This window comes from Kitasatospora sp. NPDC034035 (genome assembly GCF_055575755.1).
The window spans coordinates 112079-225026 of the sequence record NZ_JBVISA010000004.1; the positions used below are offsets into that span (position 1 = coordinate 112079).

General features: G+C 72.4%; 105 protein-coding genes and 2 tRNA genes (1 of these 107 only partly in view). 67 read left to right on the forward strand and 40 right to left on the reverse strand.

The features are described 5' to 3' along the window. Together ACZ52J_RS07300 and ACZ52J_RS07305 are read right to left on the reverse strand one after the other, a co-directional pair. Positions 1-95, reverse strand: the start of a protein-coding gene (locus ACZ52J_RS07300) for a peptidylprolyl isomerase (protein ID WP_465616535.1). Its footprint begins 619 nt before the window's first position; only the first 95 of its 714 coding nucleotides appear in the window; it begins with the start codon at positions 93-95; its stop codon lies off the left edge, out of view. A 175-nt stretch (positions 96-270) separates the two neighbouring features. After that, a complete protein-coding gene (locus ACZ52J_RS07305) occupies positions 271-999 on the reverse strand; it encodes a TetR/AcrR family transcriptional regulator (RefSeq protein ID WP_465616537.1) in 729 nt (242 codons plus the stop codon). Between the two features lie 94 nt (positions 1000-1093). Between ACZ52J_RS07305 and ACZ52J_RS07310 the strand changes: the two genes are divergently transcribed. Together ACZ52J_RS07310 and ACZ52J_RS07315 are read left to right on the forward strand one after the other, a co-directional pair. Beyond that, positions 1094-1759: a CatB-related O-acetyltransferase gene (locus tag ACZ52J_RS07310; protein ID WP_465616539.1), complete on the forward strand. Its 666-nt coding sequence runs from the start codon at positions 1094-1096 to the stop codon at positions 1757-1759. A gap of 175 nt (positions 1760-1934) precedes the next feature. Beyond that, positions 1935-2930, forward strand: a complete 996-nt coding sequence (locus ACZ52J_RS07315; RefSeq protein WP_465616541.1) for a DMT family transporter — start codon at positions 1935-1937, stop codon at positions 2928-2930. 13 nt (positions 2931-2943) lie between these two features. On the opposite strand, the gene ACZ52J_RS07320 is transcribed toward ACZ52J_RS07315, so the two are convergent. Beyond that, positions 2944-3546 carry a hypothetical protein gene (locus ACZ52J_RS07320; RefSeq protein ID WP_465616543.1) on the reverse strand — a complete coding sequence of 201 codons (603 nt, stop codon included), beginning with the start codon at positions 3544-3546 and terminating at the stop codon, positions 2944-2946. Between the two features lie 191 nt (positions 3547-3737). Between ACZ52J_RS07320 and ACZ52J_RS07325 the strand changes: the two genes are divergently transcribed. From ACZ52J_RS07325 to ACZ52J_RS07420, 20 genes are all read left to right on the forward strand, one after another. After that, entirely contained in the window at positions 3738-4847 is a 1110-nt protein-coding gene (locus ACZ52J_RS07325; RefSeq protein ID WP_465616545.1) for a sensor histidine kinase, read from the forward strand. After that, positions 4844-5539: a response regulator gene (locus ACZ52J_RS07330; protein ID WP_465616547.1), complete on the forward strand. Its 696-nt coding sequence runs from the start codon at positions 4844-4846 to the stop codon at positions 5537-5539. Before ACZ52J_RS07325 ends, ACZ52J_RS07330 begins: the two co-directional genes overlap by 4 nt. A 446-nt stretch (positions 5540-5985) precedes the next feature. Next, on the forward strand, positions 5986-6345 hold the full coding sequence (locus ACZ52J_RS07335) for an NADH-quinone oxidoreductase subunit A (protein ID WP_030060100.1): 360 nt from the start codon (positions 5986-5988) through the stop codon (positions 6343-6345). An 89-nt stretch (positions 6346-6434) separates the two neighbouring features. Continuing rightward, entirely contained in the window at positions 6435-6989 is a 555-nt protein-coding gene (locus ACZ52J_RS07340) for a NuoB/complex I 20 kDa subunit family protein (protein WP_360494507.1), read from the forward strand. After that, positions 6986-7699 (forward strand): NADH-quinone oxidoreductase subunit C, encoded by a 714-nt coding sequence (locus ACZ52J_RS07345; protein ID WP_465616549.1) that lies wholly within the window; start codon positions 6986-6988, stop codon positions 7697-7699. Before ACZ52J_RS07340 ends, ACZ52J_RS07345 begins: the two co-directional genes overlap by 4 nt. Beyond that, on the forward strand, positions 7699-9030 hold the full coding sequence (locus tag ACZ52J_RS07350) for an NADH-quinone oxidoreductase subunit D (RefSeq protein ID WP_465616551.1): 1332 nt from the start codon (positions 7699-7701) through the stop codon (positions 9028-9030). Before ACZ52J_RS07345 ends, ACZ52J_RS07350 begins: the two co-directional genes overlap by 1 nt. A gap of 17 nt (positions 9031-9047) precedes the next feature. Then, positions 9048-9917, forward strand: a complete 870-nt coding sequence (nuoE, locus tag ACZ52J_RS07355) for an NADH-quinone oxidoreductase subunit NuoE (RefSeq protein WP_465616888.1) — start codon at positions 9048-9050, stop codon at positions 9915-9917. Beyond that, on the forward strand, positions 9917-11278 hold the full coding sequence (gene nuoF / locus ACZ52J_RS07360) for an NADH-quinone oxidoreductase subunit NuoF (RefSeq protein ID WP_360494498.1): 1362 nt from the start codon (positions 9917-9919) through the stop codon (positions 11276-11278). Before nuoE ends, nuoF begins: the two co-directional genes overlap by 1 nt. Next, a complete protein-coding gene (locus ACZ52J_RS07365) occupies positions 11275-13860 on the forward strand; it encodes an NADH-quinone oxidoreductase subunit G (protein WP_465616553.1) in 2586 nt (861 codons plus the stop codon). The genes nuoF and ACZ52J_RS07365 overlap by 4 nt, the downstream gene beginning before the upstream one ends. Beyond that, positions 13857-15185: an NADH-quinone oxidoreductase subunit NuoH gene (nuoH, locus tag ACZ52J_RS07370; RefSeq protein ID WP_360494495.1), complete on the forward strand. Its 1329-nt coding sequence runs from the start codon at positions 13857-13859 to the stop codon at positions 15183-15185. Before ACZ52J_RS07365 ends, nuoH begins: the two co-directional genes overlap by 4 nt. Positions 15186-15191: 6 nt before the next feature. Next, a complete protein-coding gene (gene nuoI, locus ACZ52J_RS07375; RefSeq protein WP_360494492.1) occupies positions 15192-15821 on the forward strand; it encodes an NADH-quinone oxidoreductase subunit NuoI in 630 nt (209 codons plus the stop codon). Then, a complete protein-coding gene (locus tag ACZ52J_RS07380) occupies positions 15818-16750 on the forward strand; it encodes an NADH-quinone oxidoreductase subunit J (protein ID WP_465616556.1) in 933 nt (310 codons plus the stop codon). The genes nuoI and ACZ52J_RS07380 overlap by 4 nt, the downstream gene beginning before the upstream one ends. Then, positions 16747-17046, forward strand: a complete 300-nt coding sequence (gene nuoK / locus ACZ52J_RS07385) for an NADH-quinone oxidoreductase subunit NuoK (RefSeq protein ID WP_030235394.1) — start codon at positions 16747-16749, stop codon at positions 17044-17046. The genes ACZ52J_RS07380 and nuoK overlap by 4 nt, the downstream gene beginning before the upstream one ends. A 14-nt stretch (positions 17047-17060) precedes the next feature. Continuing rightward, positions 17061-18974, forward strand: coding sequence for an NADH-quinone oxidoreductase subunit L (gene nuoL, locus ACZ52J_RS07390; protein ID WP_465616558.1), 1914 nt, complete (start codon positions 17061-17063; stop codon positions 18972-18974). A 34-nt stretch (positions 18975-19008) separates the two neighbouring features. After that, positions 19009-20628 (forward strand): NADH-quinone oxidoreductase subunit M, encoded by a 1620-nt coding sequence (locus tag ACZ52J_RS07395; protein WP_360494483.1) that lies wholly within the window; start codon positions 19009-19011, stop codon positions 20626-20628. Beyond that, positions 20625-22262 carry an NADH-quinone oxidoreductase subunit NuoN gene (gene nuoN / locus ACZ52J_RS07400; RefSeq protein ID WP_360494480.1) on the forward strand — a complete coding sequence of 546 codons (1638 nt, stop codon included), beginning with the start codon at positions 20625-20627 and terminating at the stop codon, positions 22260-22262. The genes ACZ52J_RS07395 and nuoN overlap by 4 nt, the downstream gene beginning before the upstream one ends. Before the next feature lie 311 nt (positions 22263-22573). Next, entirely contained in the window at positions 22574-23584 is a 1011-nt protein-coding gene (locus tag ACZ52J_RS07405) for a polyprenyl synthetase family protein (protein WP_360494477.1), read from the forward strand. 158 nt (positions 23585-23742) lie between these two features. Further along, entirely contained in the window at positions 23743-24405 is a 663-nt protein-coding gene (locus tag ACZ52J_RS07410) for a response regulator transcription factor (protein WP_360494474.1), read from the forward strand. A gap of 233 nt (positions 24406-24638) precedes the next feature. Next, entirely contained in the window at positions 24639-26636 is a 1998-nt protein-coding gene (locus tag ACZ52J_RS07415; protein ID WP_465616562.1) for a 2-oxoacid:acceptor oxidoreductase subunit alpha, read from the forward strand. After that, positions 26633-27697 (forward strand): thiamine pyrophosphate-dependent enzyme, encoded by a 1065-nt coding sequence (locus ACZ52J_RS07420; RefSeq protein WP_360494471.1) that lies wholly within the window; start codon positions 26633-26635, stop codon positions 27695-27697. Before ACZ52J_RS07415 ends, ACZ52J_RS07420 begins: the two co-directional genes overlap by 4 nt. A gap of 83 nt (positions 27698-27780) precedes the next feature. On the opposite strand, the gene ACZ52J_RS07425 is transcribed toward ACZ52J_RS07420, so the two are convergent. Further along, positions 27781-28161 (reverse strand): VOC family protein, encoded by a 381-nt coding sequence (locus ACZ52J_RS07425; protein WP_465616564.1) that lies wholly within the window; start codon positions 28159-28161, stop codon positions 27781-27783. Positions 28162-28351: 190 nt separating this feature from the next. On the opposite strand from ACZ52J_RS07425, the gene ACZ52J_RS07430 reads away from it, so the two are divergent. The 4 genes from ACZ52J_RS07430 to ACZ52J_RS07445 are packed head-to-tail and all read left to right on the forward strand — an operon-like array spanning position 28352 to position 30109. Beyond that, the gene (locus tag ACZ52J_RS07430; RefSeq protein WP_360494465.1) at positions 28352-28648 is read left to right on the forward strand and encodes a type VII secretion target; all 297 of its coding nucleotides are present in this window, start codon (positions 28352-28354) and stop codon (positions 28646-28648) included. A 24-nt stretch (positions 28649-28672) separates the two neighbouring features. Then, positions 28673-28990 (forward strand): hypothetical protein, encoded by a 318-nt coding sequence (locus ACZ52J_RS07435; RefSeq protein ID WP_465616567.1) that lies wholly within the window; start codon positions 28673-28675, stop codon positions 28988-28990. Further along, the gene (locus ACZ52J_RS07440) at positions 28987-29613 is read left to right on the forward strand and encodes a hypothetical protein (RefSeq protein WP_465616569.1); all 627 of its coding nucleotides are present in this window, start codon (positions 28987-28989) and stop codon (positions 29611-29613) included. Before ACZ52J_RS07435 ends, ACZ52J_RS07440 begins: the two co-directional genes overlap by 4 nt. Before the next feature lie 13 nt (positions 29614-29626). Beyond that, a complete protein-coding gene (locus ACZ52J_RS07445; RefSeq protein ID WP_465616571.1) occupies positions 29627-30109 on the forward strand; it encodes a hypothetical protein in 483 nt (160 codons plus the stop codon). A 49-nt stretch (positions 30110-30158) separates the two neighbouring features. Here the strand turns inward: ACZ52J_RS07445 and ACZ52J_RS07450 are convergent, their stop codons facing one another. Both ACZ52J_RS07450 and ACZ52J_RS07455 read right to left on the reverse strand, forming a co-directional pair. Beyond that, positions 30159-31808 carry an LCP family protein gene (locus tag ACZ52J_RS07450; RefSeq protein WP_465616573.1) on the reverse strand — a complete coding sequence of 550 codons (1650 nt, stop codon included), beginning with the start codon at positions 31806-31808 and terminating at the stop codon, positions 30159-30161. After that, positions 31801-32151, reverse strand: a complete 351-nt coding sequence (locus tag ACZ52J_RS07455; protein ID WP_360494450.1) for a DUF6542 domain-containing protein — start codon at positions 32149-32151, stop codon at positions 31801-31803. The genes ACZ52J_RS07450 and ACZ52J_RS07455 overlap by 8 nt, the downstream gene beginning before the upstream one ends. Before the next feature lie 546 nt (positions 32152-32697). Between ACZ52J_RS07455 and ACZ52J_RS07460 the strand changes: the two genes are divergently transcribed. Then, the gene (locus ACZ52J_RS07460) at positions 32698-33342 is read left to right on the forward strand and encodes a TetR/AcrR family transcriptional regulator (RefSeq protein ID WP_465616575.1); all 645 of its coding nucleotides are present in this window, start codon (positions 32698-32700) and stop codon (positions 33340-33342) included. Positions 33343-33409: 67 nt separating this feature from the next. Here the strand turns inward: ACZ52J_RS07460 and ACZ52J_RS07465 are convergent, their stop codons facing one another. Further along, positions 33410-34132: a hypothetical protein gene (locus tag ACZ52J_RS07465; protein ID WP_360494444.1), complete on the reverse strand. Its 723-nt coding sequence runs from the start codon at positions 34130-34132 to the stop codon at positions 33410-33412. Between the two features lie 240 nt (positions 34133-34372). Then, positions 34373-34903, reverse strand: coding sequence for a GNAT family N-acetyltransferase (locus ACZ52J_RS07470; protein ID WP_360494441.1), 531 nt, complete (start codon positions 34901-34903; stop codon positions 34373-34375). A gap of 91 nt (positions 34904-34994) precedes the next feature. Here ACZ52J_RS07470 and ACZ52J_RS07475 point away from each other — a divergent pair, with 91 nt between their 5' ends. Next, a complete protein-coding gene (locus ACZ52J_RS07475) occupies positions 34995-35207 on the forward strand; it encodes a nucleotidyltransferase domain-containing protein (protein WP_465616578.1) in 213 nt (70 codons plus the stop codon). A 74-nt stretch (positions 35208-35281) separates the two neighbouring features. On the opposite strand, the gene ACZ52J_RS07480 is transcribed toward ACZ52J_RS07475, so the two are convergent. Both ACZ52J_RS07480 and ACZ52J_RS07485 read right to left on the reverse strand, forming a co-directional pair. Beyond that, positions 35282-36166, reverse strand: coding sequence for a CAP domain-containing protein (locus tag ACZ52J_RS07480; protein ID WP_465616580.1), 885 nt, complete (start codon positions 36164-36166; stop codon positions 35282-35284). 140 nt (positions 36167-36306) lie between these two features. Continuing rightward, entirely contained in the window at positions 36307-39234 is a 2928-nt protein-coding gene (locus ACZ52J_RS07485) for an AfsR/SARP family transcriptional regulator (RefSeq protein ID WP_465616582.1), read from the reverse strand. Positions 39235-39362: 128 nt separating this feature from the next. On the opposite strand from ACZ52J_RS07485, the gene ACZ52J_RS07490 reads away from it, so the two are divergent. Next, a complete protein-coding gene (locus tag ACZ52J_RS07490; protein WP_465616584.1) occupies positions 39363-40787 on the forward strand; it encodes an AfsR/SARP family transcriptional regulator in 1425 nt (474 codons plus the stop codon). A gap of 7 nt (positions 40788-40794) precedes the next feature. Here ACZ52J_RS07490 and ACZ52J_RS07495 read toward each other — a convergent pair whose 3' ends face one another. From ACZ52J_RS07495 to ACZ52J_RS07505, 3 genes are all read right to left on the reverse strand, one after another. Then, positions 40795-41274 (reverse strand): hypothetical protein, encoded by a 480-nt coding sequence (locus ACZ52J_RS07495; RefSeq protein WP_465616586.1) that lies wholly within the window; start codon positions 41272-41274, stop codon positions 40795-40797. 155 nt (positions 41275-41429) lie between these two features. Further along, positions 41430-41630 (reverse strand): DUF397 domain-containing protein, encoded by a 201-nt coding sequence (locus ACZ52J_RS07500; RefSeq protein ID WP_465616588.1) that lies wholly within the window; start codon positions 41628-41630, stop codon positions 41430-41432. A 12-nt stretch (positions 41631-41642) separates the two neighbouring features. After that, positions 41643-42524 (reverse strand): helix-turn-helix domain-containing protein, encoded by an 882-nt coding sequence (locus ACZ52J_RS07505; protein ID WP_465616589.1) that lies wholly within the window; start codon positions 42522-42524, stop codon positions 41643-41645. A 178-nt stretch (positions 42525-42702) separates the two neighbouring features. Between ACZ52J_RS07505 and ACZ52J_RS07510 the strand changes: the two genes are divergently transcribed. The 6 genes from ACZ52J_RS07510 to ACZ52J_RS07535 all read left to right on the forward strand — a co-directional run bounded on the left by ACZ52J_RS07510 (position 42703) and on the right by ACZ52J_RS07535 (position 45224). Continuing rightward, a complete protein-coding gene (locus ACZ52J_RS07510) occupies positions 42703-43071 on the forward strand; it encodes an ATP-binding protein (RefSeq protein ID WP_465616590.1) in 369 nt (122 codons plus the stop codon). Next, the gene (locus tag ACZ52J_RS07515) at positions 43068-43328 is read left to right on the forward strand and encodes a hypothetical protein (protein ID WP_360494414.1); all 261 of its coding nucleotides are present in this window, start codon (positions 43068-43070) and stop codon (positions 43326-43328) included. Before ACZ52J_RS07510 ends, ACZ52J_RS07515 begins: the two co-directional genes overlap by 4 nt. A 105-nt stretch (positions 43329-43433) precedes the next feature. Next, the gene (locus ACZ52J_RS07520; protein WP_360494411.1) at positions 43434-43715 is read left to right on the forward strand and encodes a hypothetical protein; all 282 of its coding nucleotides are present in this window, start codon (positions 43434-43436) and stop codon (positions 43713-43715) included. 17 nt (positions 43716-43732) lie between these two features. After that, the gene (locus ACZ52J_RS07525; protein WP_465616591.1) at positions 43733-44182 is read left to right on the forward strand and encodes a hypothetical protein; all 450 of its coding nucleotides are present in this window, start codon (positions 43733-43735) and stop codon (positions 44180-44182) included. 23 nt (positions 44183-44205) lie between these two features. Beyond that, the gene (locus tag ACZ52J_RS07530; protein ID WP_465616592.1) at positions 44206-44562 is read left to right on the forward strand and encodes a hypothetical protein; all 357 of its coding nucleotides are present in this window, start codon (positions 44206-44208) and stop codon (positions 44560-44562) included. Further along, entirely contained in the window at positions 44559-45224 is a 666-nt protein-coding gene (locus tag ACZ52J_RS07535) for a hypothetical protein (protein WP_465616593.1), read from the forward strand. Before ACZ52J_RS07530 ends, ACZ52J_RS07535 begins: the two co-directional genes overlap by 4 nt. 40 nt (positions 45225-45264) lie before the next feature. Here ACZ52J_RS07535 and ACZ52J_RS07540 read toward each other — a convergent pair whose 3' ends face one another. The 4 genes from ACZ52J_RS07540 to ACZ52J_RS07555 form a co-directional block, all read right to left on the reverse strand. Beyond that, positions 45265-45936 carry a DsbA family oxidoreductase gene (locus tag ACZ52J_RS07540; protein WP_465616595.1) on the reverse strand — a complete coding sequence of 224 codons (672 nt, stop codon included), beginning with the start codon at positions 45934-45936 and terminating at the stop codon, positions 45265-45267. A gap of 125 nt (positions 45937-46061) precedes the next feature. Beyond that, positions 46062-46784 (reverse strand): DUF6215 domain-containing protein, encoded by a 723-nt coding sequence (locus ACZ52J_RS07545; RefSeq protein WP_465616597.1) that lies wholly within the window; start codon positions 46782-46784, stop codon positions 46062-46064. A gap of 186 nt (positions 46785-46970) precedes the next feature. Next, positions 46971-47483, reverse strand: a complete 513-nt coding sequence (locus ACZ52J_RS07550; RefSeq protein ID WP_465616599.1) for a hypothetical protein — start codon at positions 47481-47483, stop codon at positions 46971-46973. A 116-nt stretch (positions 47484-47599) separates the two neighbouring features. After that, a complete protein-coding gene (locus ACZ52J_RS07555) occupies positions 47600-47752 on the reverse strand; it encodes a hypothetical protein (RefSeq protein WP_465616601.1) in 153 nt (50 codons plus the stop codon). Between ACZ52J_RS07555 and ACZ52J_RS07560 the strand changes: the two genes are divergently transcribed. Then, the gene (locus tag ACZ52J_RS07560) at positions 47741-49711 is read left to right on the forward strand and encodes a tetratricopeptide repeat protein (protein ID WP_465616603.1); all 1971 of its coding nucleotides are present in this window, start codon (positions 47741-47743) and stop codon (positions 49709-49711) included. The genes ACZ52J_RS07555 and ACZ52J_RS07560 overlap by 12 nt on opposite strands. Here ACZ52J_RS07560 and ACZ52J_RS07565 read toward each other — a convergent pair. After that, positions 49708-49902, reverse strand: a complete 195-nt coding sequence (locus tag ACZ52J_RS07565) for a DUF6011 domain-containing protein (RefSeq protein WP_360494385.1) — start codon at positions 49900-49902, stop codon at positions 49708-49710. The genes ACZ52J_RS07560 and ACZ52J_RS07565 overlap by 4 nt on opposite strands. 206 nt (positions 49903-50108) lie before the next feature. On the opposite strand from ACZ52J_RS07565, the gene ACZ52J_RS07570 reads away from it, so the two are divergent. Further along, complete coding sequence (locus ACZ52J_RS07570; protein WP_465616605.1) at positions 50109-50876, forward strand: TetR/AcrR family transcriptional regulator; 768 nt, start codon at positions 50109-50111, stop codon at positions 50874-50876. 42 nt (positions 50877-50918) lie between these two features. Here the strand turns inward: ACZ52J_RS07570 and ACZ52J_RS07575 are convergent, their stop codons facing one another. Further along, complete coding sequence (locus tag ACZ52J_RS07575) at positions 50919-51314, reverse strand: winged helix-turn-helix transcriptional regulator (RefSeq protein WP_465616607.1); 396 nt, start codon at positions 51312-51314, stop codon at positions 50919-50921. A 101-nt stretch (positions 51315-51415) separates the two neighbouring features. Here ACZ52J_RS07575 and ACZ52J_RS07580 point away from each other — a divergent pair, with 101 nt between their 5' ends. Both ACZ52J_RS07580 and rarD read left to right on the forward strand, forming a co-directional pair. Next, positions 51416-52270, forward strand: a complete 855-nt coding sequence (locus ACZ52J_RS07580; RefSeq protein WP_465616609.1) for an SDR family oxidoreductase — start codon at positions 51416-51418, stop codon at positions 52268-52270. Between the two features lie 138 nt (positions 52271-52408). Further along, entirely contained in the window at positions 52409-53386 is a 978-nt protein-coding gene (gene rarD, locus ACZ52J_RS07585; protein ID WP_465616611.1) for an EamA family transporter RarD, read from the forward strand. Between the two features lie 54 nt (positions 53387-53440). Here rarD and ACZ52J_RS07590 read toward each other — a convergent pair whose 3' ends face one another. From ACZ52J_RS07590 to ACZ52J_RS07600, 3 genes are read right to left on the reverse strand one after another with little or no spacing between them, the layout of a single operon-like run. Further along, a complete protein-coding gene (locus ACZ52J_RS07590) occupies positions 53441-54349 on the reverse strand; it encodes an ABC transporter permease (RefSeq protein ID WP_465616613.1) in 909 nt (302 codons plus the stop codon). Further along, entirely contained in the window at positions 54336-55424 is a 1089-nt protein-coding gene (locus ACZ52J_RS07595; protein ID WP_465616615.1) for an ABC transporter ATP-binding protein, read from the reverse strand. Before ACZ52J_RS07595 ends, ACZ52J_RS07590 begins: the two co-directional genes overlap by 14 nt. A gap of 3 nt (positions 55425-55427) precedes the next feature. Beyond that, positions 55428-56681, reverse strand: a complete 1254-nt coding sequence (locus ACZ52J_RS07600; protein ID WP_465616617.1) for a LolA family protein — start codon at positions 56679-56681, stop codon at positions 55428-55430. A gap of 181 nt (positions 56682-56862) precedes the next feature. Here ACZ52J_RS07600 and ACZ52J_RS07605 point away from each other — a divergent pair, with 181 nt between their 5' ends. Together ACZ52J_RS07605 and ACZ52J_RS07610 are read left to right on the forward strand one after the other, a co-directional pair. After that, positions 56863-59469, forward strand: a complete 2607-nt coding sequence (locus ACZ52J_RS07605; RefSeq protein WP_465616619.1) for a bifunctional FO biosynthesis protein CofGH — start codon at positions 56863-56865, stop codon at positions 59467-59469. 139 nt (positions 59470-59608) lie between these two features. Continuing rightward, a complete protein-coding gene (locus tag ACZ52J_RS07610) occupies positions 59609-60724 on the forward strand; it encodes an ADP-ribosylglycohydrolase family protein (protein ID WP_465616621.1) in 1116 nt (371 codons plus the stop codon). Positions 60725-60757: 33 nt separating this feature from the next. On the opposite strand, the gene ACZ52J_RS07615 is transcribed toward ACZ52J_RS07610, so the two are convergent. From ACZ52J_RS07615 to ACZ52J_RS07625, 3 genes are all read right to left on the reverse strand, one after another. Then, on the reverse strand, positions 60758-60973 hold the full coding sequence (locus tag ACZ52J_RS07615) for a DUF397 domain-containing protein (RefSeq protein WP_465616623.1): 216 nt from the start codon (positions 60971-60973) through the stop codon (positions 60758-60760). Continuing rightward, positions 60970-61833, reverse strand: a complete 864-nt coding sequence (locus ACZ52J_RS07620) for a helix-turn-helix domain-containing protein (protein WP_465616625.1) — start codon at positions 61831-61833, stop codon at positions 60970-60972. The genes ACZ52J_RS07615 and ACZ52J_RS07620 overlap by 4 nt, the downstream gene beginning before the upstream one ends. Positions 61834-62382: 549 nt before the next feature. Beyond that, positions 62383-63147 (reverse strand): GOLPH3/VPS74 family protein, encoded by a 765-nt coding sequence (locus tag ACZ52J_RS07625; RefSeq protein WP_360494350.1) that lies wholly within the window; start codon positions 63145-63147, stop codon positions 62383-62385. Between the two features lie 298 nt (positions 63148-63445). Here ACZ52J_RS07625 and ACZ52J_RS07630 point away from each other — a divergent pair, with 298 nt between their 5' ends. Then, a complete protein-coding gene (locus tag ACZ52J_RS07630; protein WP_465616627.1) occupies positions 63446-65887 on the forward strand; it encodes a D-alanyl-D-alanine carboxypeptidase family protein in 2442 nt (813 codons plus the stop codon). 143 nt (positions 65888-66030) lie between these two features. Here the strand turns inward: ACZ52J_RS07630 and ACZ52J_RS07635 are convergent, their stop codons facing one another. After that, positions 66031-67566 carry a glycosyltransferase family 39 protein gene (locus tag ACZ52J_RS07635; RefSeq protein WP_465616629.1) on the reverse strand — a complete coding sequence of 512 codons (1536 nt, stop codon included), beginning with the start codon at positions 67564-67566 and terminating at the stop codon, positions 66031-66033. A 177-nt stretch (positions 67567-67743) separates the two neighbouring features. Between ACZ52J_RS07635 and ACZ52J_RS07640 the strand changes: the two genes are divergently transcribed. After that, positions 67744-67816 (forward strand) — tRNA-Arg (locus ACZ52J_RS07640). A 128-nt stretch (positions 67817-67944) separates the two neighbouring features. Here the strand turns inward: ACZ52J_RS07640 and ACZ52J_RS07645 are convergent. After that, positions 67945-68826, reverse strand: coding sequence for a carbon-nitrogen hydrolase family protein (locus tag ACZ52J_RS07645; protein ID WP_360494342.1), 882 nt, complete (start codon positions 68824-68826; stop codon positions 67945-67947). 42 nt (positions 68827-68868) lie between these two features. Beyond that, positions 68869-69804, reverse strand: coding sequence for a phosphatase PAP2 family protein (locus ACZ52J_RS07650; protein WP_465616632.1), 936 nt, complete (start codon positions 69802-69804; stop codon positions 68869-68871). Between the two features lie 425 nt (positions 69805-70229). On the opposite strand from ACZ52J_RS07650, the gene ACZ52J_RS07655 reads away from it, so the two are divergent. Next, positions 70230-71201 (forward strand): sigma-70 family RNA polymerase sigma factor, encoded by a 972-nt coding sequence (locus ACZ52J_RS07655; protein ID WP_360494337.1) that lies wholly within the window; start codon positions 70230-70232, stop codon positions 71199-71201. A gap of 123 nt (positions 71202-71324) precedes the next feature. Beyond that, positions 71325-71624 carry a hypothetical protein gene (locus tag ACZ52J_RS07660; protein WP_465616634.1) on the forward strand — a complete coding sequence of 100 codons (300 nt, stop codon included), beginning with the start codon at positions 71325-71327 and terminating at the stop codon, positions 71622-71624. A 16-nt stretch (positions 71625-71640) separates the two neighbouring features. Here the strand turns inward: ACZ52J_RS07660 and mscL are convergent, their stop codons facing one another. The 5 genes from mscL to ACZ52J_RS07685 all read right to left on the reverse strand — a co-directional run bounded on the left by mscL (position 71641) and on the right by ACZ52J_RS07685 (position 76354). Continuing rightward, positions 71641-72060 (reverse strand): large conductance mechanosensitive channel protein MscL, encoded by a 420-nt coding sequence (gene mscL, locus ACZ52J_RS07665; RefSeq protein ID WP_465616636.1) that lies wholly within the window; start codon positions 72058-72060, stop codon positions 71641-71643. 30 nt (positions 72061-72090) lie between these two features. Then, positions 72091-72363, reverse strand: a complete 273-nt coding sequence (locus ACZ52J_RS07670) for a hypothetical protein (RefSeq protein WP_465616638.1) — start codon at positions 72361-72363, stop codon at positions 72091-72093. Between the two features lie 305 nt (positions 72364-72668). Next, positions 72669-72965, reverse strand: a complete 297-nt coding sequence (locus tag ACZ52J_RS07675; RefSeq protein WP_465616640.1) for an FmdB family zinc ribbon protein — start codon at positions 72963-72965, stop codon at positions 72669-72671. 138 nt (positions 72966-73103) lie between these two features. Then, positions 73104-74492: an MFS transporter gene (locus ACZ52J_RS07680; protein WP_465616642.1), complete on the reverse strand. Its 1389-nt coding sequence runs from the start codon at positions 74490-74492 to the stop codon at positions 73104-73106. Between the two features lie 377 nt (positions 74493-74869). Then, on the reverse strand, positions 74870-76354 hold the full coding sequence (locus ACZ52J_RS07685; protein WP_465616644.1) for a potassium/proton antiporter: 1485 nt from the start codon (positions 76352-76354) through the stop codon (positions 74870-74872). Positions 76355-76596: 242 nt separating this feature from the next. On the opposite strand from ACZ52J_RS07685, the gene ACZ52J_RS07690 reads away from it, so the two are divergent. Further along, positions 76597-79314 (forward strand): penicillin acylase family protein, encoded by a 2718-nt coding sequence (locus ACZ52J_RS07690; protein ID WP_465616646.1) that lies wholly within the window; start codon positions 76597-76599, stop codon positions 79312-79314. Between the two features lie 71 nt (positions 79315-79385). Here the strand turns inward: ACZ52J_RS07690 and ACZ52J_RS07695 are convergent, their stop codons facing one another. Next, positions 79386-79961, reverse strand: a complete 576-nt coding sequence (locus ACZ52J_RS07695) for a 5-formyltetrahydrofolate cyclo-ligase (RefSeq protein ID WP_465616648.1) — start codon at positions 79959-79961, stop codon at positions 79386-79388. A 61-nt stretch (positions 79962-80022) separates the two neighbouring features. Here ACZ52J_RS07695 and ACZ52J_RS07700 point away from each other — a divergent pair, with 61 nt between their 5' ends. The 10 genes from ACZ52J_RS07700 (at position 80023) to ACZ52J_RS07745 (ending at position 89527) form a co-directional block, all read left to right on the forward strand. Beyond that, on the forward strand, positions 80023-80934 hold the full coding sequence (locus ACZ52J_RS07700; protein ID WP_465616650.1) for a GGDEF domain-containing protein: 912 nt from the start codon (positions 80023-80025) through the stop codon (positions 80932-80934). A gap of 51 nt (positions 80935-80985) precedes the next feature. Next, entirely contained in the window at positions 80986-81906 is a 921-nt protein-coding gene (galU, locus tag ACZ52J_RS07705) for a UTP--glucose-1-phosphate uridylyltransferase GalU (protein WP_360494310.1), read from the forward strand. A gap of 22 nt (positions 81907-81928) precedes the next feature. Then, the gene (gene glp, locus ACZ52J_RS07710) at positions 81929-83266 is read left to right on the forward strand and encodes a molybdotransferase-like divisome protein Glp (protein WP_465616652.1); all 1338 of its coding nucleotides are present in this window, start codon (positions 81929-81931) and stop codon (positions 83264-83266) included. 127 nt (positions 83267-83393) lie between these two features. Next, a complete protein-coding gene (gene moaC, locus ACZ52J_RS07715) occupies positions 83394-83834 on the forward strand; it encodes a cyclic pyranopterin monophosphate synthase MoaC (RefSeq protein ID WP_360494812.1) in 441 nt (146 codons plus the stop codon). Continuing rightward, positions 83831-84364 (forward strand): MogA/MoaB family molybdenum cofactor biosynthesis protein, encoded by a 534-nt coding sequence (locus ACZ52J_RS07720; RefSeq protein ID WP_360494304.1) that lies wholly within the window; start codon positions 83831-83833, stop codon positions 84362-84364. Before moaC ends, ACZ52J_RS07720 begins: the two co-directional genes overlap by 4 nt. Then, the gene (locus ACZ52J_RS07725; protein WP_360494809.1) at positions 84361-84987 is read left to right on the forward strand and encodes a GNAT family N-acetyltransferase; all 627 of its coding nucleotides are present in this window, start codon (positions 84361-84363) and stop codon (positions 84985-84987) included. Before ACZ52J_RS07720 ends, ACZ52J_RS07725 begins: the two co-directional genes overlap by 4 nt. Before the next feature lie 150 nt (positions 84988-85137). Then, positions 85138-86142, forward strand: a complete 1005-nt coding sequence (gene sepX, locus ACZ52J_RS07730; RefSeq protein ID WP_465616654.1) for a divisome protein SepX/GlpR — start codon at positions 85138-85140, stop codon at positions 86140-86142. Between the two features lie 79 nt (positions 86143-86221). Then, a tRNA-Ala gene (locus ACZ52J_RS07735) sits at positions 86222-86295 on the forward strand. 352 nt (positions 86296-86647) lie between these two features. After that, a complete protein-coding gene (locus ACZ52J_RS07740) occupies positions 86648-87850 on the forward strand; it encodes a glycosyltransferase 87 family protein (protein ID WP_465616656.1) in 1203 nt (400 codons plus the stop codon). Between the two features lie 57 nt (positions 87851-87907). Beyond that, positions 87908-89527, forward strand: coding sequence for a DUF2079 domain-containing protein (locus ACZ52J_RS07745; RefSeq protein ID WP_465616658.1), 1620 nt, complete (start codon positions 87908-87910; stop codon positions 89525-89527). Between the two features lie 96 nt (positions 89528-89623). Here ACZ52J_RS07745 and ACZ52J_RS07750 read toward each other — a convergent pair whose 3' ends face one another. Further along, positions 89624-90487: a peptidase gene (locus tag ACZ52J_RS07750; RefSeq protein ID WP_465616660.1), complete on the reverse strand. Its 864-nt coding sequence runs from the start codon at positions 90485-90487 to the stop codon at positions 89624-89626. A 2-nt stretch (positions 90488-90489) separates the two neighbouring features. After that, complete coding sequence (locus ACZ52J_RS07755; RefSeq protein WP_465616662.1) at positions 90490-91821, reverse strand: VWA domain-containing protein; 1332 nt, start codon at positions 91819-91821, stop codon at positions 90490-90492. Between the two features lie 378 nt (positions 91822-92199). Between ACZ52J_RS07755 and ACZ52J_RS07760 the strand changes: the two genes are divergently transcribed. The 4 genes from ACZ52J_RS07760 to ACZ52J_RS07775 all read left to right on the forward strand — a co-directional run bounded on the left by ACZ52J_RS07760 (position 92200) and on the right by ACZ52J_RS07775 (position 98388). Continuing rightward, positions 92200-93588 carry an FtsW/RodA/SpoVE family cell cycle protein gene (locus ACZ52J_RS07760; RefSeq protein WP_465616664.1) on the forward strand — a complete coding sequence of 463 codons (1389 nt, stop codon included), beginning with the start codon at positions 92200-92202 and terminating at the stop codon, positions 93586-93588. After that, entirely contained in the window at positions 93588-95096 is a 1509-nt protein-coding gene (locus tag ACZ52J_RS07765; protein WP_465616666.1) for a penicillin-binding transpeptidase domain-containing protein, read from the forward strand. Before ACZ52J_RS07760 ends, ACZ52J_RS07765 begins: the two co-directional genes overlap by 1 nt. Before the next feature lie 179 nt (positions 95097-95275). Continuing rightward, complete coding sequence (locus ACZ52J_RS07770) at positions 95276-96835, forward strand: amino acid permease (RefSeq protein WP_465616668.1); 1560 nt, start codon at positions 95276-95278, stop codon at positions 96833-96835. Between the two features lie 128 nt (positions 96836-96963). Then, entirely contained in the window at positions 96964-98388 is a 1425-nt protein-coding gene (locus tag ACZ52J_RS07775; protein WP_465616670.1) for a glycosyltransferase family 87 protein, read from the forward strand. Positions 98389-98420: 32 nt separating this feature from the next. Here the strand turns inward: ACZ52J_RS07775 and ACZ52J_RS07780 are convergent, their stop codons facing one another. Beyond that, positions 98421-100184, reverse strand: a complete 1764-nt coding sequence (locus tag ACZ52J_RS07780; protein WP_465616672.1) for a penicillin-binding transpeptidase domain-containing protein — start codon at positions 100182-100184, stop codon at positions 98421-98423. A 229-nt stretch (positions 100185-100413) separates the two neighbouring features. Continuing rightward, positions 100414-102204, reverse strand: a complete 1791-nt coding sequence (locus tag ACZ52J_RS07785) for a dolichyl-phosphate-mannose--protein mannosyltransferase (RefSeq protein ID WP_465616674.1) — start codon at positions 102202-102204, stop codon at positions 100414-100416. Positions 102205-102300: 96 nt separating this feature from the next. Here ACZ52J_RS07785 and rsmI point away from each other — a divergent pair, with 96 nt between their 5' ends. The 7 genes from rsmI (at position 102301) to ACZ52J_RS07820 (ending at position 110458) form a co-directional block, all read left to right on the forward strand. After that, positions 102301-103170, forward strand: a complete 870-nt coding sequence (gene rsmI / locus ACZ52J_RS07790; protein ID WP_465616676.1) for a 16S rRNA (cytidine(1402)-2'-O)-methyltransferase — start codon at positions 102301-102303, stop codon at positions 103168-103170. A 236-nt stretch (positions 103171-103406) separates the two neighbouring features. Further along, the gene (locus ACZ52J_RS07795) at positions 103407-103832 is read left to right on the forward strand and encodes a hypothetical protein (RefSeq protein WP_360494266.1); all 426 of its coding nucleotides are present in this window, start codon (positions 103407-103409) and stop codon (positions 103830-103832) included. A gap of 148 nt (positions 103833-103980) precedes the next feature. Then, a complete protein-coding gene (gene metG, locus ACZ52J_RS07800; RefSeq protein WP_465616678.1) occupies positions 103981-105603 on the forward strand; it encodes a methionine--tRNA ligase in 1623 nt (540 codons plus the stop codon). A 1-nt stretch (position 105604) separates the two neighbouring features. Next, positions 105605-106483, forward strand: coding sequence for a TatD family hydrolase (locus tag ACZ52J_RS07805; RefSeq protein WP_465616680.1), 879 nt, complete (start codon positions 105605-105607; stop codon positions 106481-106483). A gap of 121 nt (positions 106484-106604) precedes the next feature. Continuing rightward, positions 106605-107507, forward strand: coding sequence for a 16S rRNA (adenine(1518)-N(6)/adenine(1519)-N(6))-dimethyltransferase RsmA (gene rsmA, locus ACZ52J_RS07810; protein WP_465616682.1), 903 nt, complete (start codon positions 106605-106607; stop codon positions 107505-107507). After that, positions 107504-108421, forward strand: coding sequence for a 4-(cytidine 5'-diphospho)-2-C-methyl-D-erythritol kinase (locus ACZ52J_RS07815; protein WP_465616684.1), 918 nt, complete (start codon positions 107504-107506; stop codon positions 108419-108421). Before rsmA ends, ACZ52J_RS07815 begins: the two co-directional genes overlap by 4 nt. Positions 108422-108625: 204 nt before the next feature. After that, on the forward strand, positions 108626-110458 hold the full coding sequence (locus ACZ52J_RS07820; RefSeq protein ID WP_465616891.1) for an ABC-F family ATP-binding cassette domain-containing protein: 1833 nt from the start codon (positions 108626-108628) through the stop codon (positions 110456-110458). Positions 110459-110539: 81 nt separating this feature from the next. Here the strand turns inward: ACZ52J_RS07820 and ACZ52J_RS07825 are convergent, their stop codons facing one another. Next, the gene (locus ACZ52J_RS07825) at positions 110540-112456 is read right to left on the reverse strand and encodes an FUSC family protein (RefSeq protein WP_465616686.1); all 1917 of its coding nucleotides are present in this window, start codon (positions 112454-112456) and stop codon (positions 110540-110542) included. Between the two features lie 345 nt (positions 112457-112801). Then, positions 112802-112936, reverse strand: coding sequence for a hypothetical protein (locus ACZ52J_RS07830; protein ID WP_465616688.1), 135 nt, complete (start codon positions 112934-112936; stop codon positions 112802-112804). Between the last annotated feature and the right edge of the window lie 12 nt (positions 112937-112948).

Sequence of the window (112948 nt, forward strand, 5' to 3'; positions counted from 1 at the left end):
ACGAGCGGGAGGACGGTGGCGGCGGCGACCAGCGCCCAGTGCGTGCGCTTCACGTGACGGGCCTTCCGGGGGGTGGTGGACGGCTGGATTGTCATGGAGGAATCATCCACGGCCGGGTGGGGATGCGGTAGGGGGCGGGACGGCCGTGGTTCCCCGGGGCCCGGGGGTGTGATGGGCGGTCAGATGGGCCTGGGGGGGTGGGGATTCCGTCGGTGCTGTCGCGCTCGATGGCGGTCACGCTACGGGTATTGCCGGTATGGCGAGTGTTGCCTATGTTGCCGGTCTTGCCGGTGGGGCAAGGATGGTCGGTCTTGCCGGTGGGGCGAGGGTGGGCGGGGTGGCGGGGGTGGCCGAGCTGGCGGAGTCCTCCTCGGCGGAGGTGAAGAGCCCGGCGCGGGCGGCGAGGGCGGCGGCGTCGGCGGCCCGCTCGGCCGTGCGGGCGTCCAGTGGCTCGCCGGAGACGAACAGGCGGTAGTAGAGCGGGGCGGTAGCGGCGCGGACCACCTCGGCGCCGTCCGTTCCGGCAGGCAACTCGCCGCGGGTGACCGCCCGTTCGGCCACCCCGGCGGCCTGTCGGTGGCGGGCGGCGAAGAAGGCGCGCAGGGCGGCCGCGCCGGTGTCGGAGCGCTGGGCCGCGGAGATCAGTGCGGTGGGCGTGGGGCCCAGCTCCGGGTCGGTGAAGACGCTGAACACCTCCTGGGTGATCCGTCGGAGGTCCTGTCGGAGGTCGCCGGTGTCGGGCAGCGGCCAGGGCTGGTCGGCGGATGCGGTCAGGGCATCGGCGACCAGCCCGTCCACGCCGCCCCACCGTCGATAGAGGGTCGCCTTGTGGACGCCGGAGCGGGTGGCGACCGCCTCGACGGTGAGGCCGTCGTACCCCTTCTCCGTGACCTCGGCGAGCGTGGCGGTGACCACGTCCGCCCGGACCCGTGCGCTGCGGCCGCCCGGGCGGGGGGTGGGGGCATGGGGTGGCTGCTCGGGGTGGGTGGCTCCGGTCAAAGTCGACTCCAGTCGCATTAAGGCTTGCTGCGGGGGTGGTGGCGTGCCATGCTCATCGTAATGCGACTTCAGTCGCATTACGAGAGGAGCCTGAGTGACTGCGACCGCCATCCCCGATCCCACCGTGCTCCACCCGCTCACCGGCCACGATCGTGTCGTCCTGTTGCGACCGCTCGTCACCGACCCGCGGATCGAGGTCGGCGAGTACACCTACTTCGACGACCCCGACGGCGCCACCCGCTTCGAGGAGCGCAACGTCCTCTATGCGTACGGCCCCGAGCGCCTGGTGATCGGGAAGTACTGCGCGATCGCCACCGGGACCCGCTTCCTGATGGCCGGTGCCGCCCACCCGGCCATCGGCGTCTCCACCTTCCCCTTCACGATGTTCGGCGGCAGCTGGACCGAGCGGACCCTCGACATCGTCACGGACCTGCCCAGCCGGGGCGACATCGTGATCGGCAACGACGTCTGGTTCGGCTTCGGGGCCACCGTGCTGCCCGGAGTCCGGATCGGCGACGGCGCGATCGTCGCGGCTGGTGCGATGGTCACCGCCGACGTCGAGCCCTACACCATCGTCGGCGGCAACCCCGCCCGGCCGATCAGGCGGCGCTTCGAGGACGCCGACATCGAGCGCTTGCGCCGCGCGGCCTGGTGGGACTGGCCGGTCGAGCTCGTCACCGAGCACGTGCGCGTCATCATGTCCGGAACGCCGACCGACATCGAGGCGATCGCCGTGGCGAACGGACTGATCGACGGCTGACCATCCGGTGTCCGGAACGACATTGATCACCGGCCGTCCGGTGAGCGAGGATGGCGCCCCTCGTTTCCGCGCAGTGCCCCGTCCACCGCCGGGCCTTCCGCCCGGCTCCTGGGTCCGTCCGACGCCGTACGGTCCTCGCGCCCGTCGGTTCCGTTCGCTCGGAGGGATCCTCGTCATGCCTGCCTCCCAGTCCAAGGACTCGTCCCCCTCGGTCCTTCGTGATCTTCCGGTGCTGCTCGTGGCGGTGGTGTGGGGGTCGAGCTTCCTCGCCGTCCAGCGGGTGGCCGAGCCGGGGACCGTCGTGGCGATGCTCGTCCTGCGCTTCGGGCTGGTGCTGCCGCTGCTCGGGGTGGTCGCCTGGCGGGCTCTGCGGAGGCTGAGCCGTGCCGAGTGGCTCGGCGGCGCCGCACTGGGACTGGTGCTCAGCGGGATCTTCCTGCTGGAGACCTACGGAGCTGTGCACACCTCCGCGACCAACGCCGGGCTGATCATCAGCCTCGCGATGGTGCTCACCCCGCTCGGCGAGAGCGCCCTCGGCCGGACCGCACCACCGCGGGCCTTCCTGGGGGCCGCCGGGCTGGCCGTCCTCGGCGTCGCCCTGCTCACCGGCGACGGCGGGCTGCGCGCTCCCTCGCTCGGTGACCTGCTGGTGCTGGGTGCCGCCCTCGTCCGCTCCGCGTACGTCCTCGCCATGGCCCGCACCCGGGCCCTGCGCGACACCGACATGCTCGCCGTGACCTGGGTGCAACTCGCCACGGCCACCGGAGTGTTCGCCGTCGTCGCGCTGTCCGTGGGGCCGGCGCCGTGGACCGTGGCCCGCTCGTACGGGGCCGGCCAGTGGGCCTGGCTGCTGCACCTGTCCTTGTTCTGCACCCTGTTCGCCTTCTTCGTCCAGATGTGGGCCGTGCGGGCCACTTCGCCCTCCCGCGTCAGCCTGCTGCTCGGCACCGAACCGCTGTGGGCCGCCGTCTTCGGGATCACCCTGGCCGGGAACCGGATGGGCCCGCTCGCCCTGGTCGGCGGAGCCCTGGTGCTGGTCGCCACCGAGTGGGGCCGACGCACCGCTCCCGCGCCGCGCCCGGCCCGGGCAGAGGGCGGGGCAGGTGCCGGGGCGGATCCGGGGGCGGACGCAGGGGCCGGAGAGCAGAAGCGGGAGCCGGCCCCGGCGTGATCCGTGGTCGTGGTCACCGGCGCCGCCGCAGCGTCCGGCGGGCGTAGTCGAGGGTGACCGCGCCGAGCAGCGGGCCCCAGGCGACCAGGGGCAGGTAGGCGAGGGTCATCACCACGGCGGCGAAGCCGCGCGGCGAATCCGGCTCGGCCAGGTTGTGGGCCCAGCCGCCGAACAGCGCCTCCATGCCGAGGAAGGTGAGCAGCGCCGAGCCCAGCAGCGCCGGGACGATCGCGGCGAGCGGCCGGACCCGTCGACCGCCGATCAGTGGGATCCAGCCGGGTGTCACCAGGCCCCAGGGGCGGACCAGGCCGACGGTCAGGAAGGCCAGTGTCTCGGCCAGGGCGCTCAGCGCCACGCAGTAGACGGTGCCCCAACCCGGCTGGTGCGCGTCGAAGGCCGCGGCCGTGGCCCCGGTGAAGCCGACCGGGACACCGAAGCCGAAGGCGATCCGCCACACCCCCGAGGGGACGGTGCTCAAGGCGGCGGCCTTGGCGGCCAGCTGGGCCCAGCGCGGGGCGTCCGGGACGCCCGGGGCGGGCGGGGCGTCCTGGATGTCCGGGGCGGCCGGGTCGGTCTGGCGGGCGGTGCCCCGAGAGTTGATCACGAGCTTCGACATGGTGGACTCCCATCCTGTCCGGCCCCATCGGCCGGTGCGATGACTCAAGACTCGAGGTCCGACAGGGGTCCGCGGCAGTGCCGATCGGGCTGTTCTCCCTGCTCAACCGGCCTGTGAAATATGCCGATCGGCACAAGCGCACCGCCCGGACCGCGTCGTAATGTGACGGCAGTCGATGAGAGGTGGTGACGATGATTCAGATCCTGTCGCTGGTCGTCCCGGTCCTGCTGGTGCCGGCCTGGATGGTCCGCGAGCGCCACGGCACGGCCGCCGTGACGACCGTGCTCGGCGCGGTGTCGGCGACGGTCTCGGTCGTCGTCTGGGTCACCGGCCACTGGACGGAGGCGGCGCGTTGGACCGGGCTGGTCGGCCTGGTCGAACTGGCCGGGCTGCTGCTGGCGGTGGTCCTCAGCCTGCGCGCCGAGGACGGCCCGCGGTGCGCGGCGGCGGCCTGGACGGCGGGCGGAGCGGTAGCCCTCTGGCCGTCCCGGTTCGATGGGCCCGCCGACGCGCTCACGCTCTTCGGCTTCGGATCGACGCTGTCCCTGCCGGCCGTGCTGATCGGGCTCTACCTGCGCGGCCTGGACGACGGCCGGGCCCGCGCGGTGGCCGAGGCCAAGCGTGCCCAGCGGCTCGAACTGGCCCACGACCTGCACGACTTCGTCGCGCACGACGTCAGCGGCATGGTCGCCCAGGCCCAGGCGGGGGCGTATCTGGCGGCCATCGACCCGGCGCGGGCGGCCGAGATGTTCGAGCGGATAGAGCAGGCCGGGCAGCGGGCGCTGGCCTCGCTGGACCGGACGGTGCAACTGCTGCGCAGCGAGGAGGCGGCCGACCGCGGTCCGCAGCCCGGTCTCGCCGAACTCGCGCAGGTGGCCGATCAGTTCACCGCCTCGGGCGGCGCCGAGGTCCGGGTGGAGTTGCCGGAGGGGCCGGTGCCGCGTGAGGTGGAGGGCACCGTGCACCGGATCGTGGTCGAGTCCCTGACCAACGTCCGGCGGCACGCTCCGGCCGCCCGAGTGGTCGAGGTCCGGGCCCGTCAGAGCGACGGACGGCTGGAGTTGACCGTGACGGACGATGGCGGGCCGCCGGCCCCGGGCGGGCGGCCGCGTGGCGGCGGCGGGAGCGGGCTCCCGGGGCTGGCGGCCCGGGTGGAAGCCCTCGGCGGCTCGCTGGAGGCCGGTCCGTACGAGCGGAAGGGCTGGCGGGTGACGGCGGTGTTGCCGCTGGACGCGGCTGTCGGCGGGCCGGAACGATCGCAGAGGCCGACGCGGGTCGGCATGGGGGAGGTGCGGGGATGAGCAGTGGCACGGGGCCGGTTCGGATCCTGATCGCGGACGACCAGGCGGACGTCCGTAGCGCGTTCCGGATGATCCTGGACGTCCAGCCGGACATGACGGTGGTGGCCGAGGCGGCGGACGGTGCCGCGGCGGTGGAGGAGGCGAGGAGGCTGCGGCCGGACGTGGTGCTCGCGGACATCCGGATGCCGAAGCTGGACGGTCTGGAGGTCACCCGGCAGTTGGCCGGCCAGTGCAAGGTGATCGTGGTGACCACCTTCGACCTGGACGAGTACGTGCACACGGCGCTGCGGCACGGTGCGGCGGGATTCCTGCTGAAGCGCTCGGGGCCGGTGTTGCTGATCGAGGCGATCAGGGCGGCGATGGCCGGGGACGCGTTGATCAGCCCGCAGGTCACCGTGCGGCTCCTGCGGCACATGGCACTTCCGGGCGCGGAGCCGAAGCCCGGGCCGGTGGCCGGTGCGCGGACGGCGGGGCCGCTGGCGGCCGGCCCGGTGGAGGAACTGACCGCGCGGGAAAGGGAGATCGCCGAGCAGGTGGCGGACGGGGCGACCAACGCGGAGATCGGTGCGGGGCTGTTCATCTCACCGGGGACGGTGAAGAACCACCTCGCCAGCGTCCAGCGCAAGCTCGGTGCCCGTAACCGGGTGGGCATCGCGGCCTGGGTGTGGGAGCAGACGGCCGGCAAGAGGTAGCCGACGGACGCCGACTGCGCGCGCTTGTGAACGAAGGGTCAAGCGGGCGTTCGGACCCCCGCCACCCCTGCGAGTGAGCCGCTATAACACGTCAACATGGCGCCCTGAAATTTGCCCGCGTCGGCGCATAGTTGATATAGGAATACGCCCCTGACCAGCCCCTTCACAAGTAAATGCGACTGGTTGTGATCATTTGACTCCTTTGCGTTGACAAATCTGGGCATGTTCACATTCGCCACCATTCACATGGTGTCGTAGATCACAAAGATCGCGGTGAACTGCGTGTCGCAGATCACAAGCGGACGGGCATAGGATGCGCTCGTTCCAGGCTTTGTGAACTGCCTCACATGAGGTGGATCCCGGGAACCGGAAGGCGGGTTCACCGCAGCGTGACCCGCCGGTTCCGATCTGCAGTCAAGGACGACTGGACGGAGGGAGCGGGGGCTATGAATGCCTACGCGCCGATCCTCGTACTCGGTGCCATCGCGGCGGCGTTCGCGGTCGGCTCCGTCGTGATGGCCTCACTCACCGGCCCCAAGCGCTACAACCGGGCCAAGTTGGAGGCGTACGAGTGCGGCATCGAGCCGACCCCGCAGCCCGTGGGCGGTGGTCGGTTCCCGATCAAGTACTACCTGACGGCGATGCTCTTCATCGTCTTCGACATCGAGATCGTCTTCCTCTACCCCTGGGCCGTGACCTTCGACGCCCTGGGGATCTTCGGGTTGGTCGAGATGCTGCTCTTCATCGCCACCGTCTTCGTCGCGTACGCCTACGTCTGGCGCCGCGGCGGTCTGGAGTGGGACTGAGCGCGGGGTGGCCGCCGCCCTTGTGAACGAGCGGACAAGCCCGAACGGGCGGACGTACCAGAGGACTTGAGGGCATTGAGAGGGATCTGATGGGAATCGAGGAGAAGCTGCCGAGCGGCTTTCTGCTCACGACCGTGGAGACGGCCGCCGGCTGGGTGCGCAAGGCGTCACTCTTCCCGGCCACCTTCGGTCTGGCCTGCTGCGCGATCGAGATGATGACCACCGGTGCCGGCCGCTACGACCTGGCCCGGTTCGGCATGGAGGTCTTCCGGGGCTCCCCCCGGCAGGCCGATCTGATGATCGTGGCGGGCCGGGTGAGCCAGAAGATGGCACCGGTGCTGCGCCAGGTGTACGACCAGATGCCCAACCCCAAGTGGGTGATCTCGATGGGCGTCTGCGCCTCCTCCGGCGGGATGTTCAACAACTACGCGATCGTGCAGGGCGTCGACCACATCGTCCCGGTGGACATCTACCTGCCCGGCTGTCCGCCCCGTCCGGAGATGCTGATGGACGCGATCCTGAAGCTGCACGACAAGATCCAGCACGAGCCGCTGGGCGTGAACCGGCGCCGGGCCGAGGAGCTCGGCGAGGCGCTCGCCCTGCAGGCCACCCCGATCAGCGAGATGCGGGGGCAGCTGCAATGAACGAGCAGGTACCCGAGACCCGCCGGGACCAGCCGGTCCGCGAGATCCCGGTCGAGGTGGTCGGCCGCCGTCAGGGCATGTTCGGCGCCAAGGACAGCGGCGACACCTCCGGCTTCGGCGGTCTGGCGGCCCCGATCGTGCTGCCCGGCCCGAGCGAACGCCCGTACGGCGGCTGGTTCGACGAGGTCGCCGACGAGCTGGAGGGCGCCCTGGAGGAGCAGGGCCTGGACCCGGCCGAGGTGATCGAGAAGACCGTGGTCGACCGCGGTGAACTCACCTTCCACGTGGACCGCGCCCACCTGCTGAAGACCGTCCGCGTCCTGCGCGACGACCCGGCGCTGCGCTTCGAACTGTGCCTGGGCGTGAGCGGCGTGCACTACCCCGGGGACAAGGGCCGCGAGCTGCACGCGGTCTACCACCTGCGGTCGATCACCCACGGTCGGCTGATCCGGCTGGAGGTCACCGCGCCCGACGCCGACCCGCGCGTCCCCTCCGTGGTGAGCGTCTACCCGACCAACGACTGGCACGAGCGCGAGGTCTACGACTTCTTCGGCCTGGTCTTCGACGGCCACCCGGCGCTCACCCGGATCATGATGCCGGACGACTGGCTGGGCCACCCGCAGCGCAAGGACTACCCGCTCGGCGGCATCCCCGTCGAGTACAAGGGCGCCCAGATCCCGGCTCCCGACCAGCGGAGGTCGTACAGCTGATGGACACTCAGCACTACGAGGAAGCAGACGCCCGCGAGACCACCGAGGGCCGGGTCTTCACCGTCACCGGCGGCGACTGGGGCGAGGTGGTCGAGGCGATCGGCCGGGCCGACGACGAACGCATCATCGTCAACATGGGCCCCCAGCACCCGTCCACCCACGGCGTGCTGCGGCTGATCCTGGAGATCGACGGCGAGACAGTGAAGGAGGCCCGCTGCGGCATCGGCTACCTCCACACCGGCATCGAGAAGAACATGGAGTTCCGCAACTGGGTCCAGGGCACCACCTTCGTGACCCGCATGGACTACCTGACCCCGCTGTTCAACGAGACCGCCTACTGCCTGGCGGTCGAGAAGCTGCTCGGCATCACCGGCGACGTCCCGGAGCGGGCCAACGTCGTCCGCGTGATGATGATGGAGCTCAACCGGATCGCCTCGCACCTGGTCTGCCTGGCCACCGGCGGCATGGAGATCGGCTCCACCACTCTGATGATCTACGGCTTCCGGGACCGCGAGCTGATCCTGGACGTCTTCGAGCTGGTCACCGGCCTGCGTATGAACCACGCGTACGTGCGCCCCGGCGGCCTCGCCCAGGACCTGCCGCCCGGCGCCGTCGACCAGATCCGCGAGGCGGTCAAGGTCTTCCGCTCCCGGATGCACGAGTACGACAAACTCGCCACCGGCAACCCGGTGTTCAAGGCCCGGCTGGTCGACGTCGGCTTCCTGGACCTGCCCGGGTGCCTGGCCCTCGGCGCCACCGGCCCGATCCTGCGCGCCACCGGCCTGCCGCACGACCTGCGCAAGACCGACCCGTACTGCGGCTACGAGGACTACGACTTCGAGGTCGCGGTCGCCGACAGCGCGGACTCCTACGGGCGCTTCCTGATCCGCCTGGAGGAGATGAAGCAGTCGCTGCGGATCGTCGAGCAGTGCCTGGACCGGCTGCGCCCGGGGCCGGTGATGGTGGCCGACAGGAAGATCGCCTGGCCCGCCCAACTGGCCGTCGGCCCGGACGGGATGGGCAACTCCCTCGACCACATCCGCAAGATCATGGGCACCTCGATGGAGGCCCTGATCCACCACTTCAAGCTGGTCACCGAGGGCTTCCGGGTCCCGGTCGGCCAGGCGTACGCGGCGGTCGAGTCACCCAAGGGCGAGCTGGGCGTGCACGTGGTCAGCGACGGCGGGACGCGCCCGTACCGGGTCCACTTCCGGGACCCGTCGTTCACCAATCTGCAGACGATGGCGGCGATGTGCGAGGGCGGCCAGGTGGCCGACGTGATCGTCGCGGTGGCCGGGATCGACCCGGTGATGGGAGGCGTGGACCGGTGACCAACGTCGAACTCGGACTGCCGGCGCTGCCGGCCGCACCGTACCCCGAGGAGGTGCACGCCCGGCTGGCCTCCGACGCCGCCGAGCTGATCGCCCGCTACCCGCAGTCCCGCTCGGCGCTGCTGCCGCTGCTGCACCTGGTGCAGGCGGAGGAGGGCTTCGTCAGCCGGACCGGGATCCGGTTCTGCGCCGAGCAGTTGGACCTCACCACCGCCGAGGTCACCGCCGTCGCGACCTTCTACACCATGTACCGGCGGCGCCCGGCCGGGAAGTACCACGTCGGGGTCTGCACCAACACCCTGTGCGCGGTGCTCGGCGGCGACCAGATCTTCGCCGAGCTCCAGGAGCACCTGGGCATCGGCAACAACGAGACCACCGAGGACGGCGAGGTCTCGATCGAGCACATCGAGTGCAACGCGGCCTGCGACTACGCGCCCGTGGTGATGGTCAACTGGGAGTTCTTCGACAACCAGTCCCCGGAGAGCGCCCGGCAGCTGGTCGACGACCTGCGCGCCGGTCGTGAGGTCCGGCCCACCCGCGGCGCCCGGCTGTGCGGTTTCAAGGAGACCGCCCGGATCCTGGCCGGTTTCCCGGACGAGCGCCCGGGCGCCAACGACGAGTCCGGCGCCGGCGGGGCACCCTCCCTGGCCGGCCTGCGGCTGGCCCGCGGCGAGGCCCTGCCCGGCACCCCCGGCACCAGGGTCGTCTCACCCCGCCACGAACCGCCCCGCGAGGAACCGCCGCACACCGAGGCGTCCCGCGAGGAACCGCCGCACACCGAGGCATCCCGCGAGGAACCGCCGCACACCGGCGAGTCCCGCGACGAGCTGCCGCACACCGACGCGCCCCGCACCGAGGGCACCGGCCAGGAAGGGAGCGAGGCGTGATGACCTCCGCCGAGCCGGCCGAGAAGCTGCTCACCCCCGTCCTGTCCGACTCCTGGGACGACAGCCGTCCCTGGACGCTCGACACCTACCGCCGCCACCACGGCTACGAGGGCCTCAAGGCCGCCCTCGCCATGCCCCCGGACGACGTGATCGCCCTGGTCAAGGACTCCGGTCTGCGCGGCCGCGGCGGCGCCGGCTTCCCCACCGGCATGAAGTGGCAGTTCATCCCGCAGAACGACGGCAAGCCGCACTACCTGGTGGTCAACGCGGACGAGTCCGAGCCGGGCACCTGCAAGGACATCCCGCTGCTGTTCGCGAACCCGCACTCCCTCATCGAGGGAATGATCATCGCCTCCTACGCGATCCGCTGCGACCACGCGTTCATCTACCTGCGCGGCGAGGTCGTCCCGGTGCTGCGCCGGCTGCACGCGGCGGTCGCCGAGGCGTACCGGGCGGGCCTGCTCGGCCGGAACATCCTCGGCTCCGGCGTCGACCTCGACATCACCGTGCACGCCGGCGCCGGCGCGTACATCTGCGGCGAGGAGACGGCGCTGCTGGACTCGCTGGAGGGCCGTCGCGGCCAGCCCCGGCTGCGGCCCCCGTTCCCGGCGATCGCCGGCCTGTACGCCTGCCCGACGGTGGTCAACAACGTCGAGTCGATCGCCTCGGTGCCGCCGATCCTGGCCCGCGGCAAGGAGTGGTTCAAGGGCCTGGGCACCGAGAAGTCCCCCGGCTTCACGCTCTACTCGCTCTCCGGGCACGTCACCAACCCCGGCCAGTACGAGGCCCCGCTGGGCGTCACGCTGCGCCAGCTGCTCGACCTCAGCGGCGGCATCCGCGCCGGGCACCGGCTGAAGTTCTGGACCCCGGGCGGCTCGTCCACCCCGATGTTCACCGACGAGCACCTCGACGTCCCGCTGGACTACGAGGGCGTCGGCGCGGCCGGCTCGATGCTCGGCACCAAGGCGCTGCAGGTCTTCGACGAGACCACCTGCGTGGTGCGGGCGGTCACCCGCTGGACGGAGTTCTACGCCCACGAGTCCTGCGGCAAGTGCACCCCCTGCCGGGAGGGCACCTACTGGCTGGTCCAGCTGCTCAAGCGGGTCGAGGCGGGCGAGGGTGTCGAGGGGGACCTGGAGAAGCTCCTCGACATCGCGGACAACATCAACGGCAAGTCCTTCTGCGCGCTGGGCGACGGTGCGGCCAGCCCGATCGTCTCCTCACTGCAGCACTTCCGGGCCGAGTACGAGCAGCACCTGGCCGAGCGCCGCTGCCCGTTCGACCCGGCCGCCTCCACCGTCTGGGCCGACGGCCCCCGCCCCGGCCACCAGTCCGCCACCGAAAGGGAGGTGCACGCGTGACGATCACAGAGCCAACCGCCTCCACGGGAGACAAGCCCGCGGTCGAACTGGTCACGCTCACCATCGACGGCGTCGAAGTGCAGGTCCCCAAGGGGACGTTGGTGATCCGGGCGGCCGAGACCGTCGGCACCCAGATCCCGCGCTTCTGCGACCACCCGCTGCTCGACCCGGCCGGCGCCTGCCGCCAGTGCATCGTCGAGATCGAGGGCCAGCGCAAGCCGGTCGCCTCCTGCACGATCCCGGTGGCCGAGGGCATGGTGGTGCGCACCCAGCTCAGCTCGCCGGTGGCGGAGAAGGCGCAGCGCGGCGTGATGGAGCTGCTGCTGATCAACCACCCGCTGGACTGCCCGGTCTGCGACAAGGGCGGCGAGTGCCCGCTGCAGAACCAGGCGATGAGCAGCGGCGCCGCCGACTCCCGCTTCGAGGGCATGAAGCGCACCTACGAGAAGCCGGTGCCGATCAGCAGCCAGGTGCTGCTGGACCGCGAGCGCTGCGTGCTGTGCGCGCGTTGCACCCGTTTCTCGCAGCAGATCGCCGGGGACCCGTTCATCGACCTGGTGGAGCGCGGGGCGCTGCAGCAGGTCGGCACCGGTGAGGGGGACGACTTCGAGTCGTACTTCTCCGGGAACACCATCCAGATCTGCCCGGTGGGTGCGCTGACCTCGGCGGCCTACCGGTTCCGCTCGCGCCCCTTCGACCTGGTGTCCTCACCGAGCGTGTGCGAGCACTGCTCGGCGGGCTGCGCGCAGCGCACCGACCACCGGCGCGGAAAGGTGCTGCGCCGGCTGGCGGGCGAGGACCCGGCGGTGAACGAGGAGTGGAACTGCGACAAGGGCCGTTTCGCCTTCCGGTACGCCCAGCAGCGGGACCGGCTGACCACCCCGCTGGTGCGGGTGGACGGCGAACTGGTGCCGGCCTCCTGGCCGGAGGCGCTGGCGAAGGCCGCCGAGGGCCTGCGCGGCGCCCGGACGGGCGTGCTGGCCGGCGGCCGGGTCACGGTCGAGGACGCGTACGCGTACGCCAAGTTCGCGCGGGTGGTGCTGGGCACCAACGACGTGGACTTCCGGGTCCGCCCGCACAGTGGCGAGGAGGCGGAATTCCTGGCCGCGGCCGTGGCCGGGCGGGGCATCGACGTGGACGGCGACGGCCTGACCTACGAGCTGTTGGAGCAGGCGCCGGCGGTGCTGCTGGCGGGCTTCGAGCCGGAGGAGGAGTCGCCGATCGTCTTCCTGCGGCTGCGCAAGGCGGTCCGCGGCCGCGGCCAGAAGGTGTTCTCGGTGGCCGCGTTCGGCTCCCGGGGCCTGGCCAAGCTGCGCGGCGCGCTGCTGCCGGCCGCGCCGGGCACCGAGCCGGAGTGGCTCGCGGCGCTGGCGGCGGACGAGCCGCTGGGCGACGACGCGGGCCGGGCGGCCGAACTGCTGCGCACGCCCGGCGCGGTGATCATGGTGGGCGAGCGGCTGGCCGCCGTGCCGGGCGCGTTGACGGCGGTGCTGCGGCTGGCGCACGCGACCGGCGCGCGGCTGGCGTGGGTGCCGCGCCGCGCGGGTGAGCGCGGGGCCGTGGAGGCGGGTGCGCTGCCGGGCTTGCTGCCCGGTGGCCGTCCGCTGGCCGCTCCGGGGGCGCGGGCCGAGGCGGCCGCGCTGTGGGGGGTGGCGGAGCTGCCCTCCAAGCCGGGCCGGTCCACCGACCAGATGCTGGCGGCGGCCGCGCAGGGCGAGTTGGACGCGCTGCTGGTCGGCGGCGTGGACCCGGACGACCTGCCGGACCCGGCGCTGGCCGACGAGGCGCTGGCGGCGGTCCCGTTCGTGGTGTCGCTGGAGCTGCGGCCCTCCGCGGTGACGGCGCGGGCGGACGTGGTGCTGCCGGTGGCGGCGGTGGCGGAGAAGGCCGGCACCTTCCTGGACTGGGAGGGCCGGGTGCGGATGTTCGAGGCGGCGCTCAAACCGGACCAGCAGATGGGCCGGCACCTGGAGTCGGACCTGCGGGTGCTGAGCATGCTGGCGCACGCGCTGGGCCACCGGCTGGGCCTGCCCGACGTGCGGGCGGCGCGGCTGGAGCTGGACGGTTTCACCCCCTGGGAGGGCGACCGCGCGGCGGACCCGGCGGCGCACCCGGGCCTGCTGCCCCGTCCGGCCACCGGCCAGGCGGTGCTGGCGGGTTGGCGTTACCTGCTGGACAACGGCGTGCTGCAGCAGGGCGATCCGCACCTGGCGGGCACCCGGCACCGGGCGGTGGCCCGGATCTCCGCCGAGACGGCGAAGGAGGTCGGCGCCGAGGCGGCCGCCGGGCTGCGGCTGACCGGCCCGGCCGGCTCGCTGACCCTGCCGCTGGAGGTCACCGACTCGATCCCGGACCGTACGGTCTGGATCCCGCTCGACTCCACGCCGGGCGGCGCCCACCGCGCGCTCGGCACCACTGTCGGCCACCTGGTCACGATCGCCGCGGCCGAGGTCGAACCCGAGCCGGCGGCACAGGCCCAGGCGGCACAGGCTCAGGCGGCACAGGCTTCGGTGGCGCAGGCCCCGGCCGACACGGCCGCGGACGAAGCCGACACGACCGCGGGCGAAGGGGAGGACCGATGACTCCGCAGCCGTACGAGACGCTCCACTTCTTCGGCCAGGACCCGTGGTGGCTGGTCCTGCTGAAGGCGGTGTTCTGCTTCGCCTTCCTGGTCCTGACGGTGCTGATCGCGATCGTCTGGGAGCGCAAGGTGGTGGCCTGGATGCAGCTGCGCATCGGGCCGAACCGGCACGGGCCGTGGGGCCTGCTGCAGTCCCTGGCGGACGGCGTGAAGCTGGCGCTGAAGGAAGACCTGGTGGTCAAGGGCTCGGACAAGGTGGTCTACATCCTGGCCCCGATCGTCTGTGCCATCCCGGCCTTCATGGCCTTCGCGGTGATCCCGTTCGGCCCGGCCGGCAACGAGGTGTCGATCTTCGGCACCCGGACGCCGCTGCAGCTGACCGACCTCCCGGTGGCCCTGCTGTACATCCTGGCGACGGCCTCGGTGGGCATCTACGGCATCGTGCTGGCCGGCTGGTCCTCCGGTTCGACGTACCCGCTGCTGGGCGGGCTGCGCTCGTCCGCGCAGATGATCAGCTACGAGATCGCGATGGGCCTGTCCTTCGCGGCGGTGTTCATCTACTCGGGCTCGATGTCGACCTCGGAGATCGTGGCGCACCAGCAGACGACCTGGTTCGCGGCGCTGCTGCCGGTGTCGTTCATCGTCTACATCATCTCGATGGTCGGGGAGACCAACCGGGCGCCGTTCGACCTCCCGGAGGCCGAGGGCGAGCTGGTCGGCGGCTTCAACACCGAGTACTCCTCGCTGAAGTTCGCGATGTTCATGCTGGCCGAGTACGTGAACATGGTGACGGTCTCGGCGGTGGCCTCGACCCTCTTCCTGGGCGGCTGGCGGGCCCCGTGGCCGGTCTCGACCTTCTGGGAGGGCGCCAACCACGGCTGGTGGCCGATGCTGTGGATCACGCTGAAGATCCAGCTGCTGCTGTTCTTCTTCATCTGGCTGCGCGGCACGCTGCCCCGGCTCCGCTACGACCAGTTCATGAAGCTGGGCTGGAAGGTGCTGATCCCGGTCTCGCTGGTGTGGCTGGTGCTGATCGCGAGCGTGCGGGCGCTGCGCAACGAGGGCTACGGCTTCGGCGAGGTGGTGCTGTACGTGGGTGCCCCGGTCGGGGCGGTCCTGTTGCTGGCGCTGCTGTGGGACTTCCTGAGGAAGCAGCCGGAGCCCGAAGAGGCCCCGCCGAAGGGCGAGTTCGACCCGATGGAGGGCGGCTACCCGGTCCCACCGCTGCCGGGCCAGGTGCTCCCGCCGGTACCGCGCAGGCGTAGCCGCGCCCCGAAGCAACTCCAGGACGCCCTCAACGGGGCCGACCATTCCGAAGGGAGCTGAACCGCGATGTCGTCCGACAAGTCCGACCAGTCTGACCAGTCCGACCGTACGGACCGGCCCGAGCGGGCCGACCGGCCGTCGATCCTCGGTCCGGCCGCCGGCTTCGGCGTGACCTTCAAGGCCATGTTCAAGAAGCGGCTCACCGAGCAGTACCCGGAGCAGAAGAAGCCCACCGCTCCGCGCTTCCACGGCCGCCACCAGCTGAACCGGCACCCGGACGGCCTGGAGAAGTGCGTCGGCTGCGAGCTGTGCGCGTGGGCGTGCCCGGCCGACGCGATCTACGTGGAGGGCGCGGACAACCGGGACGAGGAGCGCTACTCGCCGGGCGAGCGCTACGGCGCGGTCTACCAGATCAACTACGCCCGCTGCATCCTGTGCGGGCTGTGCATCGAGGCCTGCCCGACCCGCGCGCTCACCATGACCAACGAGTACGAGCTGGCCGACTCCTCCCGGCGGGACCTGATCTTCACCAAGGAGCAGCTGCTGGTGGGCCTGTCCGAGGGCATGGTCGACACCCCGCACGCGATCTTCCCGGGCACCGACGAGGGCGCGTACTACCGGGGCGAGATCACCGCGGCCGCGCCGGGGACGGTGCAGCAGGAGCGCACCGACCGGGAGAAGGAGGCGCAGCAGTGAACGGGTCCCTGATCCTCGAAACCGGTAGGACCCTGGCGGCGACGGGGACGACCTCCACCGGCGAGGCCGTCCAGTTCTGGGTGCTCGCGGTGATCGCGGTCGGCGGCGCGCTCGGCATGCTGCTGATGAGGAAGGCCGTGCACAGCGCGCTGTGCCTGGCGGCCACCATGATGGCGCTGGCGGTCTGTTACATGGCCCAGGGCGCGGTGTTCCTGGGCGTGGTGCAGATCGTGGTCTACACCGGCGCGATCATGATGCTGTTCCTGTTCGTGGTGATGCTGGTCGGCGTCACCAGCGAGGACTCCCTCAAGGAGCAGCTGAAGGGCCAGCGGTTCGCCGCGGTGCTGTGCGGGCTGGGCTTCGGCGTGCTGCTGATCGCCGGGATCGCCAACGCCAAGCTGGACCACTTCACCGGGCTGGCCGAGGCGAACGCCGAGGGCAACGTGCCGGGCCTGGCCCGGCTGCTCTTCACCCGCTACGTGTGGGCCTTCGAGGTCACCGGCGCGCTGCTGATCACCGCGGCGATCGGCGCGATGGTGCTGACCCACCGCGAGCACGTGAAGGCGCCGAAGACGCAGCGCGAGTTGGCGGCGCAGCGGGTCATGGACAACATCCAGCTGCCGCCGCTGCCGGCGCCGGGCGTGTACGCGCGGCACAACGCGGTGGACGTGCCGGGTCTGCTGCCGGACGGCACGATCGCGGAGGACTCGGTGATGGCGACGCTGCGCGAGCGCGGCCAGATCCGGGACGTCAGCCAGGCGATGGTGCAGCGGATGGCGGAGCTGGAGAACAGCACGGCGGACTGGCTGGGCCGTCCGTCCTCAGAGCGGCCGGTGGTGACCGGTCCGCGCAAGTCGCTGGAGCCGGTGCCCAACCACGAGGCGGCGAACGGCGAGAACGGCCGGACGGACCAGGAGGGCGCGGAGTGAACCCGGTCAACTATCTGTACCTGTCGGCCCTGTTGTTCACCATCGGCGCGTCCGGGGTGCTGATCCGGCGCAATGCGATCGTGCTGTTCATGTGCGTGGAGCTGATGCTGAACGCCTCGAACCTGGCGCTGGTGACCTTCTCCCGGATGCACGGGACCCTGGACGGTCAGATCATCGCGTTCTTCACGATGGTGGTCGCGGCGGCCGAGGTCGTGGTCGGCCTCGCCATCATCGTCTCCATCTTCCGGACCAGGCACTCCGCTTCGGTCGACGACAGCAACCTGATGAAGCTGTAGGCGGAGGGCCCTCGGTGAACTCTCTCATTCCGCTGCTGGTGGCGGCTCCGCTGGCCGGCGCCGCCCTGCTGCTGCTCGGCGGCCGGGCGCTGGACCGGTTCGGCCACTGGCTGGCCACCGCGCTCGCGGCGCTCTCGTTCGGCTTCGGCCTGGCGCTCTTCTCCGACATGCTCGGCCGTGACGCCGAGCACCGGGCGGTCACCAAGCACCTGTTCAGCTGGATCTCGGTGAACGGCTTCCAGGCCGACATGACCTTCCAGCTCGACCAGTTGTCGATGACCTTCGTCCTGCTGATCACCGGCGTCGGCACGCTGATCCACCTCTACTCGGTCGGCTACATGGCGCACGACGAGCGCCGGCGCCGCTTCTTCGCGTACCTGAACCTGTTCCTGGCCGCCATGCTGCTGCTGGTGGTCGCCGACAACTACCTGCTGCTGTACTTCGGTTGGGAGGGCGTGGGCCTGGCCTCGTACCTGCTGATCGGCTTCTGGCAGCACAAGCCGAGCGCGGCGACGGCGGCCAAGAAGGCGTTCATCGTCAACCGGGTCGGCGACATGGGCCTGTCCATCGCGATCATGCTGATGTTCGCCGAGTTCGGCTCCTTCGCCTTCGGCCCGATCCTCGGTTCGGAAGGCGCAGTCGGCGGCGCGCACCAGGCGAGCGAGGGCAAGCTGACGGCGATCGGCCTGATGCTGCTGCTGGCAGCCTGCGGCAAGTCGGCCCAGGTGCCGCTGCAGTCCTGGCTCGGCGACGCCATGGAGGGCCCGACCCCGGTGTCGGCGCTGATCCACGCGGCCACCATGGTGACCGCCGGCGTCTACCTGATCACCCGCTCCTCGGCGATCTTCGACCTGGCGCCGGACGCCCAGACCGCCGTGGTGGTGGTCGGTGCGGTCACGCTGCTGTTCGGTGCGATCGTCGGTTGCGCCAAGGACGACATCAAGAAGGCGCTGGCCGGCTCGACCATGTCGCAGATCGGCTACATGGTGCTGGCGGCCGGGCTCGGCCCGATCGGCTACGCCTTCGCGATCATGCACCTGGTGACCCACGGCTTCTTCAAGGCCGGGCTGTTCCTCGGCGCCGGGTCGGTCATGCACGGCATGAACGACGAGGTGAACATGCGTCACTACGGTGGCCTGCGCAAGTACATGCCGGTCACCTTCGTCACCTTCGGCCTCGGCTACCTGGCGATCATCGGCTTCCCGGGCCTGTCCGGGTTCTTCTCCAAGGACAAGATCATCGAGGCGGCCTTCGCCAAGGGCGGCACCGAGGGCTGGATCCTCGGCCTGTGCACCCTGGTCGGCGCCGCCGTCACCGCGTTCTACATGACCCGGGTGATGGTGCTGACCTTCTTCGGCGAGAAGCGCTGGCAGCCGGACGAGGACGGCAACGCCCCGCACCCGCACGAGTCGCCGAAGACCATGACGATCCCGATGATCCTGCTGGCCTTCGGCTCGGTCTTCGCGGGCGGGCTGTTCGCCTACAACGACTCGTTCCTGAAGTGGCTGGAGCCGGTCACCGGGTACGCGGAGGGCAACTCGCCGCTCACCCCGCTGACCGTCACCCTGCTGACCACGGCCTGCATGCTGGCCGGCGTCGCCCTCGCGTACCTGATGTACGGGCGCGCGCCGGTCCCGGTGGTGCCGCCGGTCGGCTCCCCGCTCACCCGGGCCGCCCGCCGCGACCTGCTGCAGGACGACTTCAACCACGCCGTGCTGGTACGGCCGGGCTCGGCCCTCGCCGCGACCCTGGTCTTCTTCGACAGCCGCGGCCTGGACGGCCTCGTCAACGGCCTGGCCGCCACGATCGGCGGCCTGTCCGGCCGGCTGCGGCGGGTCCAGAACGGCTACGTCCGCTCGTACGCGCTCTCCATGTTCGGCGGCACGCTGGTGCTGGTCGCCATGACTCTCCTGATGAGGTCCGTGTAATGACTCGTCCTGATACTCGTTGGGGGGTCCCGTCATGAGCGTGTTGTTGAGTGCCACCTGTGCCGTCCCGGCAGCCGGGGCGGTGCTGACCGCGGCCCTGCCCGCCGGGTCGACCGAGGCCCGGCGCAAGACCACCAAGGCCGTCGCCCTGGGCGTCTCGGCCGTCACCCTGGTGCTGGCCGCCGTGGCGGCGACCCGGTTCGACCCGCACGGCGACCGCTACCAGCTGACCGAGTCGTACAGCTGGATCCGTTCCTTCGGCATCACCTTCTCGCTCGGCGTGGACGGCATCGGCGCCGTCCTCGCCCTGCTCACCGCGGTCCTGGTGCCGATGGTGATGCTCGCCTCCTGGCACGACGCCGACCCGGGACCGGCCAAGCCCGACGGCACCTTCGAGAACAGGCGCCGCACCCAGGCCTTCTTCGCCCTGATCCTGGCGGTGGAGGCGATGGTGATCGTCTCCTTCTACGCCACCGACGTCTTCGTGTTCTACGTGTTCTTCGAAGCCATGCTGATCCCGATGTACTTCCTGATCGGCGGCTTCGGCGACCGGGCCGGCGGCCCCGATTCGTCGCGTCAGCGCTCGTACGCGGCCGTGAAGTTCCTGCTCTACAACCTGCTCGGCGGCCTGGTGATGCTGGCCGCCGTGATCGGCCTGTACGTGATCGCGCAGGACCAGGGCTTCGGCACCTTCGACCTGCAGACCCTCACCTCGGCGATCGCCGACGGGAGGCTGCAGCTGTCCGGCACCGCCGAGAAGGGGCTGTTCCTGGGCTTCTTCTTCGCCTTCGCGGTGAAGGCCCCGCTGTGGCCGCTGCACACCTGGCTGCCGAACGCGATGGGCGAGAGCACCGCCGGCACCGCGGTGCTGATCACCGCGGTGGTGGACAAGGTCGGCACCTTCGCGATGCTGCGCTTCTGCCTCGGGCTGTTCCCGCACGCCTCGAAGACCTTCGCTCCGGCGATCCTGGTCCTCGCGCTGATCGGGATCGTCTACGGCGCGCTGCTGGCGGTCGGCCAGAAGGACATCAAGCGGCTGGTCGCCTACGCCTCGATCTCGCACTTCGGCTTCATCATCATGGGCATCTTCGCCCTGACCAGCCAGGGTCAGAGCGGCGCGACCCTCTACATGGTCAACCACGGCCTCTCCACGGCGGCGTGGATGCTGGTGGCCGGTTTCCTGATCTCCCGCCGCGGCTCGCGGCTGATCGCCGACTACGGCGGTGTGCAGAAGGTCGCCCCGGTGCTCGCCGGGACCTTCCTGATCGGCAGCCTGGCCACCCTGTCGCTGCCCGGCCTGGCCCCGTTCGTCAGCGAGTTCCTGGTGCTGGTGGGCACCTTCACCCGCTACCCGGTGATCGGGATCATCGCGACCTTCGGCATCGTGCTGGCCGCGCTGTACGCCCTGCTGCTGTACCAGCGCACCATGACCGGCCCGGTGAAGGAGGGCGTGCGGGCGATCCCCGACCTCAAGGCCCGCGAACTCGCCGTGGTCGCCCCGCTGGTGGCGCTGACCGTCCTGTTCGGCGTCTACCCCAAGCCGCTCACCGACCTGGTCAACCCCTCGGTGAACGCGACGCTCTCGCAGGTCCACGAGACCGACCCGGCACCGGCCCACCCGGTCGCCGCCACCCCAGGAGGTGAGCAGAAGTGAACGCCACCGCAGTGCTCGCCGCCGCCGGCGGCAACACCCCCAGCATCCCGGCGCCGCACATCGAGTACGGTCAACTCTCCCCGATGCTCGTGGTGTTCGGCGCCGCCGTGGCCGGCATCCTGGTGGAGGCCTTCGTGCCCCGCCGGTACCGGCACTGGACGCAGGTGACGCTCGCCCTGGCCGGGCTGGTCGGCGCCTTCGTCGCCGTGGTGGTGCTGGCCGTGCAGAGCCACGGCTTCACCCGGATCGACCTGCTGGCCATGGAGTCGGTCGCGCTGGACGGCCCGGCACTGTTCCTCCAGGGCGTGATCCTGCTGGCCTCGGTGGTCGCGGTGCTCACCTACGCCGAGCGGAAGCTGGAGCCCAAGGCCGGCGGCCTGCCCGCCGACGCCTTCGCCGCCCAGGCCGCCGCCACCCCCGGCGGCGAGCAGGAGCGGGCGGCGGTCCGGGCCGGCTTCGCCACCAGTGAGGTCTTCCCGCTCACCATGTTCGCGGTCGGCGGCATGCTGCTGTTCCCCGCCGCGAACGACCTGCTGACCATGTTCGTGGCGCTGGAGGTCTTCTCCCTGCCGCTGTACCTGCTGTGCGCCCTGGCCCGGCGCCGTCGGCTGCTCTCCCAGGAGGCGGCGGTCAAGTACTTCCTGCTCGGCTCCTTCGCCTCGGCGTTCTTCCTGTTCGGCACCGCGCTGCTGTACGGCTACGCCGGCAGCGTGAAGCTCGGCGACATCGGGGACGTCATCTCCGGCAAGGCGATGACCACCCCCGCGCAGCTGAGCAGCACCCAGAGCGACGTGCTGGTACTGACCGGCCTGGCGATGCTGGCGGTCGGCCTGCTGTTCAAGGTCGCCGCGGTGCCCTTCCACTCCTGGACCCCGGACGTCTACCAGGGCGCGCCGACCCCGGTGACCGGCTTCATGGCGGCGGCCACCAAGGTCGCGGCCTTCGGGGCCTTCCTGCGGCTGTTCTACGTGGCCTTCCCGGGCCTGCGGCTGGACTGGCGGCCGGTGATGTGGGGCGTGGCCATCCTCACCATGGTGGTGGGCGCGGTGCTGGCGGTGACCCAGCAGGACGTGAAGCGGCTGCTGGCGTACTCCTCGATCGCGCACGCCGGCTTCATCCTGACCGGTGTGATCGCCGTCAACAAGCAGGGCATCTCCTCGGTGTTGTTCTACCTGCTGGCGTACTCCTTCGTGACGCTCGGCGCGTTCGCGGTGGTCACCCTGGTGCGCGACTCCAAGGGCGAGGCGACCCACCTGTCCAGCTGGGCCGGGCTGGGGCGGCGCTCGCCGCTGGTGGCCGCGGTGTTCGCGCTGTTCCTGCTGGCCTTCGCCGGGATCCCGCTGACCTCCGGCTTCACCGGGAAGTTCGCGGTCTTCCAGGCCGCGGCGAGCGGCGGGGCGACACCGCTGGTGATCGTCGGTGTGCTGAGCTCGGCGGTGGCCGCGTTCTTCTACATCCGGGTCATCGTGCTGATGTTCTTCTCGGACCCGCAGCCCGGCGGGCCCACGGTGGCGATCCCGAGCGCCTTCACGGCGACCGCGATCGGGATGGGGGTCGTGGTCACGCTGGGCCTCGGTCTGCTGCCGCAGTACTTCCTCGACCTCGCGTCGAAGGCCTCACTGTTCGTGCGCTGACCCTCCGAGCCCGCCGCTCCCGACCAGGGCCCGTCCGGGCCGCGCCCCGTCCGCGCGGCTCGGACGGGTCTTTGTCGCCCGCCGGCGCCGGAGCGGCCCCGGCGACTCTCCCGCCTTTATTTCCACCCGAATTCACCCCCACCGCCGCACGGCCCGCACAGCCGCCCTGACCAGGGCATCCGGCCCGATCCTGACAGGATCCGCACGCCCGTGCAGTGATCCACTCGCGACCGGATACCCTGCCTGTATGGCCAGCGGCGGCACTCAGGGACCAGGCCGCTAGATCGACCAGGGACAGAGGAGTGGTCTTCGTGACCGTCGTGGAACCCTTCGGGCTCAGCGTGCAGGACCGCGACCTGACCCGGGACATCCAGGTCGGCCTGGACGCGGTGGAGGCGGCGCTCGGCGAGGCCGTCAAGAGCGACGTCCCCTTCATCACCGTCACCGCCAGTCACCTCCTCGAGGCCGGCGGCAAGCGCTTCCGTCCGCTGCTCCTCCTGCTGGCCGCCCAGTTCGGCGACCCGGGCGCACCCGGCGTGGTGCCGGCCGCCGTCGTCGTCGAGCTGACCCACCTGGCCACGCTGTACCACGACGACGTCATGGACGAGGCCCCGGTGCGCCGCGGCGCCCCCAGCGCCAACTCCCGCTGGGACAACTCGGTCGCCATCCTCACCGGAGACTTCCTGTTCTCCCGCGCCTCCCAGGTGCTGGCCGACCTCGGCCCGGAGGCCGTGCGGATGCAGGCCGAGGCCTTCGAGCGGCTGGTCACCGGCCAGATCCTGGAGACCCGCGGCCCCGGCCCGGAGATGGACCCCCTGCTGCACTACCTGGACGTGCTGGAGGGCAAGACCGGCTCACTGATCGCCGTCTCCTGCCGGATAGGAGCGCTGATGGCCGGCGCCGAGCCCGCGCTGGTGGACACCCTCGGCGAGTTCGGCGAGCGGATCGGCATCGCCTTCCAGCTGGCCGACGACGTGCTCGACATCTCCAGCGACGGCCACGAGTCCGGCAAGACCCCCGGCATCGACCTGCGCGAGGGCGTGCCGACCCTGCCGACCCTGCTGCTGCAGCAGATGCCGGCCGACCCGGCGGACCCGGACGACACCCGGCTGCGCGAACTGCTCACCCAGGACCTCTCGGACGACGAGCCGCACGCCGAGGCGCTGCGCCTGATGCGGGCCCACCCCGCGCTGGAGCGCGCCCGCGCCGAGACGCTGCGCCGGGCCGAGGAGGCCCGGGCGCTGCTCGCCCCGCTGCCGGACTGCCCGGCGAAGGCGGCCCTGGAAGGGCTCTGCGACGCGGTGGCCATCCGCACCATGTGACGCGGCTTCCCGGCATCATCGGCCCGGTCCTCGGCGGAAGCCGCGGGCCGGGCCGATCGGGTTTCCGGGCCGCGCGACCGGCTTTCCGGGCCGGGCACGACCGGCCCCCGGGATGGGGGAGACTGGCCTGTGTCAGCTCACCCAGCCGGAAGGTCGCCATGCGTCGCGTCGTCATCGCCGAGGACTCCGTACTGCTGCGGGAGGGACTGACCCGGCTGCTCACCGATCGCGGTCTGGAGGTGGTCGCGGGTGTCGGGGACGGCGAGGCCCTGGTGAAGACCATCCACGACCTGGCCGCTGCCGACGCGCTGCCCGACGTCGTGGTCTCCGACGTGCGGATGCCTCCGAGCCACACCGACGAGGGCCTGCGCGCCTGTGTCGAGCTGCGCGGCCGCTACCCGCAGCTGAACGTGCTCGTGCTGTCGCAGTTCGTGGAGGAACGTTACGCCTCGGAGCTGCTGGCCGGATCCACCCGGGGTGTCGGCTACCTGCTGAAGGACCGGGTCGCCGAGGTGCGCGAGTTCGCGGACGCCGTGGTCCGGGTCGCCGAGGGCGGCACCGCGCTGGACCCCGAGGTGGTGCAGCAACTGCTCAGCCGCAGCCGCAAGGGCGATGTGCTGGCCAACCTCACGCCGCGCGAGCGCGAGGTGCTCGGACTGATGGCCGAGGGCCGCACCAACGCCGCGGTGGCCAAGCAGCTGGTGGTCTCCGACGGAGCCGTGGAGAAGCACGTCAGCAACATCTTCCTCAAGTTGGGCCTGGCCCAGAGCCCGGAGGACCACCGCCGGGTACTGGCCGTACTGACGTACCTCAACTCCTAGCCGGGAGCCCCGACTGCCGCCGGAGCGCCGGGTACGGCCGCCGGATTCGGAATGATCTCCGGCGGTCGGACGTTCTTGCTCGTGTGCGGTACGGACGCGGGTCGGTGATTTCCCGCCGCACGCGGGAGTTCCGTCCTTGGCCGACTCCACCCGCATAGGATGCGGGAGGTGCACCAGGCGGACGGGGCACGGGGCCGCGCCCGCGGGTGGTGTGCCCTAGGAGGTCCGCGGCAGTGACCAGTCAGGTCGATCAGTCAGAGGCAGTGGACGGCTCGGACGGCGACGAGGCCCGTGCCGGGAGCGGCAAGGCGCGCCCCGGCCCGAGCGTGCCCGCCGGCCCACCCGCCTCGGGCGGCCCGGCACCCGGCCGAGCCAAGCCGATCCGCAGACTCGACCGGGTGATCATCCGTTTCGCCGGCGACTCCGGGGACGGCATGCAGCTCACCGGTGACCGGTTCACCTCGGAGACGGCGTCCTTCGGCAACGACCTGTCCACGCTGCCGAACTTCCCCGCCGAGATCCGTGCCCCCGCCGGCACCCTCCCGGGCGTGTCGTCCTTCCAGCTGCACTTCGCCGACCACGACATCCTGACCCCGGGCGACGCCCCGAACGTGCTGGTCGCGATGAACCCGGCCGCGCTGAAGGCGAACCTGCCGGACCTGCCGCGCGGCGCGGAGATCATCGTCAACACCGACGAGTTCACCAAGCGCGCGCTGGCGAAGGTCGGTTACCCGGCCGACCCGCTCACCGACGGGTCGCTGGACGGCTTCCACCTGCACAAGGTGCCGCTGACCACGCTGACCGTGGAGGCGCTCAAGGACAGCGGTCTGGCGCGCAAGGACGCGGAGCGGGCGAAGAACATGTTCGCCCTGGGCCTGCTGTCCTGGATGTACCACCGGCCCACGCACGGCACCGAGTCGTTCCTGCGCAGCAAGTTCGCGAAGAAGCCGCAGATCGCCGAGGCGAACATCCACGCCTTCCGGGCCGGCTGGAACTTCGGCGAGACCACCGAGACCTTCGCGGTCTCCTACGAGGTGTCGCCGGCCAAGCTCCCGGCCGGGCGCTACCGCAACATCTCCGGCAACCTCGCCCTGTCCTACGGGCTGATCGCCGCCGGACAGCGCTCGGGCCTGCCGCTGTACCTGGGCTCGTACCCGATCACCCCGGCCTCGGACATCCTGCACGAGCTGAGCAAGCACAAGAACTTCGGGGTGCGCACCTTCCAGGCGGAGGACGAGATCGCCGGGATCGGTGCCGCGCTCGGCGCCGCCTTCGGCGGGGCGCTCGGCGTGACCACCACCTCCGGGCCCGGCGTGGCGCTCAAGAGCGAGACGATCGGCCTGGCGGTCTCGCTCGAACTGCCGCTGCTGGTCGTGGACATCCAGCGCGGCGGCCCGTCCACCGGTCTGCCGACCAAGACCGAGCAGGCGGACCTGCTGCAGGCCATGTTCGGCCGCAACGGCGAGGCGCCGGTGCCGATCGTGGCCCCGGCCACGCCCGCGGAGTGCTTCGACGCGGCGCTGGAGGCGGCCCGGATCGCGGTCACCTACCGCACCCCGGTCTTCCTGCTGTCCGACGGCTACCTGGCCAACGGCTCGGAGCCCTGGCGGATCCCCGACGTCGACGAACTGCCCGAGATCGACCCGCAGTTCGCGACCGGCCCGAACCGCGAGGACGGCGCCTTCTGGCCGTACCTGCGGGACCCGCGGACGCTGGCCCGGCCCTGGGCCCTGCCCGGCACGCCCGGCCTGGAGCACCGGATCGGCGGCATCGAGAAGCAGGACGGCACCGGGAACATCTCCTACGACCCGGCCAACCACGACTTCATGGTCCGCACCCGGCAGGCCAAGGTCGACGGCATCACCGTCAAGCCGGTCGAGGTGGACGACCCGACCGGCGACGCCCGGGTGCTGGTCCTCGGCTGGGGCTCGACGTACGGGCCGATCACCGCGGCGGTGCGCCGGGTGCGAGCGGACGGCGGCGAGGTCGCCCAGGCGCACCTGCGCAACCTCAACCCCTTCCCGGCCAACCTGGGCGCGGTGCTGAGGAGTTACGAGAAGGTCATCGTGCCCGAGATGAACCTCGGGCAGCTCGCCCTGCTGCTGCGGGCAAAGTACCTGGTGGACGCCGAGTCCTACAACCAGGTGCGCGGACTGCCCTTCAAGGCGGCCCAGTTGGCGGACGTGCTGTGGGCCGCGATCGGCACCCTGGACGAGGAGGACCACCGATGAGCGAGCGGAGCGAGCGAGGCTTCCCGTCCCTGCGGCTGGTGCCCAAGGACGAAGCGCCGCAGAGCGCACGGGACTTCAAGACCGACCAGGAGGTGCGCTGGTGCCCCGGCTGCGGGGACTACGCGATCCTGGCGGCGGTGCAGGCCTTCATGCCGGAGCTCGGCATCAGACGGGAGAACACGGTCTTCGTCTCGGGCATCGGCTGCTCCTCGCGTTTCCCGTACTACATGAACACCTATGGGGTGCACTCGATCCACGGGCGGGCGCCGGCCATCGCGACCGGGCTGGCCACCGCGCGCCAGGACCTCAGCGTGTGGGTGGTGACGGGTGACGGCGACGCGCTGTCGATCGGCGGCAACCACCTGATCCACGCCCTGCGGCGGAACGTCAATCTGAAGATCCTGCTGTTCAACAACCGGATCTACGGCCTCACCAAGGGCCAGTACTCGCCGACCAGCGAACTCGGCAAGATCACCAAGTCCACGCCGATGGGCTCGCTGGACGCACCGTTCAACCCGCTGTCGCTGGCGCTCGGCGCCGAGGCCACCTTCGTCGCGCGCACCATCGACTCCGACCGCCGGCACCTGCAGTCGGTGCTGCGGGCGGCGGCCGAGCACGAGGGCACGGCGCTGGTCGAGATCTACCAGAACTGCAACATCTTCAACGACGGCGCCTTCGAGGTGCTGAAGGAGCCCGGCACCCGGGACGAGGCGCTGATCCGGCTGGAGCACGGGCAGCCGATCCGCTTCGGCGCGGAGGGCGCCAACGGCGTGTTCCGGGGCCCGGACGGCGAACTGTTCACCGCGCCGGTCACGGCGGCGAACGAGACGGACGTGCTGGTCCACGACGCGCACGCGGCCGGCCCGGCCACCGCCTTCGCGCTCTCCCGGATCGCCGACGCGGACACCCTGCACCACACGCCGATCGGTGTGCTGCGCAGCGTCGAGCGGCCCGTCTACGACGAGTTGATGGCGAGCCAGCTGGCCACCGCCGCCGCCCACCGCGGCCCGGGCGACCTGGCCACGCTGCTGGCGGGCAACGACACCTGGACGGTGGACTGACCGTCCCCGGTACGCGTCGGCGCCCCTCGTCCCGGCCGGGACGAGGGGCGCCCGTTGTTCCCGGTTACTGCTTGGTTTCGCGGTTACTGCTTGGCCCACTCGACCAGTTCGATCACGACCCCGTTCGGGTCGGCGACCTGGAACAGCTTCTCGCCCCACGGCTCCTCACGCAGCGGCAGGGTGATCGCGACCCCCTCCTCGCGCAGCCGCCGCTCCTCGGCGGCGATGTCCTCGACGACGAACGCCAGGATCACGCCGTCCGCGACCCGGTGGCGCTGGTCCTCCGGCAGGACCTCCAGGCCGCGCCGCAGGTAGACGACGTTGACCCCGCCGCCCGGGTGATTGAGCGAGACGAAGCCGTCGGCCGACATCTCCTCGCCGTAGCCGAAGTGCTCCCGGAGGAACGCGGCGGAGGCGGTGACGTCCTCGACGGTCAGGGCGACGGTGGTGGCGGTGATCTGCAAGGCGGGAACCCTCTCGTCGACTTCTGAGGCATCCGTACGATTACCCCGTACGCAGTACACTATACATAGTACGGAGAATCGCGCCAGGGGCGTGCCGACTGATCGCGTCCATGTTCGAGAAAGTCCGGCGGCGAACCGCCCGGTCCCGTTAGGGTCGGGACATCGCATCGAGCATTGGGGGGTCGATCCGATGTCGGGAGCCGGATTCGAGGTCTCGCCGGAGCAGTTGAGGTCCTCGGCGGCCAACGCTTCGTCCATCGCCGCCGGTCTGGCCACACCGGTCCAGACCGCCGGAACCGCCTCGGGGGCTGCCGAGACAGCCTTGGGCGGCTGGCAGGTGGCAGGGCAGCTGGCCGCCGTGGTGACCGCGTGGACCCAGGGCGTGGAGAAGATCCGCAGCGCGCTCGGCACGGACGAGGAGTCGCTCCGCCAAGCGGCCGACAACTACGGCAAGACCGACAACGGGAACGCCGGGGCGCTCCAGTAGCACAACAGGGGGAGGGGGGCTCCCGTGGTGGATTTCACGCGCCTGCGCGACGTGAAACTGGAGTCGGTGACGGAGACCGGCAAGGACTGGCAGGCTGTCGCCAAGGCGTTCGACCAAGCGTGGCAGCACATCGAGGAGTCGGTGCTCAAGCCGCTCGGGACCTGGACCGGCCCCGCCGCGACCGGCGCCCGGTACGTGACCGACACGAACGACCGAATGGACTGGATCCGCAAGGACATGCTGCCCAAGTGCCAGCAGCTGCTGGCGAATCCGGTGCAGGCGAAGACGCTCATCGACACTCCGTTGCTCGACCGGGCCGACGAGTACGAGATCGTGCCGTGACGGGGGCGTGGCGGATCCGGATCCTTGCGGTGCTGCTCTGCCTGGTTCTGCTGGCGGCCGGGTGCTACTTGGTGGGCGGGAGGACGCGTGCCGTCCACTGGGACCTCCGGAACTCGCACCGGGGTGCCGATCTCGGGGTCAAACTCAATCCGCACAGCGGCCACGACTTCGAGAACCTGGGCCCGGTGGACATCGACCTGCCTGGCGGTCAGCGCTTCCACGCTGCCACGATGAGCCTCATCGTGGCAGCTACCCACGATGACGCGGAGAACATCGACGAGCTCGTCTGTTGGGACTCCGACCTCTCGCTGGACGAGGCGTACAAGAGGGCCATGGACATCGCCCGGCAGTTCGGCTTGAAGTCCGACGGGATCACCGAGTTCCGTCAGAAGGTCCTCGACGGCCTGGCAAGGGGCGACCGGGTAGGTCTCGACGGGCAACACGGAGACTCCGACTTCCCGTTGCTGACTCCGGCCGGACCGCTCTTCGGGGTCGGCCTCAAGTACGAGACCGTCAACAACGGACAGCCCGTGACCCTGGAGGTCAACATCGCCTGGGGTGAGAACCTGAGACTCACGCTCCAGGACCAGGCCACCCAGTCCGCCACCCCGACCGCGCCCTGACCCGGAGGCCCTGTTGTCGTACGAGCAGCCCGTTCAGCCGACGGCCGTCACCTGGAACCTCCGCAGCAGCCATGGCCGCAGCGATGTCGGCTGGCCCGAGAACGTGCGGCGCCGCTGGCGCATCCCCACCGTGGCCGCGACCATCGCGCTGCCGGGCGGGCGCTGGTTCACCGGCAGGGTCGAGCTGTTGGCCACCGCGGAGAGCGAGGTGCTCGACCTGGTCAGCGTGACCTTTCCGGCCGCCACGGTGGATGACGCCTACCGGCTGTCGGGCGAGCTGGCACTGTACTGGGAGCTGCCGGTCGCGCCGCTGGAGGGCTGGTACCGCGAGGTGCGGGCGGGGCTGGCGGCCGGGCGGCCGATCAACGAGTTCGGGTTGAGCATCCGCGGTCCGCGGCTGGAGGAGCCGTCCGGGCCGACGGTGAACCTGGTGTTCGTCTTCGCACCCCGCGGCCCGCGGCCGGTGCGGCCCGCGCTGTACTTCGAGTGGTCCTGAGCGGTGCCCCGCCGGGGTCGGCGGGGCACCGGACGATTGGCGGGGCGGGTCAGTAGACGCAGGGGATGCCGCCGTCGGACTGGGCGTCGACGCCGGGGCCCTGCATCGGCAGGTTGGCGGCCGGGTCGGACGCGGAGCCGGTCGGGGCGGCGGGCTTGTCGGCGTCGACGCCGGTGAAGCCGGTGCCGAGGGTGACCACGACGTGGTCCGCGCCGGCGGAGGCGGACTCGGTGGCGGTCACGCCGTAGCGGGCGGCGATCTGGTCGGCGGCGTCCTTGGCGCCCTTGCCGTAGGTGACGGTGGTGGTCTTCGGCTTGGTGCCCGCCGGGCCGGTCCGGCCCTCCTTGAAGCCCATCGCGACCAGGGCCTTGGATTCGGCGGTGGAGGAGACTCCGGTGGCCGAGGAGGCGTTGAAGACGTCCACGGTGACGGCCTTGGCGGCGGTCGACGTCGGGCTCGCGCTCGGCTGGGTGGCCGTGGGCGCGGGGGTGGCGCCGGTCGGGTCGGCCGGGGCGACGGGGGCGGCAGCGGCGTCGGCGTAGCCGAACAGCTGCTTGACCACCTTCTGGACCTTCGCCGGGGTCACCAGGTTGACGTCCTGGCCGTTCCGGGTGCCGAAGCCGTCGAAGGTCAGGGTGTTGAACTCGACGTTGCCGCCGGTCAGGGCCGGGGCCTGCTGGGCGAAGTCGAGGATGTTCCACTGGTTGTCGATGACGAGGTCCTTCTGTATGACGCCCATCAGCTCCTGCATCTTGCCGAGGTCGCCGACGATGCCCTTCTGCTTCAGGTTGTGCACGACGGCGGAGATGAAGGCCTGCTGGCGGTGGGTTCGGGCGAAGTCGCCGGAGTTGCCGTCGGGGCCGTCGAGGTTGTGGCGCTGGCGGACGAAGGAGAGCGCCTGGGAGGCGTTGAGGGTGTTGATGCCCTTCTTGAAGTCGGCGCCGGAGCCCTGGCCCTCCATGGCCGGGTCCTTGGTGTCGTGGGTGAGACAGACCTGGATCGGCTCGACCGCCTTGGCGATGTCGTAGAAGCCCATCAGGTTGACCTCGGCGATGTGGTCGATGGGCTGGTCGAGGAACTTCTGCACGGTGCGGATGGTGGCCGCGCGGCCGATGTCGCGGCCCGCCTTCTCCAGGTCGGCGCCCTTGAGGCCCTTGGCCCGCAGGCCCGGATCGGCCTTGTCCTTGGCCGCGCCGTAGGCCTCCTTGATCTTGGCCATGCCCAGCTGGGAGCCGTCGGCGTTGTAGGTCATGACGTAGTCGTCGCGCGGTATGGAGACGGCCTGCACCTTGCCGCCGTTCGCGGGGATGTGCAGCAGGATCAGCGAGTTGGTGTTGTAGCCGCCGATGTCGGAGCTGTGGCCGGCGTGCAGCTCGTCCTGGACGAACTGCGGGGGCAGGTCCGAGCCGTCCATGTTCTTGCGGCTGTCCAGGCCGATCAGCAGCAGGTTGACCGAGTTGTCGAGGTGCTTGGGGGCGTCCTTCTTCGTCTCGGCGATGACGTTGGAGGTGGTCATCCCGTCGGTGAGCTGCTTGTACTCGTACCAGACCACCCCGCTGGCGGCGAACACCGCCAGTCCGACGGTGCAGGCCACCACCCGGCCCGCGATCAGCAGCGGGGACCGGGTGCGGGCCGGGGCTCCGGCGGCCCGGCGGGCGGCGGCGCGGCCGCCCTCCTGCTGCTCGCTGTTCTCAGCCACGGTGCCTCCTCCGGTCCCGGACCACCCGGACCACGATCACCAGGAGAGCCGCTGCCGCGGCCTCAGCCATCACGGGAAAGCCGTGCACCACCCATTTCGCGGCGCCGGTGGCCAGCCCCCTGCCCTGGTAGAGCTCGCGGTTGGCGGCCAGCTCGGCGGCGGCCGTCACGCCCAGGATGACCGGCGGGGAGGCCGCGAGCACCCACCACCAGCCGTTGCGGGTGCTCAGTGCGGCGGCCAGGCCGGTGCCCAGCACCGCGGTCAGCGAGAACGCCAGTCCCATGCCCGGGCCGGAGAGTTCGCTGATCGCCGCGCCCACCACCGGCAGCCCGACCGCGGCCACCGCCGGCAGGGCGGGCCCGCCGGAGAAGGGGCGCTTCGGGCGGGCCGCGGGCCTGTCGGTCTGTCGGTCAGTCGGTCTGACGGTCGACCCGTCCGCCGGCCTGTCCGCCGCCCGTCGCCGTGCACCCTGATCGGCTGTCCGTCCCCCGTCGGGCGACCGTCCCCGGTCGGCTGCCCGCCCCTGGTCGGCTGCCCGCCCCCGGTCGGCTGCCCGCCCCCGGTCCGGCGACCGTCCTCGCTGCCCCGCCACGCACCCACCCCCGGTGTTTCCGTGTTCCGTGCGCCACGTCGGCGCCCGCGCCGGTTGCCTGTCCGTACGTTCGTTCGTGGCGCTGCCATTTCTGGACGCTGGAGCCGGTCGGCCGGTTCCCGTGCGTGGCCGCGGAGCCCGTGATCGGGGCCGGGTACTTACGCAATGCGTCTACACGGGTGTAGATCTTACTCGGCGTGGCGCGCGCGTGTTCGATGGCGAGCCCGGCTCGGTGCGAGGCGAATACACTGCACCGAGTAGTTTATTAACGCGGGCGGAGCAGTGGAGGAGCGGACCGTGGCGACGACGGGTGGAGCGGGACGACCGGAGAAGCGCAGGGCGATCACGCAGGCCGCGACGGTGGTGTTCGGGCGCGAGGGCTACGTGCGGGCCAGCATGGACGCGATCGCGGCCGAGGCCGGGGTGTCCAAGCGCACGGTCTACAACCACTTCGCCGACAAGGAGACCCTCTTCCTGTCGGTGGCGCTGCAGAACTCCGCGGAACTGACCGAGAAGATCCGGGACTTGATGGCGAAGTACCTCGACCGGGTGGTGGACCTGCGCCAGGACCTGGTCGACTTCGCGGTCGAGCGGGCACGCGCGGTGCTGTCCGCCGGGGAGCACGGGGCGCTCGGCCGGGCGATCCGCGCCGAGGTGGCCAACATCCCGGCGGACGTTCTGGAGGCCTGGCTGGAGGCCGGCCCGATCGCCTCGCTGCGCGACCTCGCGACGCACTTCGAGGCGCTCTCGGAACGCGGACTGCTGGCCGTCGAGGACGCCGCGCTGGCCGCCGAGCAGTACACGCTGCTGACCTTCCACGGCATCGCCGAGCGCTCCTTCTGGGGCGCCGTCCCGGTGGCGGACGAAGAGGTCGAGCGGATCGCGGCGGTCGGCGTCGACGCCTTCCTACGGATCCACGGCGGCCCGGCGGCCCGGGGCTGAATCCCGGGCGGGGCCGAACCCCGGGCGGGGGCGGCACAGTGCCGCCCCCGCCCGGAGTCCGTACGGATCACTTCCAGTTGACGCCCTTGCCGAGGGTGTACGGGTCGCCCCAGTACTCGGCGCCCGCGACCTTGGAGGCCTCCGGGGACAACGCCACCGCGCAGGAGGTGGCCGACTGGCCGTTGGTGAAGCCCTTGGGCAGCGACTCGCTCTTGCACTTGGCGAAGGCCCCGATGATCATCAGGTCCTGCGCCTCGGTGCCGTCCGCCAGCAGGCCCTTCATGTGGTCGACGCTGGTGAAGGACAGGTCGGTGCTGCCGGCGTTGGTGACGCTGTAGTGGATGTAGTACGGCACCAGGCCCTTGGCCTTGTCGCCCAGGTTGAGCGAGGTGAGGTCGGCCGGATCGCCCTTCTCGATCGAGGTGACCGCGAGCGCGATGGTGCCCTTGGTGCTGCCCGAGCTGAACGGGATCGTGACGGCGTTGCCGACCTTGACCGTGGTGCCGCCGGCCGGGGTGCCGCCCGCCGGTGCGGGCGCGGCAGCCGAAGCGGAGGCCGCGCCGCCCGCCGGGGCGGAGGTCGGGGCGGCCGGGGTGATGGCGCCGCCACCCGGCGACGGGGCGACGGTGCCCGGCGCGGACGACGCGGCCGGTGCGGACGGCGCGGCCGGCGGGGTCGTCGCGGTGTCGGACGACGACGCGTCGTCGTTGCAGGCGGTCATGGTCAGCGCGCCGACCGCGGTCAGCGCGGCCAGGGCGAGGGCGCGGCGACTGCTGCGGATGGGCTTCATGTGACGTCCCCCGTCATTGCGGACCGCCGTCGGCGGTCCTCCTGAGGGATGTTCATAGCGCAGTCCGGAGGTCGGGTGCCATGACTTCGGCCTCCCTTTGACCGGTCTGTGACGAGTCTCTCGCGGGTCCGTGACAAGGGATATCGAGTCGTGATCGGCCGGGTGGGGTCGGGCGGGGTCGGGCGGGGCAGGGCAGGCCGTCGGGGAGCGGCGGGCGGGGAGCCGCAGTGGGCCGTCGGATCACGGTGTCCATTCGCCGGCGAGCAGGCCGAGGACGGTCTGGTCGACGAACGCCCCGTCGGCCCAGTGGCCGGCGCGCAGGGTGCCCTCGACGGTGAATCCGGCGCGTCGGGCGGCGCCCAGCATCGGCTCGTTGTCGGCGAGCGTCTCCATCTGCAGCCGCTGGAGGCCGAGCGTGCGGAAGCCGTAGCGGCAGAGCGTGCGCAGGGTGTCGGTGGCGAGCCCCCGGCCGCGGTGTCCGGGGCGCAGGGCGATGCCGAGGTGGCCGCTGCGGTTGTGGGAGTCGATGCCCCAGACCAGGGCCTCGCCCGCGAGTTCGCCGGTGTCCCGCTCGACGACGGAGAAGCAGGCGGCGTCGTCGGCGGGCGCGCCGACGAGGTAGGGGGAGTGTGGGGAGTCGGGCGGGAGAGGCCGCCAGGGGCGGTTGTCGGCTCGGGTGCGGGTGGCGACGTCGTCGTACAACTCGGCCTGGAGAACGGGTATGTCGCTCTGCAGCCGGGCGCGGAGGGTGACACGGGAGCCTTGTAGCATGTCACATTGTCTACCAGGGGCGGGCGGTGGGCGCCTTCGGTTTTCCGTTCGGATCCGGAGCCGGGGCCGGTGACCCGCGATTCTTGCCCGCATGAGTGAACGGATGATCGATCAGGCCCGTCGGCTGGTGGCCGACCGATTCCCGGACGCGCTCGCCGCGCTGCTGGCCGGGTCCGCGGCGGCCGGGACCGCCACCGCCACCAGCGACCTCGACCTCGCGGTCCTGGTCGCGGACGGGCGACGGTGGCGAAGCCGAGCCGCTCGTAGTGCCGGATCGCCGGGGCGTTGTCGGTGCGGACGTTGAGGCCCAGGTGGCCGGTGCCTCCCCAGGGGTTCCGGGCCCGGCCCTCCCGACGGGGACCGGGCCGGGTGGGCCGGTCAGACCTGGCCGAAGGTCTGGACGTAGCGCCCTCGGGTGCCGTGCTGGCGAACCGCGGAGCCGACACCGATGTGGTTGAAGCGCGGGTCGAGGATGGTGTCGCGGTGGTGGGGGCTGTTCATCCACATCCGCATCGCCTCCGGGACGTTGTCGGCCGCGGCGACGTTCTCCGCGGAGAAGCGGAAGGCGAAGCCGGCGGCGCGCACCCGGCGCCACGGTGTGCTGCCGTCGGTGCCGTGGTCCTGGGTGAGGTCGTGTGCCGTCATGTCGTCGGCGTGGCGTTGGGCGGCGGCGTTCAACCGCTCGTCCAGGCAGAGCGGTTGGGCGCCGGCGCGGGCGCGTTCGGTGTTGACGGCGGTCAGCATCTCGGTGTGGACGTCACCGTCGGCGGGCTGCGGACGCCGCGCCGTCCGCCACCGGCCGCCGGCGGTCCGGCCGGCGGGGATGAGCTGCCAGCGCTGGGCCGGGTCGGTGTGGTTCTGCCGGGCCAGGGTGAGCGGGGAGCCGGGGGTGGACGCGGTGAGGAAGAGGTCGCCCTCGTCGGAGTTCAGCGTGCGGATGCGGAGCCAGTCGTCGCCGACGACTTCCAGGCACCAGCGCTGGTCGGGCTGACCGTCCAGGTCGGCCAGTGAGGTCCGGCGGGTGGTGTGGTCGTAGTGCATGACCATGGCCTGGCCGGGGGCGTACCGTCCCCGGGTCAGCTGGGTCTCCACCACCCAGTTGCCGTCCATGGACCAGAAGACCCAGCCCTGGGCGGTGGTGCCGTTGCGCTCCCGGGACTGGATCGGAGCGCCCGGGTCGGTGCGGCCGGAGTGCAGGTCGGCGACCGTTCCGTTCGCCGACCGGAGCGTCCACACCTGGCCGTTCCGTACGAGCGTGGGCATGTGTCGTGCCTCTCGTCGGTGGTGTCGCCCCGGGCCGCGACCGTTGCGGCGGCGGCCCGGGGCCTGACGGGAGAGATGTTCCGGGAACGCGGTAGACGGCCGGTCAACGCGCGTAGCCGGTGGTCGTGCCGATGCCGTACCTACTCCGTCAGTAGCCCCCTGACCTGCGCTGCCTCCTCCTCCAGCCCCAGCCGCTCGTACACCTCCAGGGAGTCCGTCAGGCAGGCCCGGGCCTGGCGCGGGCGGCCGAGGCCGGTGAGCGCGGTGCCGAGGGTGCGCAGCAGGGCGGCTTCCAGGGCGGCGCTGGTGCGGCGGGCGAGGGGGAGGACGGCTTCGGCGGCGTCGACGGCGAGCAGCCAGCGGCCGGCCTCGGCGTGGATGCGGGCGGCGAGGTCGCCGGCCGCGGCGGCGAAGACGGTGACCTGGAGGGCGGTGAACTCCTCGCGGGCGCCGACGGCGTGGTCGAGGGCCGCCTCCGGGTCGCCGCACAGGCGCAGCACCCGGGCGAGGTAGTAGCGGCCGATCGCGGCGGAGACCGGGCCGGAGGCGCTCATCAGGCTGGCGCTGCGTTCGGCGGCGTCCCGGGCCTCGTCGAGGCGCCCGGTCTGGGCGGCGCTGAACGCGAACTCGCCGAGCGCGCTGCCCTCGGCGCGCTGGGCGCCGAGGCGGTGGAACAGGTCGGCGGCGCGTCCGGCGTGCTCGGCGGCCTCGGCGTAGCGGCCGTGCATGCGGGCGTTGCTGCCGAGGGTGATCAGGGCCTTGGCGAGGACGCGTTCGGTTCTCTCCTCCCGTCCGGACAGGGCGACGGCCCGGCGGATCTCCTCCTGGGATTCGGCGTAGCGGTTGATGTGCCAGAGCATGCTGCCGCGCAGGTAGCGGGCGAGGGCGAGCGGTCCGTGCTCGCCTCGGTCGGCGGCCTGTCGGGCGATGCGTTCGGCGAGGTCGACGATGACGCCGGTCTGGGTGCGTTCGGGGAGCACGGCGCCCATCCGGTCGGCGAGTTCGGCGGCGCGGTCGAGCGGCAGGGCCGGGTCGTCGCAGCCGAGCGCGATGGCGGCGGCGTGCACCTCGGCCTGGTCGCGCATCCAGCGCACGGCTTCCGCGCCGTCGGCGATGGCGCGGCCGGGGGAGGCCACGGCCGCGCCGAGCAGGCTGAGTTCGGCCGGTTCGGCCTTGCGGGCGGCGAGGTCGGCGTTGCGGGCGGTGGCGAGGCAGAAGTCGAGCAGCCGGTCGGTGGCGGCGGTGCGGTCGGCGGGGGTGTCCTCGTCGGCGAGGCGGTCGCGGGCGTAGGCGCGGACGAGGTCGTGGTAGCCGTAGCGGCCGAACCGGGGGGAGTGCAGCAGGTTGAGGTCGACGAGTTCTTCGAGGAGCCGGTCGGCCTCGTCCTCGGTGCGGCCGAGCAGGGCGGCGGCGCAGGGCAGCGGCAGGTCGGGGGCGTCGGGCAGGGACAGCAGGCGGAAGGCGCGCGCGAGTTCCGGGTCCAGGCGGTGGTAGGAGAGCGCGAAGGTGGCTTCCACCGTCCGTTCACCGTCGCTGAGTTCGGCCAGCCGGTGCTCGTGGCGCAGCCCGTCGGCGAGTGCCGCGAGGGTGAGCGAGGGGTCGGCGGCGAGCCGGGAGGCGACGATGCGGACGGCGAGCGGCAGCAGCCCGCAGGCCTGGACGACGTCCTCGGCGGCTTCGGGTTCGGCGGCGACGCGTTCGGCGCCGACGATGCGGACGAGCAGTTCCAGCGCCTGTTCGGGCGACAGGGTGTCCAGGCGCATCTGGTGGGCCCCGGCGAGACCGGCCAGCCGGTGGCGGCTGGTGATGAGGACGGCGCAGCCGGCCGAGCCGGGCAGCAGCGGTTCGACGTGGCCTGACTCGGCGGCGTTGTCGAGGACGACCAGGACGCGCCGCCCGGCCAGCGCCGAACGGTAGAGGGCGCTGCGTTCGCCGCTGTCCGGCGGGATGTCGGCGGGGTCGACGCCGAGGGCGCGCAGGAATCCGGCGAGCACGGTGCCCGGGTCGGGCGGGGTGCGGTCGGCGCCGCGCAGGTCGGCGAAGAGCTGCCCGTCGGGGAAGTGCTCGCGCATCTGCCGGGCGACGTGCACGGCGAGGGTGGTCTTGCCGACGCCGCCCATGCCGTCCAGGGCTGAGACCGCGACGGCGCGCCCGCCGGCGCCGGAGAGGCGGTCCGCGAGGGTTTCCACCTCTTCGACGCGTCCGGTGAAGTCGGGCAGGCCGGAGGGGAGTTGGTCGGGCGCCTGCCAGGCGTCGGGGCCGGCGCCGGCGGCGGGCTCGGGGACGGCTCCGGCCGGCAGCAGGGTGGCGTCCTCGCGCAGGATGCGCAGCTGGATCTCGGCCGGGCCCCGTTCGTCCGGCGGCAGCGACGGACGGGAGTCCTCGAACACGGCGAGCGCTTCGGCCTTGCGGCCCGACTGGTAGAGGGCGCGCATCAGGACGGCGGTGAGCCGGGGCCGCCCGGTGTGCTCCAGGGCGAGCGCCTCGGCCTCCGCCGTCAGGTCGGTGCGGTCGCCGAGTTCGGCGTCCAGCTCCAGCTGGGTCTCCTTGGCCGAGATCCGCTGCTCGGTGAGGCGGGCCCGGACGGCTTCGGCGTGCGGCCCGGGCAGCCCGGCGAGCGGCTCGCCGACCCACAGCCGCTGGGCGCTCCGCACCACCTCCCGGACCTCCCGGGGCGGGGCCTGCCGGTCGCGCAGCCGTTCGGCCTCGGCCAGCAGCGCCTCCCAGGCGGCCGCGTCCACCTCGGCCCCGGGCACCCTGAGCGCGTAGCCGTCGCCGACCCGCACCAGCGGCAGCCGCTCCGGATCGTCCCCGGTGTACGGCCGGAACGCGCTGCGCAGCCGGGAGACGGCGAGCTGGACGGCCTTGCGCGGTTCGGCGGGCTCGGCCCCGCCCCACACCCCCTCGACCAGGACCGGAACGGCCACCGTCCGCCCGGCGGCGGCCAGCAGCACGGCGAGCACCGCCCGCTGCTGCGGCCGGCCCAACTCCAGCTCCTGCTCCCCGTACCAGGCCCGCAGCGGCCCCAGCATTCCGAACCGAAGCCCGGATCCCCGTGTGTCATCCATGTCCCGTCCCGAATGTCGTTCCGCGCCGGGATTTCGCCACTTCCGTCCGGACAGCGGCGCCCCCATCCCTGGCGGCCTATGCTCTGTCACAGATTGTGCACCGGATTCTGGGATTCGAGAGGTGGGCTGTGCGGCTCGAATTCCACGTGCTGGGGCCGCTGCGCGCCCGGTGCGACGGCCGTGAGATCGACCTCGGCCGACCGCAGCAGCGGGCCGTGCTCGCCGCGCTGCTGCTCGCCCCGGGGCAGCTGGTTCCGACGGAGCGGCTGGTCGAAGGCCTGTGGGGGGAGGACGACACCCGCTGGCCGAAGGATCCGGCCGGGCAGATCGGCACCCATGTGCACCGGCTGCGCCGTGCCCTCGGCGAGTCCGGGCTGCTCGTCGCGGCGGCCGGCGGCTACCGGCTGGCGGTGCCCCGCGAGGCCGTGGACCTCTTCCGCTACGAGGGTGCGGTGGCCGAAGCCGTCGCGCTGCGTCACCAGGACCCGGTCCGGGCGAGGGAGTTGCTGGTGGCGGCCCTCGGGTCGTGGGAAGGCGACCGCGCGCTGGACGGCGCGCCGGGCGCCTTCGCCGAACGGACCCGGGAACGGCTGGCGGCCGGTCGCTTCGCGGCCGTGAAGGCCCTGCTCGACCTGGACCTGGCACTCGGGCGGCACGCCGGCGCGGTGGAGTCGCTGGCCGAACTCGCGGCCGCCCACCCGCAGGACGAGGAGGTGCACCGGCTGCACCTGCTGGCGCTGCACCGCTGCGGCCGGACGGCCGAGGCACTGGCCGGGTACGAGGCCCTGCGGGAACGGCTGGACCGGGAACTGGGACTCGAACCGGCCCCGGCCGTCGTGGAACTGGCCGAGAAGATCCGGCGCGGGGAGGCCCCCGTGCTGCTGCGACGGCTGCCACGCCCGTGCCAACTGCCCTCGGACATCCCGGACCTGGTCGGCCGGGCGGCGCTGGTCCAGGCGGGAGAGCAGGCGCTGCGGGCAGGCGGGGCACCGGTGCTCGGGCTGGCGGGCCCCGCGGGCAGCGGGGCGTCGGCCCTGGCGGTGCACATCGCGCACGTCGTCCAGGACGCCTTCCCGGACGGGCAGCTGTACGCGAGCGGCGGCGAGGCGGACGTGGTGCTCGCCGGGTTCCTGCGCGCATTGGGCGAACGGCCCGGCTCCTCGTCCGGCCTCGACGAACTGACCGCGCGCTACCGCGGGGCGCTCGCCGGACGCCGGGTGCTGGTGCTGCTCGACGGGGTGCCCGACCCCGCGCCCCTGCTGCCCGAAGTGCCGGGCTGCGCGGCGGTCGTGGCAGGCGCGGAACCGGGCGCACTGCCCGGGAACGACGTCGTACGGCTGGTGGTGGGACCGCTGGAGCCGCACGACGCCTACGAGCTGCTGGCCCGGATCGCCGGCACCGAGCGGATCCGGCAGGAGCCGGACGCGGTCGCCGAGCTGGCCGCCCTCTGCGGAAACCTGCCGGTCCTGCTGAGGGCGGCCGCGGAACGGCTCGCGGCCCGACCGCGGTGGTCGGTCGCCGACCTGGTCAGGTGGTACACCGAGCGCGGCTGAGGGCGGCCTAGTACGGGTCGGAGCTGCGGAGCGTGGCCGTGATGATGCCTGACAGAGGGGGCTGGACGAAGGTGACCACGAGCCCGCCCCTGTCGGCGACCCCCAGGGTGGCGAGCTCGTTCGGGTTGTCCTTGAACGTGTTGCTGGCCCAGCAGACCCGGTTGTTGGCGCCGTAGACGACGACGTTCCCGTCGCCCTGCATGATCGTCTTCTGGCCGCACCCCAAGGACCCCGGAGCGGACCACACCGGGTACGGGGCCGACGGGTAGCCCCGGTACAGGACGAGGTTGCCGTCGCCCTGCATGATCAGCCAGGTGTCGCCGTTGCTGAGATAGTCGGCCTGGTAGAGGATCCCAGGCTCGGAAATCGACGGGCCGTACCCGGTGGCGGCCTGCGCGGTTCCTGCCGACACCATCGTCCCGACCAGCGCCATCACCCCGGCCGCCATGCCGATTGCTGCGCGCCGCAACGTCTTCGTCGCCTTCATGCCCCGTACTACCTCTCTCCAGCGTCGGCGCCCGCGATCGCGTCGGGCGCCCCGTGGAGACGATCATGGGCGATGGCGGTAGACAAACGATAAACAGATCGTTGGAGCGCCCCGCCCGCCCGCCGAAGCGGCGAGCGGGCGGGGGGGAGTGCGGGTCAGATGAGGTGGTCGAACTCGCCGGCCTTGGCTCCGAGGATGAGGGCGCGGAGCGTGGCGGTCGAGGTGGAGATGATGACGGAAGGGTCGTCGGACTCGCGGAGGTGGCGAAGTTCGTCGGCGCCAGCGGCCAGCTCAATGCAGTTGCTGCCGGTATCTCCGCCGCTGAACGACGACTTCTGCCAGGAGATTTCGGGCATTTGTGGCGCCTCTCATGCTTGTAGCGGGTAGAGAAGGTGTTGGAGAAGCCCCCACGAGCTTTGCGAGCTCTGATCGCGAGGTGCCGTTGCGTCGATGGCTGGCAATGCGATCTCACCCAGCTGTTGGAACTTCCGTCCGTAGGCCGTAATGCTCTCAGGGTCGCCGCCGTGCTCCGCGCGCCCGGAAAGGTCCAGGACGATCGTCGCGAGGTCGACGCAGCCTGGATCACACATGAGGAAGGAGCCCGAGTGGGATGGCTTCCTGGTCGCCGTGAACGGGAGAACCTGGATGGTGACATTGGGGCGTTCTGCCATCTCCAGCAGGTGAGTCAGCTGTGCCCTCATGACCTTGGCTCCGGGGAACAGCATTCGCAGGGCCGCTTCGTGGATGACGAATCGGAACTGCCGCCGTGTCTCGTCTGCGAGGATCCGCTGCCGCTCCATGCGGAATTCGATCTGTGTTGCCGTGTCCCACTTCCCCGCGCCTTCGTCATAGATGGCGGCGGTGTATTCGGGGAGCTGAAGTAGCCCGGGGATGTAGAGCGATTCGTAGTTGTCGATGCGAACCGAACGCTCTTCGAGCTCTGCCAGATCCAGCGACAGGTCTGGCACCTCGCCCTTGTACTTGCTCCACCAGCCCTTGCCGTTGCTGGCGCCGAGTGACTGCAGGAGTTCAATGTAGGTGCTATCCGTGCACCCGTAGCCTTCGAGCAAGACTGAGAGTCGTTCCGGGTCGAGACTCGTCCGGGCGGCCTCGATGTGGCTCAGTTGCGGTCCCGCGATGCCGATGAGGGCGCCGGCGTCCTTGACTGCCAGGCTGGCCACCTCGCGCAGGCGCCTCAGCTCAATGCCGAACCGGCGCTGTCGCTCGCTGATTTGGGTCCTGAGTGCCAAGGGGGATTCCTTCCGTGTCGGGCCAGCATCCACCCACACGAGTGAGCTTATCCAAGGCGAGCTGCGCTTCTTCGCGATCTGGTTGCACGCGTATGACCTCTGGTCCTACTCTCAGTGTTGCACCGGTCACATGACTGATCGTCAGTGGCTCCCCCTTTTCTCTCTCTTGGGGTCTCTCATGCGTGCCTGCAATCCTCCCGACTGGTCCACCGCTCGGGCCGAGCTCTCTGACCTCCTCACCACCGCCGGGTGGTCGCCCTCCCTCATCGGCGATGCCGAACTCGCCCTTCACGAGCTCTTCGTGAACGCCTGGCGGCATGCCGGCAGCCCGGCTCCCCTCGTCACCCTCGTCCTCTCCAGCCGCTGCCTCCGGGTCTCGGTCTGCGACGACAGCCCCGTTCTCCCCGGCGAGCCCTGTGTCCCCGCCGACCCGCTCGCCCTCTCCGGGCGGGGCCTGTTCCTCGTCCGCGCTCTCACCCACCGGTTCGGCGCCGACCCCCGGAAGCTGGGCAAGGTCGTCTGGTTCGAACTGGAGGCCGCCGCGTGAACCGTCGACCGATGCAGCCCGCCGATCCCCGGATCCGGGCCTACACCGACGCCCACGTCCGCACGCTCCTCGCCGAACTCCACGAGCGTGGGAAGAAGTTCGGCCTGGTCTTCCCCTCCGCCACGATCGACCGCAATCTCGACGGCCGGGTCCTGGTCTGCTTCAACACCGCCCCGGCCTCCACCCTCCTCAACCTCCTGACCCTCCTCCTCGACGCCGACCGCGACCGCAACCGCGAGCGCTCGTGCGGTTCCTGATCGCCGCCGCTCTCCTCACCCTCCTCGCCCTGGCGATGGCCACCGTCGCCCTGGGCGTCATCACCGCACTCAACGTTGCAAGGCCCGACGAAGAGGAGCCCTGACATGCCCGACCCGCTCGCGAACGCCCTCGCCGCGACGCAGTACGCCGTCGCCGCCGCGTTCAACGCGCTCGCCACCGATCCCGTCACCCCGCCCGTGCCCGACGACTTCGACTGGCCCGACCTCGAATCGTTCGTCTTCAACCTGGGCTTCGCCGCCGACGACTCCGACGCCGCCCTCAACCTCTACCGGCTGCTCTTCGCCGTGCAGCGCATCGCCTACCGCGAGGCGGCCGGCCGTAACTCCCCCTGGCTCGCGACCCGCCTCAACCCGCGCGGCCCGTAGGCCCGTAGCCTGGCCGGATGGACGAGTTCGCGACCCGCCTGCACGGCGCCTGGGAGTGGTGGGACGCCGCCATCGAGGACGCCCAGGAGGGCCGTTGGGTCCGTACCGCCGTCGAACGGCGGGTGATGGACGATCTCGCCGCCGCGACCGTCGGACACCCGTACCCGTCCGACGCGGACTCCTGGCACACCCGGCTCGGCCGCATCGCTTGCTGGGCGGGCGCGCTCCGGCTCGCCGCCCGGGCGGGCGGCTGGGAACTCGTGCCGGTCGTCGGAGTGACCCCGCCGCGACCGGCGGGGATGGCCGAACTGCTGTCCGCTGTCTACGCGGTGGGTGAGCAGGGCGAGGTCTGGCTGCGGCGGCTCCCCGTCAACGGGCCGCCGCCGCTCCGCGCGGTCGTCGGGTTCGAGGCCTTCGTCACCGGCCCGGGCTCGGTCGAGGACCTCCGCCAGTTCTTCTACGACTGAAACCCGCCCCGTAGCCTTCCGGTGTGACGAATCCCTGGCCCGACGAAGCCACGTTCGCCTGCGGCGAGCGGGTCGAACTGACCACTCCGGACCCGCCCCGCGCCGAACTCGGCCATCTGGGCGCGGAGATCGTGGGCACCCGGGGTGTGGTCCACGAATGCGTCATCGAGGCCGACGACCGCGACGGCGGCCGTGTCGGGTTCGTCTACTACGTCCGGACCGAGGACGGCAGCCCCTGGCGGCTGCGGCCGGAGTTCCTCGTGTCCCTCGACCGCCCCACCCCCCTTGCACAGGAAGTCGGCCCGCCCGACTTCCTGCTCCATGCCGCCCCGATCACCGCAGGACGGCCCACCCCGCCCTCCGGTACGACAAGCCCGTGAAACTGAGAACGAAGATCCACCGGGTCCGCCTCGGCCGGGACGAGTACCGGGTGATCACCCCGGAGCGGCAGGCCACCGGCGCTTTCCTCTACGCGGACCCGTACGCCTGGTCCACGGAGCTGCACCTCGACCGGCAGGGGGCCGAGGACCTCGCCACCCTCTGGGCCGTGGCCGCCCGCTCCCGGCGCTCGCTGATCCACCTGCCGCTGCGGGCCAACACCGGGCCGGGCGACCTGTGGCCCGTCCCGTCCGAGGACCGATTGGACCTCCTGCTCGTCCACCACAGCCTCGGCTTCCCGCCGTCCCGCTGGAAGGAGGTCCGCGCCCGCCTGGGCGCCGGGGTCCCGCACACCGTCGACCTCCCGGCCGGCGACTTCCCGCCCGAGGAGGCCATCGACTACGACCGCCACCACTTCGCGGGCTGGCGCGACGAACTCCGCTTCGCCGGTGCCGCCCACACGCTGGTGGTCACCGGCAGCCCGACCGCCTTCCGCTGGACGGGCTCCAGGCTCCACGCGCTCAGTCGGGAGGCGCGCGGTTGGCGGCCCGATGGGCACCACTGCCTCACGCTCACCCACGGGGGCTGGGGCCCTGGCCGTGCGGCCAGGGGCGTTCCGGGCAGTCTGCACATCTCCTACGCCCACGACTGGAACGCCGAGTGAGCAGGAAGTCGGCCCGTCTGACTTCCTGCTCACTCGCACCTCACCCCTTCGAGGGGAGCGGCATCAGTGGCACGGTGACCCGGCTCTCCCAGGCCTGCTCCAGGGCGCGGGTGAACGTTTCCGCAGGCTGCGCGCCCGAGACGCCCAGCCGCCGGTCCAGGACGAAGAACGGCACGCCCGTCGCCCCCATCGCGCTCGCCGTCGTCTCGTCCTCGCGGACCGCCTCCGCGTACGCCTCCGGATCGGCCAGCACGGCGGCCGCCGCCCCACCGTCCAGCCCCGCCTCGACGGCCAGCTCGACCAGCCGCTCCTCCTCGAACGCCGAGCGCTCCTCGGCGAAGTTCGCCCGGTAGAGGGCGTCCAGCAGCTGAGCCTGCCGGCCGTGCTCCTTGGCGAAGTGCAGCAGGCGGTGCATGTCGAAGGAGTTCGCCGCGTCGCGCCCCTCGCTCAGGTACGGCAGCCCCTCGGCGCGCGCGTTCTCGGCGATCCGGGCCTCGGCCGCCTCGGCCTGTTCCAGGCTCATCCCGTACTTGGCGGCGAGCAGCGGCACGACCGGACGGGCCTCGTGCGGCGCGCGCGGGTCCAGCTCGAAGGAGCGGTGGACGACCTCGATCTCCTCGCGGTGCTCGAACCGCTCCAGCGCCTGCTCGAACCGCGCCTTGCCGATGTAGCACCACGGGCAGTTGATGTCACTCCAGATCTCGACGCGCACGGCGCTGCTCTCCTTCCACAGAGGTCCCGTCGCGCAGGGCTGCAGCGACTACCAGGGGGAACGCAACTCCCGAGCCTGAATATTTCTCGTGCTGAAATATTCAGGCTCGGACCTGTGCCGCAGGACTACGGGGCGGCGACCCAGCCCGGGAGGGTGGGCATCACCGTTTCGGCGACCCGGTTCAGGGTCGCGTCGTCGGGGGCCTGGCCGTCCTCGCGGAAGATGCTGAGCTCGAAGGCGCGGCCGCCGGGGGCCTTGGGGTCCTGCGCGACGACGAGGCTCCGCGTGACGGGGCCGGTCTTCCCGCCGGGCACGAGGACCAGTGCGTTGGACGAGTAGGTCACGGCGGGGTGGCCGAGCACGGCGGCCGGCTTGGCGAGGAACTGCGGCATGCCGATCATGTCCTCGACCGTGGTCGAGCTGTCCGTGATGGCCAGGGCGGTGTGCAGGAGGCGCACCTCCACCATGGGGTCCTTCCCGAGGGCGAGGGGCGCCGGGTGCGCGGTGGTGATGCGGTCCTCGGGCGTGCCCAGCAGGGCCGGGAGGTCGCGGCGGTTGATCGCGGCGCACAGCGCCGGGTACCCCGGCGGATCCGTGGGCCTGGGGGCGACGCACTCGACCGGCTTGTCCTCCGGCTTCGGCGGGGTGTCGAGGAACCCCAGCCCCCACAGGCCGGCCATGACACCGGCGACCAGCACGACCACGCCCGCCAGCTTGAGGCCGGTCCGGTCGTTGCCCGTCTCGGTGCTGTTGCCCTTCTCGGCGTTGTCCGTGCTGCCGGCCTCATCGGCGTTGTCGGCGTCGGCGTTGCCGGCCTCATCGACGATGCCTGGCGTGTCGGATTCCATCCCTGGACCCCCGTTCGAGAAGCTCGCCCCCGACCACCCGAGGACCCCATGAGCGGGGGTGATCGTACCGCCGGCCCGGCGGGGAGATGCCGGCGGTCAGCTCTGTGACCTGCGAAGACGCGCCGTTCCGCGTCGGGGCTCGGAGGGGGCCAGGCAGGCACGCCTGCGGCGAACGGTAGGCGGCCGCTACAGGCAGATCCAGCAGTACAGCTGCTCGCCCGCCGCGCGCGCCCGGCGGGCGAGGCCTACCAACTCCTCGGCCAGGGGGTGGAGATCGGACGGATCGGCGCCGTCCCACTCCTCCGCCAGCGCCCACTGCGCGACGACCTCCGGTACCCGCTCGTCGGGCACCCCGGCGAGCGTGTCCCGGGCGGCGTTGCCCAGCTCGGTCACCCACGGGCCGCTCGCCCACGGGTCGTCCTCGCCGTCGGGCCCGCTCGGGCCGGGCGGCGGCGTGGTCGGCCAGACCGGCGTCTCCGGCACCGCGTCGGGATGCCACTGCTCCCGCCGGATGGCAGCGACGAGTTGGCCGAGCACGACATCCGGGTCGATCCGCTTCGCCTCGACCCCGTCGAATCCGGCACCGAACCCGGCACCGGACCCGTCGTCGAAGTCGGGCCGCCCGCCGCCCGTGCGCTCCAGTGCCCGTACGACCGTCGCCGCGTCGGGGGCCCGGAAGTAGTCGGTCAGCACGCCCATCGCAGCCGTCCTCTCGTCGTCATACTCCTGTCGCTACTGAAGCAGACGCCACTGACATCGAGACAGGAGCCACTGTTCGGGGCCCGCTGCCTGCAGGGCTGTCGCCAAGTGGCAGGTCAGCAGGAGATGTTGCCGCTGCCGGCGTCGGTCTTCAGGACGCCGACGAACTTCTTCTCGAGGTCGATGCGATCGACCCGCCGGCCCGGGGCACCGGATAGCCTCGTCCGGAGCGCGACGAGGCAACCGGGGGGCAGGGCATGGGCGGTCACACCGAGGACGAGGGTGACGAGCGACTGGCAGCCGAGGGGGAGGTCGCGGTCGCCCGGCTGGCGATCGACTCCGGCGACCTCACGCACGCCGCCGACCACCTCTCCGACGCCATCCTCGCCGACCCGCAGCTGCCCGAACTGCACGAGGCGCTGGCCGAGTTGTGCGCCGCAGCCGGCGGCCCGGCGGCCGCGCGCGAGCTGTTCCCGCTGGACGGCGAGGTGTACCTCGGCACGGTCGCCTGCCGGGCCCACGTGGAGGCCGCCGCCGGGGACTGGGACACCGTCGTCGGCCTGCTCGCCTCCGCCATCCAGTACGAGCCGGCCCGCCCCTGGGCGCACACCGCCTGGCTGGCCCGCGAGGACCTGCCCGGCCTGGTCGACCCGGACACCGTCGCCCAGGCGGTGGCCCGTGCGGCCGGCGCGCTGCCCGACCCGCTCCCCACCGAACTGGCCGAAGCCGTCCGGCCCTTCGACGCCTTCGTACAGGCCGTGCTGGCCCGCCACGACGACCACGCGCTGCTGCTGGCGATGGCCTCCGGCCTGACCCGCCGCCTCGGCGCCACCGCCCACGCCGTCGACCTCGCCGCGCGGGCCCACCGCGCGGCCCCCGGCTACCTGCCCGCCGTGATGCTCGGCAACGCCCTGCGCGCCGACGGCCGCCCGGAGCGGGCGCTCGCCGTCTGGGAGGCCGAGCTGGAGCGGGTCGCACCGGACCGGGACAACTCCAGCAGCTACCTCGCCGTCGACGTCGCCGAGCTGTACGGCACCCTCGGCCGCCCCGCCGAGGGCCTGCCCTGGCTGGACCGGGTGCTCGCCACCGAGCCCGACCACACCAAGGCGGCCCCGGCCCGGTACGGGCTGCGCCACGCCCTGGACGGCGACCCGGTGCACCTGCTCGGCCTGGCCGACCACCACCGCGCCCACCCCGACCACGAGTACGCCCAGGACCTCCTGGCCCGGCTGAGCCACCGGGAGCCCTGGCTCGGCATGGTCCCCGGCACGTCCGAGGCCACCATCAACCTGCTGCACCAGGTCCTCGCGGCGCGCGACACCGACCGCGACACCGCGATCGACTGCGAGGTCTCCACCCTCGAACCGCCCAGCTCGCAGCTGGCCCTCCACCTCGCGCTGCCGCACTGCACCGTCGTCTACCAGTCCGTCGACGAGCCCGACCTCCGGCGGCCGCTGACCGCGACCGCCACCACCACCCGGATCTGGGCCTGGGAGGGCACCGACCCCCGGCCCGCCGTCGACCCGCCCGCGCCGGAGAGCGCCGAACTCGTCCGGGCCATCGCCGGGATCGTCTGGCCGAGCGTTCCCGCCGCCTACGACGAGGCCGTCCGCCTCGCCGGGCTGTCACTCGACGACCTGCTCGGCGTCCTCGCCCACCCGCCGCTGCCGCGCGAGGACGAACTCGGCCGGGCCCTGCTCGCCCACCAGCCCGAGCTGTGGGTGCGCGCCGTCCAGGCCTTCGCCTGCCTCGGCATCGCCCACCACCGCGCCGACCAGCCGTGGCCGGAGTCGGACCGCCGCCGGGTGCTGCTCGACCTGCTGCTCGGGCCGGAGGACTGGGTCGCCGAGGCGGCCGGCTTCGCGCTGGTCGCGATCGGCTGGACGCACCCGGAGGCCCGCGCCGACATCGCCGCGCAACTCCGACGGCGGCTGCACTACTGCGTCGACGCCCGGCGGGTGCGCGTGGTGACGATCCTGCGCTCGGTGTGCCGCCTGGTGCTCGCCGCCCCCTGGGTGTCGCCCGCCGACCGCGACCTCGCGCGGGCGGCCATCCGTGCCGAGGACGCCGCCGACGCCCCGGACCCCGTGCCGAACCCCGCGCCGGACCTCGAGTCGGCGCCCGAGCCCGAGCCGAAGCCCGAGCCCACCCCCGTGGCCCGACCCGAGCCCGAACCCGAACACGCGCCCAACCCCGGCCGCCTGCGCCGCCTCTTCGGCCGGGGCTAACCCACCCCGGGCAGCGGGTCCTGGTCGACGTCGAACCGCGCGACCCGCTCCGCCGGGTCGCGGCACTCCGGCCCCAGCCGCAGCATCCGCGACTCCGGGTCGTGCAGCGGCCGGTGGCAGCGGCGGCAGGTCACCCGGGTGCGAAGGGTCTGCGCGGTGTCCGTACCGGGGAGCGGCTCAGGGCTGGTCATGGAGAGACGGTAACGGCCGGCACCGCGAAGGACGCCCGTCGATGCGCGAAGCGATGCACGGAGCGATGCGTGCAGCAATGCACGGAGCGATGCGTGCAGCAATGCACGGAGCGATGCGTGCAGCAATGCGTTGAGCGATGTGTGGAGCCATGTATGGAGCCATGCGTGAAGCAATGCGTGGAGCGATGCGTGAAACGATGGCCCTCATGGCCACCGACCGCAGCAGCGCAGGAGACCCGGCGCGCACCCTCGCCCTGCTCTGGGGGCTCACCGCCGAGGAGAAGCCCGGTCGGCGCGGGCCCCGGCAGGCGCGCTCGACCGGTGAGATCGCCGCCGCCGCGATCGCCCTGGCCGACGCCGAGGGCGTGGACGCCGTCACCATGCGACGGATCGCCCAGGAGCTCGGGCTCTCCCCGATGGCGCTCTACACCTACGTGCCCGGCAAGGCCGAGCTGCTCGACCTGATGCTGGACACCGTCTACGCGACGATGCCCCGCAGCACCCCCGCCGACGACGGCTGGCGCGCCCGGGTCACCGCCGTCGCGGACGACAACCGCGCGCTGCACCGCGCCCACCCCTGGGTCGCCGCCGTCTCCACCAGCCGTCCGCCGCTCGGGCCCGGCCTGATGGCCAAGTACGAGTACGAGCTGCGCGCCTTCGAGGGCACCGGTCTGCCTGACGTCGAGCTGGACGCCGCGCTGACCCACCTGCTCGGCTTCGTCCAGACCTGTGCCCGGATGGCCGCCGACGAGCGCGCCGCCCGGCAGGACAGTGCGATGACCGACGAGCAGTGGTGGGCCGCCAACGCCGAGCTGCTCGCGAGGGTCTTCGACCCCGAGCGCTACCCGGTGGCGGCCCGGGTCGGTGCCGCCGCCGGCGAGGCGCACGGCGGCGCGTACAGCCCGGACCACGCCTACGCCTTCGGCCTGGCCCGCGTCCTGGACGGTTTGGCAGCCCTCGTCACCCAGCGGTAGGCCCCGTCACACGTTCACCCGACGGTAGGCCCCGTGACGCGCTCACCCGGCGGTGGCCCGCGCGTCGTACTCCTCGCGGGCCGTGACCACGGCCGGCACCCGCCGCTCCGACCAGTGGGCCAGCGCCGCGACCAGCTCCGCCGCCTCCCGCCCGAGCGGGGTGAGGCTGTAGTCGACGCGCGGCGGGATCACCGGGTGTGCCTCGCGCAGGACGAAGCCGTCCCGCTCCAGCGTCTGCAGGGTCTGGGCGAGCATCTTCTCGCTGACTCCCGAGACCTGACGGCGCAGCTCGCTGAACCGGTAGCCGCGCTGGTGCAGCGCGCCGAGGACGAGGACGCCCCAGCGGCTGGTGACGTGCTCCAGCACGCCCCGGGACGGGCACATCCGGTCGAACACGTCGGGCGGGGGGAGCTCCCTCAACTGCTCACTTACCTTCATGTCAGTACCCTACTTTGAAGTGCGTACTTTCGAAAGGTTAGTGCTGTCCCTAAGGTGAGTTCCGAGGCCAGAACCCCACCAATACCCCCTGAGGAGCCACCATGTACGTCGTCACCGGTGCCACCGGCCAGCTCGGCCGTCTCGTCGTCGAGGGCCTGCTGGCTGCGGTCCCCGCGAGCGAGGTGGCGGTCGCCGTCCGCTCCGCCGAGAAGGCCGCCGACCTGGCCGCGCGCGGTGTGGCCGTCCGCGTGGTCGACTACGACAAGCCGGAGACCCTGGCCGGCGCCTTCGCCGCCGGTGACCGGGTGCTGCTGATCTCGGGCAGTGAGGTCGGCCGCCGGATCCCGCAGCACCGGGCCGTCGTGGAGGCCGCCAAGGCCGCCGGGGTCGCGCTGCTCGCCTACACCAGCGCGCCGGGCGTGGCCACCTTCAGGCTGGCCGACGAGCACAGGGCGACGGAGGAGCTGATCCTCGCCTCCGGCCTGCCGTACGCGTTCCTGCGCAACGGCTGGTACACGGAGAACTACCTGGGTGACGCGGCCGGCACGGTGGCCCGGGGCGTGGTGCTCGGCAGCGCCGGCGAGGGCCGGATCGCCACCGCCCCGCGCCGGGACTACGCGGACGCGGCGGTCGCGGTCCTGACCGGCGAGGGCGACGGCCACGAGAACGCGGTGTACGAGCTGAGCGGCGACGCCGCCTGGAGCCTGCCCGAGCTGGCCGCCGAGCTGGCGAAGGCCTCCGGCAAGCCGGTCGGGCACCGGGACGTCGCCCCGGCCGAGCACCTGGCGGCCCTGGTCGGCGCGGGCCTGCCGGAGGGCTTCGCCGAGGTCCTGGTCGACGTGGACGCCGGCATCGCCCGGGGCGAGCTGGCCGGCACCCCGGGCGACCTGGCCCGCCTGATCGGCCGCCCGACCGTCCCGATGGCCGATTCCGTCCGTGCGGCGCTCGGCGCCTGACGGGCTGACCACCCGAAACGCCGAAATCGTCCAGCATGCAAACAATGTCATGACCAAAATCCGGAAACGGAGATGACATTCTGCCCTTCCGCCCGCTACCGTCACCAGGACCACACGCGCGCGGGAGGGCACTCGGCCATGCCACAGACAGACCAGCAGGACAACGGCCGAGGCCTCTGGTACGGCTTCGCGGCCTACGGCATCTGGGGGCTCTTCCCACTGTTCTGGCCGCTGCTGGAGCCGGGCGCCGCCGACGACATCCTGGCCAACCGGATGGTCTGGTCCCTGGTCGCGGTGGTCCTGCTGCTCGTCGTCCAGCGGCACTGGAGCTGGATACGCCCGCTGCTGCGCCAGCCCCGCCGGGTCGCCATGCTGGCCGGCGCGGCCACCGTGATCTCGATCAACTGGGGCGTCTACATCTGGGGCGTCAACGCCGGACACGTCGTCGAGACCAGCCTCGGCTACTTCATCAACCCCCTGGTCACCATCGCCTTCGGCGTCCTGGTGCTCAAGGAGCGGCTGCGCGTCGCGCAGTGGACGGCGGTGGGCGTCGGCGCGCTCGCCGTCGCGGTGCTGAGCGTCGCGTACGGGCAGCTGCCGTGGATCGCGCTGACCCTCGCGTTCTCCTTCGCCACCTACGGCCTGCTGAAGAAGAAGGTCGGGCTGAGCGGGCTGGAGAGCCTCGCGGCGGAGAGCGCCTTCATGTTCCCGTTCGCCCTGGGCTACCTGATCTACCTGCAGATCAGCGGGCGCGGCACCTTCGGACACACGGTGGCCGGCTCGTACGGCTGGGGGCACTCCGGGCTGCTGATGCTCAGCGGTGTGATCACCGCCATCCCGCTGCTGTTCTTCGGCGCGGCCGCCGTACGGGTGCCGCTGACCGTGCTCGGGCTGCTGCAGTACCTGGCGCCGGTGTTCCAGTTCCTGATCGGCGTCGCCGTCTTCCACGAGTCGATGCCGCCCGCCCGCTGGGCCGGCTTCGCCCTGGTCTGGGCCGCGCTCGCACTGCTCACCTGGGACGCGCTGCGCCAGGTGCGGGCCGACCGCGCGGCGCGGGCCGCGGCGGTCCTGCGGCCCGCACCGGCGGAGATGGCCAAGGCGACCGTCACGCCCTGAACGCCCTCACCCGCCGCAGCCTCACCCGCCGCAAGCCTCACCCGCGGTGAGCCGTCAGGCGCTGATGTCCCGGCTGCTGAAGCGCGACCAGGCCGCCGCGCCGAACACGGCGACGTAGGCGGCCTGCAGCCCGAGGTCCTTCAGCACGCCGTCCCAGTACATCGGCGCCCGCAGCAGGTCCGCGAAGTTCAGCCAGTAGTGGGTGAACAGGAACGGCCGGATCGCGTCCAGCTGCGGGAAGGCGTCCAGGATCTGGACGGTGATCACCAGTCCGACGGTGGCGGCCATCGCCGCGATGCCGCTGCCGGTGAGCGTGGAGACGAACAGCCCGATCGCCACCAGCCCGGCCAGCGAGGCGGCGACCACGCCGGCCACCAGCACCGCGCGCAGCAGCGCGTCGGCGAAGCCGATGGTGTCCCCGGAGATCAGCGTGACCTCGCCGAGCGGGAAGAGCGCGGCGCCGGTGGCCAGGGCCGCCGCCCCGACCGCCGCCGTCGCGGCCAGGCAGAACACCAGCGCGGCGGTGAACTTGGCGGCCAGCAGCCTGGTCCGCCCGGCCGGGGCGACCAGCAGGTAGCGCAGCGTCCCGGTGGCCGCCTCGCCCGCCACCGAGTCCCCGGCGACCACCCCGACCGTCATCGGTAGGAAGACCGGCAGCGCGACCGCCAGCGCGGTGAAGACCAGGAACAGCCCGTTCTGGGTGGTCTGCGCGATGAAGTTCGGACCGCCGCCGCCCTCGTGCGGACTGTCCGTGTTGAGCTTGACGACCACCCCGATCAGGACCGGCAGCACCGCCAGGATCGCCAGCAGCACCTTGGTCCGCAGCCGGCGGAAGGTCAGGTGCAGCTCGTTGCGGAACAGCGCCAGGAACCCGCCCGCCGTCTGCGGCCGCCGGCCGTTGACCACCGCTGCCCCGGTCCGCACCGTTGCCTCGGCCCGCGCCGTCGAATCAGCCCGCGACATCGAAGCCCTCCCCGGTCAGCGCCACGAAGGCGTCCTCCAACGTGCCCCGCTCCAGCCCGAAGCCGTGCACCCGCACCCCGGCCTCGACCAGCGCCGCGCACAGCTTTGGCAGCGCCTCGTCGTCCCGCTCGCCCAACTCGCCGTCCACCCGGCCCTCGCCGGGCACCAGGCCGGTGACCTGGTGGGCGGCCAGCACCTCGGCGGCCTGCGCCACGTCCGGGGTGCGGACCACCAGCCGGCCCTGCGCACGGGCGGCCAGTTCGGCGACGGTGCCCTGCACCACCAGCCGGCCCCGGGACATCACCGCCGCGTGCGTGCAGACCTGCTCGATCTCGTCCAACAGGTGCGAGGAGAGGAACACCGTGGTGCCCTCCGCCGCGACCTCCCGGACCAGCGCCCGGATCTCCCGCATGCCCTGCGGGTCCAGCCCGTTGGTCGGCTCGTCCAGCACCAGCAGCTCGCGCGGCTGCAGCAGCGCGGAGGCCAGGCCGAGGCGCTGCTTCATGCCGAGCGAGTACGCGCGGGCCTTCTTGCCCGCCGCCGCGCTCAGGCCGACCCGCTCCAGCGCCGCGTCGACCCGCTGCGGCCGGGTGCGGGGGTCGGCGGTCGGGTCGGCGGCGTCGAACCGGATCAGGTTGTCCCGCCCGGAGAGGAAGCCGTACAGCGCGGGGCCCTCGATCAGCGCGCCCACCCGGGGCAGCACGGAGGCGACGGACTGCGGCATCGACTCGCCGAGGACGCTGGCCACCCCCGAGGTGGGGGCGATCAGGCCCATCAGCATCCGGATGGTGGTGGTCTTGCCGGAGCCGTTGGGGCCCAGGAAGCCGAAGACGGAGCCGCGCGGCACGGCCAGGTCCAGGCCGTCCACGGCGAGCTGGCCGCCCCGGAAGCGCTTGGTCAGGCCGCGGGTTCTGATGACATCGTCGGTGGCGGAAACAGCGGGGGATGCGGATGCGGATGCGGATGCGGATGCGAATGCGGAGGCGGGCGGAACGGGATCGGGGGCCGGGCGCGGCTCGGCGCCCGGACCCCCGGCCGACTCCGTAACGTCCCCCGTTACGGGAGTCTTGGTCATCCGTCAGTTCACCCCGGCGGCGTGCTGCAGGACCGGCAGGGTCACCGCGCCGGCGAAGACCCGGCCGTCGTCGGTGAGCAGGACGTTGACCACCTTGGTGCCGATCAGGGTGCCGCCGTCGACCTGCTTGCCGAGCGACTTCATCAGCCCCTGCGGGTTCACCGAACCGCGCCCGCCGCCGTGCTTGCCGTCGCCCTTTGCGGCGCCCTTTCCGGCGACCTGCCCGTCACCCTTCGGCGTCGCGCCCGGCCCGCTGGGCAGCTGCCCGGTGAGCACGGCCGTCCAGCCCTCGCCGATCACGTTCACGCCCTCGTGCGCCTTGGCGTCGGAGCCCGCCGCGGCCTTGCCCTCGGCCGCCGCCTCGTCCGCCTTCTTCTCCGTCACCTTGGCGCCCTTGGGCACGGTGAAGTCGAAGGTCTTGGCGGCCGGCTTGGCGAAGGAGACGTCGGTGAAGTGGACGTCCAGGACGGTGGTGCCGTCGGTGGACTTCACCGCCACCGCGAGCGGCACGCCGTTGTCGGCGGCCACCGCGATCCGGACCTCGGCGACGGTCGAGCCGCTCTGGGTCGGCTTCACGCTCAGCTGGTAGGCCTTCTGCCCGGCCACGTTGGCCGTCCCTGCGACGGTGACCGAGGTGGTGCCGGCGCTCGCGGTCAGGAACTGCCGGGCGGCGTCCTGCGGGGTGGCCGGCAGCTGGGACAGCGGGGCCTCGGGGTGCCTGTCGCCGGCCCGGCCGGTCAGGTGCACCGCGCTGTTGGTCGAGCTGTCCCAGGCCCAGGACTGGTCGCCGTTGCGGACCACGGTGTAGCCGGCCATGCTCTCCATCATGTCCACCCGCTGGTGGGTCGGGCCGTCCACCGCGACCCGCAGCGTCCGGTCGCCGCCGAGCAGGCCGAGCAGCTTGGCCTGAGGGTCGGCCGACGCGCCCGCCCCGTCCCCGCCGTGCCCGGACGCCGCCGCGCCGAGGCCGCCGGCCGCGCCCAGCAGCTGGCTGGGCAGGCCGAGGTCGGTGGTGACCGAGACCGTCCCGGACAGGGACTGCGTCTCGGAACCAAGCGCCTTGGCGACCACCTGCTCCGCCGTCAGCGTCGGCAGGTCGGGCGGGGAGTCGGCGGCCAGCGCGGGCACCAGCCCGACCCCCGCGGCGATCACCGCGGCCACCGCCACCGGCACCCCGGCACGCACCAGCACGCGCCGCCGCGAGCGGTACGGCACGCCGCCGTCCAGCTCGTCCCCCGCCGCCGTCTCATTGGTCATGGCGTACTCAACTCCTCTGCGAACACGTTCGATTGACCTTGCCCCTCCATTAGAGGCCGCCACGCCGCCGTCGGCATCGCCCTGCAGGGCCAGATCGGGTTGGCCTTCATGGGTATGCCGACCCTGAGGCGGCCTCAGGGTTACTCATCCCGGGGTACCACCCCTGGCGTAGGGTCGCGACATGGACGGAACCGCCACGGACGCAAGCACCCCGCCGACCGCGAACGCGATGCGCCGCGCCCTGCGCCGCGCCCGGGACGGCGTCGCCCTCGACGTGACCGAGGCCGCCGTGCTGCTCCAGGCCAGAGGCGAGGACCTGCGCGACCTCTGCGCGAGCGCCGCCCGGGTACGCGACGCGGGCCTCGAAGCGGCCGGCCGACCCGGCGTCATCACCTACTCCAAGAGCGTCTTCATCCCGCTCACCCGGCTGTGCCGCGACAAGTGCCACTACTGCACCTTCGTCACCGTCCCCGGCAAGCTGCGCCGGGCCGGTCACGGGATGTTCATGTCCCCCGACGAGGTGCTGGACGTGGCCCGGCGCGGGGCCGAACTCGGCTGCAAGGAAGCCCTGATCACGCTCGGCGACAAGCCCGAGGACCGCTGGCCCGAGGCCCGCGAGTGGCTGGACGCGCACGGCTACGACGACACCATCGCGTACGTGCGGGCGATGTCGATCCGCATCCTGGAGGAGACCGGCCTGCTGCCGCACCTCAACCCCGGGGTGCTGAGCTGGACGGACTTCCAGCGGCTCAAGCCGGTCTCCGCCTCGATGGGCATGATGCTGGAGACCACCGCCACCCGGCTGTGGAGCGAGCCCGGCGGCCCGCACTTCGGCTCCCCGGACAAGGAGCCCGCCGTGCGCCTGCGGGTGCTGGAGGACGCCGGGCGCAGCTCCGTCCCGTTCACCAGCGGCCTGCTGATCGGCATCGGCGAGACGTACGAGGAGCGCGCCGACTCGCTGTTCGCGCTGCGCAAGGTCTCCCGCGCCTACCACGGCATCCAGGAGCTGATCCTGCAGAACTTCCGCGCCAAGCCGGACACGGCGATGCGCGGCATGCCGGACGCCGAACTGGACGAGCTGGTCGCCACCGTGGCGGTGGCCCGGCACCTGCTGGGCCCGGCCGCCTGCCTGCAGGCCCCGCCGAACCTGGTGGACGGCGAGTACGAGCGGCTGATCGAGGCCGGCATCGACGACTGGGGCGGGGTCTCCCCGCTCACCCCGGACCACGTGAACCCCGAGCGCCCCTGGCCGCAGATCGATCGCCTGGCCGAGCGCTCGGCGGCGGCCGGCTTCGAGCTGCGCGAGCGCCTCGCCGTCTACCCCGACTACGTGCGCGGCGGCGAGCCCTGGCTGGACCCGCGGGTGCTGCCGCACGTCCGCGCCCTGGCCGACCCGCGGACCGGCCTGGCGAACCCGGACGCGGTGGTCCGCGGCCTGCCCTGGCAGGAGCCCGAGGACCTGCCGGAGTCGTACGGGCGGACCGACCTGCACGCCACCATCGACACCGAGGGCCGCACCGGCGACCGCCGGGCCGACTTCGAGGACGTGTACGGCGACTGGGAGGTGCTGCGCGAGCAGGTGCTCGCGAAGGGCGCGCCCGAGCGCCTCGCCGGGGACCTGCGGGAGGCCCTGGCGGTGGCGGCCGACGACCCGGTGAAGCTGACCGACGACCAGGCGCTGGCCCTCTTCCACGCGGACGGCCCGGCCCTGGACGCGCTCTGCCGGATCGCCGACGACGTGCGCCGCGACGCCGTCGGGGACGACGTCACCTACTGCGTCACCCGGAACATCAACTTCACCAACGTCTGCTACACCGGCTGCCGCTTCTGCGCCTTCGCCCAGCGCCGCACCGACGCCGACGCCTACACCCTCTCGCTGGAGCAGGTCGCCGACCGGGCCGCGCAGGCCTGGGAGGTGGGCGCCACCGAGGTCTGCATGCAGGGCGGCATCCACCCGGACCTGCCCGGCACCGCCTACTTCGACATCGCCCGCGCGGTGAAGGAGCGGGTGCCCGGCATCCACGTGCACGCCTTCTCGCCGATGGAGGTGGTCAACGGCGCGACCCGCACCGGCCTGTCGATCCGGGACTGGCTGCAGCGGGCCAAGGAGTCCGGCCTGGACACCATCCCGGGCACGGCCGCCGAGATCCTGGACGACGAGGTCCGCTGGGTGCTCACCAAGGGCAAGCTGCCGGCCGCGACCTGGGTCGAGGTGGTCACCACCGCGCACGAGCTGGGCATCCGCTCCTCGTCCACGATGATGTACGGGCACGTGGACACCCCGAAGCACTGGCTCGGCCACCTGCGGCTGCTCGCCGACATCCAGCAGCGCTCGCTCGCGTCCGACGGCACCGGCGGCTTCACCGAGTTCGTGACCCTGCCGTTCATCCACACCAACGCCCCGGTCTACCTGGCCGGCATCGCCCGGCCCGGCCCGACCGCCCGGGACAACCGCGCGGTGGTCGCGATGGCCCGGCTGCTGCTGCACCCGCACATCCCCAACATCCAGACCAGCTGGGTCAAGCTGGGCGCCGAGGGCGCGGCCGAGATGCTCCGCTCCGGCGCCAACGACCTGGGCGGCACGCTGATGGAGGAGACCATCTCGCGGATGGCCGGCTCGGCGTACGGGAGCTACAAGTCCGTGCGCGACCTCCAGGCGATCGCCGAGGCGGCGGGCCGTCCGCACCGCCAGCGCACCACCACCTACGGCGAGGTGCCGGCCGAGCGGCAGGCCGCGGCACTGGCCTCGGACGGGCACCTGCCGGAGCTGCTGCCGGTGCTGGACTGAACGACGGGACCCCCGGGGCGGGGGCACTGAAGTTCGAGGGAAGCCGCTGATCCGCTCGGGCCTTCGAATACAGTGCGAGGGCGCGCGACCGGCCGTGCGTCGCGCATCCCCCCGCCCCGACGAAAGGCGCCCCGTCGTGATGCCACTGTGGTCACGCGCCCAGCAGCAGGACTACCGCAGCCGGGTGCGGGGCTGCCTGCTCGGCGGGGCCATCGGCGACGCGCTCGGCGCCGGCGTCGAGTTCGAGGCGCTGGAGAAGATCCGGGCCCAGCACGGCCCGCAGGGCGTCACCGGCTACGTCCCCGCCTACGGGCGCACCGGCGCCGTCACCGACGACACCCAGCTCAGCCTGTTCACCGTCGACGGACTCATCCGCGCCCACATCCGGCGCGACACCGGTAGCTGGCACCCGCCCACCGACCTGCACCTGGCCTACCTGCGCTGGGTCGCCACCCAGCGCGACTGGGGCCCGGACGAGCGCCGCCCGGACCTGGGCTGGCTGGGCCGCGAGGAGTGGCTGTACGCCCAGCGCGCCCCCGGCCAGGGTTGCCTGTCGGGCCTCACCGGGGCCGACGCCGAGCGGCTCGGCACCCTGGAGCAGCCCAAGAACCCGCACTCCAAGGCCTGCGGCACGGTGGTGCGGGCGGCGCCGTTCGGGCTGCTCACCACCTGGGAGCCGAGCCTGGTGTTCCAGCTCGCGGTGGAGTGCTCGGTGCTCACCCACGGCCACCCCACCGGCTACCTCGCGGCGGGCGCGTTCGCGGTGATCATCCAGTCGGTGGCCCGCGGCGGCACCCTGGAGGAGGGCGTCCACCTCGCGCTCGCCCTGCTCTCCGAGCGGCAGGCGCACGAGGAGACCACCACCGCGCTGCGGGCGGCGCTGGACGCCGTCCGGGCCGGCGAGCCCTCCGCCGACCGGGTCGAGGCGCTGGGGGAGGGCTGGGTCGCCGAGGAGGCGCTGGCGATCGCGGTCTACTGCGCGCTGGTCGCCCACGACGTCCGCTCGGGCCTGCTGCTGGCCGTCAACCACTCCGGGGACAGCGACTCCACCGGCGCGATCTGCGGCAACCTGCTCGGGGCACTGCACGGGGACACCGCGCTGCCGCCGGGCCTGGTGGCAGCCGTCGAGGGGCGCGCCGCGATCCTCGAACTCGCCGACGACTTCGTGCTGGAGCTGATGCACGGCCCCGAACTGCACGACCGGCGGACGGCGGAGGGCGCCGCCTGGGCCGTCCGCTACCCGGTGACGGGCTGAAGCGCCGCCCCCGCCCGGAACCACGCGGGCGGGTCAGCCCGGGAGTTCGCCGAAGATGCCGGCCGCCGTCGCCGCGGCGAAGGCGTTCCAGGCCTCGGTCGAGAAACGCAGGTGCGGGCCCCGGGGATCCTTCGAGTCCCGGACGGCCACCTCCCCCGCGCCGGGGACGGCGATCTCCACGCAGGCGCCTTGGCCGCCGCTGTGACTGCTCTTGCGCCATCGGGTTCCGTGCTCGGACGGGGTGATCATTCGTGGAATTCCTTTTCGATGTCGGCTATCAGCGACCGGCTCTCCGCGACACCGAGTGCGGCCGCCCTCAGGTAGTCGTAGAGACCGGTATAGCGGCGCACATCAGCCTCCTTCTCCAGGTAGAGATCGCTCGTCACACCTTCGAAGTAGACAACCGTGGAATCGGCTGACTCAGGGAACTCCAGCAGGGAGAATGTCCCGGTCATGCCGGGATGCGCGCCGTGCGAGAACGGGATCACCTGGATGGTGATGTTCGGGCGCAGGCTGAGCTCCAGCATCTGCTGCAGCTGCCGGGCCATCACCTCCTTGCTGCCGACCTCGCGGCGCAGCACCGCCTCGTCTATGACGGTCCACAGGCTGCCCAGCTGGTCCTCGCCGTGGACGCGCTCCTGGCGCTTCATCCGGACCTGCACCCGGCGCTGCACGGCGGTCGCCTCGGTGTCCGGCTGGGTGCCCTCGACCACGGCCTGGGCGTACTGCTCGGTCTGCAGCAGGCCCGGGACGAAGGAGGACTCGTACGCGCGGATCGAGGAGGCCTCGGCCTCCAGCCCGATGTAGACGCTGTACGGGGTCGGCATGTCGTTGAAGTCGTGCCACCAGCCGCGCTGACGCGACTCCTTGGCCATCTCCATGAGGCTGGAGCGCATCTGCTCGTCGGTCACCTTGTACACGTCACAGAGGTCGCGCACGTCCCGCTGGCTGATGCTGCGGCGACCGTTCTCCAGCCGGCTGATCTTGGACTGGGAGACCATCAGCCGGCCGGCGACCTCTTCCGCCGTCATGCCGAGGCCTTCCCGGAGCTTGCGCAGCTCCGAGCCGAGGCGTCGACGGCGGACGGTGGGATTGACGTTGGCAGACACTTCGACCTCCGGCCGAACCTCTGGTGATCGTTGGAACGGCAGTCCTCGGAACACTTCGGACATTGGGACCAACCCCCCTGACTTGGAGCAGCATGTCACCTTGGGCCAGGTCGGCGCCGGGGAATCACAGCAGCGCGGTAGAACAGATCATCGGAAAAGCGCTTCTGTGAGACAGCGAAAGCCCCCAGGTGGTAATGCGGCTCGGCGACTCGGACAGATCGTGCGACAGATGTCCCCGAACCGCTCTCGCACGTGCCCCTGGCATGGGCGAGAGCGGGCCGCCGCGGGGCGCCGCGGGCTTCCACGGGCTTCCGGGGACGGCAAGAGGGGCGGTCGCCAGGCGACTTGCGTCGCGGGGCGACCGCCCCTCGGTGCTTCTGGTGGTGCTTGTGACGCGGGTGGTGCGGGTGGTGCTCAAGGTGCCGGTGGTGCCGGTCGTGCGTCGGGTCGCTCAGCGCCTCTGGGAGGCGTGGGCGACGCGGCGCACGCTGTCGGGCATGCCCTCGGCGGTGTCGCTGACGGTGCCGTGGGCGACCGGTGCCTCCCCGGTCAGCGGACGCCGACCCGGGAGGCGGGAACCCGCCCGCCCGAACCCCGGCCAGCCGTACGGGAACCGGAGCGGCCGGTGGCCGGAGCGGCCCCGGACCCGGAGCCCGACCCAGCGCCCTGGGAAGAACGGTTCTGCTGCGTCGGCAGGCCGTTCTGCACGTCCATCACGGCGTGCGCGACCATCCCGCCGAGCGGGTCGTACCGGATCAGGTCCCGCAACCGCGACCGCGAGGACCGGCCCTCGTTGCCCGGGTACAGGTGCTTGCCCAGACCCACGGAGTGGGCGAGCGCCGCGAGCGCGGCGGTCCGCGGGTCCGGCGGCACGCCGGTGCGGATCGCGGTGTCCAGCCGCTGCTTGATCGCGGCGTTGGTGCAGTCGTCGGACGCCTGGTACCGGATCGTCGGCAGCACCCCGCACACCTGGCCCGGCACGGCCGTCACCATGCCGCAGCGCTCCAGGTGCGCCAGATAGGTCTGCCGCAACCCCAACCGGGGCCCGCCGATCCAGTGCGCCGCGCGTACCGGACTGCCGCGACGGCGCAACAGTTCCAGTGCGTGGTCAAGGGTCGGGTCGCCGGTCGGCCGTGCAAGCACGACAGCGATCCGGTCTCCCTCCGGTACGATCCGTCCGGCCAGGGACAGCTCGACGAGCTGCGCCCCGGCGAGTCCGAGGTCGAGGGTCTGCGGCTGCGCCGTGGTACCCGTGGTCGGGTCCAAAGCGAGCAGCAAGAGTTCCTCGGGAACAGTTCTGCGGCTCTTGCCCATCCAAGCCTCCCCGCGTGGATGAGAGACAGGGTGACGCCTCTCACACGGGCTTGTCGAGTACGCCTCCGAATCGTGACCTTGCGGTGAAGGCGCGGAACCGGTGGTCGCAGGCCCGGCGTCTGATCTGTGAACAGACCGTGGTGCGCCCGAGCGCCGGCAATAAGCGCCGGTCGGGCGGGGTGTGCGCGGTGGGAACGGCCGTCGGTGGCGGAGACTGTACAGGTACACGGGGCGGGGCGTCGGCTTCCCGAAATCGGGTTCGCAGGTGCCCCGCCGGGCGTTGAGGAGGCTGGGATACGTGGGCGAGTCCCCCGACAGGGTGCTGAGGGACGACGAGCGGGAGGGGGGCCGGGAACGCGAACGGACCGGTGCGACGGCCAGTGCGACGGCCGATGCCGCCGCCGCCGCCGCGACGGCCGAGTCCGCCGAGGGCGGTTCCGGCCCGGCTGCTGCCGGGGCGTCAGCCGAGGCCTCCTCGGACGATTCCTCGGACAGCTCTGCGGAGACCTCCGGCGAGGCGCCCGCGAAGGCGTCTCCGAAGCCGTCCGTGAAACCGTCTCCGAAGGCGTCCGCGAAGGCGTCCGACGACGCTCCGGCGGCGGGGGCCAAGGGCGGCTCGACCGTACAGCTCCGCGTCCGGGATGTGGACAGCAAGACGACGATGCTGCGACTGCCGGTGGACAACAGGACCACCGCGCTGCGGCTCCCCGACGAGCTGGTGAAGGCCGCCGGTAACGGGAGTTCCGGTGGTGAGGGGGAGAAGAAGGAGACCCCTTCGGCACCCGCCGGGGAGAAGGAGCCCGCCGAGCGCCCGTCCGGCTCCGACCCGCGTCTCGCCATGCGGACGGGTGCGGCGGTGGCGGAGAAGTCGGCCGGCAAGGCGAAGGACAAGGCGAAGGACGAAGCGGTCGAGCCCGCCGAAGCCGCAGCCGAGCCCGAGGCCGTCGTGTCCGAGGCCGCGCCGACCGGGAAGGCCGACAAGGCCGACAAGACTGACAAGACTGACAGGCCCGAAAAGACTGACAAGCCTGAGAAGGCCGCGAAGGCCGAAAGCACCGGAGCCACCAAAAGCGCCGAGGGCACCGAGGACGCCTCCGCCGAGGACTCTCCCGACGCCGACGCCGACCCCGTCACGCTGACCGAGACCGGGCAGCCCGGTCAGAAGTCGGGGCAGGCCGAGAAGCCGGAGAAGCCCAAGCCGCCGCGCGCCCCCGCGGCCGCCTCGGCCGGCACCGTGCCCGAGCCGCCGGCGCCGCGCCCGCTGCCGGAGCCGGACCCCGTCCCGGAGCCCGAGCCGACCCCCGGCCCGGAGCCGCTGCCGAAGCCGGCCCCCAAGCCCGCGCCCGGCCCCGGGCCGGCCCCGAAGCCGCTGCCCGAGCCCGACCCGCGGCCGGTGCCGCCGGTCCCGCCGCTGCCCCGGCCCGAGCCGCTGCCTTCGCCGGAGCCGCTGCCCTCGCCCGAGAACACCGCGGAGGCGATGGAGGTCCTGGCCTCCCTCAACTCCCGCCCGGTCTCGCCGCTGCGCCGCGCCGTCAAGCGGGTGACCATCTGGACGGTCTTCCTCGCCGTCGTGCTCGGCGCGGTCGTGGTGGCCCAGCTGCTGCGGCCGCTGCCGGACGCCACGGTGAAGATGACCGCCACGGGCAGCTACACCTTCAACGGTGACCAGCTCGACCTCGCCTGGCCGGCCAAGGGCCAGTCCGTTGCCGAGGTGGTCGGCGTCGGCAGCCTCGGCAGTTCGGGCCAGGAGACGCCGGCCTCGATCGCCAGTGTCACCAAGGTGATGAACGCCTACCTGATCCTGCAGAAGTTCCCGCTGAAGAAGGGGGAGAGCGGCCCGAAGATCACCGTCGACAAGCAGGCCGCGCAGGAGTCCGGCAACCTCGACGAGTCCCGGGTGGCCCTCACCGAGGGCCAGGTGCTCACCGAGTACCAGGCGCTGGAACTGCTGATGCTGCCCTCGGCCAACAACGTGGCCCGGCTGCTCGCCCGCTACCACTCCGGCTCCGAGGACGCGTTCGTCAAGCTGATGAACGACACCGCGGCCAAGTTCGGGATGACCAACACCATCTACGCGGACCCGGCGGGCTACAACACGGACACCAAGTCCACCGCCAAGGACCAGCTGAAGCTGGCCGAGCAGGTCATGCAGGACGAGATCTTCCGGCAGATCGTCTCCACCCCGGAGACCAACCTCAACAACCTGAAGATCCTCAACACCAACAACCTGATCAACCCGAAGACCGGCGTCATCGGCGTCAAGACCGGCTCCAGCACCCCGGCCGGCGGCTGCTTGATGTGGGCCGCCTACAAGGAGATCGGCGGCGTGAAGCGGCTGATCCTCGGCGTCACCCTGGGCCAGCCGGCCACGGGGCCCAACAAGGGCGAAGACATCCTGTCGACCGTGCTGAAGGTCAGCGGCAAGCAGATCCAGGCCGCCCAGAACGGCCTGACCGGCCAGACCGTGGTGAAGCAGGGCGACGTCGTCGGCTCGGTGGACGACGGGCTCGGCGGCAAGGTCCAGGTCGTGGCGACCAAGGACCTGGTGGTGGCGGGCTTCCCCGGCATCTCCGGCACGGTCACCCTGGACGCGTCGAAGATCGGCCACACCGAGAAGGCGGGCAAGGAGGTCGGCGTGCTGCGGGTGGGCGCCGGCGAGGACAAGGTGGAGGTCCCGGTGGCCCTCCAGTCGGACCTCAACCCGGCGTCCATCCAGTCCCGCCTGCTGCGCACGCTGTGAGCCGCCGAGGCGCTGAGTTGCCGAGGCACTGAGCCGCTGAAGCAACGCCGAAGCCACGCCGAAGGGGAGCCGGTCCGTACCGGCTCCCCTTCGGCGTTCGTTCCCCCGGTCCCCGTAGCCCCGGGGCTACGGCCGCAGCCCGGTTACGTGTCGCGGTCGAGCAGCGCGAGCGTGAACCCGCCGAGCGGCGTCACCTGGTCCGGGTCGCCGTACTGCGTGCGGAGCACCTGTGCCTGGTCGGTCGGCATGGCGCCCAGCGGGTCCGCGGTGTCGCCGAGGACCAGCAGCCAGATCCGGGACACCGGGCCCAGGCAGGCCTCCGGCTTCGGGCAGGGCGTCGGTGACAGGTCCTCCGCGTCGTCGGCGTTGCGCGCGACGAACACCGGGTACGGGTGGACGTCCGACGGCAGGTAGTAGCTGACGCCCGGCCAGACCATCGCCCAGGACTGGTCGCCCAGCGGGGCCGCCAGCCCGTCCCCGGAGTGGTAGCCGGCGGCGATCGTCCGGGCGGCCGCCCTGAACGGCTCCTCCGAGTGGTTGTGCGAGTCCGCGTACCGCACGGCGGGCTGCTTGGGCAGCGCCGCCACGGCCGGTACGGCGAGCAGCCCCACCGCCAGTAGCCCGGCCGCCGCGGCGGCCCTGCGGGGTGCCGGGCCGCGCCGTGCGAGGGCCGCCACCGCGCCGTACACCGCCCCGACCCCGCCCCCGGCCAGCACCGCCCAGGCGGGCACCGTGAACAGCAGGTACCGGTCGATGAAGTACGAGGTGTCGCCCAGGCGCGACACCAGCCAGACGCTCACCACCGGCAGCTCGGCGAGCAGCAGCACCTGCCAGGCCTGCAGTCGTCGGCCGGGCAGGGCCAGCGCCGGGATCGCCAGCAGCACGAAGGCGTAGAACACGATGTTCGAGCCGAACAGGTACTCGCCGAAGGTGGCCAGCCGGCGGAGGGAGGGGGTCAGTATCCAGCCCAGCTGCCGGTCCGACTGGCGGCTGCCCAGCAGCACCACCGGCAGTATCGGAACCGCGGCCACCGCGACCGCCAGCGGGTACCGCCACAGCAGCCGTCGGTCCGCGGCCTCCCGGGTGCGCCACAGGTGCAGCGCGACCAGGGCGACCTGCCCGGCCACCGTGCTGAACGAGATCAGGTGCCCCGCGCCCGCCAGCGCCATGGCCGCGCAGTACGGCGCCCAGCGCCGCCAGGTCGGCCGCTCCAGCGCCCGGAGCAGGAAGTAGGTGGCGGCGGCGATCGCGCAGGTCACCAGCGCGTACGAGCGAGCCTCCTGCGCGTACCGGGAGACCAGCGGCGGCACCGTGAACAGCAGGCCCGCGCCGATCGCCGCGACCCGGCCGCCGAACAGCCGCCGGGCGGTGAGCGCCACGAACGCGGCGGCCCCCGCCATCGCGAGCACGGACGGTATGCGCAGCGCCACCGTCGAGTCGCCGAAGACCGCGGTCCAGCCGTGCATCAGCAGGTAGTACGCGCCGTTGCTGGCGTCTATGTGCTGGAGCAGTCGCAGCAGATCGCCCAGTGAGCGGGTGGCCACCGTCGAGGTCGCGATCTCGTCCCGCCACAGGTCCGGCGTCCCCAGCCGGTACCCGCCCACCGCCAGCATCACCACCGCGGGCCACAGCCACACCTGCCCCAGCAGTCGGACGACCGGGCGCACCGCAGGTCTCATCGGGTCTTTCGTCTCCTTCGCGCGGTGTGCCGGGGCGGATCAGGCACTTCTTGGCAGGCTACTTGACCCGTCCTGACACCCCGTCGGCACCCGCACCCCCGTCCGCACCCCGTCCACCACCCCCCTCCCCACCCCCGATCCGGTACGCTGTGACCGGCCTCGCCACAGCTGGGCCGCGCCTCAGTAGCTCAGGGGATAGAGCACGGCTCTCCTAAAGCCGGTGTCGCAGGTTCGAATCCTGCCTGGGGCACAACGAGCACACGGGTCACAGGCCCCCGCCCACTCCGGGTCGGGGGCCTGTCCCGTTCCCCGGACCCTGACCGGCCTCGCCGCCGCCGTCCTCCCCGCCCGCCGGGTCAGCCGGGCCGGCAGCAGGTCTCAGGCGAGCTTCACGTGGGCGCGTTCCCCGGCTTCGGCGGCGAGGGCGAGGTCGGCGAGCAGGGTCTCGGTCTCTCGGGCGGTGCGCAGGACCGTGGGGTCGAGGTCGACGACGACGACCTCGCGCCGGTCCTCGCTCGCCTCGGCGATCAGGCGGCCGTCCGGGCCCCAGACCGCGCTGCCGCCGCAGGTGTGCCAGGGGCCGGTGTGGCCGATGTGGTTGGCGAGCACCGTGTAGAGGGTGTTGTCGAGCGCGCGGGCGGGGAACCAGGTGCGGGACTCGTGGTAGCCGTGGCCCCTGCTGAACAGCGCGCCGACCAGGTAGGCGTGGCAGCCGTCGAGCGCGGCGGCGCGGGCGTGCTCGGGGAAGCCGGAGTCGTAGCAGATGCCGAGGCCGAGCCGCCAGCCGTCCAGCTCCAGCGTGCAGCCGGCCGTCCCGGGGCGGTAGAGGTCGCGTTCGGCCTTGAACAGGTACTGCTTGTCGTAACGGGTGACGAAGCCGCCGTCGGCGCCGATGACGAGGGCGGAGATCCGCAGGTCGGCACCGTCCTGCACGGCGGCACCGACGACGGCGACGGCCCCCGTCTCGCGGCACGCTTCGGCGATCGGAGCGAGGCGCGGATCGCCGGGCTGGACGGTGTACTTGAGCGGGTCGGCGCGGATCAGCTCGGGCTCGTACCCGGAGAGGAACTTCTCGGTGAACAGCACCAGGCGGGCACCGGCGCCGGCGGCCTCGCGGATCAGCTCGGCGGCCTGGGCGGCGTTGGCGGATATGTCGCCGGCCACGGCCTGGGTCTGGACGGTGGCGATCCGCAGCGGCCGCTCGGGGTATCCGGCGGTGACGGTGGGGACGGCGGGGGCGGGGGCAGGGGCGGTGGTCACGGCGGTCACGCTAGCGGACGGCCTCGGACCGGTGACGTGGTCTCAACTGGCTCTCTTGTGCGGCCGGTCGGCAGTGTTGCTCAGGGTGTCGTCGTCCCGAACGCGGTGGTCCGGGACGGCGTGGTCCGGGACACCGTGGTCCGGAAAGCCGTCGTTCAGCGGTACGTCGTCGTCCAGTGGCACGCCGTCGCCCGGTGCGCCGTCGTCCAGCGGGTCGGTGGGGTGGGGCGACCGGATGGAAGGCACGATGACCCGCTGAACCCTGGGCCTGGTACGCCAGTTGACCCGCCGTACGTCGCGGGCCAGCGCGCCGGGGCGCCAGAGCTCGATCACGGTGGTCACGGCGCCCAGCACGATCCCGGCGGCCAGCCAGCCGCCCAGTACGTCGCTGGGCCAGTGCACGCCGAGCGCGACCCGGGTCCAGCCGATGGTCAGCACCGTCGCCGCTGCCACCGCGCAGGCCGCGGTCCGGCCCCGGCGGCGAACCCGGTACCAGACCAGGCCGACCAGGACGGCGCAGGTGATCGCCGAGGCCATGGCGTGCCCGGAGGGGAAAGCCGGTCCGCCGGCGTGCGAGACCGGGTCGGAGAAACTGGGCCGCCTGCGGTCGAAGGCCAGCTTCAGTGCCCATTGGGCGCCCCAGCCGACCAGGGTCTGGGCGGCCACCCAGCCGGCCAGGACCCGCGCACCGATCAACCAGAGCCAGACGGCGGCGATTCCGAGGAGTGTACGCATGGTGACGGTGCCGCCGATGTCCGAGAGCGTCTGCACCGCGGCGGTCCAGATCCGGTGCTCCCGGGCGTAGGTGTGCAGTTCGCCGATCCACTCCTGGTCGAAGCGGATCAGCGGGCGCCAGTGGCCCGTCACCAGGGCCGCCAGGAGGCCGAAGAGCGCGGCACAAACCAACACGACCGCGGCGTCCCGAAGGAGACTGCGGTTACGCGCAGTGACGGTGGTCGTGCTGTTGGTCAGGTGCATGGCTGACACCTTCCCAGTGTCCTGCGCCGATCAGGAGCTGGAGCGATAGCGATTTGGCATCGTTTGTGAGGAGGTCCTGCGTGCGCCGGGGCGTGGGCGCGGGCGGAAACCGGGAGTGTGCGGGAACGCGCGCGGCCGTTCGCCTGTTCAACGGGTAGGCGGCCGGCGCGTGAGGGTCGAGTGAAGAAATCACTCCCGGAACGGTCGCCCGAGGGCACGGGATGTACCCGGGTGGTCACCGAGCGTCCAAAGTCGGGGTGAAAACCGGCAGGATACTGCATCACGGGGAAGAATCTGAGTGACTTGGGAATGTTGTCCGGAATCTGTTCGTTGGATCGTTACGTGTGAGCCCCGGGGCGGGGCCCGCACTTCTTGCCCTCGGGGCAGGCAGGCAGACCTCGGCAACACCAGCAAAGGGAGCAAGCATGGCCACCCGTGCCGTCGTTCGCGACAGGGCCGACCGGACTCGCGCGGCCCGCCCGACCAACCTTGAGGCCGACCGTGACCTGGTCGGCATGTACCTCGACGAGATCGCCAGGACGCCCCTGCTCGATGCCGCCGAGGAGGTCGAGCTCTCGCTGCGGATCGAGGCCGGGGTGTACGCCCAGCACCTGCTGGACGAGGAGGGACTCCCCGACGGCGTCACGCGCGAGGAGCTGGAGACGATAGCCGCCGACGCCGAGCGCGCCAAGGACGTCTTCATCCGCTCCAACCTCCGACTCGTGGTCGCGGTCGCCCGCCGGTACCCGCGCAGCGGCCTCCCGCTGCTGGACCTCATCCAGGAGGGCAACGCGGGCCTGGTGCGCGCCGTCGAGAAGTTCGACTACGCCAAGGGCTTCAAGTTCTCCACGTACGCGACGTGGTGGATCCGGCAGGCGATCACCCGGTCCATCGCCGACCAGTCCCGCACCATCCGGCTGCCCGTGCACCTGGTGGAGGAGCTGGGGCGGATCCGGCGGGTGCAGCGAGAGAAGTCCAAGGAGCTGGGGCGGGAGCCCGAGCCGGCCGAGATCGCGGCCGAGTTGGACACCACCGAGGCTCGGATCAAGGACGTCCTGGACTGGGCGCGTGACCCGGTCAGCCTCAACATGTCGGTCGACGACGAGGGCGAGACCCAGTTCGGAGACCTGGTCGAGGACACCGGGGCGACGTCCCCGGAGGACGCCGTGATGGTCATGCTCCGCCGTGAGGAACTGGACGATCTGATCGGGCGGTTGGACGACCGCACGGCCTCGATCATCCGGTCCCGCTACGGGATGGAGGACGGCCGCGAGCGCACCCTCACCGAGGTGGGCAAGCAGCACGGCCTCACCCGCGAGCGGATCCGCCAGATCGAGAAGCACGCGCTGGCCGAGCTGAAGAAGATCGCCGACCACGCGGGCTTCGAAGCCGCCTGACCGGAAGGCCTGTCGAGCCCCCGACCGGGTCCTGGTGCGGAGCGCTCCGCACCAGGACCCGAGGCGTGCCACGGGGCTCTTAGGCTGGAGGGGCAGGACGAGGCGAGCAACGGAGTGGACAGGGTGAGCGAGCAGGAACAGGACCGGCCCACGGACCAGGCTCAGGACCGCCAGGCGCAGGCCGAGGACGACCAGGCCCAGGACCGGGACCGCGAGGAGCAGGACCGCCAGGGCCAGGACCAGGGCGGGGAGTCGCAGGAAAAGCCCGCGGCCAAGGCCCGGCTGGTCTTCCGGGACCCGTTGGACCAGCAGTCCCGGGACGACACCGACGCCGGCTGGGGCGGGCGCTCCGGGGCGGGGGAGAGCGGCGGGCGGGGGCTGGACTGGTACCTGAGCCAGCGCCCGCCGCACCACGGGGACTGAGGACGGGCGAGCGCGGTCAGCGCAGCGGCGCGACCAGCGCGTCGCGGATCTCGGTCAGCAGTTGGACCTCCTTGGCCTCTGCCTCCGCCGCCGTCTCGGCGAAGGACTTGCGGCGGGCCGCCATCCTGTTCATGGGCACGATCAGAACGAAGTAGACGACGGCCGCGGTGATCAGGAACTGCAGGACGGCGCTGAGCACCGATCCCCACAGGATGAGGATTCCGGACGTGACCTCACCGGTCGTGCTCACCTCGCAGGGCCCCTTGAGGCAGGAACTGTAGGAACCCAGGTCCTTCGTTCCGAACACACCGACAATCGGATTGATCACGCCTTTGACGAAGGCGTTGATGATATTGGTGAAAGCCGCACCGATGACCACGGCGACGGCGAGTTCGACGACATTTCCACGCAGTAGGAATTCCTTGAAGCCCTTCATGCCGCCTCGAACGACGAAGTCGTTTCCGGGTTACGGGTGATCTTCCGAAGCTCCGGATTGACAACCCGTCCGGCCCAGCGCGCCCCCGCCGGGCGGCGGCAGACCGGCCCGCGCGGGCCCGAGCGCGAGCGCGGCCGCCACGGCGAGCAGCACCAGCGCGGGCACCCCGGCCCGCCGCCGCACCGCGCTGCGCCAGCGGTGCCACCCGCCGCACCCGCGCCGGATCGGCGGAAAGCTCGGCACCTCCTGCCGGGGCGGCACGGCGGGCGCGGGCAGCGGGACGGAGAAGCTCACGGTCGTCATCGACGCACCTCCGAAAGGTCCGGCAGCCGACCCCCGGTGGACCGGCTGACGACCCCCACGATGCGCCGTCGGGGCGGACTCGGAAAGCGGTTTCCCTCAGGCTGTGGACAAACCGCCCCCTGTGGACAAGTTCGTACACTCGCGCGAGTGGATCCGACTCTTCCGCGGTGACAAAAGCGGTGTGAAAAGACGCGGAGAGACGGGGAAGGGCGCGAAAAGGCCCGCCGCCCCCGCAGGAATGCGGGGCCGACGGGCCTTTCCGAGGGCTGCTGGGCGCCCGGGTCGTTCCGTCCCGGGGCCGGGGATCAGCTCGCGGCCGGAGCCGGGCTGGACGGCGCCGAGGAGCCCGTGCTCGAAGTGGGCGCCGGGGTGGACGACGTCGACGAGGTCGACGAAGACCCGGAGCCGACCGAGCTGCTGGAGGAGGAGCGGCTGTCGGTCCGGTAGAAGCCGGATCCCTTGAACACGACACCCACCGCCGAGAAGACCTTGCGAAGCCGTCCCTGGCAGTCGGGGCACGTGGTCAGCGCCTCGTCGGTGAACTTCTGCACCGCCTCCAGGCCGTTGCCGCACTCGGTGCACTGGTACTGGTACGTGGGCACTTGTCTTCCTCCTGGCACTCTCGCCTTATGAGTGCTAACGATGGTCAATGATGCGGCATTCCGCTGGATCAGTCCAGCGACTCCGGTGTGAGATGCGACCGGCCTCGGCCTGGTCTCGGCTGCCGGACCACCGCTCGCTCAGCCCTTGGCCGTGCCCACCAGCTGCGCAGCACCCCCGCGCTCCCCGGAGGCCGCTTCGGAAGCCGACGCGGAGGCCGCTCCGGAGGTCGCGACGATCCGGCCGCGCCCCGCGCTCGGCGCCACCAGCAGGTGTCGCAGCGAGAACAGCGTGACCAGCCCCAGTCCGGCGCCGATCAACGGCACCAGGAAGCCGGTGGACGGCCCGTGCCCGTCGATCAGCTTCCCGGCCGCCATCGAGCCGACCGCCAGGCCCAGCCCGATGGCACCGGTCAGCCAGGTGAAGGCCTCCGTCTTGGCGCCGTCCGCGACCAGCGTCTCGACCAGGGTGTAGCCGCTGATCAGGGTCGGCGCGATGGCCAGACCGCAGACCAGCCCGGCCACGGTGAGAGCGACCAGGTTGGGCATCGCCCACAGCGTGGAGCAGCCCAGCACCAGCAGCGCGTAGCTGATCAGCATCCGCTGCTGGACGGGCCGGCGCCAGGCGATCACGCCGTACAGCACGCCGGCCAGCATGGAGCCGCCCGCGAAGATCCCGTAGACGGTGCCGCCCGCGGCGTGCTGTCCGACGGAGTCGGCGAAGGCGTTGACCGAGACCTGCATGCCGCCGAACACCGCGCCGACCCCGAGGAAGGTCCCGGCGAGCAGCCGGACGCCGGGGGAGGCGAGTGCCGAGGCGCGCTTGGTGCCGGGCTGCTGCACGATCCGGGCGGGGGCGGTGCGCCGCTGGGCGGCGAAGGCCAGGCCGCCCGCGACGGTCAGCGCGGCCTCGGCGACCAGGGCGGCCGCCGGGTTGGCGAGGGCGGCGATGCCGGAGGCCAGGATCGGGCCGATCACGAAGGTGAACTCGTCGGTCACGGACTCGAAGGCGAACGCGGTGCTCACCCGGGCCGCCGAGGCGTCGGAGGGGCCGTCGGCGGTGAACCGGGCGATCCAGCGGGCCCGGACCATCGCGCCGATCTGCGGCACGCTCGCACCGGCCGGCACGGCGGCCAGGAACAGGCTCCAGGCCGGGGCGTGCCCCAGTGCCAGCGCGATCAGGGCGCCGACCGAGGCCCCGTGCACGAGGACGGTCGGGACCAGCACCGCGGACTGCCCGTACCGGTCGGCCAGCCGCCCGGTCTGCGGCCCGATCAGGGCCTGGGCGACGGCGGCGACGGCGGTGACGGTACCGGCAGTGCCGTACGAGCCGTGGGTCTGGGTGACGAGCAGCAGGATGCCCATGCTGAGCATCGCGTAGGGCAGTCGCGCGACGAGGGCGGGGGCCAGGAAGGTCCAGGCCCCGGGGGTGCGCAGCAGCTCGCCGTACCCGACTCGGGTGGGGGTCCGGGCTGCGGTGGTGTCCGCGGTGGTGTCCGCGGCGCGGTCGACCGTTCGGCGGGCCGTCACGGTCGGTCCTTCCTGCTGCCTGGTAGCGCGGCAGGGCATGGGGTGGCCCCGACGGCGCCGAGAGTCGTCCTCTCGCGCGTCGACCGGGGTGATACCGGGTCGGCCCGGTGTGGTTGCCGGGGGTGGACCGCGGCCGCCGAGCGGTCGCGCCAACTCTGCGTCAGGCAGATGCTGGGGTGTTCTGAGCGGTGGTTATACGGCGTGGTCGAACCAGCATACAGTTACGCGCGTAGATCCCGCTAGTCCACCCCTTTCCCGGCGACCCCGGAACGCCCCGGGCACCCCGAATACCCCACCCGCCCCGAGCGCCCCGACCACCCCACCGCCCCGAGTACCCCAGAGCCCCACCCGCCCCAGTGCCCCGGAGGCATCCGGGCTCACCGCCCGTTGAGCCACCCCGCGAGCTTGCCGCCCCTGTCCACGGCCCGCAGCCGCCGCTCCGCCGCCTCGCCGACCTCGTCCGTGGTGACCACCAACAGCTCGTCCCCGCCGCGCAGCACCGTCGCCTTGTCCGGCACGAAGGAGTTGCCCTCGCGCACGACGAGGGTGACCGCCGCGCCCTTGGGCAGCCGCAGCTCGCCGATCTCCACGCCGGACATCCGGGAGGTGGGGGAGAGCGCGACCGACAGCAGGTGCCCGTGCAGCTTCTCCAGCGGGGCGGACTCGATGCCGAGGTCCTGGCCCATCGCGCCCTCGCCGATCCGCAGCCGCTTGGCCACCCACGGCAAGGTCGGCCCCTGGAGCAGGGTGAAGACGACGACCAGGATGAAGACGATGTTGAACACGTCCGCGGCCTTGTGCGCGCCCGACACGACCGGGATGGTGGCCAGCACGATGGGCACCGCCCCGCGCAGTCCGGCCCAGCTCAGCAGCGCCTGTTCGCGGGCCGGCACCTTGAACGGGGTCAGTGACACCACCACCGACAGGGGCCGGGCCAGGAAGACCAGCACGGCGCCTATGACGAGCGCGGGCACCACGGAGGAGCCCATGGTCGCGGGCGTGCAGAGCAGGCCGAGCAGGACGAACATGCCGATCTGCCCGATCCAGGCCAGCCCGTCGGCGAAGCCGCGGACGGCCGGTCCGTGCGGCAGCTTGGAGTTCCCGAGGATCACCGCACTGATGTAGACGGCGAGGAAGCCGGAGCCGTGCAGCAGGGCGCCGCCCGCGTAGGCGAGCACGGTGAGCGCCATCACGGCGATCGGGTAGAGGCCCGAGGAGGGCAGCGCGACGTGCTTGATCCCGTAGGCGCCGAGCTTGCCGACGGCGAAGCCGACCACCGCGCCGATCGCCAGCTCGGCGAGGATCGTGCCGACCAGGACGTACCAGGAGTCCAGTTCCCCGGTGGTGGCGAAGGCGACGACCAGGATGACCACGGGCGCGTCGTTGAAGCCGGACTCGGCCTCCAGCAGACCGGTGAGCCGGTGCGGCAGCGGGACCATCCGCAGCACCGAGAAGACGGCGGCCGCGTCGGTCGAGGAGACGATGGCGCCGAGCAGCAGCGAGGTTCGCCAGTCCAGGCCGACCAGCCAGTGCGCGCCGGCCGCGGTGGCGAACACGCTGACCGCGACGCCGGCGGTGGCGAGCACGGTGGCCGCCGGCATCACCGGCTTGATCTCCCGCCAGCTGGTCTTGAGGCCGCCCTCGGCCAGGATCACCACGAGCGCCGCGTAGCCGATCACCTGGGTCATCGCGGCGTTGTTGAAGGTGACGCCGATCCCGTTCTGGCCCAGCGCCACGCCGATCCCGAGATAGATCAGCAGGCTGGGCAGCCCTGACCGGGTGGAGATCCGGACGGCGACCACCGCGAAGAGCAGGATCACGGAGGCTTCGAGGAGGAGCTGGTTCAGGTGGGAGACGTTCACGCAGGGGCACCTCGGGCAGGCAGGGGCGGACGGGGTGTCTGGTGGTGCTGTGAGGGCGACCCGCGTTAAGGGGGCGTCAATGCTCCTCTTGCGGATCGTTACTCAGTCTAACATTTTGCCATATCTTTAGCTTGGTCCCCCGTTCACGGTGCCCGGCCGACTCGGCCTAATGTGGTTCCCTGTCACGGCCGCAGGCCCTGGACACGCCCGCCCGCCCCGAAGTCAGGACCGCAAGGACCCAGATGCCCCGCTCGAAGAAGTTCCGGCGCGCCCGTCTGATCGTGATCGTGCTGGTCGTGCTGCTGGTGGCCGGCGTCGGCTACGGCGGCTACCGCGGGGTCTCCGCGGTCCGCGCGTCCTTCCCGGAGGTGGACGGCAGCGTCAAGGTGGCGGGCCTGACCGCGCCGGTCGACGTGAAGCGGGACGCCAACGGCATCCCGCAGCTGTACGCCGACACCCCCGAGGACCTGTTCCGCGCCCAGGGCTACGTCCAGGCGCAGGACCGTTTCTGGGAGATGGACGTCCGACGGCACATCACCGCCGGCCGGCTCTCCGAGATGTTCGGCGACGGCCAGGTCGACACCGACACCTTCATCCGCACCATGGGCTGGCGGCAGGTGGCGCAGAAGGAGTTCGACACCAAGCTGGCGCCGGAGACCAAGAAGTACCTGCAGGCCTACTCGGACGGCGTGAACGCCTGGCTCTCCGAGCACCCCGGCGGTGAGAAGGCCTCGCTGGAGTACGCCCTGCTCGGCGCCGTCAACAGCGGCTACACGCCCGAGCAGTGGAGCCCGGTGGACTCGGTGGCCTGGCTCAAGGCGATGGCCTGGAACCTCTCCGGGAACCTCCAGGAGGAGGTCGACCGCTCGCTGCTGGCCCAGGACTTCAGCCCGGACAAGATCGCCGAGCTGTACCCGGACTACCCGTACGCCCGCAACGGCACCATCGTGAAGACCGGCACCGTGAGCGGCGACAACTACCGCCCCGCCGACGGCTCCCCGCAGCCGGGCACCGGCAACGGCACCGCCACCACCCAGGGCGCGGCCACCACCAAGGCGCTGCTGCAGGGCCTCACCGACCGGATCGACGGGATGCCGCAGCTGCTCGGCCGCCCCGGCCAGGGCATCGGCTCCAACTCCTGGGCGGTCGCCGGCTCGCACACCACCACCGGCAAGCCGCTGCTGGCCAACGACCCGCACCTCGGCCCCGGCCTGCCCTCGGTCTGGTACCAGATGGGCCTGCACTGCCGGACCGCCTCCCCGGCCTGCCAGTTCGACGTCTCCGGCTTCACCTTCGCGGGCATGCCCGGCGCGGTGATCGGCCACAACAAGGACATCGCCTGGGGCTTCACCAACCTCGGTGCCGACGTGACCGACCTCTTCCTGGAGAAGGTCACCGGCCCGGACACCTACCAGGTCGACGGCAAGGACGTGAAGTTCGACCTCCGCAAGGAGACCATCAAGGTCGCCGGCGGGGAGGACCGCACCATCACCGTCCGCACCACCCAGACCGGCGCCCCGCTCATCTCCGACCAGCGCGACGAGCAGCAGAACGTCGGCAAGTACGCCCCCAACGGCACCTCCGCCCCCGACCGCGGCACCAGCGGCTACGGCGTCGCCCTGCAGTGGACGGCGCTCAGCCCCGGCAAGACCATGGACGCCGTCTTCGGGCTGGACAAGGCGAAGAACTGGGACGAGTTCCGCGCCGCCGCCAAGGACTTCGCCGTCCCCGCGCAGAACCTGATCTACGCCGACGCCAAGAACATCGGCTACCAGGCCCCGGGCACCATCCCGGTCCGCGGCAAGGGCGACGGCACCTACCCCGCGCTGGGCTGGGACTCCGCGTACCAGTGGAAGGACTCGATCCCCTTCACCGCGCTGCCGTGGAGCCTCAACCCCTCCTCCGGCTACATCGTCACCGCCAACCAGGCCGTGGTGGACCAGACCTACAAGCCCAGCCTGACCAAGGACTGGGAGTACGGCACCCGCGCCAAGGAGATCACCGACCAGATCGAGGGCCTGCTCAAGAACAACGGCAAGATCTCGCCGGACGACATGCAGACCCTGCAGCTGGACAACACCAGCATCATGGCCAAGACGCTGGTCCCGCTGCTGCTCAAGCAGCAGATCGACGACCCGTACGTGCGCGAGGCCCAGGACCTGCTGAAGGACTGGAACTACCACCAGGACGCCGACTCGGCCGCCGCCGCCTACTACAACGGCGTCTGGCGCCAGCTGCTCACCCTCGCCTTCGGTCAGAAGTTCCCGGCCGACCTCCGGGCCAAGGACAACTGCCTGCTGGTCCGCCAGCAGGACGACCCGACCAAGCCCGACAGCACCACCAAGATCGTCACCGAGTGCGGCACCCGCGACCCGGGCAAGGCCCAGCCGGACGGCGGCGACCGCTGGACCGAGGTCGTGCGCCAGCAGCTGGAGAAGCCCGACAGCTCGTGGTGGACCTACATCGACTCCCAGCACACCGTCCAGAAGGGCCTGGACAACCTGCTCAAGGAAGCGATGAAGAACGCCCGCCAGGAGCTGACCTCGCTGCTCAGCAAGGACATCTCCACCTGGAGCTGGGGCCGTCTGCACAAGCTGGAGCTGAAGGAGCAGACCCTCGGCACCGACGACTCCTCGATCGCCTCCGGCGTGCTCCACAAGCTGCTCAACCGCGGCCCGTACCGGCTCTCCGGCGGCTCGGCGGCGGTCGACGCGGCCGGCTGGAACGCGGCGGCCGGCTACCAGGTGGACTGGATCCCGTCGATGCGGATGGTGGTCGACCTGAACGACCTCGACTCCTCGCGCTGGATCAACGTCGGCGGCGCCTCCGGCCACGCCTTCAACGACAACTACAACGACCAGACCGACCTCTGGCTCAAGGGCAAGCAGCTCACCTGGGCCTACACCCCGGACGCGGTCGAGAAGGCCACCAAGCACAAGCTGGTGCTCACCACCGGCTGACGTCCGTACGGACACCCCGCGGCCCCGCCCCCTTCGCCCGAAGGGAGCGGGGCCGCCGCCGTCCACCCGCGTCACCCCAGCCGCCGCACCCCCGACGGCGTGACCGCCAGGTCCACCGGCCGGTCGTGCGGCTCGGCGGGCACCCGCTCCAGCAGCTCGTGCTCGTACAGCAGCACCGCCAGCACCGGCCGGACGCCCGCCCGCCCCAGCCGGGCCAGCACCCGGTCGTAGCTGCCGCCGCCCCGGCCCAGCCGCAGCCCGCCGCGGTCCACCGCCAGACCCGGCAGCAGCACCACCGAGGCCTCCGTCACCGCCTCCGGCCCGAGCCGCGGACCGACCGGCTCCAGCAGCCCGCGCCCGGCCGGGGCCAGCTCCCCGGCCCCCACGTACGCGGCCCAGTCCAGGTCGTTGTCCGCCAGCAGCACCGGCAGCAGCACCCGCACCCCGCGCGCCCGCAGCGCGTCCAGCAGCGGCCTGGTCCCGGGCTCGGCGCCCACCGAGACGTACGCGGCCACCGTGGCGCCCGGCCCGGCCAGCTCCCCGGCGTGCCCGGCCAGCGCGAGCGCCGCCGCCGCGCGCTCCTCGGCCGAGAGCGCGCGCCGCCGCGTCAACAGCCGTGTCCTCAGATCGCTCTTCTCGTTGTGCACCGGATCCTCCACGTCTCCAGACCGTCGACGCGCAGAGCCTGCCACGCGAAAGGACGCCCCGATGTCCACCCCGCTCCTGGTCCAGGCCCTGGCCTTGCTGAGCGCGCCCGCGCTGGCCGGCGCCACCGTCCTCGGACTGCGGGTACGACGGGACCGGGCCGGGGCCGCCGCCCGGGCGGAGCGGCTGCGGGCGCGGATCGCCGAACTGGAGGACCGCTGCGCCGAGCTGGAGCGCACCGCCTCCTGCGACCCGCTCACCGGCGTGTGGAACTACCGCCACCTGCAGCTCACCCTGGACCGGGAGATCGAACGGACCCGCCGCGCCGAGCACGCCGACCAGGCCGACCGCCCCCGCCCGCTCGCCGTGCTGATGCTGGCGATCACCGGCTTCGACGCGATCATCGCCGAGCACGGCCGCGGCCGGGCCAACGCGATACTGCGCGACCTCGCCCAGCGCCTCGCGATGGAGATCCGCCGGGCCGACACCCTCGGCCGCTACAGCGGCGAGGAGTTCCTGGTGGTGCTGCCCGACACCGGCGCCGAGGGCGCCGCGCAGGTCGCCGAGCGGCTGGTCTGGTCGGTCCGCCGCCACCTGCTGCTCGACTGGTCCTCCGGGACGCGCGAAGCCCGCCCGGCGCACGGCAACGGCCTCACCGCCGCCGCCGGCGTCGCCGTCCTGCCCGAGGACGGCACCCACGCCGCCGTCCTGCTGCGCGCCGCCGACACGGCGCTCGCCGAGGCGAGGGCGGCCGGCGGCGACTGCTGGCGGATCTCGCCGCGCCACCGCGACCGGCCCGCCACCGGGCTTCGCGAACCGGTCACTTCCGGTGCGGAGTACGGTCCGACTGCCGAACGTGACCGTTCGGAAAAGCCGGGTAGTCTGTCGCCCTGTGCCGGAGGGGACCCCCTCGCCCAGCCGGTCCCTTCCCATACGCCTGCCGCTGTGGCCGTGCCCCGAGACGTGCTGTCCTAGCCGTCCGAGCGCGCTCGGCCGGGCGAAAACGTGCCTGAGTAAGGTAAACGCATGACGACGACCAACTCCCGAGTTCCGGTAACCAAGGCCGTGGTACCCGCGGCCGGACTGGGCACCCGCTTCCTCCCGGCGACCAAGGCCACCCCGAAGGAGATGCTTCCGGTCGTCGACAAGCCGGCCATCCAGTACGTCGTCGAGGAGGCCTCCGCCGCGGGCCTGTCCGACATACTGATGGTCACCGGCCGTAACAAGCGCGCCCTGGAGGACCACTTCGACCGCGCCTACGAGCTGGAGGAGCTCCTCGCGCGCAAGGGCGACAAGCAGCGCCTGGCCCGCGTCCGCGAGTCCGTCGAGCTGGCGAACATGCACTACGTCCGCCAGGGCGACCCCAAGGGCCTCGGCCACGCCGTCTCGGTCGCCGAGCAGCACGTCGCCGGCCAGCCCTTCGCCGTCCTGCTCGGCGACGACCTGATCGACCCCCGCGACCCGCTGCTCTCCCGCATGATCGAGGTGCAGCAGGAGCTCGGCGGCTCGGTCGTCGCCCTCATGGAGGTCGACCCCTCCCAGATCCACCTCTACGGCTGCGCCGCCGTCAAGGCCAACGGCTTCGGCGAGGACGTCTTCCAGGTCACCGACCTGGTCGAGAAGCCCGAGCCCGGCGAGGCCCCCTCGAACTACGCCGTCATCGGCCGTTACGTCCTCGACCCGCTGGTCTTCGACGTCCTGCGCGAGACCCCGCCCGGCCGCGGTGGCGAGATCCAGCTCACCGACGCCCTGCGCGAGCTGACCACCCGCGAGCCGGAGACCGGCGGCCAGGTGCACGGCGTGCTCTTCAAGGGCCGCCGCTACGACACAGGCGACCGCGCCGACTACCTGCGCGCTATCGTCCGTCTGGCCGCCGAGCGCGATGACCTGGGCCCGGAGTTCCGCTCCTGGCTGCGGGAGTTCGTCGGCTCCGAGATGCAGGACTGACACGACAGAGAGCGAGCCGCCGATGACCGGGTCCACCGAGCACAGCACCACGCCCGCAGCCTGCTGCGACGCCGGATCGGACCCGGCACCGGCGGCCCCCCGCCTCTGGACGGTGGACGAGCACCTCGCCGACGTGCTGTCCGCCGTCGGCCCGCTGCCCGCGATCGAGCTCCAGCTGCTCGACGCCCAGGGCTGCCGGCTCGACGAGGACGTGACCTCCGACGGCGACCTGCCGCCCTTCGACAACAGCTCGATGGACGGCTACGCGGTCCGCACCGCCGACACCGAGGGCGCTACCGGCACCTATCCGTCGGTGCTCTCGGTGGTCGGCGACATCGCCGCCGGCGCGGGCGAGCTGCCCAAGGTCGGCCCCGGCCAGGCCGCCCGGATCATGACCGGCGCCCCCCTCCCGCCCGGCGCCTGGGCCGTCGCCCCGGTCGAGTGGACCGACGGCGGCACCGGCACCGGAGTGGCCGCCGCCGCGATGACCGCTCCGGTCCCGGACGAGGAGGTCCGCGTCCTGCGCCCGGTCGCCGAGGGCGCGCACATCCGCCGCCGCGGCAGCGACGTCGCGGCCGGCTCCACGGTCCTGGAGGCCGGCACCCGGCTCGGACCCACCCAGCTCGGCCTGCTCGCCGCGATCGGCCGGGCCACCGTCACGGTCCGCCCGCGCCCCCGGGTCGTGGTGCTCTCCACCGGCAGCGAGCTGGTCCAGCCCGGCGAGCCCGTCGGGCCCGGCCAGATCTCCGACTCCAACAGCTTCACCCTCACCGCCGCCGCCCAGGAGGCCGGCGCCATCGCCTACCGGGTCGGCGCCGTCCCGGACGACGCCGACCGGCTGCGCGCCGTCCTGGAGGACCAGCTCGGCCGCGCCGACCTGATCGTCACCAGCGGCGGCGTCAGCGTCGGCGCGTACGACGTGGTCAAGGAGGTCTTCGAGTCCTACGGGGGCGTCGACTTCCGCAAGCTGCGGATGCAGCCCGGCAAGCCGCAGGGTTTCGGCCGGATCGGCGGCGCGGCCGGAGTGCCGCTGCTCGCCCTGCCCGGCAACCCGGTGAGCGCCTACATCTCCTTCGAGCTCTTCGTCCGCCCGGTCATCCGCACCATGCTCGGCGCCCCCGACGTGCACCGCCCGGTGGTCCGCGCGCTCTGCCCGGCGGCGCTGCGCTCCCCGGCCGGTCGCCGGCAGTTCCTGCGCGGCCGCTACTCGGCGGCCGACGGCACGGTCGAGCCGGTCGGCGGCGCCGAGTCCCACCTGGTCGGCGCGCTGGCCCGGGCCGACTGCCTGATCACCGTCCCCGAGGACGTCACCGAACTGCCCGTCGGCAGCGAGGTGGACGTGGTGTTGCTGGACTCCTGAACGCCCGGGGGGCCGCGGAGTTGTACGGTAGCGCGGTACTTCGACCTGCGCGCCCCTGGAGTTACCCGTGACGACACCTCCCCCCGGCGACCGCCTCACCCACGTCGACGACCAGGGCGCGGCCCGGATGGTCGACGTCTCCGAGAAGGCCACCACCGCGCGCACCGCCGTCGCCGCCGGGCGGGTGAGGGTCTCCGCGAAGGTGGTCGAGCTGCTGCGCGGCGAGGGCGTGCCCAAGGGCGACGCCCTCGCGGTGGCCCGGATCGCCGGGATCATGGGCGCCAAGAAGACCCCGGACCTGGTCCCGCTCTGCCACCCGATCGCGGTCTCCGGCGTCAAGGTCGACCTCGCCGTCGCGGACGACGCGGTGGAGATCACCGCCACCGTGAGGACCGCCGACCGCACCGGCGTCGAGATGGAGGCGCTGACCGCCGTCGCGGTGGCCGGGCTGACCGTGATCGACATGGTCAAGGCCGTGGACAAGGGCGCCGCCATCGAGTCCGTCCGGGTGCTCAGCAAGACCGGCGGCAAGAGCGGCGACTGGTTCGCCCCGGAGGTGGACGCGTGACGGCGCACGCCGGGAAGGCGCTGGCCGTCACGGTGTCCAACCGGGCCTCGGCCGGGGTCTACGAGGACAAGGGCGGCCCGCTGCTGGTGGCCGGCCTGACCGCGATGGGCTTCACCGCCGACGGCCCCCGGGTCGTCCCGGACGGCGAGCCGGTGGAGGCCGTGCTGCGCGAGGCCGTCGCGGCCGGCTACGACGTCGTGCTGACCACCGGCGGCACCGGCATCTCCCCGATGGACCTCACCCCCGAGATGACCGCCCGGGTGATCGACCGGCAGGTCCCCGGCATCGCCGAGGCCATCCGCGCGTACGGCCGGGAGAAGGTGCCCACCTCGGCGCTCTCCCGCGGGCTCGCCGGCCTCGCCGGACGTACCCTGATCGTCAACCTGCCGGGCTCGACCGGCGGCGTCAAGGACGGCCTCGCCGTCCTGGGGCCGCTGCTCGCCCACGCCGTCGACCAGCTCGGCGGCGGGGACCACCCCCGGCCCGACGCCCCGGCACCCGGGGCTCCAGCATCCAGGAGAGGGCACTGAACGCCGGCTGGCCGGTAGAACTCCACGAGGGGGAGGTCTCGCTGCGCCCGATCCGGGCCCGCGACCAGCGCGACTGGCAGGAAGTGAGCCGCCGCAACCGGGACTGGCTGCGCCGGTGGGAGGCCACCGTGCCGCCCGGTCCGCCCGGCCAGGCCGCCGGGCCCCGCCCGACGTACCGGCAGATGGTCCGCTTCCTGCGCGGCGAGGCCTCGGCCGGCCGGATGCTGCCCTTCGTCGTGCTCTACAAGGGCCAGCTGGTGGGCCAGTTGACGGTCGGCGGGATCACCTGGGGCTCGATGTGCTCGGCGAACATCGGGTACTGGGTCGACGAGGCGGTGGCCGGCCGGGGCATCATCCCGACCGCCGTGGCGCTTTCGGTGAACTACTGCTTCCGCACGCTCGGACTGCACCGGATCGAGGTCTGCATCCGCCCGGAGAACGTCCCGAGCCGGCGCGTGGTGGAAAAGCTCGGCTTCCGCTCGGAGGGAATCCGCCCGCGCTATCTCCACATCGACGGCGATTGGCGCGACCACCTCGTCTACGCGCTGACCGACGAGGAGGTTCCGGAGGGGATGCTCGAACGCTGGCGGGCGCTCAGTTCCGGGCGAGAACCGAGTAATTGAATATATGTTCGAAAGAAATATCGATATGGCATCGGCCCGGTGGCGGACCGTCACAAATACCGGCAAAATAGTCGGAGAATCAGCTTGATCACACGACACGCCGCGTCAAATTGCTGCCAGGCCTTCCCCGGCGCCCGTACGGTGTGAATCGTGAGCAGTAGCGGCCTTATCTACGCCGTCATCGTAGGGGCCTGGGCCGCCTATCTGGTGCCGATGTGGCTCCGCAGGCAGGACGAACTCAACGAGGCGCGCCCGACGGAACGCTTCAGCACCGCCATCCGCCTGCTGGCCGGGCGTTCGGCGCTGGAACGGCGGGCAGCCCGGGCCCTGGGCGACGAACCGCGTGACGACGAGCACAGCAACGACGGCCCTCCCGAACGGGACGAGGCCGCCTCCGGCGACCCCGCGGCGCGGGAGCCCGAACCCCCGGCGCAGCGCCCGGCCGAACGGCCCGCCCCGGCGCCGCAGGTCGGGGTCGAAGGCCGGGCGCGGCTGCTGGCCCGCCGGCGCCGGATGGTCACCGCCCTCTTCCTCTCCTTCGCGCTCGGCGCGGTGGTCGCGGCGGTGGCCGGACTGGCCTTCCTCTGGGTCCCGGCCGTCCCGGCGGCCCTCCTCACCCTGTACATCGGCCACCTGCGCAAGCTGGAGCGCCAGCGGTACGAGGTGAAGCTCGACCGCGTCCGGGCCGCCCAGGCGGCCGAGCGGCTGCGCAAGCGCGAGCAGCAGCGCGCCTCGGCCGAGGCGGCCGACGCGGCCCCGGCCGAGGCGCCCGCCGAGGCGGAGCCGGCTCCGCCCGCGCGCGCCCGGGCGCGGACCGCCGGCCGCCCGCACCTGCGGCTGGCCGCCGACCCGGAGGAGGCCACCGTCGTGGTGCCCTCCGCCTCGGCGGTGGCCGAGGCGACCGAGCACGAGGAGTGGGTCGACGGCATGCGTGAGCGCGGCGCGGCCGGCCCGGACTCCTGGGAGCCGGTGCCCGTCCCGCTGCCGACGTACGTCACCGCGCCGGTCGCCCCCCGGGTCTCCCGCGGCCTCGACCTGTCGGCGCCCGGCACCTGGACCGCGGGCCGTCCCGCCGAATCCCGCACCACCCCGCTCTTCGACCAGTACGCCGAGCCGCAGGCCCCCGAGGCCCGCCCCCGCGCGGCCAACGAATGACCGGTCCGCCCCCCGATCGGCACCGCTCCGGGGGGTGGTCACGGACCCCCTCCGAAAGGTGCTAGAGTTTCTTCTCGTTGGGGCTGTGGCGCAGTCCGGTAGCGCACCTCGTTCGCATCGAGGGGGTCAGGGGTTCGAATCCCCTCAGCTCCACCCAACGGATCGGCTCCGGCCGGTCCACCGAAATCCCGCCGGGAGGCAACTCCCGGCGGGATTTCGTGTTTTGTGGCGCCGAACCGAGTCCGAGCCGACCCGGAGGCTCGCCGTGGTCGGGATCACAACGCCCTCCGGGGGCGGTTTCTGACGCGGTTTGGGCCTCAGGGGGGTCGGTTATGGTGGGTGGGCCCAGACGCTGACGACGGAACGATCTGGTCTATCTCAACGGGGTGCCATCGCGGTGCGCGAGTTCGGTCTGACACGGTGGGTGCGACGGTCCGGCCCGGACGAATCCGGCGGCACCCCGGCAACCGGAAGATCGAATTCCTGGACCCTCGCGGCGACCTGCGTGGCAGCGGTGTCACTGGCGGTGTTCACCTTCTTCCGGCACGCCCACGCGGCCACCATGGTCGACATGCTGGTCTACCGGGCCGAGGGCCAAGCCGTCGTCCGCGGCGAGGACCTCTACGCGATGCGGCTGCCCGGCTGGGACCTGCCGGCCACCTACCCGCCGTTCGCCGCGATGCTCTTCGTGCCGAGCACCTGGTTCGACGTGAGCACCCTGCGCATCCTGGTGATGCTCCTCAACTACGTGCTGCTCGCCGTGGCCGTACACCTGTCGCTCAAGCTGGCCGGGTGGCCTAAGCAGCACCGCCCCGCCGTGGTGATCCTGGCGACCGGCCTGGGCATCTGGCTGGAGCCGGTCTTCACCACCTTCCAGTACGGCCAGGTCAACCTCGGCATCCTCTGCCTGGTGCTGTGGGACCTGACCCGCCCGGACCGCAACTGGTTCAAGGGCGTGGGCATCGGCCTGGCCACCGCCATCAAGATCACCCCGGGCCTGTTCGCGGTCTACCTGTTCCTGACCGGCCGGGTCCGGGCCGCGCTGGTCTCGGCCGGCACGTTCCTGGTGGCGGGCCTGATCGGCTGGGCCCTGCTGCCCGACGCCTCGTACGGGTTCTGGACCAGGTACCTGTGGGACCCGAGCCGGGTCGGCGTGACCGTCCTGGTGGACAACCAGTCGCTGCGCGGCGCCGTCTGCCGGCTGCTCGACGTCAACGACCCGGGCCTGGTCGGGCTGGCCGCCTCCGCGCTGGTCGGCGCCTTCGGGCTCGGGGTGGCGGTGCTGGCCGGGCGCTCGGCGCGGGTGCTGCGCCGGGCCGACGCCTGGGGCGGGGTCTGCGCCGCGTTCACCGCGCTGCTGGTCTCGCCGATCAGCTGGACCCACCACTGGGTCTGGTGCGTGCCGCTGATCGCCCTGCTGGTGGTCGAGGCCCGGACCAGGGCGCGGCAGGTCCTGCTCGGCGTGACCCTGCTGGTGTTCCTCTCCCACGTCATGTGGACGGTGCCGCACCGGTGGGGCCGCGGAGTCGACTGGTACTGGCAGCTGCCCGGCGCGATCTACCCGCCGATCGGGATCGCCGTCCTGGTCGTCCTGGGCGTGCGGGTGTACCGCGCCCGGCGGCAGGCCGTGGACGGGACCGGCGCCGGGGCCCGGGCGCTCCTGACCGCCAAGCCGGACCGCGATCCCGCGCTGACGAACCGGACCTGACGGACCGGACCCGACGAACCGGACCGACGGACCCCACACCGGACGGACAGACCTGACGTGACCACCCAGACCGCACCCCCGTCGCCGCCCGCCGCCGCGCCGGCCGCCCGGAACGCGGCCGCGGCCCTCCTGCTCGGCCCGGCCCGGCGCACCGCGCTGCTCACCGCGCTCTGCTTCGCGGTGATGTGCGCCATCGGCCTGCAGGGCTGGACGTCGGTGTCGCTCGGCGGCTTCGACCTCGGCATCTTCGACCAGGGCGTGCGCGGCTACGCCCACTTCGGGCTGCCCGTCTCCTCGCTGAAGAGCTACCACCACGAGTTCCCGCCCGGCTTCTCGCTGCTGGGCGACCACTTCTCGCCGGTCCTGGCACTGCTCGCGCCGCTCTACTGGATCTGGGACGACCCGCGCTCGCTGATCATCGGCCAGTCGCTGCTCTTCGCCGCCGGGGTGCCGCTGATCCGGCGGATCACCGCGCACGCCTTCGCCGCCGCCCAGCCGCGCACCGCCCGGCGGGCCGCCGACCTGGCCGGCCTGGCCTACGCGCTCGGCTGGCCGCTGCTGGTCGCCGCCCGGGTCGGGTTCCACGAGGTCGCCTTCGCCGTGCCGCTGACCCTGCTGATGCTGGAGCGCGGCCTGGCCCGCCGGTACGGCCCGGTGGTGCTCGCCGCCGTACTGCTGTGCTGCACCAAGGAGGACCTCGGCCTGATGGTCGGCGCGTACGGGCTGGTGCTGCTGCTGCGCACCCGTCGTACCGGGGACCGGGCGGGCCGCTTCACCGGCCTCGGGCTGCTGCTGGGCGGGCCGGTCGCCTCGGCCGCCGCGATCACGTGGCTGATCCCGGCGATGGGCGGGGAGCCCGGCTACTACTGGAACTACACGGCGCTCGGCGCGGACGGCGGGGACGCGCTGCGCCACCTGCTGCACAACCCGTTCCTGCTGGTGCAGACGGCCTTCGACCAGCCGCTCAAGCCGCTGCTGCTGCTCTGGCTGTTCGGGACGACGCTCCTGCTGCCGCTGCGCTCGGCCACCGTGCTGTGCGCGGTGCCGCTGCTGGCCGAGCGGATCCTGTCCAGCAACCCCAACCACTGGTCGATCGCCCGGCACTACGACTCGCTGCTCTGGCCGATCCTGCTCACCGCCGCCGTCGAGGTGCTCGGCCGGCTGAGCAGCGCCGAGCAGCCCGCGCGGACCGTCCGGCGGGCGCGGCTGCTCGGCCTCGGCACGGCCGGCATCGCGCTGGTGGCCGCCGTACCGATCGGGCTGCTGCAGCTGGCCGTACCGGCATCCTGGGAGGCCAAGCCGAGCGAGGCGGCGCTGGTGCGGGCGGCCGCGCTGATCCCGGACGGGGCCTCGGTGGAGGCGGACAACCAGATCGCGCCGCGGCTGACCGCCCGGACGGACGTGGTGCTGGTGGACGGCACGCCGCGCGGGCGCGAGTACGTGCTCACCCGGTCGAACAAGCGCTCCTTCCCGTTCGCCACGGACACCGAGCAGGCCCAGCGGATCCGGCTGCTGCTGGAGCACGGGTACCGGCAGCTCTGGGCCGAGGACGGCGTGGTGCTGCTGCACCGGGAGAGCGGCGAGCCCGTGCCCGGCGAGCACGTGCCCGGCCCGGGCAGCAAGCCGGTCCAGGACGTGGTCCCGTCCGACGTGGGGCACGACCTCTTCCGGGGCTGACCTCTTCCCGGGCCGGCCTCCGGGCTGACACCGGACACGGCCGAGGGCCGGTCGGAGAACTCTCCGGCCGGCCCTCGGGTCGTGTTGGGGCGCGGGTCAGGGGCGGTCGGCGTAGGAACCGCTCTGCTGCGAGCCCTGGGGCGGGACGGCGCCGTAGCGGCCGGGCCGCCGGCCGTGCGGGTGCCGGGTCAGGTTGTAGCCGAGGACGCCCGCCAGCGCGGCCAGGAAGCCGCCGCCGATCGTCCAGTACCAGCGGCTGTTCCAACCGGAGAACCAGCCGGTGTACCAGTGCTCCTCCTCCGCCACCGGGGCGGCCGCCCTGGCGGTGCTCGCGCCGCCGCCGACCGGCGGGACCAGCGGGGCCTTCAGCTCCCCGCCCTCCGGCTGGGCGTTGTCGGAGTCGCCCTTGGCGGCGACGTGCAGCTGCACGGAGGCGGCCAGGCCGAGGTCCGGCTGCGGGACGTCGGTGACCGACAGCCGCACGTAGTAGGTGCCGGGCAGCGGGTCGCCGGACCACGGCTCGGCCCAGGTGCGGACCTCGCGCAGGGCGCAGTCGAGGGCCACCGTGGTGGCGGCCGGGTCGGCGGTGGCGTTCTGGGTGCCCGCGGTGCAGGCCTGGCGGCGGCGCAGGCCGTCGAAGACCTCGACGGACCAGGTCTGCGGGCCGTGCCGGTCGGTCGCGGGGGCCAGATTGACGGACAGCTTGACCGTCGGGGTCTGACCCTCGGAGGCGCCGAACGCCCAGTACAGGTAGTCGCCGGTGGAGGCGGCGACGTTGGCGTCCTGGCCGGGGGAGAGGTTGACCGCGGTCAGGAAGGAGGTGCCGGCCTTGGTGGCCGGGGCCGGGGTGCCGCTCGCGCTGGCCGAGGGGGACGGCGCGGCCGTGGCGGCCGGCGCGCCCATGGCGAGGGCGGGCAGCAGGGCGAGGGCGGCGAGGGCGCCGCGAGTCGTCGTACGCATGGTCAGTTCTCCCGCCAGACGGCGATCCGCCACCGTGCGATCCAGCCGAACAGCAGACCGAAGACCAGGCCCGCCAGGGTGAGGGTGAGCAGCAGGATCCAGCCGCGGCCGAGGCCCATCGCGGCGCCCTCGGGGGCGGGCGAGGAGGAGGCCAGGTCGACGGTCAGCTCCAGCGGCAGGCCGGGGTCGGCCTGTACGCCGGCCTGCGCGGCCAGCGAGTTGCTGACGACCAGGCAGACGCTGGTCGCCGGCTTCTCCTTCGACTCCTTCGACGAGGAGGTCGGGCTCGCGGTGACGTAGCCCTTGGAGTCGTCGGTGGACCAGCGCAGGCCGGTGGAGATCACGTCGGTGCGGCTGCTGCCGGCGTCGGTGCCGCGGACCAGTTCCTGGCCGGTCGCGCTGGTGGCCTGCAGCAGGACGCCGTAGTCCCGGGCCACCGGGCGGTCCAGTGCGACGCTGACGGAGGCGCGCAGCTCCTGGCCGGCCTTGACCGGGACCTTGTAGACGCGGTGCTCGGAGAACTTCTCGCGGTCGGTGTAGACACCCGGGGCGAGCACCGGGGCGCTCTCGCACTTGTCGGTGCCGGAGGTCTTGACCGGGGCCACCGTGTAGGTGTCGTTGGAGCGGTCGACCAGCTGCTTCACCTTGTCGGTGAGCTGCTGCGGGGTGCGGACGTCGGTGTAGGAGCCGCCGGTCGCGTTGGCGATGCAGAGCAGCTGCTGGCGGGTCTTGTCGTCGTGGGCCAGGCCGAGGGTGTCGACCACCAGGTGGATGCCCTGGGAGGCGAGTTCACGGGCGACGTCGCAGGGGTCGGGCGGGGTGCAGGTGTCCTCGCCGTCGGTGATCAGCACCACGCGGCGGGTGGTCTCGCCCTTGCCGAGGTCCTGGGCGGCGCCGCGCAGGGCCAGCCCGATCGGGGTGAAACCGGTGGGCCGCAGGGTGGCGACCGCGGTCTTGGCCTCGACCTTGTCGGTCTTGCCGACCGGGAACAGCTGCTTGGTGTCCTGGCAGCCGAGGTTCTTGTCGTTGCCGGGGTAGTTGGCGCCCAGCGTGCGGATGCCGAACTCGGTCTCCGCGGGCAGCGCGTCGATCACCTCGTTCAGCGACTGCTGGGCCACCGAGATGCGGCTCTTGCCCTGGATGTCGGTGGCGGTCATGGAGCCGCTGACGTCCAGGACGAGGTCGACCCGGGGGGCCTCCTTCGATGCGGGAGCGGCGCCGGCTGATGGTTCGTCGGCGTGGGCGGGCAGGCCGAGGAGCAGCGAGGCGCCCGTTATCGCCAGGGCGGCCAGCAGGCTGCCGAGCCTGGTCTGTGGTCGTCGTCCGGTAGTCACCCGGCCGATCCTAGGGATCATCAGTTCGCCATGGCGAAACGAGTCCGGACCGTACGTCGGTCCGATCCGGCGTGAACTCCGGCGCGCGGACGAGGAATCCGCACGCCGGCGCGGCCCGGAACCGGCCGGGCGGCGGCCGGGCGGCGGCTGGGGTGGGCACCCCGGCGGGTCCGGCAAAAACGGACACACCGCAGGTAACAGTCCATCCACATGGATAGTGCTCGTTAGGGTGACGAACCAGGGTGCCGGCGCCGTCGCCTCGCAACGCCGCCGCCGGCTGACCCTCCCCGCCTGACAGCCGCCCCGATCGGCATCCCCCGGACGGCGGCACCGGGCACCCCGCGACCCCCAGGACGGTCCGTGGCGACACCCTCCGCCGTGACGAGATCCGCCGCCCGGCCGAGTCGGCCGGTGCCGACCAGGCGCACCACCGAGCTCGTCCTGGTGCTCGTCGCCGTCCTGACCGCCGTGTTCGGCTACGTCGAGGTCGGCGTCAACCTGGACGGCACGGCGCCGGCCGACGCGGCCGAGTACGGCGCCGCACTCGGCGTGCTCGCGCTCGCGGCGCACGCCGTCGTCCGGTGGCGGGCCCGGTACGCGGACCCGCTGCTGCTGCCGATCGCGGTGCTGCTGAACGGGATCGGCCTGGTGGTGATCTACCGGCTCGACCGGGCCGCCCCGGGCCGCGCCGCCGCCTCCACCCAGCTGCTCTGGTCCGCCCTGGGGGTGGCGCTGTTCATCGCGGTGGTGCTGCTGGTGCGCGACCACCGGCGGCTGCAGCGCTACGCGTACATCGGGGCCCTGGGGGCGTTGGTCCTGCTGGTGCTGCCGATCTTCTTCCCGCCGGTGTACGGCTCCCGGATCTGGATCGTGATCGGGCCGCTCTCCTTCCAGCCGGGGGAGTTCGCCAAGATCCTGCTGGCGGTCTTCTTCGCCGCCTACCTGGCCGTGCACCGGGACGCGCTGGCGCTGACCGGCCGCCGGGTCCGGCGCCGGCAGCTGCCGCGCGGGCGGGTGATCGGGCCGGTCCTGCTGATCTGGGCGGCCTTCGTCGGCGTGCTGGTGCTGGAGACCGACCTCGGGACCTCACTGCTGTTCTTCGGCCTGTTCGTGGTGATGCTCTACGTGGCCACCGCGCGCACCGGCTGGATCGCGATCGGGCTCGGCCTGGCCGCGGTCGGGGCGGTGACGGTGGGCCGGCTCTCGCCGCACGTGCACAGCCGGGTCGCGGACTGGCTGGACCCGCTGGGCTCGATCGCGGCGGGCCGGGGCGCCAACCAGATCGCCCAGTCGCTGTTCGCCTTCGCCTGGGGCGGCGAGCTCGGCACCGGGCTGGGCAACGGGCACTCGGTGCTGATCGGCTTCGCCGCCAAGTCGGACTTCATCCTCGCCACCATCGGCGAGGAACTCGGCCTGACCGGGCTGATCGCGGTGTTCCTGCTGTACGCGGTGCTGATCTCCCGGGGCTTCCGGACCGGCATCGCGCTGCGCGACCCGTTCGGGCGGCTGCTGGCGATCGGCCTGGCCTCGATCGTCGGGCTGCAGGTGTTCGTGGTCGCGGGCGGGGTGCTGGCGCTGATCCCGCTGACCGGGATGACCATGCCGTTCATCGCCCAGGGCGGCTCCTCGGTGGTCACCAACTGGATCATCGTCGCGCTGCTGGTGCGCATGAGTGACACCGCTCGGCGGTCCCGCATGAGCGATGTCGCTCATCGGTCCCTCATGACTGACACCACTCAGGGCCCCGCGCCCCATGAGGAGGTCTGATGGCGCGCCGACGGCCGAGGGGCAACGGACCGCAGGGACTGCCCGGCATCTCGGTCACCGGGCGCCGCGCGGGCACCTTCTGCCTGCTGCTGGTCGCGGCGCTGTGCGTCCAGGCCACCCGGGTGCAGGTGTTCCAGGCCGACGACCTCGACCACAACAGCGCCAACCAGCGGCTCACCGTCGAGCGGTACGCCCAGCCGCGCGGCGACATCCTCGTCGGCTCGGAGCGGGTGACCGGCTCCGAGCCCACCGGCGGCCGGTACGCGTACAAGCGCAGCTACACCGACGGCCCGACCTACGCGGCCGTCACCGGCTTCGCCTCGCAGGCGTACGGCAACACCCAGCTGGAGGGGACCGAGGACGACCTGCTGACCGGCACCGACGGCCGGCTGGCCGGCTGGGCGATCTGGGACGCCGTCGCCCGCAGGCAGAACCCCGGCGGGGACGTGTACACCACGCTGAACCGGGCGGCCCAGGAAGCTGCGGTGCGCGGGCTCGGCGCGCAGAAGGGCGCGGTCGCCGCGATCGAGCCCGCGACCGGGCGGATCCTGGCGCTCGCCAGCACGCCCTCCTACGACCCCGGCGCCTTCGCCGGCTCCGCCGCCGCCGACCAGGAGGCCTGGAACCGGCTGCAGGCCGACACCGACCAGCCGATGCTCAACCGGGCGCTGCGCCAGACCTACCCACCGGGCTCGACCTTCAAGGTGGTCACCGCCGCGGCCGCGCTCGCGAACGGCGTGGTCACCGACATCGACGCGCCGACCGGGGCGCCCTTCCCGTACGTGCTGCCCGGGACGACCACGCCGCTGGTCAACGACACCCCGGCCTGCGACCGGCCCGGACTGTCGCTGGACGCCGCGATGACCGCCAGCTGCAACAGCGTGCTCGGCTACCTCGGGGTGCGCACCGGCCTGGACCGGATGGTGGCGATGGCCGGGAACTTCGGCTTCAACGACGCGAGGCTGGACATCCCGGTGCGTGCGGCCCGGTCGAACGTCGACACCAGGATGGACGAGTCGCAGCTGGCGCTCTCCTCGATCGGCCAGTTCGACACGGCGGCCACCCCGCTGGTGATGGCGATGGTCGCGGCCGGGGTCGCCAACGACGGGACGGTCATGCGTCCACAGCTTGTGGACAAGCTGACGAAGAGCGATGGCACTGCGGTGCAGCTGATGAAGCCCGCGACGTACCGGCAGGCGATGACGCCGGCGGTGGCCGCGCAGGTGCGCAGGCTGATGACCGACGTGGTGGAGAACGGGACCGGGGGCAACGCCCGGATCGGCGGGGCGGTGGTCGGCGGCAAGACCGGGACGGCCCAGCACGGGGTGGACAACAGCGAGACGCCGTACGCCTGGTTCATCTCCTGGGCCGAGCCGGCCGGCTCGGACGCGGTGCCGCCGGTGGCGGTGGCCGTGGTGGTCGCGGACAGTGACGCCACGGATGTCACGGGTGGCGCCCTGGCCGCGCCGATCGCCCGCTCGGTGATGCGGGCGGTGCTCGGCGGCTGACCCCCCTCGGTGCCGCTGAGCTGCTGCTTTAGCGGCCCGATGGCAGATGCGCCGTTTGCGAAGTGTCCGGTTTGTACAGCGATATGCTCCGTTTCGTACAATGCGCTGATCCGGACTGTTCGTTTGCGACACTGGTGCTTTCGCCGGGTACTGTCCCATCTTTGTTCGGTTGGTCCCTGATGACACCCCCGGGTGTCCCGGGTGGCCGGCCGCCAGGACACCCTCCCCTGCCCAGAAGGACCGCGGTTTTGGCCAGCAACACCATTGGTGCGCGTCTGCTGCGACGCAAGCCCGTCTCGTCACTGATCGCGGAGAGCGAAGGGCGCGACGCCCTTCCGGCCGGCGCGCCCGAGGAGGGTGGACGCTCCGGCATCCACCTGCGCCGCTCGATCGGCCTCTGGCAGCTGTCCGCGATCGGCATCGGCGCCACCATCGGCACCGGCATCTTCTTCGTGCTGAACACCGCGGTGCCCTCGGCCGGCCCGGCCGTCATCCTGTCCTTCGTGATCGCCGCGGTCACCGCCGGACTCACCGCGCTCTGCTACGCCGAGATGGCCTCCGCGATCCCGGTCTCCGGCTCCTCGTACTCCTACGCCTACGCCACCCTCGGCGAGGGCGTGGCCTTCGGCGTCGGCATCTGCCTGCTGATGGAGTACGGCGTCTCGGCCTCCGCGATCGCGGTCAGCTGGGCCGAGTACCTGAACAAGTTCCTCGACCTGGCCTTCGGGTTCAAGATCCCGGAGCAGCTGTCCGGTGCGCCGGACGGCACCCACTGGTTCAACCTGCCCGCGCTGCTGCTGGTCGCGATGGTCTGCGTCCTGCTGATCCGCGGCGTCAGCGAGTCGGTGAAGGTCAACGCGGCCATGGTCGGGATCAAGATCCTCATCCTGCTGCTGTTCATCGGCATCGCGCTCACCGGCTTCCACTCCGGCAACCTGAGCCCGTTCATGCCGCTCGGCATCGGCGGCGTGCAGGTCGCCGCGTCCAGCATCTTCTTCTCCTTCATCGGCCTGGACGCCGTGTCCACCGCCGGCGAGGAGGTCAAGAACCCGCGCCGCACCCTGCCGATGGCGATCATCATCTCGCTGGTGGTGGTGACCCTGCTCTACATCCTGGTCGCCCTGGCCGGCATCGGCGCCCAGCCCTGGCAGAAGTTCGACGGCCAGGAGGCCGGCCTCGCCCAGATCCTCCAGGACATCACCGGCCAGAGCTGGCCCGCGATGGTCTTCGCGGTCGGTGCGATCCTCTCGATCTTCAGCATCACCCTCGTGGTGATCTACGGCCAGACCCGCATCCTGTACTCGATGGGCCGCGACGGCATGCTGCCCAAGCGCTTCGCCGAGCTCTCCCCGCGCACCGGCACCCCGGTCTGGAACACCCTCGTGGTGGGCCTCGGCGTGGGCGCGCTGGCCGCCTTCGTCCCGCTGAACGTCCTGGCCGACATCACCAGCCTCGGGACGCTCATCGCCTTCTCGGTGGTCTCGATCGGCGTGATCGTGCTGCGTCGCACCCAGCCCGACCTGCCGCGCGGCTTCAAGGTGCCCGGCTACCCGGTCGTCCCGCTGGTCAGCGTCGGCTTCTGCGTCTACCTGATCACCGGTCTGCACGCCGACACCTTCCGGGCCGGGGGGATCGCCCTCGCCGTCGCCGTGGTCGTCTACTTCGGCTACAGCATCAAGCACTCGCGGCTGGAGCAGGCAGAGCGGGAGGCCGTCCCGGCGGACCGCACCGCCGGCTGACCGGCAGACGAACCAGACGTGAAGGGCCGCCGACCGGTACGACATCCGGCGGCCCTTTTCGTGCCATCACCCGCCCAGTGCCCGACGCCATGGCGACAGGGCCGGGCCCGCACCCATAACCTTCCACCATGGTGAGCACCCGCACGCCCGGCTTCTCCCGCCCGCGCGGCCGCTTCACCGGCCGCCGCAGAACGCCGGCCCAGTCCATCGCGACCGAGACGTCGTCCAGACCCGGACGACCACCGAGAGGCTTCTCCGTCCGGCCGTTCCCCCGACAGCGTGGCGAGAGCACCTTTCCGCCCACGCCCGATCGACTGAATCCCGCCAAGCTCGCCTCGATGCGGACCGTCCAACTGCTCGGCTGCCTCATCGCGGCCGGCTGGGCCGGAGCCTTCCCGCTCGTCTCCGACCTGGCCAACCAGCGGCTGTGGGGCCTGATCGCGGCCCCCGCCTACCTCCTGGCCGGTCTGCTCTGCCTGACCCTGCCGCGCCGCTTCGCGGCCCACGCCGGCGCCGCCGTCGCCCTCGTCGGCGCCGTCCTCGTACCGCTCGGACTGCTCGCCCTGCACGGCCGCCACCAGTCCGAGGTCATGGTGGTCGAACGATCGGCCCACCTGCTGCTCACCACCGGCGACGCCTACCTGCCCCACCCGGTGGTGGTCACCGACTACAACCCGTACCTGCCGGCGATGGCCCTGTTCGGGCTTCCGCGCCAGCTGCTCGGCGACTCCACCGCCTTCGCCAAGGTCGCCGGGGACGCCCGGATCTGGTTCGCGCTGACCTTCTTCGTCTGCCTGCTGGCCGCCTGGCGGCTGCTGCGGCCCGCCCGCCCCGTCGGCGGCGCCCCGCGCGCGCCCCTGCTGCCGCTGGCCGTCCTCACCGCCTCGCCGCTGATAGCGCTCGCCCTGGCGGTCGGCGGGGTGGACCTGCCGCTGATCGGCGTCTGCTGCCTGGCCATGGCGCTCGCCGAGCGGGACCGCACCGTCGGCGCCGGACTGGTGCTCGCCCTCGCCTGCACCCTGAAGTGGACGGCCTGGCCCGCCCTGCCGGTCGCCGTCCTGCTGCTCTGGCGGCTGTACGGGCGCCGGCCCGCCGCCCGGACCGCGCTGATCGGGGTCGGGGTGAGCGTGGCCGTGATCCTGCCGTCCGTCCTGACCCAGTCGGACGCGCTGCGCGAGCAGGTGGTGCGCTTCCCGCTCGGGATGACCGCGATCCGCACCCCGGCGGGCAGCCCGCTGCCCGGCAAGGTGCTGGCCGGCTTCGGGCCGACCGGGCACGCCATCTCGCTGGCCCTGATGACCGTGGCCCTGATCGCGGTGGCGATCTGGCTGCTGGCCCGGCCGCCGGTCTCCGCGATCGCCGCCGCCGACCTGCTGGCCGCCGGGCTCGCGATCGCCTTCATGCTCGCCCCGGCCGGGCGGTTCGGGTACCTGGCGCTGCCGGTGGTGCTGGTGATCTGGCCCCGGCTGGCGGCCCGGCGCTGGAGCAGCCGGCGCCCGGCGCCACCCGGCCGGGTGCCGGACGTGCCGGAGCCCGCCCTGCCGCGAGGCTGAGAGCGGGCTCCGTACGGGGGACCAGCCGTGGGTCAGTGGCCGGCGGCGGCCTTCAGGAGGGAGGCCACCGCCGGGCCCGCCGCGTCGACGCCGTGGCCGCCGCCCTGGACCTCGGCGGCCACCGCGATGTTGCCGCGGAAGGCGGTGAACCAGCTGTTGGTGGTGGACGCGCCCTGGACCTCGGCGGAGCCGGTCTTGGCGCCCGCGTTGTCGGTGATCCCGGCCATCACGTCCTTGGCCGTGCCGCCGATGGCGGTGGCGTTCATCATCGCGCGCAGCTTGGCGGCGACGTCCGGCGAGATCTGGCGGGCCGCCGCCTGCTGCGGCAGGCCGGCGACCAGGATGGGCTGCTTGAACGCCCCGCTCTGGACGGTCGCGGTGATCGAGGCGATCGCCAGCGGGTTCATCTGGACCTTGCCCTGGCCGATGTAGTTCATGGCCTGCTCGTCCTTGCTGCCCGGCGTCGCCGGCACCTTGCCGTCGGTGTTCGGCAGGCCGGTCTTCCACTCCAGGCCGATGCCGAACACGTCCTTGGCGGTGGAGGACAGCGTCTCCGGCTTGAGGCTGGTCAGGCCCTGGTTGATGAAGGCCGTGTTGCAGGACACCATGAAGTCCTGCTGGAGCGTGTTGTTCGGGAAGGCGCCGGGGAAGTCGTTCGGGATCGCCACCGAGTTGCTGCTCTTCTCCGGGCAGGGCACCACGGTGTCCGGGTTGACCCCGGCCTCCAGCAACGCCGCCGAGGTGACGATCTTCATCGTCGAGCCCGGCGCGAGCAGCCCGGCGAAGGCCCGGTTCTGGCCGTTGGCGGGCGAGTTGGCGAAGGCCAGCACCTGACCGGTGCTCGGCTCGATCGCCACGATGGAGGCGGGCTTGCCGCCCAGGTCGGTCATCGCCTTCTCGGCGGCGGCCTGGACGGTGTTGTCGAGGGTCACCTTGAACGGCTTGCCGGGCTTCGGCTCGACGATGGTGAACAGCTTGTCGGTGGCGCCCTTGCCGGCCGGGTCGCTGATCACCACGGCCTTGCCCGAGTCCTGGTCCTTGGCCGGGTCCGGCGGGAGCAGCTTCTGGGCGTTCTCCTGGATGCTGTTCATCAGCGCCGGGGTGAGCGAGGCGCCCTGCAGCGGCTTGCCGTTGCGGTCCACCACGGTGGACGGCGGGGCGAAGACCTGCTGGACGGCGATGGTCTCGTTGCCGGACAGGTGGGGGTGGATCACCGACGGCGCCCAGTGCACGGCCGGGGTGTTGTCGCTCATCTTCACGACGCCCAGGAAGCCCTGGTAGTCCCAGGCCCGGTTGGTGCCCTCGAACTCGGCACGGGCCTTGAAGCTCATCAGCGTGCCGGTGGGCCCGGGCGTGGCCGAGGCGGACGGCGAGTCGCCGGCGCCCGGGGTGCCGGCCGCGGACGGCGTCGCGGAGGCCCCGGCGGAAGGCTTGGCCGGAGCGGGGGTGCCGGTGGCGGCGGCGAAGACCTGCTGGGTGGTCGGACCGGTCGGGGCGAGCGTCAGCGCGCTCGGCTTCACCTGGTCCCGGAAGGCGGTCAGCGCGGTGGTGGCCGCGGCCGGGTCGTCGGTCAGCGAGGCCGCCTTGGCGATGTCGCCGGCCGCCCAGGCCGCCAGGAAGTCCTTCGCGCCCGACGCCGCCTGGTCGGCCGACGGCGGTTCGGCGACCACCGTACGGGCCTTCTTGCCCCCGGAGTCGGAGTCCGAGCCCATCAGGCTGTACGCGCCGTAGCCGCCGCCCGCGAGGACGGCGATGGACACGCCGGTGATGATGCCGATCTTCGCGCCACTGCGCATGGTGCAGGTCCCCCAGGGGTCTCGCGGCCGGGCGCAACCGGCCGGGGCCGGAAACGCGGTACGCCCCCACCCTAGGCAGGCGGAATCGGTGCGCCGACGAAACGCCCGGGACTTGTGACGGATCTGGTACGTGTCGTGCACCGCATACGGATGATTCGGGGGGACACGGTGTGTGCCGGACCGCGGGCCGGGTGGACCGGCCGTCGGGCCCGGCTGTCGGGCCCCGCCGTCAGATCCAGCTGTTGAACCACATCCGGCGGCGCCAGTCCTCCAGCGGGATGGTCTGGCCGGTGAAGAGCGGGAAGAAGAACAGGAAGTTCCAGACGATCAGCAGCACCAGCAGGCCGGCCGCCGCGGAGCCGATGATCCGGCGGTCCCGGGAGGCGCCGGGCGGGCCGATCAGGGCGCCGACCAGCATCGTCACCGCGAGCACCAGGAACGGGACGAAGACCACCGCGTAGAAGAGGAAGATCGTCCGCTGCTGGTAGGCGAACCACGGCAGGTAGCCCGCGGCCAGGCCGCACAGCAGCGCGCCGGCCCGCCAGTCCCGCCGGAACGCCCAGCGCCACAGGCAGTAGACCAGGGCCACCACGGCCGTCCACCACAGCAGCGGGGTGCCGATGCCCAGCACCTCGCGGGCGCAGTCGGCGGCGGTGCAGCCGGCCTGTCCCAGCTTGGGGGACTCGTAGTAGAAGGAGACCGGTCGGCCCAGCACCAGCCAGGACCACGGGTTCGACTGGTAGGTGTGCGGGTCGCTCAGGTGGGTGTGGAACTCGTAGACCGTCGAGTGGTAGTGCCACAGGGCGCGCAGGCCCTCGGGTATCCACGGGTAGTCGGTGGAACGGCCGACCGCCCAGTCCCGGCCCCAGCCGCCCTTCCCCGGGGCGTTGCTGCTGGCGAACCAGCCCCACCAGGACGCGACGTAGACCGCCAGCGGGACCACGACGACCGACACGAAGGCCGGCGCCACGTCCCGGGCCAGCACCGCGCGGTACGGGCGCGGGGCGCCGGCCAGGCGGCGGGCGCCGACGTCCCAGAGCGCGGTCATCAGGCCGAACGCCGCCATCACGTACAGGCCGCTCCACTTGGTGGCGCAGGTCAGGCCGATGCAGACGCCGGCCGCGATCCGGTACGGGCGCCAGCCCAGGCCCAGCCGCTGGGCGAGCTCCGGGTTCTCGACCCCGCCCAGCTTCTCGGCCAGCAGCGCCCGGGTGCGGTCGCGGTCCAGCAACAGGAAGCCGAAGGCGGCGACGATCCAGAACATCACCACCAGGTCGAGCAGGGCGGCCCGACTGAGGACCAGGTGCAGGCCGTCCACCGAGAGCAGCAGGCCGGCCACGCAGCCCAGCAGGGTCGAGCGGAACATCCGGCGGGCGATCCGGGCCAGCATCAGCACCGACAGCGTGCCGAGCAGGGCCACCGCGAAGCGCCAGCCGAAGGGGTTCATGCCGAACAGCTGCTCGCCCGCACCGATGATCCACTTGCCCACCGGCGGATGGACCACGTACGAGGCGGCCGACCGGTACGGGACGGCCGCGCCGGGCGTCATGATCGTCGCGTTGGCCTCCTCCGGCCAGCTGATCTCGTAGCCGCCGTGCCAGAGCGCGTAGGCGTCCTTGGCGTAGTACGTCTCGTCGAAGATGATCGCGTGCGGCTGGCCGAGGTTGGTGAACCGCAGGATCCCGGCGAACACCGCGACCGCGACCGGGCCCAGCCAGCCGGACCAGCGGCACAGGAAGTACCACAGGCCCTGCGGCAGCGAGACGCCCAGGCGCAGCAGCAGCGGCGACTGCGGCACGTCGCGCGGGGTCACCCGGGGGCCGTCCGGCATCGGCGGCACCAGGCGCTCGGCCAGCGGCGCGGTCGGGCGGGCGCGGTAGCCGTGCGCGGCCAGGCGCTCGCGCCAGGCCGGGGGTGCGGTCCGGGGTGAGCGGGGAGACGGCAGAACGACGCCGCCCCGCGCGGAGTGGTCCGTACCAGTGGGCGTCTGCGCCGCCGTGTCGCCGTTCATCCGCCACATCGTAGGGGCGCCCTTCGTACGCGTGTCCGCTCCCTCGGAAGCTGCCCGAATCGTCACCAAAAGCCCCCGGCGGCCGCAGCTGGAAGGATGGGGCCCGTGACAGGAGTACTCGTTCTCGCAGGCACCCCCATCGGCGACGTCTCGGACGCCCCGCCCCGACTGGTCCACGAACTGGCGACGGCGGACGTCATCGCCGCCGAGGACACCCGGCGGCTGCGCCGGCTCACCCAGGCACTCGGGGTGACCCCGGCGGGCCGGGTCGTCTCGTACTTCGAGGGCAACGAGGTCGGCCGCACCCCCGAACTGGTCGAGGCGCTGCTCGGCGGCGCCCGGGTGCTGCTGGTCACCGACGCCGGCATGCCCTCGGTCTCCGACCCCGGCTACCGGCTGGTCGCCGCGGCCGTCGCGGCGGACCTCAAGGTCACCGCGGTGCCCGGGCCGTCCGCGGTGCTCACCGCGCTCGCGCTGTCCGGCCTGCCGGTCGACCGCTTCACCTTCGAGGGCTTCCTGCCGCGCAAGACCGGCGACCGGGCCCGACAGCTCGCCTCGATCGCCGCCGAGCCGCGCACCATGGTCTTCTTCGAGGCGCCGCACCGGATCGCCGAGGCGCTGACCGCGATGGCCGAGGCGTTCGGGCCGGAGCGCCCCGCCGCCGTCTGCCGCGAGCTGACCAAGACCTACGAGGAGGTCAAGCGCGGGCCGATCGGCGAGCTGGCGGCCTGGGCCGCGGAGGGCGTCAGGGGCGAGATCACCGTCGTCGTCGCAGGCGCCCCGCCGGCCGCGCCGCAGGAACTGACCCCGGCCGAGCTGGCCCGGCTGGTGGCCGTGCGCGAGGAGGCGGGGGAGCGGCGCAAGGAGGCCATCGCGGCGGTCGCGGCGGAGCTCTCGCTGCCCAAGCGGGAGGTCTTCGACGCGGTCGTGGCGGCCAAGAGGGAAGGCTCGGCCGAGGGCCTGAAAAAGGGGTGAATTCCCGGGGGTTGCGTTGCGCACGGGGAGTCGTACCTTGGAGGGAAGGCCCCGGTAAACACCCGCTGAGCTGAAGTTTCGGTCGCGGTTTTCGGTCCGGGGGAGGCCCTTCGTATAGGGCTTCCCAATCCGCATCCAAGTCTTCACAAGTGGGGCATCGGCCGGGGCGGTCCGGGCATTTCCTGGAATGGAAAGACCCAGCCGGGCGAGCGCCCGGCGGGCGCTGGGAGACGGCTATGAGCGACATTGTCGGTAACCCCCGCGGTGGCAACGCGCTGAGCACGGCCGGACTGGCCGGGCGGGCGCACACTCCCGTCGAGACCGTCCGGGAGGCCTACTCCTTCGCGTGCCTGCGCTGCGGGTACGGCTGGGAGCAGGCGTACGACATCGAGCACCACGTGTCCAAGGACGGGCACGTCGTGTTCGAGTACCACGCCAACGGTGTCCGGGTGCCGTCCCCGCTGCTCAAGCCGACCTGCCCCGGGTGCGGTGGCCACACCGTCCGGATCATGCGCGAGGGCCGGGTGGCCTCCGCCGACCGGCCCTCGCACCACGCCCCCGGCTACCCGGCGCACGCCGAGCCGGCCGGGCCGCCCCCGGTGCCCGCGCCCGCCAAGCCGCGCGGACGCTGGGCCCGGTTCTGGTCGCGGCTGCTGGGCTGACCCCGGAGGCCGGCGGGCCGACCCCGGAGGCTGCCGCGCTGATACCGGAGGGCGCGGGGCTGACACCGGAGGACGCGGGAAGGGCCGCCCCCGGCCGGGACACAACTCGGTCGAGGACGGCCCGCGTCCCCGACTAAGCTTTCCGACCATGGCGGCCACTGCAGACCACAGCACCACCGGGACGAACGCCCCGGCGTACTACGTTTCCACCCCGATCTACTACGTCAACGATCGCCCCCACCTGGGCCACGCGTACACCACCGTGGCGGGCGACGTCCTCACCCGCTGGCACCGCCAGCGCGGTGAGAAGGTGTGGTACCTGACCGGCACCGACGAACACGGTCAGAAGATCCTGCGGACCGCCGAGGCGAACGGCGTCAGCCCGCAGGAGTGGTGCGACAAGCTGGTCGAGGAAGCCTGGAAGCCGCTCTGGGAGCACCTGGAGATCGCCAACGACGACTTCATCCGCACCACCCAGCAGCGGCACACCGACCGCGTGCAGGAGTTCGTCCAGGACCTGTACGACAAGGGCGAGATCTACAAGGGCGGCTACTCCGGCCCGTACTGCGTCGGCTGTGAGGAGTACAAGCTCCCCAACGAGCTGCTCGACGGCGCGAGCGAGGACGAGAAGCTCTGCCCGATCCACAAGAAGCCGGTGGAGTGGCTGGAGGAGGAGAACTACTTCTTCCGCCTGTCGGCCTACGGCGAGAAGCTGCTGGAGTTCTACGCCGAGAACCCCGGCTTCATCGCCCCCGAAACCGCCCGCAACGAGGTGCTGCGCTTCGTCGAGCAGGGCCTGCAGGACCTCTCGATCTCCCGCTCCACCTTCAACTGGGGCGTGCCGCTTCCCTGGGACGAGAAGCACGTCCTCTACGTGTGGGTCGACGCGCTGCAGAACTACATCACCGCAGCCGGCTACGGCAGCGACCCGGAGCGCTTCGCCGAGCTGTGGCCGGCCTCCGTCCACCTGGTCGGCAAGGACATCCTCCGCTTCCACGCGGTCATCTGGCCCGCCATGCTGATGGCCGCCGGCCTGCCGCTGCCCAAGCGGGTCGTGGCCAACGGCTGGCTGATGGTCGGCGGCGAGAAGATGTCCAAGTCCAACCTGACCGGCATCGCGCCCACCGACCTGACCTCGCACTTCGGCGTGGACGCGTACCGCTACTACTTCCTGCGGGCGATCCCGTTCGGCACGGACGGCTCGTTCTCCTGGGAGGACTTCACCGCCCGCTACACCTCCGAACTCGCCAACGACTTCGGCAACCTGGCCTCCCGGGTCGCCGCGATGGTCGGCAAGTACTTCGACGGGGTGCTGCCCGCGGCCACCGCGCCCGGCGACGCCGAGCAGGCCGTCGCCGACGGGCTGACCAAGGCCGTCGCGACGGCCGACCGGAAGATCGGCGAGGAGCTGGACTTCGCCGGCGGCCTCGCGGCGATCTTCGAGTTCGTCAAGCAGGTCAACGGCTACATCACCGAGCAGGAGCCCTGGAAGGTCGCCAAGGACGAATCGGCGGAGGGCCGGGCGCGCCTCGCGACCATCCTCTACACCGCCGCCGAGTCGCTGCGCGCCACCGCCGTCCTCCTCAACCCGGTGATGCCGACCACCGCCGAGAAGCTGTGGGACTCGCTGGGCGCCGAAGCCGCCGGGCTGGGCGCGCTGCCCGCGCAGACCATCGCCACCGTGGCCGACTGGGGCCGGCTGCCCGCCGGTGCCACCGTCACCAAGGGCGAGATCCTCTTCCCGCGCCTCGAAGAGAAGCCGGCCGCCTGACATGGCCGCCAAGGACGACGACCGGTCGACCCCGCCGCCGCTGCCGCAACCCCTGGCAGTGGCGGTGGCCGACTCGCACACCCACCTCGACATGCAGTCCGGCACCCCGGCCGAAGGCCTGGCCCGAGCCGCCTCCGTCGGTGTCGCCACGGTGGTCCAGGTGGGCTGCGACGTGCCCGGTTCGCGCTGGGCCGCCGAGCTGGCGGCCCAGTACGAGCAGGTGCACGCGGCCGTCGCCCTGCACCCGAACGAGGCGCCGCGGATCTTCCTCGGCGACGCGGACGGCTGGTCCGGTCAGCAGCGCAAGGCCGGCGGCGCCGCCGCCCTGGACGAGGCACTCGCCGAGATCGACCGGCTCGCCGCCCTGCCGCAGGTACGGGCGGTCGGCGAGACCGGGCTGGACTACTTCCGCACCGGGCCGGAAGGCGTCGAGATCCAGAAGGAGTCGTTCCGCCGCCACATCGAGATGGCCAAGCGGCACGGCAAGGCCCTGGTCATCCACGACCGCGACGCCCACGAGGACGTCATCGCCGTCCTGCTGGCGGAAGGCGCCCCGGAACGGACCGTCTTCCACTGCTACTCCGGCGACGCCGACATGGCCAAGACCTGCGCCCGGCACGGCTGGTACCTCTCCTTCGCCGGCCCGGTCACCTTCAAGGCCAACCAGCCGCTGCGGGACGCGCTGCTCGCCACCCCGCTCGACCGGATCCTGGTCGAGACCGACGCCCCCTTCCTCACCCCGCACCCCTACCGCGGCCGGCCCAACGCCCCGTACCTGATCCCGGTCACGGTGCGCTCGATGGCCGCCACCCTGGGGCTGCACGAGGACGAGCTGTCGGCGGCCATCGCGGAGAACACGGCGCGGGCCTTCGGGTACTGAGCGTTCGGTCGGAGTCGCCGGTCGGAGTCGCCGGTCGGCGGGGCGGTCGGCGGGCCGGTCGGAGCGCCCGGTCGGGTCCGGCGCGTCGGGGCCGGCGCCCGCGCGCCCGTATCCTTGGCGCGTGAGCACCACCGACCCCACCCCTGACAGCCACCTGCTGGGCGCCGCCGACATCCGGGAGCTGGCGGCCGCGTTCGGCGTGAAGCCGACCAAGCAGCGCGGGCAGAACTTCGTCATCGACGGCAACACCGTGCGGCGGATCGTCCGGGCCGCCGGGGTGACGGAGCAGGACGCGGTGGTGGAGGTCGGGCCGGGGCTCGGCTCGCTGACGCTCGCGCTGCTCGAGGTGGCGCGGCACGTGACGGCGGTCGAGATCGACCCGGTGCTGGCGCAGCACCTGCCGGACACCGTCGCGGCCCGGATGCCGGGCAAGGCCGACGCCTTCGACCTGGTCTTCAGCGACGCCATGGAGGTCACCGAGCTGCCCGGGCCGGCGCCCACCGCGCTGGTCGCCAACCTCCCGTACAACGTGGCCGTGCCCGTCCTGCTGCACATGCTGGCGACCTTCCCCAGCATCGAGCGGACCCTGGTGATGGTGCAGAGCGAGGTCGCCGACCGGCTCGCCGCCAAGCCGGGCAACAAGGTGTACGGCGTCCCGTCGGTCAAGGCCAACTGGTACGCCGACGTGAAGCGGGCCGGCGCCATCGGACGGAACGTGTTCTGGCCCGCCCCCAACGTCGACTCCGGGCTCGTCTCCCTGGTCCGCCACGAGCCGCCGAAGACCACCGCCAGCCGCACCGAGGTGTTCGCGGTCGTCGACGCCGCGTTCGCCCAGCGGCGCAAGACCCTGCGCGCCGCCCTGGCCGGCTGGGCCGGCTCCGCCGCCGGGGCCGAGCAGGCGCTCGCCGCCGCCGGGATCGACCACAAGCTGCGCGGCGAGATGCTGACGGTCGAGCAGTTCGCCGCGATCGCCGAGCACAAGCCGAAGGCGGGCGAGGACAAGCCGAAGGCAGGCGACGAGTGATCACCGTACGGGTGCCGGCCAAGGTCAACGTCCAGCTGGGGGTCGGCGGGCTGCGCGCCGACGGCTTCCACGACCTGGCCAACGTCTTCTTCGCCGTCGCCCTCGGCGACGAGGTCACCGCCACCCCGGGGCAGGGCGTCACCCTGACCTGCTCCGGACCGGACGCCGCCGCCGTCCCGCTCGACGACAGCAACCTCGCCGCCCGCGCCGCCCGCCTCCTCGCCGCCCACCACGGCATCGCCGACCCGGGCGTACACCTGCACATCGCCAAGGCCATCCCGGTCGCCGGCGGCATGGCCGGCGGCAGCGCCGACGGCGCCGCGGCACTGGTCGCCTGCGACGCGCTGTGGCAGCTGGACACCCCGCTCGGCACCCTGCTGGAGCTGGCCGCGGAGCTGGGATCGGACGTGCCGTTCGCCCTGCTCGGCGGCGTCGCGCTCGGCCGCGGCCGGGGCGAGATCCTCGAACCGCTGGCCGTCGAAGGCACCTTCCACTGGGTCTTCGCGGTCGCCGACGGCGGCCTGTCCACCCCCGCCGTCTTCCGCGAGTGCGACCGGCTGCGCGACGAGGCCGGCACCGGCTCCAGCGACACCGACGTCCCCACCCCCGACGCCGACCAGGCCCTGCTCGCCGCACTCGCCGAAGGCGACGCCGTCGCCCTGGCCGACGCGCTCGCCAACGACCTCCAGCCCGCCGCGCTCTCGCTGCGCCCCGCACTCGCGGACACCCTGCGGGCCGGCACCGAGGCGGGCGCCCTCGGCGCGCTGGTCTCCGGCTCCGGGCCGACCTGCGCCTTCCTCACCAAGGACGCCGACGCGGCCGCCGCCGTCGCCCAGGCCCTGCGGGCCTCCGGTACCTGCCGGACGGCGCACGCGACGTACGGGCCGGTGCCGGGGGCCGCGGTCCAAATGTAAGGCGCTGCCCTTGTGGTGGCGCCGTGCCGCGTCGCCCGGCGCGGCGCCGCGGGAGCAGTGCGGTGCTGCGCCGTGGGACGGTGCCGCGGGAGCAGTGCGGTGAGGGTGTCGCCGCTGGCGCATTAGGCTGGGGAGATCGGGGTGTCCCCGAGACAGGGGCGGCGGGCCGCCCCCGCGACCGCCGAACCCTGGAGCGCAGCACACGTGGCCGTCAACCTCGCCACCATCGAGTCCGTCACGAAGGTCTACGGCACCCGCACCCTGCTGGACGCGGTCAGCCTCGGCGTCAGCGAGGGCGACCGGATCGGCGTCGTCGGCCGCAACGGCGACGGCAAGACCACCCTCATCCGGATGCTCGCCAAGCTGGAGGAACCCGACAGCGGCCGCATCACCTGGAACGGCGGCCTCGAGCCGGCCGTCCTCACCCAGCACGATTCGCTCGACCCGAAGGCCACCATCCGGCACGAGGTGATCGCCGACCGGGCCGACCACGAGTGGCTCGGCGACGCCCGGATCCGCGACATCATCGAAGGCCTCTTCGGCGGCCTCGACCTGCCCGGCTTCGCCGACGGCCTCGACACCGTCATCGGCCCGCTCTCCGGTGGCGAACGCCGCCGGATCGCCCTCGCCAAGCTGCTGCTCGGCTCACCCGAGCTGATCATCCTGGACGAGCCCACCAACCACCTCGACGTCGAGGGCATCAACTGGCTCGCCGAACACCTGCAGAAGCGCCGCTCCGCGCTGGTCTGCGTCACCCACGACCGCTGGTTCCTCGACCAGGTCAGCACCCGTATGTGGGACGTCCAGCAGGGCGAGGTGCACGAGTACGAAGGCGGCTACTCCGACTACGTCTTCGCCCGCGCCGAACGCTCCCGGATCGAGGCCGTCGAAGAGCAGAAGCGCCAGAACCTGGCCCGCAAGGAACTCGCCTGGCTGCGCCGCGGCGCCCCCGCCCGCACCTCCAAGCCGCGCTACCGCATCGAGGCGGCCAACGCGCTGATCGCCGACGTGCCGGACCCGCGTGACAAGTCCGAGCTGATGAAGTTCGCCAACGCGCGCCTCGGCAAGACCGTCTTCGAGCTGGAAGACGTCACCGTCAAGGCCGGCCCGAAGCTCCTGCTGGAGAACCTCACCTGGCAGCTCGGCCCCGGCGACCGGATCGGCCTGCTCGGCGTCAACGGCGCCGGCAAGACCTCGCTGCTGCGCGCCATGCGCGACGCGTACGCGAGCGAGGGCGACGTGCAGCCCGCGTCCGGCCTCATCAAGGTCGGCAAGACCGTGCGGCTCGCCTACCTGTCCCAGGAAGTCGTCGAGCTCGACCCGACGACCCGGGTGCTGCAGGCCGTCGAACAGGTCCGCTCGCGCGTCGACCTCGGCAAGGGCCGGGAGATGAGCGCCGGCCAGCTGTGCGAACAGTTCGGCTTCGGCAAGGACAAGCAGTGGACGCCGGTCGGCGACCTGTCCGGCGGCGAGCGCCGCCGCCTCCAGCTGCTGCGGCTCCTGATGGACGAGCCCAACGTGCTGTTCCTGGACGAGCCGACCAACGACCTGGACATCGAGACGCTCAACCAGCTCGAAGACCTGCTCGACGGCTGGCCCGGCTCGATGATCGTCATCAGCCACGACCGCTTCTTCATCGAGCGCACCACGGACGTCGTCCACGCGCTGCTCGGCGACAAGAAGATGCGGATGCTGCCGAACGGTGTGGACGAGTACTTGGAGCGGCGGGCACGGATGGCCGCCCAGGCCGCCGCCGTCGCCGCCCAGGCCGCTCCTGCCGCGGCCTCGTCGGCCGCCGGGGCCGACGCCGCTTCCGGGCTGTCCGGCGGCGACCTGCGCGCCGCCAAGAAGGAGATGCAGAAGCTGGAGCGGCAGATCGCCAAGCTGGACCAGAAGGAATCCAAGCTGCACGCCCAACTCGCCGAGCACGCCGCCGACTTCTCCAAGGTCGCCGAACTGGACACGCAGCTGCGCGCGGTCCGGGAGGAGAAGGAGGAGCTGGAGCTGAGCTGGCTGGAGCTGGCCGAGCACGTCTGACCTCGCGGTTCGGCGCCGGTCGCGGTTCGGCGCCGGTCGGGGTTCGGTGCCGGTCGCGGCGCGGCGCCGGTCGGGGTTCGGCTAGTCGCTCGCCAGAAGCGTTTCGAGTTCGTCCGCCGCACGGCCCAGCGCGCTGAGCGTGGGGTCGTGCGGCGTGGTCGGGCGATCCGTCGGTGCGGTTGGTCCGCTCGGCGCGGTCGGGTCGTCCGACGGTGCGGCCGGCGGACGGTGCGCGCGGGCAGCGGCGGTCAATTCGTCCAGCGCCCGGCGGACCCGATCGACCTCAGCCGGATCCGGCACCCGGCCGCCGAACCGGATCTGCGCCGCGAACGCCGCCACCGCACCACCCAGCCGCTCCAGCGCCGCCGTCGCCGGCAGCCACCGCTCGGCCGGCCGACCCAAGGGCGGCGGCTCGACCAGCCCCTGCCGCACCTCCTGCCGGGCATCCGCCAACGCCCGGTAAGCCGTCCGGCGCAGCCACACCTGGGCCCGATCGGCGCGACCGGCAGCCACCGCGTCGAGATAGGCCCGCAACGCCGTCGTCGCCTCCACCAGCCGGGGCTCGATCCGATGGCGCGGGCGCTCCGGCCACAACAGGTACCCGAAGAGCAGGACGATCGCACTGGCCACGACCGAGTCCAGGACGCGAGGCCAGAACTCCGCCGCACCGCTCCCGCCGCCGAGTTGCAGCAGGACCAGCGCCATCGGCGTCATCACCACGGTGTTCAGCCCGTAGTGCGCCGCCGTGGCATACGGCAACAGGGCCACGCACAGCACGGCCACAGCGGTCAGCGCCCACTCCTCGGTGGTCAACACCAGCAGCGCCGCCGCCACCGCCACCCCCAGCACCGTGCCCACCGAACGGCTCACCGCCCGCAGAAACACCGAACCGAGATCCGGCTTCAGGACGAAAGCGATCGTCATCGGCACCCAGTAGCCCTTGCTGAGCGGATAGTTGGCCGTCACCGCCGAGCCGACCGCGATACACAGCGCGACACGCAGCCCGTACCGGACCGACGCCCCCGACAACAGCCGCACCCGCAGCACCTGCAGTTGTCGGCGCACGGGCGCGGGCGCGACATCGAGCCGCGCGTCACGGCCGGCCACCCAATCGGCAGCGGCCCGCAGAGCCACGTCCAAGGCCTGCCGGGCCGGCGTATCCGGCCGCCACCCGGGAACCGCGACCTCACCGCCACCCCGTCGCACGGCAGCCGCCAGACGACCCGGCACCCCGGCGACCTCCGGCGGCACCGGGCGCCGCGCCCACAACAGGCCAGTCGCCGCCTCGGTGACCGCCAGAGCGGCCTCGTACCCGCGAGCGACAGAAGGGCTCCCGCCAGGGAGGAGATCCTGCAGCTGGTTCAGACAGGCCGTCAACGCCTGGCGCGAGGCAGCCGCCCGCGACGTGCCCACGTCGGCCAAGGTACGGCCCAGCGCCTCGTACACGGCAGCCAGCGCCCGACTGCGCGGATCAGCCCCCGGCCGGCCCGGCACCCCCACCGGCAACCCCAGCAACACCACCGACCCCGCACCGACCAACACCATCGGCGCCGCCGCCCACCACGGCCCCGGCAGCGGCATCCCGCTCCCCAACGCGGCCGACACCAACAGCAACAACCCCGCCGCCGACCCACGCGGACCCGTCGCACTCACAACCCCGGAAACGAAACCGGTCAACGTCAGCGCGGCCCCCAGAACGAGGCCGTCCGCATCGGCCCGCTGAAGACCCGTACCGACCAGCATGCCCAGCGCGGAAGCCGACACCGCGACCCCGATCCGCCCCGCCCGCAGCCACGACGGCTCAACCCGATCGTTCATCGTCGCGTGCATCGCACCGAGCCCCGCGAACACCCCCAGATCCAGCCGATGCACCGACAAGCCCACCACCAACGGCACCGCCACACCCACCGCCGCCCGGGCCATCAACACCCACGGCAACGGCGACCACACCGGCCGCGCGGCACGAGCCCACCAGGGAACGGCCTTCGGAGAACCCATGCGAACACGTCCGTCCTGCGGCCTTGAGTCGCTGCTGTGCGACATTGCGCGGCAGATGGGGCGTACCGGGTCAGTCTACCCAGCGGCCGGGACGGCAGGCTGTACGTGTCAAGTTCGTACCGATCGCGTACGGGCCGGCCAAGGTCCCTGCCAGTCCGACAGGGGTGGTGGCTACGATGACGGAGGCGAAAACCGCCCACAGGGCGGTCGGTTCGCCGACCAGAACGGTACGACGACGGCACGACCCAGAAGTTGACGGTGTGTTGCGGCACGGACCACCCGGGACGCCCCGGGCAGCCGGCCGTACGGGGGAGAGGTGAACTGCTGTGGCAGACAAGAGTGCATCTAGTTCGGGGACGCCAACCCCTTCGGCGAGCCCTTCGGCCAGTCCGACTCCGAGTCCATCGGCGACTCCTTCACCGAGTCCTTCGCCCAGCCCGTCTCCGAGTCCTGCACCGAGTCCTTCGGCGAGTCCTGCACCGAGTCCTTCGG

What these genes read in the sequence shown, in the direction of transcription:
- ACZ52J_RS07315 (WP_465616541.1), top strand. Translation starts at nt 1,935, where the DNA reads ATGCCTGCCTCCCAGTCCAAGGACTCGTCCCCCTCGGTCCTTCGTGAT.
- ACZ52J_RS07320 (WP_465616543.1), bottom strand. Translation starts at nt 3,546, where the DNA reads ATGTCGAAGCTCGTGATCAACTCTCGGGGCACCGCCCGCCAGACCGAC.
- ACZ52J_RS07325 (WP_465616545.1), top strand. Translation starts at nt 3,738, where the DNA reads ATGATTCAGATCCTGTCGCTGGTCGTCCCGGTCCTGCTGGTGCCGGCC.
- ACZ52J_RS07330 (WP_465616547.1), top strand. Translation starts at nt 4,844, where the DNA reads ATGAGCAGTGGCACGGGGCCGGTTCGGATCCTGATCGCGGACGACCAG.
- ACZ52J_RS07335 (WP_030060100.1), top strand. Translation starts at nt 5,986, where the DNA reads ATGAATGCCTACGCGCCGATCCTCGTACTCGGTGCCATCGCGGCGGCG.
- ACZ52J_RS07340 (WP_360494507.1), top strand. Translation starts at nt 6,435, where the DNA reads ATGGGAATCGAGGAGAAGCTGCCGAGCGGCTTTCTGCTCACGACCGTG.
- ACZ52J_RS07345 (WP_465616549.1), top strand. Translation starts at nt 6,986, where the DNA reads ATGAACGAGCAGGTACCCGAGACCCGCCGGGACCAGCCGGTCCGCGAG.
- ACZ52J_RS07350 (WP_465616551.1), top strand. Translation starts at nt 7,699, where the DNA reads ATGGACACTCAGCACTACGAGGAAGCAGACGCCCGCGAGACCACCGAG.
- nuoF (WP_360494498.1), top strand. Translation starts at nt 9,917, where the DNA reads ATGACCTCCGCCGAGCCGGCCGAGAAGCTGCTCACCCCCGTCCTGTCC.
- nuoH (WP_360494495.1), top strand. Translation starts at nt 13,857, where the DNA reads ATGACTCCGCAGCCGTACGAGACGCTCCACTTCTTCGGCCAGGACCCG.
- nuoI (WP_360494492.1), top strand. Translation starts at nt 15,192, where the DNA reads ATGTCGTCCGACAAGTCCGACCAGTCTGACCAGTCCGACCGTACGGAC.
- ACZ52J_RS07395 (WP_360494483.1), top strand. Translation starts at nt 19,009, where the DNA reads ATGAGCGTGTTGTTGAGTGCCACCTGTGCCGTCCCGGCAGCCGGGGCG.
- ACZ52J_RS07410 (WP_360494474.1), top strand. Translation starts at nt 23,743, where the DNA reads ATGCGTCGCGTCGTCATCGCCGAGGACTCCGTACTGCTGCGGGAGGGA.
- ACZ52J_RS07420 (WP_360494471.1), top strand. Translation starts at nt 26,633, where the DNA reads ATGAGCGAGCGGAGCGAGCGAGGCTTCCCGTCCCTGCGGCTGGTGCCC.
- ACZ52J_RS07430 (WP_360494465.1), top strand. Translation starts at nt 28,352, where the DNA reads ATGTCGGGAGCCGGATTCGAGGTCTCGCCGGAGCAGTTGAGGTCCTCG.
- ACZ52J_RS07465 (WP_360494444.1), bottom strand. Translation starts at nt 34,132, where the DNA reads ATGAAGCCCATCCGCAGCAGTCGCCGCGCCCTCGCCCTGGCCGCGCTG.
- ACZ52J_RS07470 (WP_360494441.1), bottom strand. Translation starts at nt 34,903, where the DNA reads ATGCTACAAGGCTCCCGTGTCACCCTCCGCGCCCGGCTGCAGAGCGAC.
- ACZ52J_RS07475 (WP_465616578.1), top strand. Translation starts at nt 34,995, where the DNA reads ATGAGTGAACGGATGATCGATCAGGCCCGTCGGCTGGTGGCCGACCGA.
- ACZ52J_RS07480 (WP_465616580.1), bottom strand. Translation starts at nt 36,166, where the DNA reads ATGCCCACGCTCGTACGGAACGGCCAGGTGTGGACGCTCCGGTCGGCG.
- ACZ52J_RS07485 (WP_465616582.1), bottom strand. Translation starts at nt 39,234, where the DNA reads ATGGATGACACACGGGGATCCGGGCTTCGGTTCGGAATGCTGGGGCCG.
- ACZ52J_RS07495 (WP_465616586.1), bottom strand. Translation starts at nt 41,274, where the DNA reads ATGAAGGCGACGAAGACGTTGCGGCGCGCAGCAATCGGCATGGCGGCC.
- ACZ52J_RS07500 (WP_465616588.1), bottom strand. Translation starts at nt 41,630, where the DNA reads ATGCCCGAAATCTCCTGGCAGAAGTCGTCGTTCAGCGGCGGAGATACC.
- ACZ52J_RS07510 (WP_465616590.1), top strand. Translation starts at nt 42,703, where the DNA reads ATGCGTGCCTGCAATCCTCCCGACTGGTCCACCGCTCGGGCCGAGCTC.
- ACZ52J_RS07520 (WP_360494411.1), top strand. Translation starts at nt 43,434, where the DNA reads ATGCCCGACCCGCTCGCGAACGCCCTCGCCGCGACGCAGTACGCCGTC.
- ACZ52J_RS07525 (WP_465616591.1), top strand. Translation starts at nt 43,733, where the DNA reads ATGGACGAGTTCGCGACCCGCCTGCACGGCGCCTGGGAGTGGTGGGAC.
- ACZ52J_RS07545 (WP_465616597.1), bottom strand. Translation starts at nt 46,784, where the DNA reads ATGGAATCCGACACGCCAGGCATCGTCGATGAGGCCGGCAACGCCGAC.
- ACZ52J_RS07550 (WP_465616599.1), bottom strand. Translation starts at nt 47,483, where the DNA reads ATGGGCGTGCTGACCGACTACTTCCGGGCCCCCGACGCGGCGACGGTC.
- ACZ52J_RS07560 (WP_465616603.1), top strand. Translation starts at nt 47,741, where the DNA reads ATGGGCGGTCACACCGAGGACGAGGGTGACGAGCGACTGGCAGCCGAG.
- ACZ52J_RS07565 (WP_360494385.1), bottom strand. Translation starts at nt 49,902, where the DNA reads ATGACCAGCCCTGAGCCGCTCCCCGGTACGGACACCGCGCAGACCCTT.
- ACZ52J_RS07570 (WP_465616605.1), top strand. Translation starts at nt 50,109, where the DNA reads ATGGCCACCGACCGCAGCAGCGCAGGAGACCCGGCGCGCACCCTCGCC.
- ACZ52J_RS07575 (WP_465616607.1), bottom strand. Translation starts at nt 51,314, where the DNA reads ATGAAGGTAAGTGAGCAGTTGAGGGAGCTCCCCCCGCCCGACGTGTTC.
- ACZ52J_RS07580 (WP_465616609.1), top strand. Translation starts at nt 51,416, where the DNA reads ATGTACGTCGTCACCGGTGCCACCGGCCAGCTCGGCCGTCTCGTCGTC.
- rarD (WP_465616611.1), top strand. Translation starts at nt 52,409, where the DNA reads ATGCCACAGACAGACCAGCAGGACAACGGCCGAGGCCTCTGGTACGGC.
- ACZ52J_RS07590 (WP_465616613.1), bottom strand. Translation starts at nt 54,349, where the DNA reads ATGTCGCGGGCTGATTCGACGGCGCGGGCCGAGGCAACGGTGCGGACC.
- ACZ52J_RS07595 (WP_465616615.1), bottom strand. Translation starts at nt 55,424, where the DNA reads ATGACCAAGACTCCCGTAACGGGGGACGTTACGGAGTCGGCCGGGGGT.
- ACZ52J_RS07600 (WP_465616617.1), bottom strand. Translation starts at nt 56,681, where the DNA reads ATGACCAATGAGACGGCGGCGGGGGACGAGCTGGACGGCGGCGTGCCG.
- ACZ52J_RS07605 (WP_465616619.1), top strand. Translation starts at nt 56,863, where the DNA reads ATGGACGGAACCGCCACGGACGCAAGCACCCCGCCGACCGCGAACGCG.
- ACZ52J_RS07610 (WP_465616621.1), top strand. Translation starts at nt 59,609, where the DNA reads ATGCCACTGTGGTCACGCGCCCAGCAGCAGGACTACCGCAGCCGGGTG.
- ACZ52J_RS07615 (WP_465616623.1), bottom strand. Translation starts at nt 60,973, where the DNA reads ATGATCACCCCGTCCGAGCACGGAACCCGATGGCGCAAGAGCAGTCAC.
- ACZ52J_RS07625 (WP_360494350.1), bottom strand. Translation starts at nt 63,147, where the DNA reads ATGGGCAAGAGCCGCAGAACTGTTCCCGAGGAACTCTTGCTGCTCGCT.
- ACZ52J_RS07635 (WP_465616629.1), bottom strand. Translation starts at nt 67,566, where the DNA reads ATGAGACCTGCGGTGCGCCCGGTCGTCCGACTGCTGGGGCAGGTGTGG.
- ACZ52J_RS07650 (WP_465616632.1), bottom strand. Translation starts at nt 69,804, where the DNA reads ATGCACCTGACCAACAGCACGACCACCGTCACTGCGCGTAACCGCAGT.
- ACZ52J_RS07655 (WP_360494337.1), top strand. Translation starts at nt 70,230, where the DNA reads ATGGCCACCCGTGCCGTCGTTCGCGACAGGGCCGACCGGACTCGCGCG.
- mscL (WP_465616636.1), bottom strand. Translation starts at nt 72,060, where the DNA reads ATGAAGGGCTTCAAGGAATTCCTACTGCGTGGAAATGTCGTCGAACTC.
- ACZ52J_RS07670 (WP_465616638.1), bottom strand. Translation starts at nt 72,363, where the DNA reads ATGACGACCGTGAGCTTCTCCGTCCCGCTGCCCGCGCCCGCCGTGCCG.
- ACZ52J_RS07690 (WP_465616646.1), top strand. Translation starts at nt 76,597, where the DNA reads ATGCCCCGCTCGAAGAAGTTCCGGCGCGCCCGTCTGATCGTGATCGTG.
- ACZ52J_RS07700 (WP_465616650.1), top strand. Translation starts at nt 80,023, where the DNA reads ATGTCCACCCCGCTCCTGGTCCAGGCCCTGGCCTTGCTGAGCGCGCCC.
- galU (WP_360494310.1), top strand. Translation starts at nt 80,986, where the DNA reads ATGACGACGACCAACTCCCGAGTTCCGGTAACCAAGGCCGTGGTACCC.
- glp (WP_465616652.1), top strand. Translation starts at nt 81,929, where the DNA reads ATGACCGGGTCCACCGAGCACAGCACCACGCCCGCAGCCTGCTGCGAC.
- moaC (WP_360494812.1), top strand. Translation starts at nt 83,394, where the DNA reads ATGGTCGACGTCTCCGAGAAGGCCACCACCGCGCGCACCGCCGTCGCC.
- ACZ52J_RS07750 (WP_465616660.1), bottom strand. Translation starts at nt 90,487, where the DNA reads ATGCGTACGACGACTCGCGGCGCCCTCGCCGCCCTCGCCCTGCTGCCC.
- ACZ52J_RS07765 (WP_465616666.1), top strand. Translation starts at nt 93,588, where the DNA reads ATGGCGCGCCGACGGCCGAGGGGCAACGGACCGCAGGGACTGCCCGGC.
- ACZ52J_RS07770 (WP_465616668.1), top strand. Translation starts at nt 95,276, where the DNA reads ATGACACCCCCGGGTGTCCCGGGTGGCCGGCCGCCAGGACACCCTCCC.
- ACZ52J_RS07775 (WP_465616670.1), top strand. Translation starts at nt 96,964, where the DNA reads ATGGTGAGCACCCGCACGCCCGGCTTCTCCCGCCCGCGCGGCCGCTTC.
- ACZ52J_RS07780 (WP_465616672.1), bottom strand. Translation starts at nt 100,184, where the DNA reads ATGCGCAGTGGCGCGAAGATCGGCATCATCACCGGCGTGTCCATCGCC.
- ACZ52J_RS07785 (WP_465616674.1), bottom strand. Translation starts at nt 102,204, where the DNA reads ATGTGGCGGATGAACGGCGACACGGCGGCGCAGACGCCCACTGGTACG.
- ACZ52J_RS07795 (WP_360494266.1), top strand. Translation starts at nt 103,407, where the DNA reads ATGAGCGACATTGTCGGTAACCCCCGCGGTGGCAACGCGCTGAGCACG.
- metG (WP_465616678.1), top strand. Translation starts at nt 103,981, where the DNA reads ATGGCGGCCACTGCAGACCACAGCACCACCGGGACGAACGCCCCGGCG.
- ACZ52J_RS07805 (WP_465616680.1), top strand. Translation starts at nt 105,605, where the DNA reads ATGGCCGCCAAGGACGACGACCGGTCGACCCCGCCGCCGCTGCCGCAA.
- ACZ52J_RS07825 (WP_465616686.1), bottom strand. Translation starts at nt 112,456, where the DNA reads ATGGGTTCTCCGAAGGCCGTTCCCTGGTGGGCTCGTGCCGCGCGGCCG.